106 protein-coding genes, 3 tRNA genes, 1 pseudogene and 1 riboswitch (1 of these 111 running past the window's edge) are annotated in these 114,790 nt (G+C 64.5%); of the genes and pseudogenes, 53 read left to right on the forward strand and 57 right to left on the reverse strand.

Going from position 1 to position 114,790, the window contains the following annotated elements; genetic code table 11:
* From ADBZ9O_RS02935 to ADBZ9O_RS02970, 8 genes are all read left to right on the forward strand, one after another.
* Nucleotides 1–690: the 3' portion of an NUDIX hydrolase gene (locus ADBZ9O_RS02935; protein ID WP_526528247.1), read on the forward strand. The gene continues 102 nt to the left of window position 1, outside the view; only the last 690 of its 792 coding nucleotides appear in the window; the start codon falls outside the window, past its left edge; the stop codon is at nt 688–690.
* Complete coding sequence (locus ADBZ9O_RS02940) at nt 687–3,017, forward strand: hypothetical protein (protein ID WP_526528249.1); 2,331 nt, start codon at nt 687–689, stop codon at nt 3,015–3,017. The genes ADBZ9O_RS02935 and ADBZ9O_RS02940 overlap by 4 nt, the downstream gene beginning before the upstream one ends.
* Nucleotides 3,014–6,613: a murein biosynthesis integral membrane protein MurJ gene (gene murJ, locus ADBZ9O_RS02945; protein ID WP_526528251.1), complete on the forward strand. Its 3,600-nt coding sequence runs from the start codon at nt 3,014–3,016 to the stop codon at nt 6,611–6,613. Before ADBZ9O_RS02940 ends, murJ begins: the two co-directional genes overlap by 4 nt.
* A gap of 61 nt (nt 6,614–6,674) precedes the next feature.
* Nucleotides 6,675–7,232 carry an RNA polymerase sigma factor SigM gene (gene sigM, locus ADBZ9O_RS02950; RefSeq protein ID WP_526533798.1) on the forward strand — a complete coding sequence of 186 codons (558 nt, stop codon included), beginning with the start codon at nt 6,675–6,677 and terminating at the stop codon, nt 7,230–7,232.
* 40 nt (nt 7,233–7,272) lie between these two features.
* Nucleotides 7,273–7,803, forward strand: coding sequence for an RsmA family anti-sigma factor (locus tag ADBZ9O_RS02955; protein WP_526528253.1), 531 nt, complete (start codon nt 7,273–7,275; stop codon nt 7,801–7,803).
* Nucleotides 7,804–7,930: 127 nt separating this feature from the next.
* Complete coding sequence (gene trxB, locus ADBZ9O_RS02960; RefSeq protein ID WP_526528255.1) at nt 7,931–8,923, forward strand: thioredoxin-disulfide reductase; 993 nt, start codon at nt 7,931–7,933, stop codon at nt 8,921–8,923.
* A gap of 2 nt (nt 8,924–8,925) precedes the next feature.
* The gene (gene trxA, locus ADBZ9O_RS02965) at nt 8,926–9,264 is read left to right on the forward strand and encodes a thioredoxin (RefSeq protein WP_526528257.1); all 339 of its coding nucleotides are present in this window, start codon (nt 8,926–8,928) and stop codon (nt 9,262–9,264) included.
* 155 nt (nt 9,265–9,419) lie between these two features.
* Entirely contained in the window at nt 9,420–10,643 is a 1,224-nt protein-coding gene (locus tag ADBZ9O_RS02970; RefSeq protein WP_526528259.1) for an N-acetylmuramoyl-L-alanine amidase, read from the forward strand.
* On the opposite strand, the gene ADBZ9O_RS02975 is transcribed toward ADBZ9O_RS02970, so the two are convergent.
* From ADBZ9O_RS02975 to rpmH, 9 genes are all read right to left on the reverse strand, one after another.
* Nucleotides 10,630–11,376, reverse strand: coding sequence for an acetyltransferase (locus ADBZ9O_RS02975; RefSeq protein ID WP_526528261.1), 747 nt, complete (start codon nt 11,374–11,376; stop codon nt 10,630–10,632). The genes ADBZ9O_RS02970 and ADBZ9O_RS02975 overlap by 14 nt on opposite strands.
* Before the next feature lie 258 nt (nt 11,377–11,634).
* Entirely contained in the window at nt 11,635–12,615 is a 981-nt protein-coding gene (locus ADBZ9O_RS02980; RefSeq protein WP_526528263.1) for a ParB/RepB/Spo0J family partition protein, read from the reverse strand.
* Nucleotides 12,612–13,583 carry a ParA family protein gene (locus ADBZ9O_RS02985; protein WP_526528265.1) on the reverse strand — a complete coding sequence of 324 codons (972 nt, stop codon included), beginning with the start codon at nt 13,581–13,583 and terminating at the stop codon, nt 12,612–12,614. Before ADBZ9O_RS02985 ends, ADBZ9O_RS02980 begins: the two co-directional genes overlap by 4 nt.
* Nucleotides 13,580–14,287: a 16S rRNA (guanine(527)-N(7))-methyltransferase RsmG gene (gene rsmG, locus ADBZ9O_RS02990; RefSeq protein WP_526528267.1), complete on the reverse strand. Its 708-nt coding sequence runs from the start codon at nt 14,285–14,287 to the stop codon at nt 13,580–13,582. The genes ADBZ9O_RS02985 and rsmG overlap by 4 nt, the downstream gene beginning before the upstream one ends.
* A 56-nt stretch (nt 14,288–14,343) precedes the next feature.
* On the reverse strand, nt 14,344–14,964 hold the full coding sequence (locus ADBZ9O_RS02995) for a Jag family protein (RefSeq protein ID WP_526528269.1): 621 nt from the start codon (nt 14,962–14,964) through the stop codon (nt 14,344–14,346).
* A gap of 91 nt (nt 14,965–15,055) precedes the next feature.
* Complete coding sequence (gene yidC / locus ADBZ9O_RS03000) at nt 15,056–16,213, reverse strand: membrane protein insertase YidC (protein ID WP_526533800.1); 1,158 nt, start codon at nt 16,211–16,213, stop codon at nt 15,056–15,058.
* Entirely contained in the window at nt 16,176–16,469 is a 294-nt protein-coding gene (gene yidD / locus ADBZ9O_RS03005; protein WP_526528271.1) for a membrane protein insertion efficiency factor YidD, read from the reverse strand. Before yidD ends, yidC begins: the two co-directional genes overlap by 38 nt.
* Complete coding sequence (gene rnpA, locus ADBZ9O_RS03010) at nt 16,466–16,822, reverse strand: ribonuclease P protein component (protein WP_526528273.1); 357 nt, start codon at nt 16,820–16,822, stop codon at nt 16,466–16,468. Before rnpA ends, yidD begins: the two co-directional genes overlap by 4 nt.
* Nucleotides 16,823–16,844: 22 nt before the next feature.
* Entirely contained in the window at nt 16,845–16,988 is a 144-nt protein-coding gene (rpmH, locus tag ADBZ9O_RS03015; RefSeq protein ID WP_526528275.1) for a 50S ribosomal protein L34, read from the reverse strand.
* A gap of 572 nt (nt 16,989–17,560) precedes the next feature.
* Between rpmH and dnaA the strand changes: the two genes are divergently transcribed.
* The 10 genes from dnaA (at nt 17,561) to ADBZ9O_RS03065 (ending at nt 29,664) form a co-directional block, all read left to right on the forward strand.
* Entirely contained in the window at nt 17,561–19,075 is a 1,515-nt protein-coding gene (gene dnaA / locus ADBZ9O_RS03020; RefSeq protein WP_526528277.1) for a chromosomal replication initiator protein DnaA, read from the forward strand.
* A gap of 572 nt (nt 19,076–19,647) precedes the next feature.
* Nucleotides 19,648–20,853 (forward strand): DNA polymerase III subunit beta, encoded by a 1,206-nt coding sequence (gene dnaN / locus ADBZ9O_RS03025; RefSeq protein ID WP_526528279.1) that lies wholly within the window; start codon nt 19,648–19,650, stop codon nt 20,851–20,853.
* Between the two features lie 27 nt (nt 20,854–20,880).
* Nucleotides 20,881–21,774 (forward strand): phosphogluconate dehydrogenase (NAD(+)-dependent, decarboxylating), encoded by an 894-nt coding sequence (gene gnd / locus ADBZ9O_RS03030; RefSeq protein ID WP_526528281.1) that lies wholly within the window; start codon nt 20,881–20,883, stop codon nt 21,772–21,774.
* Nucleotides 21,775–22,935, forward strand: coding sequence for a DNA replication/repair protein RecF (gene recF, locus ADBZ9O_RS03035; protein WP_526528283.1), 1,161 nt, complete (start codon nt 21,775–21,777; stop codon nt 22,933–22,935).
* The gene (locus ADBZ9O_RS03040) at nt 22,928–23,524 is read left to right on the forward strand and encodes a DUF721 family protein (RefSeq protein WP_526533802.1); all 597 of its coding nucleotides are present in this window, start codon (nt 22,928–22,930) and stop codon (nt 23,522–23,524) included. The genes recF and ADBZ9O_RS03040 overlap by 8 nt, the downstream gene beginning before the upstream one ends.
* A gap of 223 nt (nt 23,525–23,747) precedes the next feature.
* On the forward strand, nt 23,748–25,772 hold the full coding sequence (gyrB, locus tag ADBZ9O_RS03045) for a DNA topoisomerase (ATP-hydrolyzing) subunit B (RefSeq protein WP_526528285.1): 2,025 nt from the start codon (nt 23,748–23,750) through the stop codon (nt 25,770–25,772).
* 44 nt (nt 25,773–25,816) lie between these two features.
* On the forward strand, nt 25,817–28,366 hold the full coding sequence (gyrA, locus tag ADBZ9O_RS03050; protein ID WP_526528287.1) for a DNA gyrase subunit A: 2,550 nt from the start codon (nt 25,817–25,819) through the stop codon (nt 28,364–28,366).
* Between the two features lie 33 nt (nt 28,367–28,399).
* The gene (locus tag ADBZ9O_RS03055) at nt 28,400–29,284 is read left to right on the forward strand and encodes a DUF3566 domain-containing protein (protein ID WP_526528289.1); all 885 of its coding nucleotides are present in this window, start codon (nt 28,400–28,402) and stop codon (nt 29,282–29,284) included.
* A 62-nt stretch (nt 29,285–29,346) separates the two neighbouring features.
* Nucleotides 29,347–29,420 (forward strand) — tRNA-Ile (locus tag ADBZ9O_RS03060).
* 171 nt (nt 29,421–29,591) lie between these two features.
* A tRNA-Ala gene (locus tag ADBZ9O_RS03065) sits at nt 29,592–29,664 on the forward strand.
* Nucleotides 29,665–29,712: 48 nt separating this feature from the next.
* Here the strand turns inward: ADBZ9O_RS03065 and ADBZ9O_RS03070 are convergent.
* A complete protein-coding gene (locus ADBZ9O_RS03070) occupies nt 29,713–30,498 on the reverse strand; it encodes a site-specific integrase (RefSeq protein WP_526528291.1) in 786 nt (261 codons plus the stop codon).
* A gap of 339 nt (nt 30,499–30,837) precedes the next feature.
* Here ADBZ9O_RS03070 and ADBZ9O_RS03075 point away from each other — a divergent pair, with 339 nt between their 5' ends.
* The 3 genes from ADBZ9O_RS03075 to ADBZ9O_RS03085 all read left to right on the forward strand — a co-directional run bounded on the left by ADBZ9O_RS03075 (nt 30,838) and on the right by ADBZ9O_RS03085 (nt 33,515).
* The gene (locus tag ADBZ9O_RS03075; RefSeq protein ID WP_526528293.1) at nt 30,838–31,365 is read left to right on the forward strand and encodes a hypothetical protein; all 528 of its coding nucleotides are present in this window, start codon (nt 30,838–30,840) and stop codon (nt 31,363–31,365) included.
* Between the two features lie 297 nt (nt 31,366–31,662).
* Entirely contained in the window at nt 31,663–31,959 is a 297-nt protein-coding gene (locus ADBZ9O_RS03080; RefSeq protein WP_526528295.1) for a hypothetical protein, read from the forward strand.
* 560 nt (nt 31,960–32,519) lie between these two features.
* Nucleotides 32,520–33,515, forward strand: coding sequence for an Abi family protein (locus ADBZ9O_RS03085; RefSeq protein WP_526528297.1), 996 nt, complete (start codon nt 32,520–32,522; stop codon nt 33,513–33,515).
* 179 nt (nt 33,516–33,694) lie between these two features.
* Here the strand turns inward: ADBZ9O_RS03085 and ADBZ9O_RS03090 are convergent, their stop codons facing one another.
* The 4 genes from ADBZ9O_RS03090 to cwsA form a co-directional block, all read right to left on the reverse strand.
* Nucleotides 33,695–34,006 carry a hypothetical protein gene (locus ADBZ9O_RS03090; protein WP_526528299.1) on the reverse strand — a complete coding sequence of 104 codons (312 nt, stop codon included), beginning with the start codon at nt 34,004–34,006 and terminating at the stop codon, nt 33,695–33,697.
* A gap of 49 nt (nt 34,007–34,055) precedes the next feature.
* Nucleotides 34,056–35,000 carry a hypothetical protein gene (locus ADBZ9O_RS03095; protein ID WP_526528301.1) on the reverse strand — a complete coding sequence of 315 codons (945 nt, stop codon included), beginning with the start codon at nt 34,998–35,000 and terminating at the stop codon, nt 34,056–34,058.
* Nucleotides 35,001–35,096: 96 nt separating this feature from the next.
* Nucleotides 35,097–36,449 carry an L-serine ammonia-lyase gene (locus tag ADBZ9O_RS03100; RefSeq protein WP_526528303.1) on the reverse strand — a complete coding sequence of 451 codons (1,353 nt, stop codon included), beginning with the start codon at nt 36,447–36,449 and terminating at the stop codon, nt 35,097–35,099.
* 22 nt (nt 36,450–36,471) lie between these two features.
* Entirely contained in the window at nt 36,472–36,900 is a 429-nt protein-coding gene (gene cwsA, locus ADBZ9O_RS03105) for a cell wall synthesis protein CwsA (protein WP_526528305.1), read from the reverse strand.
* Between the two features lie 94 nt (nt 36,901–36,994).
* Between cwsA and ADBZ9O_RS03110 the strand changes: the two genes are divergently transcribed.
* Nucleotides 36,995–37,540 (forward strand): peptidylprolyl isomerase, encoded by a 546-nt coding sequence (locus ADBZ9O_RS03110; RefSeq protein WP_526528307.1) that lies wholly within the window; start codon nt 36,995–36,997, stop codon nt 37,538–37,540.
* 78 nt (nt 37,541–37,618) lie between these two features.
* Here the strand turns inward: ADBZ9O_RS03110 and ADBZ9O_RS03115 are convergent, their stop codons facing one another.
* Nucleotides 37,619–38,032 carry a PH domain-containing protein gene (locus tag ADBZ9O_RS03115; protein ID WP_526533804.1) on the reverse strand — a complete coding sequence of 138 codons (414 nt, stop codon included), beginning with the start codon at nt 38,030–38,032 and terminating at the stop codon, nt 37,619–37,621.
* A gap of 145 nt (nt 38,033–38,177) precedes the next feature.
* Nucleotides 38,178–38,441 (reverse strand): cell division protein CrgA, encoded by a 264-nt coding sequence (crgA, locus tag ADBZ9O_RS03120; protein WP_526528309.1) that lies wholly within the window; start codon nt 38,439–38,441, stop codon nt 38,178–38,180.
* A 109-nt stretch (nt 38,442–38,550) separates the two neighbouring features.
* Between crgA and ADBZ9O_RS03125 the strand changes: the two genes are divergently transcribed.
* Nucleotides 38,551–39,327 carry a DUF881 domain-containing protein gene (locus ADBZ9O_RS03125; protein WP_526528311.1) on the forward strand — a complete coding sequence of 259 codons (777 nt, stop codon included), beginning with the start codon at nt 38,551–38,553 and terminating at the stop codon, nt 39,325–39,327.
* Nucleotides 39,328–39,357: 30 nt separating this feature from the next.
* The gene (locus ADBZ9O_RS03130; RefSeq protein ID WP_526528313.1) at nt 39,358–40,032 is read left to right on the forward strand and encodes an aminodeoxychorismate/anthranilate synthase component II; all 675 of its coding nucleotides are present in this window, start codon (nt 39,358–39,360) and stop codon (nt 40,030–40,032) included.
* On the opposite strand, the gene pknB is transcribed toward ADBZ9O_RS03130, so the two are convergent.
* The 7 genes from pknB to ADBZ9O_RS03165 form a co-directional block, all read right to left on the reverse strand.
* Nucleotides 40,010–41,896, reverse strand: a complete 1,887-nt coding sequence (pknB, locus tag ADBZ9O_RS03135; RefSeq protein WP_526528315.1) for a Stk1 family PASTA domain-containing Ser/Thr kinase — start codon at nt 41,894–41,896, stop codon at nt 40,010–40,012. The two genes, ADBZ9O_RS03130 and pknB, sit on opposite strands and share 23 nt — an antisense overlap.
* Complete coding sequence (locus ADBZ9O_RS03140; protein WP_526528317.1) at nt 41,893–43,194, reverse strand: serine/threonine-protein kinase; 1,302 nt, start codon at nt 43,192–43,194, stop codon at nt 41,893–41,895. Before ADBZ9O_RS03140 ends, pknB begins: the two co-directional genes overlap by 4 nt.
* Nucleotides 43,195–43,243: 49 nt before the next feature.
* A complete protein-coding gene (gene pbpA, locus ADBZ9O_RS03145) occupies nt 43,244–44,722 on the reverse strand; it encodes a D,D-transpeptidase PbpA (protein ID WP_526528319.1) in 1,479 nt (492 codons plus the stop codon).
* The gene (rodA, locus tag ADBZ9O_RS03150; RefSeq protein WP_526528321.1) at nt 44,719–46,191 is read right to left on the reverse strand and encodes a peptidoglycan glycosyltransferase RodA; all 1,473 of its coding nucleotides are present in this window, start codon (nt 46,189–46,191) and stop codon (nt 44,719–44,721) included. The genes pbpA and rodA overlap by 4 nt, the downstream gene beginning before the upstream one ends.
* Nucleotides 46,188–47,762, reverse strand: coding sequence for a PP2C family protein-serine/threonine phosphatase (locus ADBZ9O_RS03155; protein ID WP_526528323.1), 1,575 nt, complete (start codon nt 47,760–47,762; stop codon nt 46,188–46,190). The genes rodA and ADBZ9O_RS03155 overlap by 4 nt, the downstream gene beginning before the upstream one ends.
* Nucleotides 47,759–48,226: an FHA domain-containing protein FhaB/FipA gene (locus ADBZ9O_RS03160; RefSeq protein ID WP_526528325.1), complete on the reverse strand. Its 468-nt coding sequence runs from the start codon at nt 48,224–48,226 to the stop codon at nt 47,759–47,761. Before ADBZ9O_RS03160 ends, ADBZ9O_RS03155 begins: the two co-directional genes overlap by 4 nt.
* A 144-nt stretch (nt 48,227–48,370) precedes the next feature.
* The gene (locus ADBZ9O_RS03165) at nt 48,371–49,786 is read right to left on the reverse strand and encodes an FHA domain-containing protein (protein ID WP_526528327.1); all 1,416 of its coding nucleotides are present in this window, start codon (nt 49,784–49,786) and stop codon (nt 48,371–48,373) included.
* Between the two features lie 255 nt (nt 49,787–50,041).
* Here ADBZ9O_RS03165 and ADBZ9O_RS03170 point away from each other — a divergent pair.
* From ADBZ9O_RS03170 to ADBZ9O_RS03185, 4 genes are all read left to right on the forward strand, one after another.
* Nucleotides 50,042–50,124: transfer RNA gene (locus ADBZ9O_RS03170), tRNA-Leu, on the forward strand.
* A gap of 383 nt (nt 50,125–50,507) precedes the next feature.
* Nucleotides 50,508–52,052: a class I SAM-dependent DNA methyltransferase gene (locus ADBZ9O_RS03175; RefSeq protein WP_526528329.1), complete on the forward strand. Its 1,545-nt coding sequence runs from the start codon at nt 50,508–50,510 to the stop codon at nt 52,050–52,052.
* Between the two features lie 41 nt (nt 52,053–52,093).
* Nucleotides 52,094–53,272 (forward strand): restriction endonuclease subunit S, encoded by a 1,179-nt coding sequence (locus tag ADBZ9O_RS03180; protein ID WP_526528331.1) that lies wholly within the window; start codon nt 52,094–52,096, stop codon nt 53,270–53,272.
* A gap of 44 nt (nt 53,273–53,316) precedes the next feature.
* Nucleotides 53,317–56,598 carry a type I restriction endonuclease subunit R gene (locus ADBZ9O_RS03185; RefSeq protein WP_526528333.1) on the forward strand — a complete coding sequence of 1,094 codons (3,282 nt, stop codon included), beginning with the start codon at nt 53,317–53,319 and terminating at the stop codon, nt 56,596–56,598.
* A 195-nt stretch (nt 56,599–56,793) separates the two neighbouring features.
* Here ADBZ9O_RS03185 and ADBZ9O_RS03190 read toward each other — a convergent pair whose 3' ends face one another.
* Nucleotides 56,794–58,419, reverse strand: coding sequence for a DUF6119 family protein (locus ADBZ9O_RS03190; protein WP_526528335.1), 1,626 nt, complete (start codon nt 58,417–58,419; stop codon nt 56,794–56,796).
* A 279-nt stretch (nt 58,420–58,698) separates the two neighbouring features.
* Here ADBZ9O_RS03190 and ADBZ9O_RS03195 point away from each other — a divergent pair, with 279 nt between their 5' ends.
* Together ADBZ9O_RS03195 and ADBZ9O_RS03200 are read left to right on the forward strand one after the other, a co-directional pair.
* Nucleotides 58,699–59,139, forward strand: a complete 441-nt coding sequence (locus tag ADBZ9O_RS03195) for a hypothetical protein (protein WP_526528337.1) — start codon at nt 58,699–58,701, stop codon at nt 59,137–59,139.
* A 763-nt stretch (nt 59,140–59,902) separates the two neighbouring features.
* Nucleotides 59,903–61,201, forward strand: coding sequence for a hypothetical protein (locus ADBZ9O_RS03200; protein ID WP_526528339.1), 1,299 nt, complete (start codon nt 59,903–59,905; stop codon nt 61,199–61,201).
* 117 nt (nt 61,202–61,318) lie between these two features.
* On the opposite strand, the gene ADBZ9O_RS03205 is transcribed toward ADBZ9O_RS03200, so the two are convergent.
* The 3 genes from ADBZ9O_RS03205 to ADBZ9O_RS03215 all read right to left on the reverse strand — a co-directional run bounded on the left by ADBZ9O_RS03205 (nt 61,319) and on the right by ADBZ9O_RS03215 (nt 63,890).
* Nucleotides 61,319–62,668 carry a DUF6308 family protein gene (locus ADBZ9O_RS03205; RefSeq protein WP_526528341.1) on the reverse strand — a complete coding sequence of 450 codons (1,350 nt, stop codon included), beginning with the start codon at nt 62,666–62,668 and terminating at the stop codon, nt 61,319–61,321.
* 235 nt (nt 62,669–62,903) lie between these two features.
* Entirely contained in the window at nt 62,904–63,071 is a 168-nt protein-coding gene (locus ADBZ9O_RS03210; RefSeq protein ID WP_526528343.1) for a hypothetical protein, read from the reverse strand.
* A gap of 183 nt (nt 63,072–63,254) precedes the next feature.
* Nucleotides 63,255–63,890: a LysE family translocator gene (locus tag ADBZ9O_RS03215; protein ID WP_526528345.1), complete on the reverse strand. Its 636-nt coding sequence runs from the start codon at nt 63,888–63,890 to the stop codon at nt 63,255–63,257.
* A 155-nt stretch (nt 63,891–64,045) separates the two neighbouring features.
* Here ADBZ9O_RS03215 and ADBZ9O_RS03220 point away from each other — a divergent pair, with 155 nt between their 5' ends.
* The 4 genes from ADBZ9O_RS03220 to ADBZ9O_RS03235 all read left to right on the forward strand — a co-directional run bounded on the left by ADBZ9O_RS03220 (nt 64,046) and on the right by ADBZ9O_RS03235 (nt 66,185).
* Nucleotides 64,046–64,441, forward strand: a complete 396-nt coding sequence (locus ADBZ9O_RS03220; RefSeq protein ID WP_526528347.1) for a tautomerase family protein — start codon at nt 64,046–64,048, stop codon at nt 64,439–64,441.
* Between the two features lie 172 nt (nt 64,442–64,613).
* On the forward strand, nt 64,614–65,357 hold the full coding sequence (locus ADBZ9O_RS03225) for an SDR family NAD(P)-dependent oxidoreductase (protein WP_526528349.1): 744 nt from the start codon (nt 64,614–64,616) through the stop codon (nt 65,355–65,357).
* Between the two features lie 34 nt (nt 65,358–65,391).
* Complete coding sequence (locus tag ADBZ9O_RS03230) at nt 65,392–65,541, forward strand: hypothetical protein (protein ID WP_526528351.1); 150 nt, start codon at nt 65,392–65,394, stop codon at nt 65,539–65,541.
* On the forward strand, nt 65,538–66,185 hold the full coding sequence (locus ADBZ9O_RS03235) for a hypothetical protein (RefSeq protein WP_526528353.1): 648 nt from the start codon (nt 65,538–65,540) through the stop codon (nt 66,183–66,185). The genes ADBZ9O_RS03230 and ADBZ9O_RS03235 overlap by 4 nt, the downstream gene beginning before the upstream one ends.
* Here the strand turns inward: ADBZ9O_RS03235 and ADBZ9O_RS03240 are convergent.
* Nucleotides 66,182–66,712: a hypothetical protein gene (locus ADBZ9O_RS03240; protein WP_526528355.1), complete on the reverse strand. Its 531-nt coding sequence runs from the start codon at nt 66,710–66,712 to the stop codon at nt 66,182–66,184. The two genes, ADBZ9O_RS03235 and ADBZ9O_RS03240, sit on opposite strands and share 4 nt — an antisense overlap.
* Before the next feature lie 249 nt (nt 66,713–66,961).
* Here ADBZ9O_RS03240 and ADBZ9O_RS03245 point away from each other — a divergent pair, with 249 nt between their 5' ends.
* Complete coding sequence (locus tag ADBZ9O_RS03245; RefSeq protein ID WP_526528357.1) at nt 66,962–68,068, forward strand: fatty acid desaturase family protein; 1,107 nt, start codon at nt 66,962–66,964, stop codon at nt 68,066–68,068.
* A 439-nt stretch (nt 68,069–68,507) separates the two neighbouring features.
* On the opposite strand, the gene ADBZ9O_RS03250 is transcribed toward ADBZ9O_RS03245, so the two are convergent.
* Nucleotides 68,508–68,807, reverse strand: coding sequence for a transposase (locus ADBZ9O_RS03250; protein WP_526528359.1), 300 nt, complete (start codon nt 68,805–68,807; stop codon nt 68,508–68,510).
* Between the two features lie 74 nt (nt 68,808–68,881).
* The gene (locus tag ADBZ9O_RS03255) at nt 68,882–70,141 is read right to left on the reverse strand and encodes an HNH endonuclease signature motif containing protein (protein ID WP_526528361.1); all 1,260 of its coding nucleotides are present in this window, start codon (nt 70,139–70,141) and stop codon (nt 68,882–68,884) included.
* Nucleotides 70,142–70,401: 260 nt separating this feature from the next.
* Between ADBZ9O_RS03255 and ADBZ9O_RS03260 the strand changes: the two genes are divergently transcribed.
* Nucleotides 70,402–71,601: an IS110 family RNA-guided transposase gene (locus ADBZ9O_RS03260; protein ID WP_526528363.1), complete on the forward strand. Its 1,200-nt coding sequence runs from the start codon at nt 70,402–70,404 to the stop codon at nt 71,599–71,601.
* Between the two features lie 362 nt (nt 71,602–71,963).
* Here ADBZ9O_RS03260 and ADBZ9O_RS03265 read toward each other — a convergent pair whose 3' ends face one another.
* From ADBZ9O_RS03265 to ADBZ9O_RS03290, 6 genes are read right to left on the reverse strand one after another with little or no spacing between them, the layout of a single operon-like run.
* The gene (locus ADBZ9O_RS03265) at nt 71,964–72,953 is read right to left on the reverse strand and encodes an ABC transporter ATP-binding protein (protein ID WP_526528365.1); all 990 of its coding nucleotides are present in this window, start codon (nt 72,951–72,953) and stop codon (nt 71,964–71,966) included.
* Nucleotides 72,950–73,960: an ABC transporter ATP-binding protein gene (locus tag ADBZ9O_RS03270; RefSeq protein ID WP_526528367.1), complete on the reverse strand. Its 1,011-nt coding sequence runs from the start codon at nt 73,958–73,960 to the stop codon at nt 72,950–72,952. The genes ADBZ9O_RS03265 and ADBZ9O_RS03270 overlap by 4 nt, the downstream gene beginning before the upstream one ends.
* The gene (locus tag ADBZ9O_RS03275) at nt 73,953–74,903 is read right to left on the reverse strand and encodes an ABC transporter permease (RefSeq protein ID WP_526528369.1); all 951 of its coding nucleotides are present in this window, start codon (nt 74,901–74,903) and stop codon (nt 73,953–73,955) included. Before ADBZ9O_RS03275 ends, ADBZ9O_RS03270 begins: the two co-directional genes overlap by 8 nt.
* Before the next feature lie 13 nt (nt 74,904–74,916).
* Entirely contained in the window at nt 74,917–75,906 is a 990-nt protein-coding gene (locus ADBZ9O_RS03280; RefSeq protein ID WP_526528371.1) for an ABC transporter permease, read from the reverse strand.
* 36 nt (nt 75,907–75,942) lie between these two features.
* Entirely contained in the window at nt 75,943–77,664 is a 1,722-nt protein-coding gene (locus ADBZ9O_RS03285; protein ID WP_526528373.1) for an ABC transporter substrate-binding protein, read from the reverse strand.
* 34 nt (nt 77,665–77,698) lie between these two features.
* A complete protein-coding gene (locus ADBZ9O_RS03290) occupies nt 77,699–78,631 on the reverse strand; it encodes an ROK family protein (protein ID WP_526528375.1) in 933 nt (310 codons plus the stop codon).
* A 192-nt stretch (nt 78,632–78,823) separates the two neighbouring features.
* On the opposite strand from ADBZ9O_RS03290, the gene ADBZ9O_RS03295 reads away from it, so the two are divergent.
* The 6 genes from ADBZ9O_RS03295 to thiC all read left to right on the forward strand — a co-directional run bounded on the left by ADBZ9O_RS03295 (nt 78,824) and on the right by thiC (nt 85,237).
* Nucleotides 78,824–79,999 (forward strand): ROK family protein, encoded by a 1,176-nt coding sequence (locus ADBZ9O_RS03295; RefSeq protein WP_526528377.1) that lies wholly within the window; start codon nt 78,824–78,826, stop codon nt 79,997–79,999.
* A gap of 124 nt (nt 80,000–80,123) precedes the next feature.
* Nucleotides 80,124–81,407, forward strand: coding sequence for a 6-phospho-beta-glucosidase (locus ADBZ9O_RS03300; protein ID WP_526528379.1), 1,284 nt, complete (start codon nt 80,124–80,126; stop codon nt 81,405–81,407).
* The gene (locus ADBZ9O_RS03305; protein WP_526528381.1) at nt 81,404–82,429 is read left to right on the forward strand and encodes an N-acetylglucosamine kinase; all 1,026 of its coding nucleotides are present in this window, start codon (nt 81,404–81,406) and stop codon (nt 82,427–82,429) included. Before ADBZ9O_RS03300 ends, ADBZ9O_RS03305 begins: the two co-directional genes overlap by 4 nt.
* A 330-nt stretch (nt 82,430–82,759) precedes the next feature.
* Nucleotides 82,760–83,116 (forward strand): class I SAM-dependent methyltransferase, encoded by a 357-nt coding sequence (locus ADBZ9O_RS03310; protein WP_526528383.1) that lies wholly within the window; start codon nt 82,760–82,762, stop codon nt 83,114–83,116.
* Nucleotides 83,117–83,155: 39 nt separating this feature from the next.
* Nucleotides 83,156–83,473: a hypothetical protein gene (locus tag ADBZ9O_RS03315; protein WP_526528385.1), complete on the forward strand. Its 318-nt coding sequence runs from the start codon at nt 83,156–83,158 to the stop codon at nt 83,471–83,473.
* A gap of 115 nt (nt 83,474–83,588) precedes the next feature.
* Nucleotides 83,589–83,699, forward strand: a riboswitch (TPP riboswitch).
* Nucleotides 83,690–85,237 carry a phosphomethylpyrimidine synthase ThiC gene (thiC, locus tag ADBZ9O_RS03320; RefSeq protein WP_526528387.1) on the forward strand — a complete coding sequence of 516 codons (1,548 nt, stop codon included), beginning with the start codon at nt 83,690–83,692 and terminating at the stop codon, nt 85,235–85,237. (Overlaps the previous riboswitch by 10 nt.)
* Nucleotides 85,238–85,246: 9 nt before the next feature.
* Here the strand turns inward: thiC and ADBZ9O_RS03325 are convergent, their stop codons facing one another.
* Both ADBZ9O_RS03325 and ADBZ9O_RS03330 read right to left on the reverse strand, forming a co-directional pair.
* Complete coding sequence (locus tag ADBZ9O_RS03325) at nt 85,247–85,777, reverse strand: GNAT family N-acetyltransferase (protein WP_526528389.1); 531 nt, start codon at nt 85,775–85,777, stop codon at nt 85,247–85,249.
* 89 nt (nt 85,778–85,866) lie between these two features.
* Complete coding sequence (locus tag ADBZ9O_RS03330) at nt 85,867–86,478, reverse strand: TetR/AcrR family transcriptional regulator (protein WP_526528391.1); 612 nt, start codon at nt 86,476–86,478, stop codon at nt 85,867–85,869.
* Nucleotides 86,479–86,585: 107 nt separating this feature from the next.
* Here ADBZ9O_RS03330 and ADBZ9O_RS03335 point away from each other — a divergent pair, with 107 nt between their 5' ends.
* The 3 genes from ADBZ9O_RS03335 to pip all read left to right on the forward strand — a co-directional run bounded on the left by ADBZ9O_RS03335 (nt 86,586) and on the right by pip (nt 88,996).
* Nucleotides 86,586–87,146, forward strand: coding sequence for a GrpB family protein (locus ADBZ9O_RS03335; protein ID WP_526528393.1), 561 nt, complete (start codon nt 86,586–86,588; stop codon nt 87,144–87,146).
* 61 nt (nt 87,147–87,207) lie between these two features.
* Complete coding sequence (locus tag ADBZ9O_RS03340; RefSeq protein WP_526532773.1) at nt 87,208–88,005, forward strand: SDR family NAD(P)-dependent oxidoreductase; 798 nt, start codon at nt 87,208–87,210, stop codon at nt 88,003–88,005.
* Nucleotides 88,006–88,024: 19 nt separating this feature from the next.
* The gene (gene pip / locus ADBZ9O_RS03345) at nt 88,025–88,996 is read left to right on the forward strand and encodes a prolyl aminopeptidase (RefSeq protein ID WP_526532775.1); all 972 of its coding nucleotides are present in this window, start codon (nt 88,025–88,027) and stop codon (nt 88,994–88,996) included.
* Nucleotides 88,997–89,013: 17 nt separating this feature from the next.
* Here pip and ADBZ9O_RS03350 read toward each other — a convergent pair whose 3' ends face one another.
* Nucleotides 89,014–89,196 (reverse strand): sigma factor-like helix-turn-helix DNA-binding protein, encoded by a 183-nt coding sequence (locus tag ADBZ9O_RS03350; RefSeq protein WP_526528395.1) that lies wholly within the window; start codon nt 89,194–89,196, stop codon nt 89,014–89,016.
* 317 nt (nt 89,197–89,513) lie between these two features.
* Between ADBZ9O_RS03350 and ADBZ9O_RS03355 the strand changes: the two genes are divergently transcribed.
* From ADBZ9O_RS03355 to ADBZ9O_RS03365, 3 genes are all read left to right on the forward strand, one after another.
* Nucleotides 89,514–90,737, forward strand: a complete 1,224-nt coding sequence (locus ADBZ9O_RS03355; protein ID WP_526528397.1) for an IS110 family RNA-guided transposase — start codon at nt 89,514–89,516, stop codon at nt 90,735–90,737.
* Nucleotides 90,738–90,848: 111 nt separating this feature from the next.
* The gene (locus ADBZ9O_RS03360) at nt 90,849–91,601 is read left to right on the forward strand and encodes an SDR family NAD(P)-dependent oxidoreductase (protein ID WP_526528399.1); all 753 of its coding nucleotides are present in this window, start codon (nt 90,849–90,851) and stop codon (nt 91,599–91,601) included.
* A 117-nt stretch (nt 91,602–91,718) separates the two neighbouring features.
* Nucleotides 91,719–94,115: an AAA family ATPase gene (locus ADBZ9O_RS03365; RefSeq protein WP_526528401.1), complete on the forward strand. Its 2,397-nt coding sequence runs from the start codon at nt 91,719–91,721 to the stop codon at nt 94,113–94,115.
* Nucleotides 94,116–94,119: 4 nt separating this feature from the next.
* Here the strand turns inward: ADBZ9O_RS03365 and ADBZ9O_RS03370 are convergent, their stop codons facing one another.
* The 9 genes from ADBZ9O_RS03370 to ADBZ9O_RS03410 form a co-directional block, all read right to left on the reverse strand.
* Complete coding sequence (locus tag ADBZ9O_RS03370) at nt 94,120–94,560, reverse strand: LppA family lipoprotein (RefSeq protein WP_526528403.1); 441 nt, start codon at nt 94,558–94,560, stop codon at nt 94,120–94,122.
* Between the two features lie 92 nt (nt 94,561–94,652).
* Nucleotides 94,653–96,311: an alpha/beta hydrolase gene (locus ADBZ9O_RS03375; RefSeq protein WP_526528405.1), complete on the reverse strand. Its 1,659-nt coding sequence runs from the start codon at nt 96,309–96,311 to the stop codon at nt 94,653–94,655.
* Between the two features lie 9 nt (nt 96,312–96,320).
* Complete coding sequence (locus ADBZ9O_RS03380; protein WP_526528407.1) at nt 96,321–96,641, reverse strand: WXG100 family type VII secretion target; 321 nt, start codon at nt 96,639–96,641, stop codon at nt 96,321–96,323.
* 36 nt (nt 96,642–96,677) lie between these two features.
* Nucleotides 96,678–98,339, reverse strand: a complete 1,662-nt coding sequence (locus tag ADBZ9O_RS03385) for a peptide chain release factor 3 (protein WP_526528409.1) — start codon at nt 98,337–98,339, stop codon at nt 96,678–96,680.
* Nucleotides 98,340–98,431: 92 nt separating this feature from the next.
* Nucleotides 98,432–99,280: a glycoside hydrolase family 16 protein gene (locus ADBZ9O_RS03390; RefSeq protein WP_526532777.1), complete on the reverse strand. Its 849-nt coding sequence runs from the start codon at nt 99,278–99,280 to the stop codon at nt 98,432–98,434.
* A 189-nt stretch (nt 99,281–99,469) separates the two neighbouring features.
* Entirely contained in the window at nt 99,470–99,790 is a 321-nt protein-coding gene (locus ADBZ9O_RS03395; RefSeq protein WP_526528411.1) for a putative quinol monooxygenase, read from the reverse strand.
* A gap of 16 nt (nt 99,791–99,806) precedes the next feature.
* Entirely contained in the window at nt 99,807–100,832 is a 1,026-nt protein-coding gene (locus ADBZ9O_RS03400) for an NAD(P)-dependent alcohol dehydrogenase (RefSeq protein WP_526532779.1), read from the reverse strand.
* 5 nt (nt 100,833–100,837) lie between these two features.
* The gene (locus ADBZ9O_RS03405) at nt 100,838–101,554 is read right to left on the reverse strand and encodes an iron-sulfur cluster assembly protein (protein WP_526532781.1); all 717 of its coding nucleotides are present in this window, start codon (nt 101,552–101,554) and stop codon (nt 100,838–100,840) included.
* On the reverse strand, nt 101,554–102,591 hold the full coding sequence (locus ADBZ9O_RS03410) for an amidohydrolase family protein (protein WP_526532783.1): 1,038 nt from the start codon (nt 102,589–102,591) through the stop codon (nt 101,554–101,556). The genes ADBZ9O_RS03405 and ADBZ9O_RS03410 overlap by 1 nt, the downstream gene beginning before the upstream one ends.
* 166 nt (nt 102,592–102,757) lie before the next feature.
* On the opposite strand from ADBZ9O_RS03410, the gene ADBZ9O_RS03415 reads away from it, so the two are divergent.
* Nucleotides 102,758–104,248 carry an AAA-type ATPase lid domain-containing protein gene (locus tag ADBZ9O_RS03415; RefSeq protein WP_526528413.1) on the forward strand — a complete coding sequence of 497 codons (1,491 nt, stop codon included), beginning with the start codon at nt 102,758–102,760 and terminating at the stop codon, nt 104,246–104,248.
* 24 nt (nt 104,249–104,272) lie between these two features.
* Nucleotides 104,273–106,525 (forward strand): molybdopterin-dependent oxidoreductase, encoded by a 2,253-nt coding sequence (locus ADBZ9O_RS03420; protein ID WP_526528416.1) that lies wholly within the window; start codon nt 104,273–104,275, stop codon nt 106,523–106,525.
* Here ADBZ9O_RS03420 and ADBZ9O_RS03425 read toward each other — a convergent pair.
* The 6 genes and pseudogenes from ADBZ9O_RS03425 to ADBZ9O_RS03450 all read right to left on the reverse strand — a co-directional run bounded on the left by ADBZ9O_RS03425 (nt 106,522) and on the right by ADBZ9O_RS03450 (nt 110,813).
* Nucleotides 106,522–107,319, reverse strand: coding sequence for an N-acyl homoserine lactonase family protein (locus ADBZ9O_RS03425; protein ID WP_526528418.1), 798 nt, complete (start codon nt 107,317–107,319; stop codon nt 106,522–106,524). The two genes, ADBZ9O_RS03420 and ADBZ9O_RS03425, sit on opposite strands and share 4 nt — an antisense overlap.
* A 9-nt stretch (nt 107,320–107,328) precedes the next feature.
* Complete coding sequence (locus ADBZ9O_RS03430; protein WP_526528420.1) at nt 107,329–108,174, reverse strand: sulfurtransferase; 846 nt, start codon at nt 108,172–108,174, stop codon at nt 107,329–107,331.
* Nucleotides 108,174–108,947, reverse strand: a complete 774-nt coding sequence (locus ADBZ9O_RS03435; protein ID WP_526532785.1) for an acyl-CoA thioesterase domain-containing protein — start codon at nt 108,945–108,947, stop codon at nt 108,174–108,176. Before ADBZ9O_RS03435 ends, ADBZ9O_RS03430 begins: the two co-directional genes overlap by 1 nt.
* Before the next feature lie 62 nt (nt 108,948–109,009).
* Nucleotides 109,010–109,351, reverse strand: a complete 342-nt coding sequence (locus ADBZ9O_RS03440; RefSeq protein ID WP_526532787.1) for a GNAT family N-acetyltransferase — start codon at nt 109,349–109,351, stop codon at nt 109,010–109,012.
* A 12-nt stretch (nt 109,352–109,363) separates the two neighbouring features.
* Nucleotides 109,364–110,362: pseudogene (locus ADBZ9O_RS03445) on the reverse strand (pirin family protein); the annotation flags it as partial.
* 7 nt (nt 110,363–110,369) lie between these two features.
* Complete coding sequence (locus ADBZ9O_RS03450; RefSeq protein ID WP_526528422.1) at nt 110,370–110,813, reverse strand: EVE domain-containing protein; 444 nt, start codon at nt 110,811–110,813, stop codon at nt 110,370–110,372.
* An 88-nt stretch (nt 110,814–110,901) separates the two neighbouring features.
* Between ADBZ9O_RS03450 and ADBZ9O_RS03455 the strand changes: the two genes are divergently transcribed.
* Entirely contained in the window at nt 110,902–111,972 is a 1,071-nt protein-coding gene (locus ADBZ9O_RS03455; RefSeq protein ID WP_526528424.1) for a phosphotransferase family protein, read from the forward strand.
* A 3-nt stretch (nt 111,973–111,975) separates the two neighbouring features.
* On the opposite strand, the gene ADBZ9O_RS03460 is transcribed toward ADBZ9O_RS03455, so the two are convergent.
* The 3 genes from ADBZ9O_RS03460 to ADBZ9O_RS03470 are packed head-to-tail and all read right to left on the reverse strand — an operon-like array spanning nt 111,976 to nt 112,995.
* Nucleotides 111,976–112,323 (reverse strand): type II toxin-antitoxin system PemK/MazF family toxin, encoded by a 348-nt coding sequence (locus ADBZ9O_RS03460; RefSeq protein WP_526528426.1) that lies wholly within the window; start codon nt 112,321–112,323, stop codon nt 111,976–111,978.
* On the reverse strand, nt 112,310–112,537 hold the full coding sequence (locus tag ADBZ9O_RS03465; protein WP_526528428.1) for a ribbon-helix-helix domain-containing protein: 228 nt from the start codon (nt 112,535–112,537) through the stop codon (nt 112,310–112,312). Before ADBZ9O_RS03465 ends, ADBZ9O_RS03460 begins: the two co-directional genes overlap by 14 nt.
* A 41-nt stretch (nt 112,538–112,578) precedes the next feature.
* A complete protein-coding gene (locus ADBZ9O_RS03470; protein ID WP_526528430.1) occupies nt 112,579–112,995 on the reverse strand; it encodes a WhiB family transcriptional regulator in 417 nt (138 codons plus the stop codon).
* A 149-nt stretch (nt 112,996–113,144) separates the two neighbouring features.
* On the opposite strand from ADBZ9O_RS03470, the gene ADBZ9O_RS03475 reads away from it, so the two are divergent.
* Together ADBZ9O_RS03475 and ADBZ9O_RS03480 are read left to right on the forward strand one after the other, a co-directional pair.
* The gene (locus tag ADBZ9O_RS03475; protein WP_526528432.1) at nt 113,145–113,891 is read left to right on the forward strand and encodes a helix-turn-helix domain-containing protein; all 747 of its coding nucleotides are present in this window, start codon (nt 113,145–113,147) and stop codon (nt 113,889–113,891) included.
* 24 nt (nt 113,892–113,915) lie between these two features.
* Nucleotides 113,916–114,734: a C40 family peptidase gene (locus ADBZ9O_RS03480; RefSeq protein ID WP_526528434.1), complete on the forward strand. Its 819-nt coding sequence runs from the start codon at nt 113,916–113,918 to the stop codon at nt 114,732–114,734.
* Nucleotides 114,735–114,790: the final 56 nt, after the last annotated feature.

Raw genomic sequence — 114,790 nt, forward strand, 5'->3', positions numbered from 1 at the left:
CCCGCCGAGCCATCCGCCCCAGAAGCGACCGCACCGACAGCCGCGGATCGGCCGGCACCGGCACCAGCCAAACCGCACCGGCAGCGCACCCACCACAAGGGCGCCGAGCGGCTACGCACCGTGCACGAGACGTCGGCGGGCGGGCTGGTGATCGACGGTATCGACGGCCCCCGCGAGGCACAGGTCGCGGCCCTGATCGGGCGGCTCGACCGGCGCGGCCGCATGTTGTGGTCGCTGCCCAAGGGCCATATCGAGCAGGGTGAAACCGCCGAGCAGACGGCTATTCGCGAAGTCGCGGAGGAAACCGGTATCCAGGGCAGCGTGCTGGCGGCGCTGGGCAGCATCGACTACTGGTTTGTCACCGAAGGCAATCGCGTCCACAAGACGGTGCACCACTATCTATTGCGGTTCTCCGGCGGTGAGCTCTCCGACGATGACATCGAGGTCAGTGAAGTCGCCTGGGTGCCAGTACAGGAATTGCCGTCCCGGCTCGCCTACGCCGACGAGCGTCGACTGGCCGAGGTCGCCGGGGAATTGATCCACAAACTGCAGACCGATGGGCCCGGCGCACTGCCACCGCTGCCACGCAGCTCGCCTCGCAGGCGCGGCCAGACCCACTCGCATACGCGCAACCGCCGTCCCGATGAATCAGCACCTGGTCGGACGAACGGTTGCGGACCGGCACCGTGAACTCGTCGCGCCGCGCTTCGGTGACGGCCCGGCTTATCGGCGTCCTGACGCTGCTCGCGACGATTCTGCTGCCGGCAGCGCTCCCGCAGGCGGCGGCAGGCGAGCCCGGTGCGATGCCGTTTCTGGTGGTCCGGATCGACAACGTCTCCCCCGATGTGGTCACCACTGCCAGCGGTACCGCGGTCACCGTGACCGCCACGGTGACCAACGTCGGTGACCGCCCGGTCCGCGATATCGTCGCCCGACTCGAACGCGCCCCTGCCGTCGCCTCGTCGGCTCAGCTGCGCACCGACCTCGGTGGCGATACCGCGCAGTATTCAGCCGTCGCCCCGTTCATCACCGTCACACCGGAGCTGCAGCGCGGCCAGGAGGCGCGGTTCACGCTGTCCTACCCGTTGCGCTCGACGAGCGAGCCCGCCTTGGGTTTCGACGCACCCGGGGTCTACCCGTTGCTCGTCAACGTCAACGGGACCCCCGATTACGGCGAGCCCGCTCGACTCGATGACGCCCGCTTCCTGCTACCGGTGGCCGGCCTGCCGCCGCCCACCCTGGCCCCGGAGGCACCCCCCGGCACCGGGGTGGACGGCGTGATCGCACCGGACACCCGACGTCCGGTCCAGTTGACCATGATGTGGCCACTGGCCGACCAGCCCAGCCTGGCGCCGGGCGTCCCGGGTGGAACGACCCCCGTGCGGCTGATGAACGACAACCTGGCCACCTCGTTGGCCGCGGGCGGTCGGTTGGACACCTTGTTGGGGGCGGCGGAATTCGCCACCAGCCCAGAGGTGGACCCCGACGGGGAGGTCACCCGCGCGATGTGTCTGGCGATCGACCCCGACCTGCTGGTCACGGTGAACGCGATGACGACCGGTTATGTGGTGTCCGACGCCCCCGACGGGCTGGGCACCGCCACACACCCCGGTACCGGTCAGGCCGCGGCCACCGGCTGGCTGGACCGGCTGCGTGCCCTGGCAGGGCGGATGTGCGTCGCGGCGACGCCCTACGCACAGGCAGATCTCGATGCCCTGCAGCGCGTCGGCGACCCCGGCCTGAGTTCCTTCGCGACCACGGGTGCCGCCGATCTGGCCGACCAGATTCTCGGCGTGCCGACCATCCGTGGCGCCACCCTGGTCGGCGACGGGCCGCTGACCGGCGACGTCGTCAACCTGCTCAACGCACAGGGCCCGACGGTGGCCATCGCGGCCGCCGAGTGTGCGGCGCAGGATTCCGCGGGAGAGTCGGCCACCGCGGACCTGACGCCGCATCGGGTGTCGGCCCAAGTGGTTTCGGTGCCCTTCGATCCGACCGTCGGCGCGGCGTTGGCCGGCCTTGGCACCGACCCGCAATCCCCGACGTACCTCGATGCCTCATTGGATGTCCCGGTGCATCACGATTCGGCGATCGCGCGCAGGCAGGATGCGCAGGGTTCGATACTGTGGCGCGCCTTGCACCCCGAGACCGAGCCGCGCAGCCAGATCCTGATGCCGCCCCTGACCTGGGACCTGCAGCCCGACGATGCGCAGGCCGTGTTGACGACGCTGGCCACGACGATTCACTCCGGGCTGGCCATCCCGCGGGCCCTGCCCGATGTGATCGCCGAGACCGCACCGCTTCAGGGTCAGCCAAAATCGCCGTCGGCCAGCGATACCACCCAGGGCCGGTTCGACGACGCCGTGGTGGGCGAGGTCTCGGGTCAGGTCGGCCGGCTGTGGGGCCTGACGTCGGCAATGACCACCAACGAGCAGACCGGGCTGACCGGTATCGCCTACACCGCACCGCTTCGCGAGGACATGCTGCGCGCGCTGAGCCAGGCGCCGTCCCCACAGGCCCGCAACGACCTCGCCGGAAGCCATCTCGCAGTGGTCGGCAAGACCATCGACGATCTGTTCGGTGCGGTGACGATCGTCAACCCGGGCGGCAACTACACCCTGGCCACCGAGCACAGCCCGCTACCGCTGGCACTGCGCAACGACCTTGCCGTGCCGATCCGGGTCAAATTGCAGGTCAACGCTCCGCCAGGGATGACGGTGACAGATATGGGTGAGCAGGAACTGCCGCCGGGCTTCCTGCCGCTGCGGGTCCCGATCGAAGTGCACTTCACGCAGCGGGTCGCCGTCGATGTGTCACTGCGCACGCCGGACGGTCTGCCGCTGGGCGAACCGGTGCGGCTGTCGGTGCACTCCAACGCCTACGGCAAGGTGCTGTTCTTCATCACCCTGACCGCCGCGGTCGTGTTGATGGTGCTCACCGGTCGACGGTTGTGGCACCGCTTCCGCGGTGAACCCGACCGCGCCGACCTCGACCGACCCAGCCCACGCCGGACATGAGTACCGCAGGCCAACCGGTGCCGCCGCTGACGGCCCAGCAGCGCGCGGTGCGCACCGAGCTCTCCGATGCCGCCGTCGTCTCCCGTTCTTGGGGGATGGCACTGGCGACGCTGGTCAGCCGACTGACCGGGTTCATCCGAATCGTGCTGTTGGCGGCGATCCTCGGTGCCGCACTGTCGAGTTCGTTCACCATCGCCAACCAGCTGCCGAACCTGGTGGCGGCGCTGGTATTGGAAGCGACGTTCACCGCGATCTTCGTGCCGGTACTGGCCCGCGCCGAACGCGACGATCCCGACGGCGGCGCCCTGTTCGTGCGACGCCTGGTGACGCTGGCCACCACGCTGCTGCTGGTGACCACTGTGCTTTCGGTCGCAGCCGCACCGCTGCTGGTGCGGCTGATGCTCGGCAGTCATCCGCAGGTCAACCAGTCGCTGACCACCGCGTTCGCCTACCTGCTGCTGCCCCAGGTCATCTTCTACGGGCTGTCCTCGGTGTTCATGGCAATCCTGAACAACCGCAACGTTTTCGGGGCGCCGGCCTGGGCGCCGGTGATCAACAACGTGGTGGCCATTGCCACGCTGGGGCTGTATGTGGTTGTGCCCGGAGAACTCTCGATCGACCCGGCACAGATGGGCAATGCCAAGCTGCTGGTGCTGGGCATCGGCACCACGCTCGGGGTAGTGGCACAGACTGCCGTGCTGTTGTTCGCCATCAAACGCGAACACATCAGCCTGCGGCCGCTCTGGGGTGTCGATGATCGGCTCAAACGCTTCGGCGCGATGGCCGCCGCGATGGTGCTCTACGTTTTGATCAGCCAGCTCGGCCTGGTCATCGGCAACCAGATCGCCAGCGCGGCAGCTGCTTCCGGACCGGCGATCTACAACTACACCTGGTTGGTGCTGATGCTGCCGTTCGGCATCATCGGTGTGACGGTGCTGACCGTGGTGATGCCGCGGCTGTCGCGTAATGCCGCCGCCGACGATCACCCCGCGGTGCTCGCCGACCTGTCGCTGGCCACCCGACTGACCATGGTCACGCTGATCCCCATCGTGGCGTTCATGACGGTGGGCGGACCGGCGATCGGTAGCGCCCTGTTCGCCTACGGCAAGTTCGGCGAGGTCGACGCCAACTACCTCGGTCTGTCCATCGCGTTGTCGGCGTTCACGCTCATCCCCTACGCCCTGGTGCTGGTGCAGCTGCGGGTGTTCTACGCCAAGGAGCAGCCTTGGACGCCGATCATCGTCATCCTCGTCATCACAGCGGTCAAGATCGCCGCCTCGGTGGCGGCACCGCACGTCACCTCCAATCCCGAGCTGGTGGCCGGATTCCTGGGAATGGCAAACGGTCTCGGCTTTCTGGCCGGCGCGGTCGTCGGCTATGCGCTGCTGCGTCGAAATCTGCTGCCCCGTGGTGGACGGCTACTCGATATCACCGTGATCAGGACCATCCTGGTGACCATCACCGCGTCGCTCCTGGCCGGGCTCATCGCGCACGTGGTCGATCAGCTCCTCGGTCTAGAGGCACTGACCGTGCACGGCGGCGGGGCGGGTTCGCTTCTGCGGCTCTTCGTGCTCGGCGTGATCATGTTGCCGATCGTGGGCTGGGTGCTGACGGCCGCCAAGGTGCCCGAGGCGGTGGCCGCCCTCACGCTCATCCGCCGCCGGTTGGGCCGTGCCGATCCGGTTGCCGCCGGCCCGGCTGTCCCGACCGACACACGCACCCGTGACGTCGCCGTCACGTACTCTGAGCACAGAAATCAGCCCGCACCGGGGCGAGGGTCAGCCCACGGGTCCGTCCGGAACGGGCCACCGGCGCGCGTTGCCGGGGCAGGCATGGGGAAAGGACCGGCGGTGAACGACGAACCCTCGGGCGGTATACCGTCCGACGCCGGCGCATCTCCCACGACCAAGATTCCTACGGTCAGCGCTGGGTCTCCAACCGCTGGGCCTCCAACCGCAGCAGGCGACTTCCAGCCCGACGTCCCCGCCGACCTTCATGTCGGAACGGTGCCGCCCACCGATCCCCCGCAACGGCCCAGGCCCGATATCGCCGGAGACCCGTCGCGCGAACCCATCGCCTTCGACGCCCCGCGTGATCCGGCCATGGACACCTCGGCACCTGAAGACGACGTACATCTCATCCCCGGCGCCAGCATCGCCGGCGGCCGCTACCGCCTGCTGGTTTTCCACGGCGGTCCACCCAATCTGCAGTTCTGGCAGGCGCTGGACACTGCGCTGGACCGGCAGGTCGCGCTGACGTTCGTCGACCCGGACCGCACCCTGCCCGAAGCCGAACTACAGGAGATCCTGGCCCGCACCCTGCGGCTGAGCCGCCTCGACCGGCCCGGTATCGCCCGCGTGCTCGACGTCGCCCACACCGGTGCGGGCGGCCTGGTGGTATCGGAATGGATCCGCGGCGGCTCGCTGCAGGAGGTCGCCGACACCTCGCCGTCACCCATCGGCGGTGCCCGCGCGATCCAGTCGCTGGCCGCCGCAGCCGATACCGCCCACCACGCCGGTGTGGCGTTGTCCATCGACCACCCCAGCCGGGTTCGGGTCAGTATCGAAGGTGATGTGGCACTGGCATTTCCGGCCACGCTGCCGGCCGCCACCCCGGAAGACGACATCCGCGGGATCGGCGCCGCCCTGTACGCGCTGCTGGTCAACCGCTGGCCGCTACCGGAGTCCGGCACGCCGAGCGGGCTGGCGCAGGCCGACGTGGATGCGGCCGGGCAACCGGTGGACCCCCGCTCGGTCGACGGGGAGATCCCCTTCCAGATCTCGGCCGCCGCCGCCCGCTCCGTGCAGGACGGCGGTGGAATCCGCACCGCCCCAACACTTCTCAATCTTCTGCAGCAGGCGACTTCCCAGGCTGACCGCACCGAGCTGATCGAGCCGGTGGACGCCTCCGGGCCACCGCCCAGTGCGGCGCGGCCCGACGCCCCCGAAGATGTGGCGGCCAAGGCGCGCAAGCGCAGGGGTCTGCTGCTCGGACTCGGGATCGCCGGTGCGATCGCCGTGGTGGCGCTGCTCGTCCTGGCCTCGGTACTGAGCAAGATCTTCAGTGATGTCGGTGGTGGCATCAATGGCGACCAGCTCGGCCTCAACCCGTCCGACTCCGCCAGCCAGACCCCCGGCGCCAGCGGATCGTCGGTGAAACCTGTTCGCGCCACCGTCTTCTCACCCGAAGGCGAAGCTGACGCGCCGAGCCTGGCCGGGCTGGCGATCGACGGTAATCCGGCCACCGTGTGGCCATCTGACACCTATTCGGACCCGTCGCCGTTCCCCGGGTTCAAAAATGGTGTGGGATTGATGCTGCAGTTGCCCCAACCCACCACGGTCGGCGCCGTCACGGTCAACGTCTCCAGCACTGGCACCTCGGTGCAGATCCGGTCCGCCTCGACCCCCAACCCGACGTCCCTTGATGACACCACTGTGCTGACCCCGCCGACACCGCTGCAGACTGGTAACAACACCATCGCGGTCAACGCGTCGGCACCGACATCGAACCTGCTGGTCTGGATCACCACACTGGGCACGGTGGACGGCAAGAGCCGCACCGATATCTCCGAAATCACCATCAAGCCCGCTTCCTAACACTGCCGCGCACAGGTGAAGTGCCGCTGATCGATCGGCTCGTTACTGTCCGGCCGTGGTCATCTTCGAGCGCAACCTCACCGACGGACGTACCGATGCCGAGCTGCTGGCCGCGCACGTCGCCGGCGACCGGTACGCCTTCGAGGAGCTCTTCGGCCGCCATCACCGCCAGCTGTACCGGGTGGCCATCATGAGTTGCGGCAGCCCCGAGGACGCCGCGGACGCCCTGCAGGAGGCGATGCTCGCCGCGCACCGCAACGCGGCCGGTTTCCGCCATCACGCCGCCGTCGGCAGCTGGTTGCACCGCATTGTGGTGAACGCCTGCCTGGATCGCCTGCGGCGCCGCCGCAACCACGCCACCATCGCCATCCAGGGTGAGGACGCGGTGCACATCATCAGCGATCAGACCGCACAGGTCGATACCGCGATCATGGTGCACCGCGCACTCCGCCGCCTCAACGACGACCAGCGCGCCGCCGTGGTGGCCGTCGATATGCACGGCTATTCGGTTGCCGATGCGGCGCATCTGCTGGGGGTGGCCGAGGGCACGGTGAAAAGTCGCTGCGCCAGGGGTCGCGCCCGCCTCGCGGTGGAGCTGCGACAGGTGCACTGCGCATGACGACGGGGTGCGGGTGCGGTCCCTGGCGCACACTGGCTGGGTGGTCCACAGCCCCGCCGATCCCGAGCCCGACGGGCACCGGGTAACTGACCCGCCTGCCGTTTCCGGTGCCGCCCATTCGGTCCGGCCGCACGATCAGCGGCTGCGCCGGGTCGGGGCCATCGTCGGGTTCGTGGCGATCGCCGCCGCGATCGGGCTGGGCACCACTGCCCTTCTGCGCTCGCCGGCCCCCGTCACCAGCACGATCACCACCGCGAACCTCATCACCGTTTCGGTGCCATCGGCCTCGGTCCCCCTATCTGGACCGCAGATCACCGACCTACTGGGCGAAGCGCCCGACTTCGGTGCGCTGAGCGAGCCCGCCCGCCGGGCGTCCTGTCTGACCGGGCTTGGCTACCCGGGGAATGCACCCATCCTGGGCGCGACCCCGGTGCAGATCAACAACCGTCCCGGGGTGCTGCTGGTGCTGGCCGGGGACAGGGCGGGGACGCTCACCGCGCTGGCGGTGGCGCCGAATTGCAGCTCAGCGGGTACCGGCCTGCTGGCCGATACCGCACTGCCGCGGCCTTGATCCGACGCGCCCGCCCCTCGGGACCCCGCCGGGGCGCCGCGGGGAACAGCCGGGCCTACGCTGGTGTTGACAACTCTGCCGGCGAAGGTAGCGTCCTGCCCGCCCAGGCAAGCACAGAAAGGCCCGTATGACCGCCGCAACGAACGTTCATGACGTCATCGTGATTGGCTCTGGCCCCGCTGGATATACCGCGGCCATTTACGCCGCCCGTGCCGAGCTCGCACCCGTGGTGTTCGAGGGCACATCCTTTGGTGGCGCGCTGATGACCACCACCGAGGTGGAGAATTATCCCGGTTTCAAACAGGGCATCACCGGTCCGGAATTGATGGACGAAATGCGTGAGCAGGCCCTGCGCTTCGGCGCCGATCTGCAGAGGGAAGATATCGAGTCGGTGGAGTTGACCGGCCCGATCAAGTCGGTGACCACCTCAGGTGGCGAGACGTATCAGGCGCGTGCCGTCATCCTGGCGATGGGCGCAGCTGCCCGCTATCTTGGCGTCCCCGGTGAGCAGGAGCTGCTCGGGCGTGGCGTCAGCGCATGTGCCACCTGTGACGGCTTCTTCTTCAAGGACCAGGACATCGCTGTAATCGGCGGTGGCGACTCCGCCATGGAGGAAGCCACCTTCCTGACCCGCTTCGCGCGCAGCGTGACGATCGTGCACCGTCGCGAGGAGTTCCGGGCGTCGAAGATCATGCTGGAGCGGGCCCGCAGCAACGAGAAGATCACCTTCTTGCTGAACACACAGGTCGTGGCCGTCGAGGGTGACGGTGTGGTCAGCGGACTGCGCGTGCACAGCTCCGAGACCGGCGTCGACTCCACTCTCCCGGTGACGGGCGTCTTCGTCGCCATCGGCCACGATCCGCGCTCTGCACTGGTCCGTGACATCGTCGAGCTGGACCCCGAGGGCTACGTCGTAGTTCAGCGCGGCTCCACCGCGACCTCCGTGGATGGCGTCTTCGCCGCGGGCGATCTGGTCGACCACACCTATCGCCAGGCCATCACGGCTGCGGGGATGGGCTGTTCGGCCGCGATCGACGCCGAGCGCTGGCTCGCCGATCGTGACGACGAGCACACCGCACCTGCTGACCAAACCACCATCTCCGACCTGATTGGGGCCTAGCAATGACCGACACCGAGCACGCCACCGTAGTCGTTTCCGACGACTCCTTCGCCCAGGATGTTCTGGGGAGCAGTACCCCTGTGCTGGTTGACTTTTGGGCCACCTGGTGCGGACCGTGCCGGATGGTCGCTCCCGTCCTGGAAGAGATCGCCACCGAGAAGGCGGGACAGTTGACCATCGCCAAGCTCGATGTCGACGCCAACCCGGATACCGCGCGTGATTTCCAGGTCGTCTCCATCCCGACGCTCATCCTGTTCAAGGACGGCCAAGCGGTGAAGCGCATCGTCGGCGCCAAGGGCAAGGCCGCGCTGCTGCGCGAACTCGCTGACGACCTGAACTAGAACCGGGTCGGGCCTGACGCGCGGTCAGGTTCAGACTTCCTGAGAATCCGGGCCGCTCGCCTGGCGTTTTCCCAATTCGGGAAAGGGTCTGCGAGAATACTTGCCAGTCTGCCTGCCGTTACCGGCCGTCGACCACGTGACCGAAGGGCCCTGTTATGTCGAGTCCGCACCGCGGAGACCCCGGAGACGCGTTGCGTCTGGGGGTCCGTGCCAGTGCGGTCGCCGAGATCAGGGCGGCCCTGGCCGCGTTGGGCCTGATCGAGAGTCCCGACGACGATCTCAGCACCGGTAGGCACGTCGCCGCTGATCTTTTCGACATCGACCTCGACCAGGCGGTCCGCGCCTTTCAACAGCGCCGCGCACTTCTGGTCGACGGGGTCGTCGGCGAGGCCACCTATCGCGCACTGCGGGAAGCGTCCTACCGGCTGGGCGCCAGAACCCTCAACCACCAGTTCGGCGCCCCGATGTACGGCGATGACGTCGCGACCCTGCAGGCACGCCTGCAGGACCTCGGTTTCTACACCGGGATGGTCGACGGACATTTCGGATTGCAGACCCATAACGCACTGCTGTCGTATCAGCGCGAGTACGGGTTGTCTTCCGACGGCATCTGTGGTCCAGAAACGTTGCGCTCCTTGTACTTTCTGGGCGCCAGGGTGACCGGCGGCTCACCGCACGCCATCCGCGAAGAAGAATTGGTCCGCAGTTCCGGGCCCAAGCTGACCGGTAAGCGGATCATCATCGATCCCGGCCGCGGCGGCAACGATCACGGGCTGATCACCCACGGCCCGGCCGGCCCGATCAGCGAAGCAGATGTGTTGTGGGACTTGGCAAGTCGCCTCGAAGGCCGGATGACCGCCGTCGGGATGGAAACGTTCCTGTCCCGCCCGGCCAACCGTAGCCCCAGCGACAACGAGCGGGCCATCACCGCCAACACCGTCGGCGCCGACCTGATGATCAGCCTGCGTTGCGCCACCCAGACCAGTCCGTCGGCGAACGGGGTGGCCTCGTTCCACTTCGGCAACTCGCATGGTTCTGTCTCCACCATCGGCCGCAACCTCGCCGACTTCATTCAACGGGAAGTGGTGGCGCGTACCGGTTTACGCGACTGTCGCACCCATGGCCGGACCTGGGATCTGCTACGGCTGACCCGGATGCCGACGGTCCAGGTCGACGTCGGCTACATCACCAATCCGCGGGACCGGTCGATGCTCGTGTCGACGCAAACCCGCGACGCCATCGCCGAGGGCATCCTTGCGGCGGTCAAACGGCTGTATCTGCTGGGCAAGAATGACCGCCCCACCGGCACCTTCACTTTCGCCGAGCTGCTCGCCCACGAACTGTCCGTGGAGCAGGCCGGTCGCCTCAGCAGTTCTTAAGGCGCGCGCTCGCTCCGGCGAGCTCAGCACCCAACGTCTGCTGCAGCCGGGCACTTTCCAACAGGCGCTCCAACGCTTCCTCGACCTCGGCCTTCCAGCCCAGCCCCTTGTCCAGCTCGAGGCGCAGCCGTGGAAAGTACCGGTGCGGAGCGACGACGACAAAGCCGACCTCTTGGAGGAACTCGGCTTCGATCATGCACTGGTCAAATGAGCAGTCCCCGAGAGCGTTGACCACCGATAGCAGTTCGGGATCGGCAGTGGTCGGATCGAGGAGTTCACTGGCTTGCGCGGTCCGGCCGAAGGCCTCGAGGGCCCGAACACCTCGTCGGATAAGTTCGGCAACCACTTGCGCGATCAGACTATTGGGCAACCCGTCGGCCGCCTGTCCGGGTTCGACGCCCATCGACGTCAGCAGGACCGCGTCGGCACTGACTGGCGCAGTTGGAAATCTCTGTGCCCGCGGAACCGCATGCGGCGGCGCGTACAAGACGTAGCCCTGACATTGCGCTTCGCTGGCCGTATCTTTCTCGGGCGGCAGGCTGGCCATCTGACCGCATGATCCCCACTCGAGCATCACCATCGACAGCCACGCTTCTTTTTCGAACTCCGGGTCGGCGAGGTGATCCTCCTGCCCGACGATGGCCGGGTCCACTTCCCAGAACACGCAACGGCGGGCATGCTTGGGCAGCTGTTCGAACGCTTCGAGCCGAAGCGGCGTGATTCGAGCAGACACTAGATTCCCGATCCTCCATGCGAAGCTGTCGTGAGGGGCAGCCTCTCCAGGATAGGAGAGTCTTGGGTGGTACCGGGATGGCTACGGCCGATTTCCATGTTCCTCGAGACGCCCGTCACCCGTCCACTCCCCTGTCTGCGAACTTCTGGTGAATTGTGCTGCCCCACAACGCGTTTGCGCGTGGGACTCGGAGCGGGCGGGTTAAGTGTCACAGTGACGTAACTGCCGTATATCAGTGGTCGTTGGTGTGCGGCGGTTTCAACTGCCCGAAGTGTCCATCATCTCGACGATCCGTTGCAGATCATCGACGGACCCGAACTCGACCACAATCTTGCCCTTTCGTTTGCCAAGGCTCACCGTGACGCGGGTATCGAAGGCTCCGGACAGCCGCTCAGCAACGTCCTGCAGACCCGGCATCTGTATCGGCTTGCGGCGCGGAGCACTCGGCGCGGAAACCTCTTCGCGATTGGCCAGCGTCACCGCCTCCTCGGTGGCCCGGACCGACAACCCCTCGGCGACAATGCGGGCGGCCAACTCCTCCTGCGCTTCGGCGCCGGCCTCGAGCGCAAGCAGCGCCCTGGCATGCCCCGCGGAAAGGACCCCGGCAGCGACGCGGCGCTGCACCGCAACCGGCAGACGAAGCAGCCGGATCATATTGCTGATCAGCGGACGGGATCGACCGATGCGGGCGGCCAGTTCATCGTGGGTGACACCGAACTCGTCGAGCAGCTGTTGATAAGCTGCCGCCTCTTCCAACGGGTTCAGCTGGGCGCGGTGGATGTTCTCCAGGAGGGCATCGCGCAGCAGATTATCGTCGGCAGTCTCCCGGACGATCGCTGGGATGGCGGTCAGCCCCGCCTCCTGCGCGGCACGCCACCGCCGCTCCCCCATCACCAGTTGGTAGCGCAGCGGAGCACCGGGCTCGACGGATACCGCGCGGACAACGATCGGCTGCATGAGACCAAACTCGCGGATCGAGTGCACCAGCTCGGCCAGCGCATCCTCATCGAAGACCTGTCGCGGCTGCCGTGGGTTCGGCTCGATCGCCTTCGGGTCGATTTCGCGGTAGGTCGCACCCATCTCGTTGACCGGTGCCGGCGGCCCGCCCATCAGAACATCGGTGGCGGCCGCGCCCATCCGCGGGCCGAACCCGGTGGATTCCTCATTGGCTGGGCCGGTCGGGATCAGGGCCCCCAGGCCGCGACCGAGGCCACCTTTGCGACGTGACGGTTGCGTCATTGTTGTCCCTTCACCGTGGTCGCCCCACGCTCTGCGAGTTCGCGGCTGGCATCCATATAGCTCATTGCGCCCCGTGAACCGGGGTCGTAGTCGATGATCGTCATGCTGTAGCCAGGCGCCTCGGAAACCTTCACGCTGCGCGGAATGACCGTGCGGAGCACCTTGTCCCCAAAGAAACGGCGAACCTCCTCGGCAACCTGATCCGCCAATTTGGTTCTACCGTCGTGCATCGTCAGGAGGACCGTCGAGACATCGAGGTTCGGGTTCAGATGCGCCTTCACCATCTCGATGTTGTTCATCAACTGCGACACCCCCTCCAGTGCGTAGTACTCGCACTGGATCGGTATGAGCACCTCGGGGGCCGCGACGAGCGCATTGATCGTCAGCAGGCCAAGCGATGGCGGGCAGTCGATGAAGACGTAGTCGAAGTCCGAACCTTCCAGCTCCGCGAGCGCCGTCCGTAGCCGGTTCTCTCGCGCCACCATGCTGACCAATTCGATTTCCGCGCCGGCAAGATCGATAGTGGCCGGCACACAAAACAGGCGATCGCTGTGGGGGCTGCGGCGAAGTGCGGCATGCAACGGGATCTCACCGATGAGCACCTCATACGACGACGGCGTCCCCGATGTCCGGTGCTCGATGCCTAGCGCCGTGCTGGCATTGCCCTGCGGGTCGAGATCGATGACCAGGGTCTTGAGCCCCTGTACCGCGAGCGCCGCCGCCATATTCACGGCAGTGGTGGTTTTGCCCACCCCGCCCTTCTGGTTGGCGATGGTGAACAACCGTCGATGCGTGGGTCGCGCCAGTCTTTCTCGTTTATGGAGGACCTTCATCGCGCGCTCTGCGGCAGCACCGATCGGGGTATCGAACTCGCTCGGTCCGTTCCATGTTTCACGTGAAACATCGTTGGATGCGCTCGCTGGTCTGCTGCCCACCTGTTGTGGATCCGGGCCTTGTGGCACGCTCATCGGTCCCTCCTGCCCAAAGGCTGTGACACTCGCCTGCCGCCTGGCAGACGGTTTCCGCGACGCGCGACGACCACCGTTGCCGGCGGATTCAAATAGCTCTCGCCACATTTCATCACCCTTGCTTCGGACACGCCCAACGATGTCATCACCCGCCGGTATTCGTCGAGTTCCGCCTCGGCACGATCGCCCTTCAAAGCCACCATGACGCCGCCTGGGCGCAGGAGCGGAATGCTCCACTTCGAGAGCTTGTCCAACGCGGCCACCGCCCGAGATGTCACCGCGTCGAAGTCACCGTGCTCCTTGCGGACGCCGGGCTCTTCCGCGCGGCCACGCACCACGGTGACTGTGGACAGCCCCAGCATGGCGATGACCTCCGACAGAAAGGTGGCCCGTCGTAGGAGTGGCTCGATCAGAACCACCGTGAGATCCGGACGCGCGATGGCCAGCGGGATTCCCGGCAGGCCGGCACCGCTACCGACGTCAGCCACCCGGATACCGTTGTCGATCAATTCGCCGATCGCGGCGCTATTGAGAATGTGGCGGTCCCAGATCCGGTCCGCCTCGCGCGGACCGATCAGCCCGCGCTCTACACCGGCGGTCGCGAGGAACTGTGCGTACTGCTCGGCCGCCGACAGGCCGGGGCCGAATACCGCGCGCGCCGCCTCCGGCACCTCGGCCGCCCCGTCATGTTTCACGTGAAACATCCTCTGGTATTGAACGCGGAACGGCCAGAACTACACAGCTGTAACTCTTGGTTCAGTCAGTCCGGCAGGATCACGACGCGACGCGACGGCTCCACGCCTTCGCTCTCGCTGTGCACCCCATCGACCGCTGCGACAGCGTCGTGCACGATCTTGCGTTCGAAAGGCGTCATGGGCGCCAGCTGCTCGCGCTGACCGCTCTCCAGGACGCGGTGTGACACCTTGTCCCCCAGTGCCGCCAGCTCTTCGCGACGTCGACGCCGCCACCCGGCGACATCGAGCATCAGCCTGCTGCGCTCACCGGTCTTCTGGTGCACCGCCAGCCGGGTCAACTCCTGCAGCGCGTCGAGCACCTCGCCCTTGCGGCCGACCAGCTTCACGAGATCCTCGCCGCCGTCGATGCTCACAATCGCGCGGCTGCCTTCGACGTCGAGGTCGATGTCGCCGTCGAAGTCCAACAGGTCGAGAAGCTCCTCCAGGTAGTCGCCGGCGATTTCGCCCTCGGCGACAAGCCGATCCTCGGAGTCGCCGGACTTGGTCCCGGCCCCGTCTTCGGCAGCGTCGTGTTCGGCAGCGTCGTCGGCCACAACCACGTCAGCCTCAGCGCCTTCGGCAGCGGCGTCTTGGACAACCTCCGTGGCCTCGTCGACGTTCTGCTCGGTGATATCGGTGTTAGTCATGTCTGACTTGTCCCTTTCAATACCTCTAGATGGAGATACCGGTCTGCGAAGAGACCGCGCATCGGGTGCCCGCATCGTCGGCGGGCAAGTCTCAACGTTTCCGCTTCTTCGGTCTGGCTCCCGGTCGCGGGGTGGCCGACGGTTTCGGGTCCTTCTGTCCGTTGGAGCCCGGCCCGTTGGTACCCAGCCCGGTGGAAGCCTGGCCGTTGGTCTTCTGATCGTCGTTCGACGTTTCCTCCACCGCGGCCGAATCCGTCAGTTCGACGGCCTCGGGCGTGGAGCCTGACGTCGAACCGTTCAGAGGCTTTTTCGCCTTGGCAGGCTTGGCGCCCGGCGCAGGTGCGTTGGCAGAGCGGCGTTCGATCGCCTCCTGCTTCTTCTCTTCTTCTTCCTTCTCGATCCTGCCGAACACGATGTGCTGCTGACCGAAGGTCCAGATGTTGTTGGCGAACCAGTACAGGATGATCGCGAGTGGAAGAAACGGGCCGCCGACTGTCACGCCGAGCGGGAAGACATACAGCGCCAGCTTGTTCATCATCGCGGTCTGCGGGTTGGCCGCGGCTTCCGGACTCTGGCGGGCCACCGAGGCACGACTGTTGAAGTAGGTCGCGACACCGGCCAGGATCATGATCGGCACGCCGACGGCGATGACTGCGGCCCGGTTGAATTCGGTGAAGGCATCCAGACCTGTCGTCTGGATCATGCTGGCGCCCAGCGGTGCACCGAAGAAGTTGGCGTCCAGGAAGTGCGCAACATCGGTGGCACTGAAGACATAGTTTCCGGTAGCGCGGTTCTGCTCGACCGAGAGCTGCAGCTGACCGAAGCCGCCCTGGGTCCGGTTGAACGAGCGCAGCACGTGATAGAGACCGAGGAACACCGGGAGCTGAGCCAGCATCGGAAGACACCCGAGGATCGGGTTGAACCCGTGTTCCTTCTGAAGCTTCTGCATCTCCAGCGCCATCCGCTGGCGATCCTTGCCGTACTTCTTCTGCAGCGCCTTGATCTGGGGCTGCAACTCCTGCATCTGGCGGGTGGTGCGGATCTGTCGGACGAACGGCTTATAAAGGATCGCGCGAAGGGTGAACACCAGGAACATCACCGACAGCGCCCAGGCGAAGAAGTTGCTCGGGCCGAGCACGAACGAGAATGCCTTGTACCAAACCCACATGATCGCCGACACCGGGTAATAGATGACGTCGAGACTGAACCAATTAAACATAGGACTCGTTCCTGCCACCGCCGGTGGCATCACTGTCGGTCGATCGGTCTTGACGTTCGGGTATCGGGTCCCATCCTCCCCGATGCCACGGACCACACTTGAGGAGGCGGACGCCCGCAAGCCAGCTGCCCCGCAGCAGTCCGTATTCGGCCAACGCGTCGACCGCGTACTGACTACATGTCGGGGTAAAGCGACAACTCGGTAACCGCATCGGTGACACCAGGTGGCGGTACAACTCGATGACGAAGATCAGCGCCCGCACCGGGATCGAACGACGCGTGCTCACCGGTTACCGGCCATGACGTCATGGGAGCGCTGCAGGCCTTTACGCAACTGCTGCTCGAGCCGGGCCGACGCGGCACGACTGCTCCCGGGCAGAGCCCGGATGACCACCCGTTCACACGGATCAAGATCGGAGATGACCGCCTTGGCGACGTGACGTAGACGCCGTGCGACCTGATGGCGTTGTACCGCGTTTCCCACGGACTTGGCGATTACCAGGCCGATCCGCGGTCCTTCGGGGTCGACCTCGTCGCGGCGGACATGCACGACGAGATCGGACTGTGCAGCCCGCACCCCATGCTTGACCGTCGCGCCAAACTCGGTGGACCGTGTCATCCGGTACCGCGCTGGGAGCAACGTCCCTACTACCTGTACTGAATCAGGCAGTCAGTGAGCGGCGGCCCTTGGTCCGCCGGCCGGACACGATGGCGCGTCCCGCGCGTGTCCGCATACGCAGCCGGAAGCCGTGCACCCGTGAACGACGCCGATTGTTCGGCTGAAAGGTCCGCTTGCCCTTGGCCACGGCTATATCTCCTCATTGCATCTGGCCCGCGCACCCGCCACGCACAACACGTTGTACGCGGGCGAACACGACGGCCGTTGGTAAGCTCATTCTCTTGCTCTAACCGGCTTCGAAACCGTTAAGTGCTCCGATAAATCCGGAGGTTCCCCCGGGTCGCTGCCGTATCGCCAACGTTCGGGCGACTGCTCGAGGGTACTGACGTGACTTCGCTGGGTCAAACGGCGCTAAAGACCAGGGTACCGAGCCAAAATCGTTGACTGCTGCACCAACTGTCACGGGATGCCAGGTAGTGCCCAGGAACCTCGATGTCAATGTTGCAGAACGGTTGGCACTCCGAGATAAAACTGTTAGCTTCTGCCAATGCCGTTTCCGACCGGGACGGCCCAGACGACGAAGCGCGGGTGCCGGGGCGCCCACTCTGAATCCACCCCCGCACACTGTCGCCGGTACGCTGCCAAGCGAGGACGATCTGTCTTGTCCACACCTGTGGATAACTATGTGGACAGATTGTTCCCGTTTCATCTTTCTTTGGATGGGACGTCCCAACACATCGGACCGAGGGGGATCTGTCGTTGACCGATGATCCCGGTGCCGCGTTCGCCACGATGTGGAGTGAAGTCGTATCCGAGCTCAACGGAGATACGAGCGCAGCCTTCCCAGATTCGGCCGGTAACGGCGAGACACTGGGCCGTGCGCTGACTCCTCAGCAAAGGGCCTGGCTCAAGCTGGTCAAGCCGCTCACGATCGTCGAAGGGTTTGCCCTTCTGTCGGTACCGAGCAGCTTTGTTCAAAACGAGATCGAACGTCACCTTCGGGTACAGATCACCGATGCACTGAGCCGCCGGTTGGGTCAGCGGGTCGAACTGGGTGTTCGTATCGCCCCACCGTCGGAGGACGATCCCCCAGACGCTGCCCCTCCCCCGTCGCCCGAGGGATTTGGTCCCGACGATATCGACGAAGTCGACGAGGACAGCGAGGCACTGGCCAGCGCTCACGAGAGCTGGCCGTCGTATTTCAACGAACGCCGCCGCAGCGCCGGAACCACCGCACCGGAGGGCACCAGCCTCAATCGGCGCTACACCTTCGACACTTTCGTCATCGGCGCATCCAACCGGTTCGCGCACGCGGCCGCGCTGGCGATCGCCGAGGCCCCGGCCCGCGCGTACAACCCGTTATTCATCTGGGGTGAATCCGGTCTCGGTAAGACACATCTTCTCCACGCCGCAGGCAATTACGCCCAGCGGCTCTTCCCCGGGATGCGGGTGAAGTACGTCTCGACCGAAGAATTCACCAACGACTTCATCAACTCACTGCGCGATGACCGCAAGGTCGCGTTCAAGCGCAGCTATCGCGATATCGATGTTCTGCTGGTCGACGACATCCAGTTCATCGAAGGTAAAGAAGGTATCCAGGAGGAGTTCTTCCATACCTTCAACACCCTGCACAACGCGAACAAACAGATCGTCATCTCCTCCGACCGGCCGCCCAAGCAGCTCGCCACACTCGAGGATCGACTGCGGACCCGGTTCGAATGGGGTCTGATCACCGATGTCCAGCCTCCTGAGCTGGAAACCCGGATTGCCATCCTGCGCAAGAAAGCTCAGATGGAGCGGCTCGACGTGCCGCCCGATGTGCTCGAGCTCATCGCCAGCAGCATCGAACGCAATATCCGCGAACTCGAAGGTGCGCTGATCCGGGTGACGGCGTTCGCGTCACTGAACAAGACTCCGATCGACAAGGCACTGGCCGAGATCGTCCTTCGTGATCTCATCGCCGATGCCAGCACCATGCAGATCAGTTCGGCCACCATCATGGCCGCCACCGCCGAGTACTTCGACACCACGGTCGAGGAGCTCCGCGGCCCCGGCAAGACACGGGCGCTGGCGCAGTCCCGCCAGATTGCGATGTATCTGTGCCGCGAGCTCACCGATCTCTCGCTACCGAAAATCGGCCAGGCATTCGGCCGTGATCACACCACCGTGATGTACGCGCAGAAGAAGATCCTCAACGAAATGGCTTACCGCCGCGAGGTCTTCGACCACGTTAAGGAACTCACCACCCGGATCCGTCAGCGCTCCAAGCGCTGACGTCACCGCTCCTCCCCACACTCTTCCCAAGAGGTATTCACCCGGCGTTTCGCGCTGTTGTCGTGCGCGTGTCATGTCCGGCGGCAGAAATCTTTTGAAAAAACTTCCGACACAGTCACATCACCAGTCACACGATTGGGGTGTTGGTAGCGCTGTGTACAACCTGCCCACGACCTTGCAACAGTCTGTGACAACCTTTGACATCTTTCGCCCGTCCACAGGTGCGCCCCGCCGGCCGCTCAACCATCCACCGCTCATGCACAGGCGCCCGTGACCCCTGGGCTGCAGTAACGACCTGTCATCCCCAGATTCCACACCCCCTATTACTGTTGCTGTTCTAACTCTCTAATTACTTCTTAGAAGAGAAGGCCTGGGGACGGAGTCCTGCACACGCTCCCGCCCTGCCGCGCTGGGAGCGCGTTGTCAGGGCCATCGTTTAGCTTTCAAGATGACAAGGAAAGCTCTACGGTGGGTCTTCACTGCAGTTGCGGTCACCGTGGCGGGGCAGGGGATGGATGCCGCGGCCGGGAATGCTGGTCGGGGCTTGTCGTGAGTTGTAACGAAGGGACGCTATGGCCGTGGCGACGACAACAGTTGGGGTAACCGACTTGAAGTGCCGCCTGGTTCGAGAGGATTTCGCCGACGCTGTGGCGTGGGTGGCGCGCAATCTCCCGACCAGACCGACCGTGCCCGTACTGGCCGGCGTCCTGTTGACCGGATCCGATGAAGGTCTTCGGATCTCCGGATTCGACTACGAAGTGTCCGCCGAGGTCCAGGTCGCTGCCGAGATCGCTTCTCCTGGAAGCGTTTTGGTATCTGGTCGGTTGCTCTCCGATATCACCAGGGCACTCCCGGCCAAACCCGTCGACGTGACGGTGGAGGGCACCCGGGTGTCACTCACCTGCGGCAGCGCGCGTTTCTCGCTGCCGACAATGGCGGTCGAGGACTACCCTGCCCTGCCTGCGCTACCTGAAGAAACAGGTGTTATCTCCGCTGATCTGTTCGCTGAGGCCATCGGCCAGGTGGCCGTTGCGGCCGGCCGTGATGACACCTTGCCGATGTTGACCGGAATCCGGGTCGAAATCTCAGGTGACTCAGTGGTTTTGGCAGCCACCGACCGGTTCCGGTTGGCGGTCCGGGAATTGACCTGGGCGACCGCCGGTGCGGATATCGAGGCTGCGGTGCTGGTGCCGGCGAAAACTCTCGCCGAAGCGGCCAAGGCGGGCACCGCGGGCACCGAGGTGCATCTGTCCCTGGGTGCGGGGGCCGCGGTCGGTAAAGAGGGGCTGCTGGGTATTCGCAGCGACCGCAAACGCAGTACGACGCGCCTGCTCGATGCGGAGTTCCCGAAATTCCGCCAGTTGTTGCCGACAGAACACACTGCGGTGGCCACCATCGGGGTGGCCGAGCTGACCGAGGCCATCAAGCGTGTGGCCTTGGTGGCTGATCGTGGTGCTCAGGTGCGGATGGAGTTCGGCGACGGGGTGCTGCGGCTGTCGGCAGGTGCCGACGATGTCGGCCGCGCCGAGGAGGATCTGCCGGTGGAGTTCGTCGGTGAGCCTTTGACGATCGCCTTCAACCCGACGTATCTCACCGACGGACTGAGCTCGCTGCATTCCGGCCGGGTCTCATTCGGCTTCACCACACCCAGCCGCCCTGCAGTTTTGCGGCCGGCAGGACAAGATGACGGAGAAACCTCCCTGACGGGCACTGGGCCGTTCCCCGCTGTTCAGACGGACTACGTATATCTGTTGATGCCGGTCCGTCTGCCTGGCTGACCGACAACCGCGACGAAAGGGATATTCATGCAGCTGGGTCTGGTCGGACTGGGCAAGATGGGCTTCAACATGCGTGACCGGCTGCGTGAAGGCGGCCACGAAGTCATCGGCTATGACCCCCGCCCAGAGGTCACTGACGTCCCGACGTTGGCCGCGTTGGCCGAAGCGCTCGAGGCCCCCCGGGTTGTCTGGGTGATGGTTCCCTCGGGAACCATCACCGATCAGACGATCTCCGAATTGGCCGGTGTTCTTTCCGAAGGTGACTTGGTTATCGACGGTGGCAACTCGCGCTACACCGAAGACGGACCCCACGCAAAGATGTTGGGCGAAAAGGGGATTGGCTTCATTGATGCCGGGGTCTCCGGTGGCATCTGGGGCCTGACGGAAGGTTACGGCCTGATGGTCGGCGGTAGTGATGCCGATATCGCCAGGGCCATGCCGATCTTCGATAGTTTGCGCCCGCCCGGCCCGGTAGAAGACGGTTTCGTGCACGCCGGTCCGATCGGGGCGGGGCACTTCACGAAGATGGTGCACAACGGCATCGAGTACGCGTTGATGACCGCCTATGCCGAGGGCTATGAGTTGTTGTCGGCCGAGCCACTCGTCCAGAATCCGCAGGCGGTCTATCAGGCGTGGACCAACGGCACGGTTGTTCGGTCGTGGCTACAGCAACTGCTCGCCAAGGCGTTGAAGGAAGACCCGCAGCTCGCCGAGATTTCGGGATACACCGACGATTCGGGTGAGGGTAGATGGACGGTGGAGGAAGCCATCCGGTTGCGAGTTCCCGTGCCCGGTATTGCCGCTTCGCTGTTCGCCCGCTTCCTGTCGCGACAGGATGATTCGCCCACGATGAAGGCCGTCGCGGCGTTGCGCAACCAGTTCGGTGGCCACGCGGTGAAGCGGGTGAGCGAGTCAGGTTAGGTGTACGTCCGGCATCTGGGGTTACGCGATTTTCGATCGTGGCAGACGGCCGACCTTGAATTGGAACAGGGCCGGACTGTCTTCATCGGTCAAAACGGGTATGGGAAAACCAATCTGGTTGAGGCGCTCTGGTATTCGTCGACGCTGAGTTCACACCGGGTAGCAACGGACGCGCCACTGATCCGCGCAGGTGCTGATCGTGCGGTGGTATCGACCATCGTGGTCAACGAAGGTCGCGAACTCGCTGTCGATCTGGAGATCACCGCAGGGCGGGCCAACAAGGCCCGGCTGAACAGATCGCCGGTGCGCAGCGCGCGCGAGATCCTCGGCGCGCTACGCACTGTGCTGTTTGCACCGGAGGATCTGGCGCTGGTCCGCGGTGATCCGGGAGATAGAAGGCGCTATCTCGATGAATTGGCCACCATCCGGCGACCCCGAATCGCTGGTATGCGTGCCGATTACGACAAAGTTCTCCGCCAGCGCACGGCACTGTTGAAGTCAGCGGCGAGTTCGCGATTCCGCGGTGATCGCGGCGCGCTCGACACCCTCGAGGTCTGGGACGGGCATCTGGCGGCGCACGGAGCGGAGCTGATGGCCGCGCGGCTGCAACTCGTCGATGCGCTGGCCCCCGAGGTGGAAAAGGCCTATCAACTACTGGCCCCGTCGTCACGCCCGGCAGCGATCAACTACCGCAGCAGTGTCGACAAGCTGATCGACGCGCCGACCGCAACCGACAGTGTCGAGTCCCTGCGGATCGCACTGCTCGAGGCGCTGGCATTACGCCGCGATGCCGAGATCGAACGCGGGGTGTGTCTGGTTGGCCCGCATCGCGACGACCTCGAGCTCTGCCTCGGCGATCATCCTGCGAAAGGCTTTGCCAGCCACGGAGAATCGTGGTCGATGGCGCTGTCCTTGCGGTTGGCATCGTATGAATTACTTCGCAGCGAAGGCACCGATCCGGTGCTGTTACTCGACGATGTCTTCGCTGAGCTTGATACGGCGCGTCGGCGGGCACTGGCTTCTGTCGCCGCGTCCGCGGAGCAGGTATTGGTGACAGCGGCTGTGGCCGAAGATATTCCGGACGATTGGGATGTGCGTCGTATCCCGATAACACTCAAAGATGATGAGAGCGGCAGGGTTTCGGTGGTAGATGATGGGTAACGACGAGCCCGAGAAAGAAAAGGACCCATCGGATGCAGGGGGTGAGCCCGCCGGTCCCCCGGCCCACCTGTCCGGACTTGCCGGGATGGATCTCGTACGCCGGGCACTCGAGGAGGCCCGGGGAGCCGCGCGCACGCAGGGTAAAGATGTGGGTCGCGGCGGAAAATCGCCCGCTGCGCGGCGGGCCTTTACTGCGGGGGGACGGCGCAGCTGGTCTGGGCCGGGCCCAGACAGCCGTGACCCCCAAACCTTGGGTGCGGCGACAAATGAGTTGAGCAAGAGCCGAGGCTGGACGCCGCGGGTGGCCGCAGGCGCGGTTTTCGGCCAGTGGGACACCGTCGTCGGTGAGCAGATCGCCGAGCATGCCGTCCCGACTGCGCTGCGCGACGGCGTGCTGAGTGTGTCCGCCGAGAGCACGGCCTGGGCCACTCAGTTGCGCACCGTGCAGGCGCAGCTACTGGCGAAGATCGCCGCCGCGGTCGGTGACGGTGTGGTGACGAGCCTGAAGATCACTGGACCCAGCGCTCCGTCGTGGCGCAAAGGGAAACTACATATCTCCGGGCGCGGGCCGCGTGACACCTACGGTTAGTCAGTCGGCGCACCGTCCGCTGAGAGCCACCAGAAGCAGATTTTCGTCGTGTTGGAGCGTCCTGACGCACCGTGAATCGAGATACTGCGCGCACGGCGAAGTTAGATAGGCAGAAACACCGCCGCAGTATCGGTCCTGACAGTGGGTGACGGTAGACTAAACACAAGACATGCTGCGGTGACTGGACCGTGCGCACGCGACCCCCGAGGAGACTGTCCCGACCGTGGCTGCCCAGAAGAAGAACGAATACGGCGCTGAATCGATCACCATCCTTGAAGGTCTCGAGGCGGTTCGTAAACGGCCGGGCATGTACATCGGCTCCACGGGTGAGCGGGGCCTGCACCATCTGGTCTGGGAAGTCGTCGATAACGCCATCGACGAAGCGATGGCGGGATATGCCACCAGGGTCGATGTCAAGATCCTCGGCGACGGAAGCGTGCAGGTCACCGACGATGGCCGTGGCATCCCAGTTGCCATGCACGCCACGGGCGTTCCGACCATCGACGTCGTGATGACGCAGCTGCACGCCGGCGGTAAATTCGGTGGCGAGAACAGCGGTTACAACGTCAGTGGTGGCCTGCACGGTGTTGGTGTTTCTGTGGTCAACGCCCTGTCGACCAGGCTCGAGGCGACGGTTCTTCGCGACGGCTTCGAATGGTTCCAGTACTACGACCGCTCCGTCCCAGGCACGCTGAAGCAGGGCGGCCCGTCGAGAAAAACGGGTACCACAATCCGGTTCTGGGCCGACCCGGACATCTTCGAGACCACGGTTTATGACTTCGAGACCGTCGCGCGCCGCCTGCAGGAGATGGCCTTCCTCAACAAGGGTCTGACCATCGACCTCATCGATGAGCGAGTCTCAGCCGATGACGTCGTCGACGACGTGGTCAGTGATACGGCCGAAGCGCCGAAGTCGGCCGACGAGAAGGAAGCGGAAGCCCAGGCGCCGCACAAGGTCAAGCACCGCACCTTCCACTACCCGGGTGGCCTGGTCGATTACGTCAAGCACATCAACCGCACCAAGACCCCGATTCAGCAGAGCATCATCGATTTCGACGGCAAGGGTCCGGGCCATGAGGTCGAGATCGCCATGCAGTGGAATGCCGGGTACTCGGAATCGGTGCATACCTTCGCAAACACCATCAACACCCACGAGGGTGGCACGCACGAAGAAGGTTTCCGCAGCGCCCTGACCACCGTGGTCAACAAGTGGGCCAGGGACAAGAAGCTGCTCAAGGAGAAGGACGCCAACCTCACCGGCGACGATATCCGTGAGGGACTGGCCGCGGTGATTTCGGTGAAGGTCAGCGACCCCCAGTTCGAGGGTCAGACCAAGACCAAGCTGGGCAACACCGAGGTCAAGTCGTTCGTGCAGAAGATCTGCAACGAACAACTGAGCCACTGGTTCGAATCCAACCCAGCAGAGGCGAAGACAGTCTTGAACAAGGCTGTCCAGTCTGCCCAGGCCCGCTTGGCCGCCCGCAAGGCGCGAGAGTTGGTGCGCCGCAAGAGCGCAACCGATATCGGCGGTCTGCCCGGTAAGCTCGCCGACTGCCGCTCGACAGACCCGCGACTGTCGGAAGTCTATGTGGTAGAGGGCGATTCGGCTGGTGGCTCGGCCAAGAGTGGTCGCGACTCGATGTATCAGGCGATCCTGCCGTTGCGCGGCAAGATCATCAACGTCGAGAAGGCCCGCATCGACCGGGTGCTGAAGAACACCGAAGTCCAGGCGATCATCACCGCACTCGGCACCGGTATCCACGACGAGTTCGACCTCACCAAACTGCGCTACCACAAGATCGTGTTGATGGCCGACGCTGACGTCGACGGCCAGCACATCTCGACGCTGCTGTTGACGTTGTTGTTCCGATTCATGAAGCCGCTCATCGAGAATGGGCACGTCTTCCTCGCGCAGCCGCCGCTGTACAAGCTCAAATGGCAGCGCAGCGAGCCGGAGTTCGCCTACTCCGACCGCGAGCGCGACGGACTGCTCGAGGCTGGCAAGGCCGCCGGTCGCAGGATCAACACCGAAGACGGTATCCAGCGGTACAAGGGCCTCGGTGAGATGGACGCGAAGGAATTGTGGGAAACCACGATGGATCCCAGCGCGCGGGTGCTGCGCCGTATCACCCTCGATGATGCCGCCGCGGCCGACGAACTGTTCTCCGTGCTGATGGGCGAGGACGTCGAAGCCCGTCGCAGCTTCATCACCCGTAACGCGAGAGACGTCCGCTTTCTCGACGTCTGATCCCCCAACCACTTTCAAGCTGCTCATAGACGAGCGAGGAGCACATGACAGACACCACCCTGCCACCCGGCGGCGACGACGGCGCGACCACCGACCGCATCGAACCGGTCGATATCCAGCAGGAAATGCAGCGCAGCTACATCGATTACGCGATGAGCGTCATCGTCGGCCGTGCACTTCCTGAGGTTCGTGACGGCCTCAAGCCGGTGCACCGCCGCGTGCTGTACGCGATGTACGACTCGGGCTTCCGGCCCGACCGCGGACACGCGAAATCCGCACGCTCCGTTGCCGAAACGATGGGTAACTATCACCCACACGGTGACTCGTCGATTTACGACACCCTGGTGCGAATGGCCCAACCGTGGTCACTGCGCTACCCCCTGGTCGACGGGCAGGGCAACTTCGGCTCACCGGGTAACGATCCGCCGGCCGCGATGCGTTACACCGAGGCACGTCTGACGCCCCTGGCGATGGAGATGTTGCGTGAAATCGACGAGGAGACAGTCGATTTCGTCCCGAACTACGACGGACGGGTACAGGAGCCGACGGTTCTGCCCAGCCGGTTCCCCAACCTGCTGGCCAACGGCTCCGGCGGTATCGCGGTCGGCATGGCCACCAACATGCCGCCGCACAATCTGCGCGAATTGGCCGACGCGGTGTTCTGGTGCCTGGACAACTTCGAGGCCGACGAAGAGGCCACGCTGGCCGCGGTCACCGAACGCGTCAAGGGCCCGGACTTCCCGACCTACGGCTTGATCGTTGGCTCCCAAGGGATTCACGACGCCTACACAACGGGGCGCGGCTCCATCCGCATGCGCGGTGTCGTCGAGGTCGAGGAGGACTCGAGGGGTCGCACTCTGCTCGTCATCACCGAGCTGCCCTATCAGGTCAACCACGACAACTTCATCACCTCGATCGCTGACCAGGTACGCGACGGCAAGCTCGCGGGTATCTCCAACATCGAGGACCAGGGCAGCGATCGCGTCGGTATGCGCATCGTCGTCGAGGTCAAGCGTGACGCTGTGGCCAAGGTGGTGCTGAACAACCTCTACAAGCACACCCAGCTGCAGACCAGCTTCGGTGCGAACATGCTCTCGATCGTCGACGGTGTCCCCCGCACACTGCGGATCGATCAGCTGATCCGGCTGTATGTGGTGCACCAGTTGGACGTCATCGTCCGCCGGACCATCTACCGCTTGCGTAAGGCCAATGAGCGGGCCCACATCCTGCGCGGTCTGGTCAAGGCGCTTGATGCGCTCGACGAGGTCATCGCGTTGATCCGGGCGTCGGCCAACGTCGATGTCGCCAGGGCCGGCCTGATCGAGCTGCTCGACGTCGATGACATCCAGGCCCAAGCCATCCTCGATATGCAGCTGCGTCGCCTCGCTGCCCTCGAGCGCCAGCGCATCGTCGACGATCTGGCGAAGATCGAAGCCGAGATCGCCGACCTCGAGGACATCCTGGCCAAGCCGGAACGTCAGCGCGCCATCGTCCACGATGAGCTGTTCGAGTTGGTGGAGAAGTACGGCGATGACCGTCGCACCCGGATCATCCCGGCCGACGGTGATGTGGCTGATGAAGATCTGATCGCCCGCGAAGAGGTGGTCGTGACGATCACCGAGACCGGCTACGCCAAGCGCACCAAATCCGATCTGTACCGCAGCCAGAAGCGCGGCGGTAAGGGTGTGCAGGGTGCCGGCCTCAAACAGGACGACATCGTCAAGCACTTCTTCGTCAGCTCCACCCATGACTGGATCCTGTTCTTCACCACCCAGGGTCGGGTCTACCGCGCCAAGGCCTACGAGCTGCCAGAGGCGTCACGGACCGCACGCGGTCAGCACGTCGCGAACCTGCTGGCCTTCCAGCCCGAGGAACGCATCGCCCAGGTCATCCAGATCAAGAGCTACGAGGACGCGCCATACCTGGTGCTCGCCACGAAGAACGGTCTGGTCAAGAAGTCCAAGCTGACCGACTTCGATTCCAACCGCTCCGGCGGCATCGTCGCGGTCAACCTGCGTGATGGTGACGAGCTGGTGGGGGCGGTGCTGTGCTCGGCCGACGAGGACCTGCTGCTGGTCTCGGCGAACGGTCAGTCGATCCGGTTCTCCGCCACCGATGAGGCATTGCGTCCGATGGGTCGCGCCACCTCGGGTGTGCAGGGCATGCGGTTCAACGCCGATGACCAGTTGCTCTCGCTGAACGTCGTGCAGGAGGGCACGTATCTGCTGGTCGCTACTGCCGGCGGCTACGCCAAGCGCACCGCCATCGAGGAGTACACGGTCCAGGGCCGTGGCGGCAAAGGCATCCTGACCATCCAGTACGACCGCCGTCGTGGCAGTCTAGTCGGAGCGTTGATCGTCGACGATGACACCGAGCTGTACGCCATCACTTCCGGCGGCGGCGTCATCCGAACCAAGGCCAAGCAGGTTCGCAAGGCAGGGCGCCAAACCAAGGGCGTTCGGTTGATGAACCTGGGTGACGGCGACACACTGTTAGCGATCGCGCGCAACGCCGAGGAAATCGATGATGACGACGACATATCCGCGACCGAAGCCGGGCCGGACGCCGAGTCAGAAACCGAGTCGGACGCCTAGCGCTCGGCGCGGCGGCCTAAAAAGGGAGAAGTGGTGAGTTCACCGAACGAGCCCGGCCATGCCGGACCTGGCGACGGCACGGGTAACGGGAACGGTTCAACCGGCGCCCCCCGGCGGCTCACCGATCCGGGGCCTCCGACGGCCCGGATCTCGGATTCGGGCGAGGTGCCACCCTGGCAGCGGGGAGCGGGCCGCACCCAGCAGTCCGGACCCCGGCCGCCGCTGGACCCTCCACCCGCGCGCCAAGAGCCTCGGACGCCGGCCCACTCCCCCGCCCCGGAGGCACGTCCCAACCGCTTCATCGCCGGGACCGCTGCCCCGGGCGCCCAGCCGGCCAACGCGACGCCAGCGCCGGCCCCGGACGCTGACGCCGGATCGCGTGGGGACGCCACCCGCACCAAGGAATACGCCAGCGAGCTGCCGGACCTCTCGGGTCCGGTACCGCGCCCGGTGCAGCCCCGCCGGTCCACCCCCGAACGCACGGAATCCCCTGCCTCCGGGCCGAATCGGGCCACCGCTGGCAGTCGCACGCAGGTCACGAGCCGGGCCAAGAGCGGTCCGGTGCGAGCCACGATGCAGATCCGCCGCGTCGACCCGTGGAGCGCACTGAAGGTGTCGCTGCTGCTGTCGGTCGCCCTGTTCTTCGTCTGGATGATCGCCGTCGCGTTCCTGTATCTGGTGCTCGGCGGGATGGGCGTCTGGAGCAAGCTCAACAGCAACGTCGGCGACCTTCTGACCAGCAGTGGTGGCAGCGGCGGCGAACTGGTCTCCAGTGGCACCATCTTCGGTGGCGCCCTGCTGATCGGGCTGGTGAACATCGTTCTGCTGACCGCGATGGCCACGATCGGTGCCTTCATTTACAACCTGACGACCGATATCGTCGGCGGTGTCGAGGTGACGTTGGCCGACCGCGATTAGTCGCGGTTTGGGTGGCTGGCCACCGGTGCGGTAATCTCGCTCCTCGGTCGTGTGCAAGTTACGGGCCTATAGCTCAGGTGGTTAGAGCGCTTCGCTGATAACGAAGAGGTCGGAGGTTCGAGTCCTCCTAGGCCCACTGGAAGCCGGTGAGATCCGGTACGACCAGGGAGAGGGGTATCCGTGAAACGGCTACTCGTCATCTTGGCGGTTCTCGCGGCCGGTGGCTTGGTATTACGGTCGCGGCAACGTGTCGAGGTCTGGCACGTCGCGGCGGACGACACCGCAAACCTGCCCGCCTAGCGGGTAAGGGGCCTTAGCTCAGTTGGTAGAGCGCTGCCTTTGCAAGGCAGATGTCAGGAGTTCGAATCTCCTAGGCTCCACAAGATAAGATGCAGGTCAGGCCACATACGGTCTGGCCTGCCTTGCTTTCAAGGAACCTCCGCGGCCACACTTTTGACACAATCACGAGTTAAAAGAGCGTTGATGGCGACTCCGACCGCTTCGACATCGGACCCGTAGGGGTGGCCGTTGCGGTCCAGCGTCAGCCCCGCGGACTCGTGTCCAAGCATGTTCTGCAGCGCCTTGATGTTGGCGCCAGCCTGAATCGCCAGCGACGCCGCGGTGTGCCGCAACTCGTGGAGCCTAAGGTCGTAGATCACCGTGTCGTGGCCCGACACCGTGGTTATCCGCGGGTACAGCAACGCGGCCGCCACGGCCTGAGACCCCCACCGCCGACGCACGTTCGTGCCGCGCATATGGCCACCCTCAGAGTCCGGGAAAACCAGTGCGTCAGGGCCGCCGGGTGCCAGCAGATCGGCGACGAACTCGGGCACGCTCACCGTGCGGCCTTTGCCGTTCTTGGGCGTGCCGATCTCGAAGACGCCGTCGACGAGCGTCACCGACCGGGCGACCCGCAGGCGTCGGCTATCCAGGTCCACATCACGCCATCGCAGCTCCGCTACTTCACCGAACCGCAGGCCGCATGTTCCGAGGACGTACACCAAGGGCCGGTTCTCCCCTGCCGCATCGGCGAGCGCGTGCAGCTGCTCCAGGTTGAGTAACCGCTGCTCCGCATATGTCACCGCGGGGAGCTCGACTCCGTCCACCGGATTCACAACCAGACGGTTCTCCTTGACGGTCGTTGCGAGCACCTGACGCAAGACGCCGATCGTCTTGTGCCCGCTGGCCGGTGCCAGGTGGCGTACGCACAACACCCCTGGGGGACCCCCGGCCCTCGCAAGCTCCAGCCACGAATGGCTTAGCGCGTGCCCGTCTGTACGAAATGCAAACCTTTTCAAAGCGCACAGTTACGTACACGATTTAGACGGAGGCTTCCGCTGATGAGCGCAGGTGCACCGCGTTGGGGCCTGCTACTTGTGCCGTGCGGTTGGTGTGGGAAGCAGGTGTAGGAGACGGAATTCGGACGACGTCGGCGGTGGTGTTCTGATGCGTGCAGGATGAAGTCCTTCCGCGCACACAAGCGGTGACTCACCGAGCTTGATGCCGCGGATGCACCGGTCTCCATGTCGGCCCGCGGTCATATGCTCCAGGTTATGGACATCAGGGAAATCGATGAACGCTCGATCGGCGCATTGCGGGACGCCGTGCAAGCAGCGGGACCACTCACCCACCTAGGGCACACCTATGGGGAGTTCCTGGAGTTCCTGAACGCTTTGGCCTGGTTAATGGGTGGTCCGGTCGATACCGTCGACGCCTTCCTGACTGAAGTGCCCGACCCGGCCGAGCAAGAGCACCGCGTGTATTGGCTGCGAGGCAACTCGATTGGCTCCCTGACGGTCGGGATGCACCAGGGCGCCCAAGGCGTCGACGAGGGGCACCCCATCAAACTGACTGGGTGGGTCCGACCGGTCTCCGATATCAAGCGAGTTGATGTGCAGAACTTTGGCTTCCAGTGGTCGTGGGGTGAGATCAAGGGCAGCCCCGAGGAGGTACGGCCGACGGTGCAGATTCATGTCGACGGCTGCGACATCCTGATCGGTGCCGCCGGTAGAACCAACCAACGAGCGAGAGATCAGGCTACGAAGTTCATCGGTCGGCTTCTTGACTCTTTCGCGGGTTAATGACCCTTTAACGAAACTCGTCAGAGTTGGCGGTTACCAAGAACATAGGAATGGTAGCGACTTCAATGAGGAGGACAGTTGCCGGTACAGGGCGCGCGCCGGCGGCAAGTGCTCGTTGGAATCATCAACCCAAGCTGAGGCGATGGCCTAGACCCCTCCCGCCCCGTACGCGGTTTGGCAGCCGTGTCGTTTCTGTGACTCGGGGTGCGCCGGACCCTGGGTTTTCGACCCCAGCTTTCGCGGCCGCCGATATCGTCGTTCGCGTCGACGGTATCGAGTTGCTGAAGGGGATGACGGATGACGACACATCCAGGCTGCGCCTTGGACTTTCCCGAAGATGTCGCGCTGGCATACGGCAAGGTACGCGGCATCAAGCTGGCACTGACCTCGCTGTATGACGATGATAACGCGAGCGAAGCGGTTCTCGACGAAATCGGTGACTGCGCCGTGTGTTTTCGACACATGAATCGTTTCCTAGCGGGCCTAGCAGGATCGCTCGGGGTGGCTGTAGCCGAGGCACATGGCGGCGACGAAGCGGACGCAATCCGGCAGTACGAGAAGATGCTCGCCGAATACCAGCGCGAAATCCCGTAGTAACGGCCCGCCAAGTTCGCCCCAGCAAGAGGTAGTGCGCAGCCCTGGGATAGCCACGACTCGACCGCCGCCGAAAGGTGCAGTTGTGGCAGGCGATACACATGTTGCTCCACCCCTCGGGGCGCTTCGCGCTTATACGACCAACCTCCGAGATCTACCAAGGAGGTGTGACGAAAGTCACAGAAATCCCAGGCGGCACGCCTGTAGTTGGTGTCAACTAGTGTCCACACCGCTGTGTACAAGCGTGTCGTAAAACGGCCTATGTGACGCCTATGGGCACGATCGAACGCGCCTAAGGTGATTTCCTTCGCGGGCAGCCTAAGTGCGGTATAACCGCGCCCAGAGGCCTAAAACCGCAGCTCAGGGGTGGTTGACACGCCAACGAGCCGCGCCTAACTTGGTCTTATCAACACCGGCCCCTCTGCATCTCGCCGACGTTAAGTCATGAGATGTACGGGTCGGTTTTCATTTGTGTATTGATCTGTGCACAATTTGTGGACAAGTCATATGTACGCAACCACGCTGTGGTTTGGCACTGACTTGCTGTACAAGTTTATGTCGTGGCCACTTACGACAAACCCCACCTGACGTACGAGCAGCAGCTAACGCGGCTCGTCGAGAGGGGCATGCCGTATCGGGATCACACTGCAGCGCTTTCCAGCCTGAAACGGATCGGCTATTACCGACTTTCGGCGTACACCTACTCCTTCCGCAAGCGCGACGAGGCCGGCCTGGTACAAAACCAATTCGTTGAAGGCTCCTCGATTGAGGCCGCGGTGGATTTGCATGACTTTGATGTCAAATTGCGAGCGGCCCTCCTCGCCGGACTCGAAGCCTTCGAAGTTGCACTCAGGGTGCAGATCGCCTACACGCTCGGCCGGCGCGACAAGTTCGGCCACCTAGATCCCAACAACGCGCTGGACAGCGTGGCGTGCGAGGTCCCGGTCGACCGTTCCAACCCCGGCGGGCAGCGCCAGTACGACGTGTGGCTGGAGAAGTATGAGAAACGTTGCAAGGATGCTGAAAAAGAGGACTTCGTCAAGCATTTCAAGGAGAAATACGAAGGTCGGATGCCTATTTGGACGGCAACCGAGGTAATGGATCTCGGAGGAATCGTCCGGCTTTACGGGTTCCTACTCCGCGATGATCGCAACAAGATATCTCGCAATTTTGGTCCCAAGAGGGAGCCCGACTTCCGAGCGTGGACAAAGTCATTGAATCTTCTGCGTAACCACTGTGCGCACGGTGATCGAATCTGGAATCGCAGCTTCACATACACGCTGCCCGAGTTCGTTTCCGGGGATATTGATTCGCGCCTGGAACACCTGGTTCCGAGCTCGGACCTCATGCGGCGCAAAGTGTATGCCCTCGCTGCGGTCCTAGCGAGCGCACTTATCAGAGTCGACCGCTACACCAACTGGCCGCGCTCGTTCGCCACGCAAGCGAAAAAGCTTCCAGGCGTCCCACAGGTGGCTACGCATCAGATGATGGGCTTCCCCAGCGACTGGCAGGAACTCGAGCTGTGGAAGTATCAGCCACCGGCCAGGCTTCTGTGAGCCGAGGACATGACCACACAATGACCACAATCTGACCACAGTTACAGATAACCACTGTTAAGCACAGTTGGGTGTTTCAGCAGCATAGCCGCACCGTAACCACCTGAACTACACCATATTTCGCCTTTGCAAGGCAGATGTCAGGAGTTCGAATCTCCTAGGCTCCACAAGTAATCGCGTCAGGCCTGTGCCTCAGGGCCCAGAAACTGCTTCAAAGCCGCCAGGGTGTCATCGGGAGGCGCGCCCTGTTCGCGCTGCCGGAGCATCATCAGCGCGATCGTCAGGATGGACACCCCACCGACGAGTTTGGCGGCATTCACGGCCAGATCAACCGGTTCGGTGGCGTCGAGTGTGGCCGCAGCTTTCAACACGTCCTCGACCCGCATCGGTCGGCCTGCCCCGTTGAACTCTGCCAGCAGGGCATACGCCGCGCGGGCCTGCGCGTCGCCCATCGCGGGTGCACTGACGCCATCGGGCTGTTGATCGCTCATCCCAGCATTCGACCATGTTGCGTGCGCCGCCCAGGGAGAGGGGCCCCGCCTAGCGGGTATGGGTGCTCGCGCGGGCCGAGGACTTCGTGTGGTGCAGGCCGGAAGCAGCCGCCGAGTCACGAGTCTTGTCGGTGGCTGTTACCGCCCTCGTCGGAGTTGCCGTTTTCGCGCTGCGGTCCACCGGGGCCGCTCCGACGGAAAAGCCGTTGATATTGAAGCCTGGACCAACTTTGGTGACGATCGCACCGCTGCGGAAGATCGATCCGGCGACGGCCAGCGGGCCCGGTTGCGCGGTCACCTTGTTGCCGTCACCCAAGATGTTGAATGCCGTGCTCAGGGTGGAAGGTATCGGGCCGACGTTGTTGCCCGCAAAAACCTGATTTCCCACTCCGCCGATGTTCAAGGCGCTGTTGCCGACGCCGACAGCTTGGACTCCGTTCGCCTTGGTTTTACTTGGATCAATAGTCGTGCCACCGATATTCACGGCGAGGTTGCCCTGGCCGGCTGCGAGCACCGGGTTGGTGAACGGGTTGAACAAATATGGGAATCCCATGTCGACCCCGGTGCCACCGAGGTTGATGGCGGTGTTGAAGTTATCGCCGGTCGATTGACCTGCCAGCGCGGTGGCGTACTTGCCCTGAACGACGGCAAGCCCGAAGTTTCCTTGCGTCCCTGCGATCGTGTCCACGCCGCCTGCGTAGGCGAAGCTGAAAAGGCCCGTCGTCGTTTGGGCAATGGTGAATTCGTTCACGCCATTCGTCATGCCGATTGCCATGGCGCTGCCGAAGAGTCCATCAGCATGCGCGACGGCGCCGGGGCCGATCGCGATGGCGATACTGGTCAGGTTGCTCGTGCAGTCCGCAGTGTTACCGATGCCGAAAATCGATGCACACGTGGCATTGGCAGTAGGTGCACCACCCATCATCACGGTGGCCAGCACACCGGACGCTAACGCGCCCAGCAGCACCCGGCCTTGGATCTGCATCTGAGCCATGAAGTTGCTCCCAACGTGTGCGCCTTCGGTTGGGAAATTACTCCGATCGGGACCTGGTCCACCCGTTTCAACCAAGTATTCAAATGTCGCAGCCCGTCAGCACTCGACCACGTTCAACGCCAGGCCGCCCAAGGAGGTCTCCTTGTACTTGTCCTGCATATCGGCGCCGGTATCGCGCATCGTCTTGATGGCGGTGTCCAGGCTGACGTGATGGGTGCCGTCCCCCCGTAACGCCATCCGGGCCGCGGTGATGGCTTTCACGGCGGCCACCGCGTTGCGTTCGATACACGGAATCTGCACCAGGCCGCCGACCGGATCACAGGTCAACCCGAGGTTGTGCTCGATCCCGATCTCGGCGGCGTTCTCAATCTGGGCCGGCGTGCCGCCCATCACGGCTGCCAACCCGGCAGCGGCCATCGAGCAGGCCGAACCGACTTCGCCTTGGCAGCCGACTTCGGCCCCCGAGATCGAGGCGTTCGCCTTGAACAGCACACCGATCGCGCCCGCGGTCAGCAGGAACTCCACCACGCCGGCGTCGTCAGCGCCGGGCAGGAACCGTCGGTAGTAGTGCAGGACGGCCGGGATGACCCCGGCGGCGCCGTTGGTGGGTGCGGTGACGACGCGTCCGCCGGCCGCGTTCTCCTCGTTGACCGCCAGGGCGTACACAGTCACCCAGTCCATCGCGTACATCGGATCGGTCGGGTCAGCCTCCAGCGCGGTGGACAGCAAACTCGCGCGGCGGCGCACCTTGAGGCCACCCGGTAGGGTTCCGCCGGTACGCAGACCGGTGCTGACGCACTGCTGCATCACCGCCCAGATGCGCAACAGTCCGTCGCGCACCTGCGCAGGCGACCCTTCCTCGTTGCGCAGCATCAATTCCGCGATACTGATGCGGTGCTGCTCGGCCAGGGCGACCAACTCGGCAGCGGTGCCGAATCGGTAGGGCAACGCGCGGTCTTCCCGGCGGGGTTGTCTGGCCTCGTCCTCGTCGACGACAAACCCGCCGCCGATGGAAAAGTAGGTCCGGTCCCCCAGCGGTGAGCCGTCGGCGGCGGTCGCCGTGAAGAGCATCCCGTTGCTATGAAAGTCCAAGGTGTGCAACGTCAATGAAATGTCGTCCGGGATCGTGAACGCGATCTCCGGACCGTCGGGAAGCTGCAGGTGCCCGTTGGCACGGATGGCAGCCAGCCGCTCTCGCGCCGCCGGTGGGTCCACGGTTTCCGGCGCAGCACCTTCCAGCCCTAGCACTACGGCATCGACGGTGCCGTGCCCGTGTCCGGTGGCGCCAAGCGATCCGTAGAGCTCGACCCGGATGCGTGCGGTCCGGTTCAGCACGCCCGCATCGGCGAGGTGCCGGACGAACCGGGCCGCCGCCCGCATCGGGCCCACGGTGTGTGAACTCGACGGTCCGATCCCGATCGAGAACAGTTCGAAGACACCGACGGCCATTCGCGTCAGCTAACTCGGCCAGCTAAGGCTTCGGGTCGATCTGCACGCTGGGCGGCAGCGAGGACGGCTCGGGCTTGGATGAGCGCCGGACCACCGAGAACGCCACGGCCCCGCCGACGACCACCACGGTGCCCGCGGCTGCGGCGAGCACCCAGGGGCGCCAACTGCGGCGCTGACCCGCCCGGGCATCCTGAATGGCCTGCGGCAGCCCGGCGACGACGTCCCCGGCGGCAGAGAGTTCGCGGGCGATGTTCTGCTGAGCGGCGGCCAGTTCGCGACGGAGTTGGCCGCTTTGGTAACGCCGGCGCAGACCCTTGACCGTCGCCGCGACCGATTGAGCGCTGAGTCCGACTGCGCCCCTTGTCACGTCGACGGGACCGACCGTGGAATAGGTCAGGCCGCGGGCCAGTCGTTGTCTCGGGGTCAGGCGGGTATCGGACTTCACACTCATGGTGCCCAGCCTGCCATCTTCACCGAAACTGTGTGGCCGACTCGGGCCCGCACTCGGGTCCCGAGAAGGGGCCGAGGAATCCTCCGAGGCGGTAGTGGCAGACTGTAAAACCGTGACTAGCCCCATTCAGACCGCCACTGCCACGCTGCACACCAACCGCGGCGACATCAAGATCGCGCTGTTCGGTAACCATGCGCCCAAGACCGTTGCGAACTTCGTCGGCCTGGCCCAGGGCACCAAGGAATACTCGACCGAGAACGCTTCGGGCAGCGCCTCCGGCCCGTTCTACGACGGTGCCGTGTTCCACCGCGTCATCGAAGGTTTCATGCTCCAGGGCGGCGACCCCACCGGCACCGGCCGCGGCGGTCCCGGCTACAAGTTCGCCGACGAATTCCACCCTGAGCTGCAGTTCGACAAGCCGTACCTGCTGGCCATGGCCAACGCCGGCCCGGGCACCAACGGCTCGCAGTTCTTCATCACCGTCGGCAAGACGCCCCACCTGAACCGCAAGCACACCATCTTCGGCGAGGTCGTTGACGAGGAGTCGCAGAAGGTCGTCGACGCCATCGGCGCCACCGCGACCGACCGCAATGACCGCCCCGCCGAGCCGGTCGTCATCGAATCGATCACGATCTCCTAGGTTTTCCTTCGCGAGCAGACGCAAACTCGCCCATTTTCGCCTGAAAATAGGGCAGTTTGCGTCTGCTCGGCGTTTTAACTAGCCCGCGTAACCCGCTGCCGTCAGGGCGTCGAGTACCGATATCGGTTCGACGCCGAGGTCCCACCGGGTGAACACGCGCAGCCGGTCATCGGTGGTGTCGATCTCCAAAAGACGGACTTTGCGCCCGATGCGCCGGAACTCCGTGATGCGGATCAGCGCGATGTCATTTGGGCGGATCGTCTCGGTGCGCCACCAGCCGCGTATCACCAAGCCGTCATCGGTGATTGCTAGCTTGGGGTGGGCTCGCCACGAGAATGTTGCAAACAAAAACAGACCCACCCCGGCAATGCCTATGAGAACGCGACCGGGAGGGTCTGTGACTAGCGTCACAGCGCAAAGACCCAGCACGGTACCAGCGATTCCGAGGGCCGCGACCCCGAGCGGTCGGGGGCCCCATTCAGTTTGCTGGATGGGTTGCATAGGTGCTCTTACCGTTGCCGATGGGGTTATCCACAAGTGCTATCCACAATGGGGATGAATCACACGCGTGTGATTGGGACGCGATGTGGGGACCGGCACAGCAGGCCCCCGCAGCGCAAATTTGAACGGTTCGCCGTTACCGCCACCGCATTGTGAGCAACAGACCGGCAATCATGAAGGCAAAGGCGATGGCGTAGTTCCACGCCCCCAGATCGGCCAGCCACGGCAGCGACGACGACGCGAGCTGGAAGACCAACAACCACGCCAGTCCGATCAGCATCAGGCTGATGAACAGCGCCACGAACCACACGCTCGACGGGCCCGTCTTCACCTTCACCGGGGTCCGGCTGACCGGGTTGATGGTGAAGTCGTTTTTCTTGCGAACCTTGGACTTGGGCATGGTTACCTTCGCGGGCAGTGGAGATAGTGCGACCATTGATGGCGCATACGGATTGGTACGAGAGTATCGCAGCACCGCCGTTCCCTGAGAATTCCCGGAAGGACCACCGATGGCACGGACGACGGCGGCGGCCGGCCCGGCGCCGGAGGACGGCCACCGGTCCCGCTGGCGCTACGGCGTGCCGGTCGTCTGCCTATCCGCAGGGCTGCTCTTGGCGGCCACTCATGGCGTGTCAGGGGGCGGTGAGATCCGCAGCAGCGACTCGCCGCGGTTGGTTGACCTGGTCCGTGAGGCCCAACAGTCGGTGGACCGGCTCAGCGCCGAGCGTGACGCGCTGGCCACCCAGGTCGACTCCACCCATGGCCGGTCCAGCGATACCGCGCTGACCGCGATGCTGGCCAGGGCCGGCGAGCTGGCGGCGGACGCGGGCCTTGACCCGGTGCACGGCCCCGGTCTGGTGATCACGCTGACCGATGCGCAGCGCGACGCCAACGGCCGGTTCCCGCGCGATGCGACACCGGATGACCTGGTGGTGCACCAGCAGGACATCCAGGCGGTCCTCAATGCGCTGTGGAGTGCGGGCGCCGAAGCGGTCCAGATGCAGGACCAGCGCATCATCGCCACGTCGGCCCCCCGCTGCGTCGGCAACACCTTGTTACTCAACGGCCGGACATACAGCCCGCCGTACACGGTCACCGCGATCGGTGACGTGTCGGCGATGAAGGCGGCGCTGGGCCAGGCTCCCCTGGTGACCTTGTACAAGCAGTACGTCGTGCGGTTCGGACTCGGCTACACCGAGCAGACCCGCAGCGATGTCGACGTCGTCGGGCACACCGAACCGGTGCGCATGCAGTTCGCGCAGCCTGCGGGGCCGATCAGTTACTGACCGGCTGTGCGCCCCCGGTAACCTGTGACGATGCGGGTTCTGGTCGTTGACAACTACGACAGCTTCGTGTTCAACCTGGTTCAGTACCTGGGTCAGTTGGGCGTCGTGGCTGAGGTCTGGCGTAACGACGATGACCGGCTGGCCACCGAGGCGCAGATCGCGGCGGTCGCCGACGATTTCGATGCCGTCCTGCTCAGCCCTGGCCCCGGCACCCCTGAACGCGCCGGCGCGTCCATCCCGCTGGTGCGCGCCGCTGCGGCCGCAGGCACCCCGTTACTCGGGGTGTGCCTGGGTCATCAGGCCATCGGGGTCGCATTCGGCGCCACCGTGGACCGTGCGCCAGAGTTGTTGCACGGCAAGACAAGTACGGTGCATCACGCGGACATCGGGGTCCTCAAGGGGCTGCCGGATCCTTTCACCGCGACGCGCTACCACTCGCTGACCATCCTGCCGGACACGGTCCCCGATGAACTCGAAGTGACGGCCCGTACCCAGGGTGGGGTCATCATGGCGGTTCAGCACCGCGAGCTGCCCATCCACGGTGTCCAGTTCCACCCCGAGTCGATCCTGACCGAGGGCGGCCACCGGATGCTGGCCAACTGGCTGGGTTACGCCGGGGACGCGCCGTCGGAGGCCCTGGTGCATCGGCTGGAGACCGAAGTCGCCGACGCCGTCCGGGCCGCTACGACGCGAAGTTCAGCGTGATCGAACTGCCATAGGTCACCGCGGCACCTGCGGGCGGCGACTGCGTGACCACCGCATTGGAACGCTGGCCGCTGTTATCGACGTTGGCGCCCTTGACCAGAACACCCGTCCACCCCAGCGCCCGTAGGTTCGGTTCGGCGTCGGTCCAGAATTGCCCGGCCAGGTTCGGCATGACGAACTGGTTGCCGCGCGAAACCTCGATCTGGATCACAGTGACCACCGGGACGTCTTGTCCGGCGGCCGGATTCGTCCCCATCACCTGACCGGCGGGCGCTGTGCTGTCGACCTGGATCGGGACGACATTCTGGAATCCTGACGCGCCGAGGATCTGCCTGCAGACATCGACGGTCTGCCCGACGCAGTCCGGGACCACCTTGTTACCCGGGCCCGACCCGACGATGATGGCGATCTCGTTGGTGATCGCCGAGGTCTGATTGGCAGGGGGGTTGGTCGCGAGCACCTTGTCCGTGAGTTCGACCGTTGACGCTGAGTCGGTCTGGGTGAAGCGGGTGAACCCGGCTGCCTTCAACTTGACGACACATTCGGCGTAAGTCAGCCCGGCGCAGTCCGATACCTGCCGCTGTTCCGGGCCAGTCGAGACGTTGACGGTGATCTGGGCGCCCGCATCGACCGAAGAGTTGGCCGCCGGGTCGGTGTTGATGACGTCGCCCGGTGGCACCTTTGAATCCGGAACGCCATTCGTGGTGATTTTGAAACCACGGTTCTGCAGTGCGGCCGTGGCGTCGGCGACGGCCTGACCGGACACATCGGGCACCTGCACCGAGCGGGTGTCGTTGCCGAGGAAATTGATCGCGAGCGTCACGACGACCGTCAGGATGGCGAGTAGCGCTGCGGCAATCACCCACCGGCCGACGGAACCGCCGCCGGTGCCGCGGTCATGCTCGACGAGATGCGCCTTCTGCCGCGGTATTTCCTCGGTGGAGTCAGCGCCATGGCGCGGCGGAGGCGTGGTGGCGAGCAGGCCGCTGCGGTCGGCCTCGGTGAGCACCTTGGGTGCCTCCGGCGGCTCACCGTTGTGCACGCGCACCAGATCGGCCCGCATCTCCGCGGCGGTCTGGTAGCGGTTCTCCGGATTCTTCGTCAGCGCCTTGAGCACCACGGCATCCAGCTCGGGCGGGATGCCTGGGTAGCGCTGCGACGGCGGGACCGGATCTTCCCTGACGTGTTGGTAGGCGACCGCGACAGGGGAATCACCGACGAAAGGTGGTTCGCCGGTGAGCATTTCGTACAGCACGCAGCCCAGCGAATAAACGTCCGAGCGTGCGTCGACAGGATTACCGCTGGCCTGCTCGGGGGACAGGTACTGCGCGGTGCCGATGACCGCGGCGGTCTGGGTGACATTGGTGGAATCGGCCAGCGCGCGAGCGATACCGAAGTCCATCACCTTCACCGCGCCGGTCTTGCTGATCATGATGTTGGCCGGTTTGACGTCGCGGTGGATGATGCCGTGGTTGTGGCTGAAGTTCAGGGCCTGGCAGGCATCGGCGATGACCTCGAGGGCACGCTTGATGGGCATCGGGCCGTCGTTGTGCACGATATCGCGCAGCGTGACGCCGTCGACGTACTCCATCACGATGTATGGCAGGGGACCGGCGGGCGTCTCGGCCTCCCCGGTGTCATAGACCGCGACGATCGCCGGGTGGTTGAGGGCCGCCGCGTTCTGGGCCTCGCGGCGGAACCTCAGATAGAAGCTGGGGTCGCGGGCCAGGTCGGCGCGCAGCACTTTGACCGCTACATCGCGGTGCAGCCGGGTGTCGCGGGCGAGGTGCACCTCGGACATACCGCCGAAGCCGAGGATCTCGCCGACTTCGTAGCGGTCAGACAGGTGTTGGGGGGTCGTCATCTCAATATCTCGTGGTACGCGGACGGCGCTGCCGGCTGCGGGAGCTGGAACCGAAGCTGTTCCGTCAGCACTCCAGGATGACCGGTCACCTGCTGTTCCGTCCAATTCGACGGCGCGGCGGGCGGCGATTCCGGCGCGCCGGGGTTGGACGTGACCGTGTCGGTGACCGTGGGCGGTGACTGCTGCTGGTTGTTGTTGTCCCTGGCATTGACGACGATCAACACCGCGACCACGATGGCGAGCGCGCCGAGTACACCGGCCGCCCACAACAGCGCCCGCTGACCGGAGGAGAACGTCCGTCGCGGTGGTGGCGGACGGTGGCTGCCAGAGGCCGGCCGGGCACGTGTGCCGGTCGCGGGAGCTCGCTGATCGACGACGGCGGCCCGAGGTTGGGCGCCTGAGCCGGGGATGGCGGCAGGCGAGGCCCGACCGATGGTGGGCGCCTGGTTGGGCCGGGGCGGGCGGCGCCCGGCCCGGACTGCGGCCACCGCATCGGCGAACGGGCCGCCGCTGCGATAACGCATCCCCGGGTTCTTCACCAGGGTGATCTCGATGAGCTCGCGCACATTCGGCGGCAGGTCCGCGGGCAGCGGGGCCGGTGTCTCCTTGATGTGCTTCATCGCGACAGTCAGAGCGCCCTCACCAGTGAACGGACGCTTACCCGAAACAGCTTCGTAGCCAACAACTCCCAGCGCATACACATCGCTGGCTGCGGTGGCGTCATGGCCGAGCGCCTGCTCGGGCGCGATGTACTGGGCGGTGCCCATCACCATGCCGGTCTGGGTGACCGGGGCGGCGTCGACCGCCTTGGCGATACCGAAGTCGGTGAGCTTGATCTGTCCGGTGGGCGTGATCAGGATGTTGCCGGGTTTGACGTCACGGTGCACCAGGCCGGCGGTGTGTGCGACCTGCAGCGCGCGGCCGGTCTGCTCGAGCATGTCGAGCGCGTGGCGCAGCGAGAGCCTGCCGGTGCGTTTGATCACCGAGTTCAACGGTTCACCGTTGACCAGTTCCATCACCAGATACGCGGTCCGGCCCTCGCCGTCCATTTCGGTTTCGCCGTAATCGTGGACGCTGGCGATACCGGGATGGTTCAGCATGGCCACCGTGCGGGCTTCGGCGCGGAACCGTTCGACGAACTCTGGGTCGGAGGAGTATTCGGCCTTGAGCACCTTCACGGCGACCCGACGGCCGAGCCGGCTGTCGACGGCCTCCCAGACCTGACCCATACCGCCGGTCGCGATCAGGCGCTGCAGTCGATAGCGGCCGGATAACGTCACACCAACTCTTGGGCTCATTGCTTGTCACCCGATCGTTCGTGCCTCACTCGCGGGCGCCTGCGCGGACTCATGATCCTCCCTGAAGTGCCGCGGCAATCACGGCCCGGCCGATGGGCGCTGCGACCGCGCCGCCGGTAGCCGAGAGCCGGTCACCGCCGTTCTCGACCAGCACCGCGACCGCCACTTTCGGGGTCGCGACCGGGCCAAAGGCGATGTACCACGCATGCGGCGGGGTGTTGCGGGGGTCCGTTCCGTGCTCTGCGGTACCCGTTTTGGATGCGATCTGCACGCCCGGAATGGCCCCTTTCTGCTGTGTGTTTTGCTCGGCGCCGACCATCAAATCTGTAAGTTTAGCCGCGACCTGCGCAGAGACCGCACGCCGCTGCTGCACCGGCGCCGTCGTGCTGACGTTGGCAAGGTCAGGCCCTTTGAGACCGTCGATCAGGTACGGCTGCATCGTCACACCCCGGTTGGCGATGGTGGCGGCGACGAGTGCGTTCTGCAGCGGTGTCACCGCGACGTCCTTTTGACCGATACTCGACATCCCGAGCGCGGCTGCGTCGGAGATGGGACCGACGGTTGATTCGGACACTTGCAGCGGGATCGGCGCAGGTGGGCTATCGAGCCCGAAGGCGAAGGCGGCGTTCTTGAGTGCGTCGGCGCCGATCTTGATGCCGAGTTGGACGAAGGCGGTGTTGCAGGACCGCGCGAACGCCTCCTGCAGCGAGGCGGTCGGGCCCGAACCGCAGGGTGTGCCGCCGTAGTTCTCTAAGGTGGCGGTGCTGTCCGGCAACGGGATCGACGGCTGCGCGGTGAGCTGCTCGTTGACGTTGATCCCGGACTGCAGCGCGGCGGCGGTGGTGATCACCTTGAACGTCGATCCTGGTGGGTAGCGCTCGGAGATCGCCCGGTTCGTCAACGGGGACTCGGGGTCGTCGCGCAACTGCTCCCACGCGGCAGACTGCTGCTCGATATCGTGCGAGGCCAACATATTTGGGTCATAAGAGGGTGCGGACACCAGTGCCAGAACCTTGCCTGTCGACGGTTCGATGGCCACTACCGCGCCCTTGCAGGGACCGCCATTACAGCCCCGCTGCATGGCGTCCCAGGCGGCCTGTTGTATGCGCGGGACGATCGTGGTGTCGACGTTTCCGCCACGCGGGTCACGGCCGGTGAAGAAGTCGGCCAGGCGGCGCCCGAAGAGCCGCTGATCGGATCCGTTGAGGATGGTGTCTTCGGCGCGCTCAAGCCCGGTGCTGGAGTAGCGCAGCGAATAGAAACCCGTGATCGGTGCGTAGACAAAAGGATTGGGATAGACCCGCAGGTATCGGTATCGACCGTCGGTGGACACCGAATAGGCCATCAGCTGACCGTTGGCCGAGATCTGTCCACGTTGGCGCGAGTATTCGTCGAGCAGCACCCGCTGGTTGCGCGGGTCAGAGCGCAGACCGTCGGCAGTGAACACCTGCGTGATGGTGACGTTGAACAGCAGCAGCACGATCAACGCCATGATTGCCATCGAGATGCGGCGCAGTGAGGTGTTCATACCTTCGAGATCACCTCGGTGGACGCCGCCGCGATGGGCGGTTGCGTGGCCGGGCCGCTGACGATCGGTCGGCGCGCGGCATGGGAGATGCGGACCAGGATCGCCAGCAGGAGGTAGTTGGCCAGCAGAGACGACCCGCCGTAGGACATCCACGGGGTGGTCAGCCCGGTCAGCGGGATCAGTTTGGTGACTCCGCCGACGACGATGAACAGCTGAATGGCCAGGGTGGAGGCCAGACCGGCGGCCAGCAGCTTGCCGAAGCTGTCCCGCACGGCGATGGCGGTGCGCAGGCCACGGATGATCAAGATGGTGTACAGCATCAGCACGCCGGCCAGGCCGACGAGGCCAAGCTCCTCGCCGACCGCGGCGATGATGAAATCAGTAGAAGCCGCCGGTACCGTCGCCGGCTGCCCGTTGCCCAGCCCGGTCCCGAAAATACCGCCGGTGGCAAAACTGAACATCGACTGCACCATCTGATAGCCGGCGCCGTCGGGGTCCGCGAAGGGGTCAAGCCAGTTCTGCACCCGGACCCGGACGTGGCCGAAAAGGTGATATGCCACAACGCTTCCCGCGGCGAACAAGGTCAGGCCGATGACCACCCAGCTGAACCGCTCGGTGGCGATATAGACCATCACCAGGAACGAGGCGTACAGCAGCAGTGACGTGCCGAGATCCTTTTCGAAGATCATCACTCCCACCGAGATGATCCAGCCGGCCAGCAGCGGCGCCAGGTCGCGTGGCCGGGGCAGGTCCATCCCGACGAAGTGTTTTCCAGCGCTGGTGAACAGGCTGCGCTTCGAGATCAGCACCGCGGCGAAGAAGATCAGCAGCAGGATCTTGGAGAACTCTGCGGGCTGAATCGAGAAGCCGGGGAAGCGAATCCAGATCTTGGCGCCGTTCTGCTCGGAGAACGCGGCGGGTAGGAACGCCGGGATCGCCAGCAGCACCACGCCGACCAAGCCACAGACGTACCCGTAGCGGGACAGCTGCCGGTGATCGCGTAACAGCATCAGCACGGCTACGAATCCGACGACGCCGACCAGGGTCCAGAGCATCTGCTGATTGGCACTGCCGCCGCGGGCGCTGCCGTTGACGGTGTCGGCAAGATCGAGTCGGTGGATCATCACCAGGCCGAGCCCGTTGAGCAGGGCGACGACTGGGAGCAGAAGCGGATCGGCGTACGGGGCGAAACGTCGGATCGCCAGGTGTGCAACGCCGAACAGCGCCAGGTAGGCCACGGTATAGCCGGCCAGATCCCATGACAGGCCCTGCTCCTGGTTGGCCTCCACGATCAGCAACGCCACCGTGGTGATCACGGTGGCGAAGCCCAAGAGCAGCAGCTCAGTATTTCGACGGTTCGGCAGCGGCGGCGTGACGGCCACCGGGGACTGCGGTGCGGTATTGCCGGTCGACTTTTTGGCGGCCGACGGTGGCGGCTTGTCGGCCGAGGTCTTGCCTGGCGATGTCATGCCGCCGCCCGGCAGTCGGTCCCCGGTTTCGAAGGCGCTGGCGGCAGCGCGGTGACAGTCGCCGTCGGCGTCGGCGTGGGGGTTGGCGAGAGTGTGGGAGCCGGTGGGACAGGTGAGGTGGGGGTGGCAGCCGGTGAGGACGCCGGAGTGGTTGTCGGCGAGGCAGATTCAGTAGTCGACGGGGCACTGGGCTCGGGGGTTCCGGAGGTGGCAGGCCCGGGCCGGGCGGAGGTGGCAGGTGTGGGCGGGGCTGGCGCGGGTGCGGGGGAGGGTGTCGGCGTCGCCGTCGGAGTCACCGGCGCCGGGGCACACAGCGGTAGCAGCGACGTGCGGGCCAGTTCGCGCAGTTGATTGATCGCGTCATCGAGTGAACCGGCGGGCAGACCGGCCGCCACCTGAGCGCGTTCGGAGGGCCGGAGGTCCTGCAGTCCCATCAGCCGGCAGCCCAGCGAATCCACCGGTTGGCCGTAGCTGATCTGGGACAATTCGTTTCGGTCGTTGAGACAGCCCAGCAGGTAGGGCTCTTGCAACGGATAACCCAGGATCGAGCCGGAGATCCCACGCATGATCGACACCGTGCCAGCGTTCTCGGTGACGTAGTAGTTGCTGCGGATCACCTCGCGGCCCACGGCCAGACCGGCGAGCACCAGGAGCACCACCAGGGCGGCGGCAATGACAATTCGCCGCCGCGATCGTGGCTTTTTTACCGGCTCCTCGATCTGCGGCACAACGCGTTTCGCTGCGGTGCGCTTGGGGTTGAACGCGGATGCACGGCCCGCCGCGGTGTTGGGCGGGGCGACGTCGTCATCGTGGCCGGAGACCGCACCGGCAAGAATTGGTGCCGTCTGGCCGTAGTCGTAATCGACCACGTCGGCGACCACCACGGTGACGTTGTCGGGCCCGCCGCCGCGCAGCGCCAATTCGATGAGGCGGTCGGCACTTTCGGTGACGTCCTCGATCTGCATGGCCTCGAGGATGGTGTCGTGGCTGACCGGATCGGACAGCCCGTCAGAGCACAACAGATAGCGGTCGCCGGGCCGGGCTTCGCGCATGATCAGCGTTGGCTCGACCTCGTGTCCGGTCAGCGCCCGCATGATCAGCGACCGCTGCGGGTGGCTGTGCGCCTCCTCGGCGGTGATCCGGCCCTCGTCAACCAGGGTTTGGACGAACGTGTCGTCCTTGGTGATCTGGTTGAGCTCACCGTCGCGCAGCAGGTAGCCTCGCGAATCGCCGATATGCACAAGCCCAAGTCGGTTGCCGGCGAACAGGATTGCCGTCAGCGTGGTGCCCATACCCTCGAGCTCGGGCTCCATCTCGACATGTCCGGCAATTGCGGCGTTGCCCTGTCGGACCGCGGCATCGAGCTTGCTCAGCAGATCGCCACCAGGCTCGTCATCGTCGAGGTGGGCGAGCGCGGCGATCACCAACTGCGAGGCGACTTCACCGGCGGCGTGACCACCCATCCCGTCGGCCAACGCCAGCAACCGGGCACCGGCGTACACCGAGTCCTCATTGTTGGCGCGCACCAGTCCACGGTCACTGCGCGCGGCGTAGCGCAAACCAAGGCTCACGGGCGCAGCTCAATTGAGGTTTTGCCGATCCGAACCGGCGTGCCTATCGGAACACGTACAGCCGTCGTCACCTTCGCCCTGTCAAGGTAAGTCCCGTTGGTCGACCCTAGATCTTCGACGTACCACTCGGTGCCCCGCTGGGACAGGCGGGCATGTCGAGTCGAAGAGTAATCGTCGGTGAGCACCAGCGTGGAGTCATCGGCACGGCCGATGAGCACCGGTTGGGTGCCCAAGGTGATCCGGGTGCCGACCAGCGATCCCTCGGTCACCACCAGATACCTGGCTGTGGTGCGCTTTTGCCGGGCCGGCAGCAGGGTGCCCCGTAACGCCAGCCCACGGCGCACCATGACCGCACCGGTCGGTGCATAGATATCCGTCCTCAGAATGCGCAATACGGACCAGATGAACAGCCAAAGCAGCAGCAGGAAACCGGCACGCGTCAGCTGCAGAACCAGTCCCTGCATCTAACGTCCTTCCCGTCCACAATCACTCTCGGCCCTGGGCACCCGCAAACACCGCGCCCATTGGCAACGTCACGATACTTGGGCGATGGCCGAAGTGAGGGCAAGCCTCACAGCTTCAGCGCCGGGTCATGACCAGCCGAGAACTCAGTGGACGCGGACGACGATCTCGGAGTGCCCTAGCCGGATGACGTCTCCGTCGGCCAACTGCCACTCCTGTACCGGCGCATTATTCACCGTGGTGCCGTTGGTGGAATTCAGATCCGACAGCAGGGCGACCTGACCGTCCCACCGGATCTCCAGATGGCGGCGTGACACGCCGGTATCGGGGAGCCGGAACTGGGCGTCCTGGCCGCGACCGATGACGTTTGCACCCTCACGCAGCTGATACGTGCGGCCGGAGCCGTCGTCGAGCTGCAGGGTGACCGCCGCGGCGCCTGCCCGGTAGTCCGCACCCTGGCCGTAACCGGCGTACCCGCCGGCTGCAGGCGGCTGCTGACCGTAGTCATAGTCACCGCGGGGCGGCTCGCTGTAGCCACCGCCCGGGCCTTCGGGGTAACGGCCGTAGTCGGGCTGTCCGTACTCCGGACGGCCGTAACCGCCACCCTTGTAACCGGGCTGGTCATAACTGCCCTGCTCGGGGTAGCCCGGCCGCGCGTCGGGGCGTGGGTACTCATCGGGCCGGCCGGGGGCCGGACGGCCATCTGGACGGCCGTAGTCGTAGTCAGCGCCGGGGGGGGCGCCAGCGGGGGCTCCATAACCGCCCTGAGGCGCACCGTAGCCGGGGCCCTGCCGGTAACCCTGGTCGTAGCCGCCCGAGGGCGGGCCGTAGCCGGCCGGGGGGCGCTGGTCATAGGACGGCGGCGGGTAGCCGCCTTGATCGGGATAGCCGCCCTGTTCGGGGTAACCCGGCCGCGGCGGGTAGTTCGGTTCGCCCTGCGGGGGGTAGCCGCCCGACTCTGGCGGTGTGTACGGCGCGCGCGGCTCCTGGCCTGCGGCGCGCGGATCTTCCTGGGGACGGCCGTACCGGTCGTCGTAGTACTCGTCGCCTGGCCGCCCCTGGCCCTGGCCCTGGCCGCGATAGGTCGGATTGTCGGTCATCGGTGCTCCTGGTTCTGCGGTCAACGCCTGGTCTGATTGTGGTGGGGCGGGCTCGCTGGTGCTCGGGTGGGGGCTGGCGCTGGGTGTGACATCGGGGTTGACGACACCTCGCGCGCGGACCTGGCCAGTGTGCAAGTTCGGCGATTGCTCGAATCTGACGACCACATCACCATACGTTTGCCACCCTTGATCGCCGATATATCCGCCCAGATGCTTGGCAAAAGTGTCCGAGGTGAGATCGGGATCGGCTTGCACCTTCTCGTAATCGGATGCACTGAGGGTAATGACGTACTCGTTGGGAGCCAAAAGTCGGCCACCTTGCAGCGAACGCACGCCGTCGGCCGCCTCCCGGCGCAGCATGCCTTCTACCTCTTGGGGAACGATGGATCCGCCGAAGACCCGGGCGAAAGCGTCGCCGACAGTGGACTCGATCTTGCGGTCAAACCGCTGGACCAGTCCCATCTCATCGCCTGCCTTTCTGTTTCCGCTCGGTTCAAGACGTTCAAGTACCCCGTCGCGTGTCTTGTCACCCGTGTGTTTCCTCGCCATGGTATCGGGCCAGCACATCGCCGCGGCACCATAAGAACTGTGAGAAACACGTCGGGCCAGGTCAGCGAGTTGATCACCTGCGCATCGAAGGCGATTCGACGGGGTTGTGACGCCCATGACGGTTTGGAATCCGACCCCGTCACCGTGTTACGCTCTGCCGGTTGTTTTGGGCGAGTGGCGGAATGGCAGACGCGCTGGCTTCAGGTGCCAGTGTCCTTCGGGACGTGGGGGTTCAAGTCCCCCTTCGCCCACAAAAAGAGCGGTTCTACGAACTGCAGGCACAAAGGTCACGAACTCGAAAGAGGTCGTGACCTTTGTGTTTGGAGGGGATGTCGGCTGGCGTCGGCCAGACTGACCGTCGTGGGATTCTCCTCGCACAAGTCCCCAGCGGAATGATTGGTCGGTCCTGCGGCCCGCTCCCTGCAGCGCAACCCCGGGCCTTCGACATAGGGTTCGGAACCCTGGGATTCCCGCCCTATTCGAGTTCAGAGCTATGCGATGATCCCCGCTAGACGGCTGTTGGTGCTCACAGGTGCTCCAGACTTGTGCTCACGGAGACGTCACCGCCACATGATTTCGCTGGCAGTGGATCGTTCGTGAGCCCGTTGCCTCGAACTGAAAGAACGGAACGTGGTTGAAGACGACTGACCTCGCCAAGGTGCGCAATACGCTGTGGGCCGCTGCTGACGAGTTGCGAGCGAACTCGAAGTTAACGCCGGTCCAGTACCGGAATCCAGTACTCGGCTTGGTGTTCCTCGCGTACGCGGAAAGTCGATTCGCGGCTGTCGGCGACGAGATCGAGGCAAAGGCGTCCGCTCGCAACCCCGCAAGGCCCGCTGACTACAAGGCCAAATCAGTGTTGTACGTGCCGGAGGAATCGCGGCTGTCGTACCTCAACGACCTTCCGGAGAGCGACGACATCGGCAAGGCAGTCGATGAGGCGATCAAGGCGATTGAAGCGGCCAACCCTGAACTCAAGGACATCCTGCCGCGTGGGTACCAAAAGCTCGAACGTTCGACTCTGATTGAGTTGCTGCGCTTGTTTGCGCCGTTGCCTACACAGCTTGAAGGTGACGTCTTCGGCTTCATCTACGAAGACTTTCTTTCCAACTTCGCCGCGCAAGAGGGCAAGGGCGGTGGCGAGTACTTCACGCCCTATTCGATCGTCCGTCTCATCGTAGAGATTCTGGAACCGTTTCACGGCCGCGTCTTCGACCCTGCGTGCGGGTCGGGTGGCATGTTCGTCCAGTGCGCGAAATTTGTTGAGCGCCATCATGAATCAGCGACGAGAAAGCTCTCGATCTTCGGTACCGAGAAGACAGAGGACACCGTCCCACTGGCGAAGATGAATCTCGCACTGCACGGGCTCTCTGGTGACATCCGGCAAGCCAACAGCTACTACGAAGACCCGCACAGCGCGGTCGCCGCCTTCGACTACGTAATGGCCAACCCGCCCTTCAACGTCGACAAAGTCAAGAAGGATCAGCTGGCTGGTGACAAGCGCTTCCCCTTTGGAATTCCCAAGCCTGACAACGCCAACTACCTATGGATTCAGCAGTTCTACGCGGCCCTCGGGCCAAAGGGCCGCGCCGGGTTCGTCATGGCCAATTCAGCGGGCGATGCGGGGCATTCGGAGAGGGAAGTCCGCAAGCAGATCGTCGAATCTGGTGCAGTAGACGTAATGGTCGCAATCAGTTCCAACTTCTTCTACACGGTGACTCTCCCTGTGACGCTGTGGTTCCTGGACAAGGCGAAGGCAGGAACGCAGCGCGAGGACGCTGTGCTCTTCCTTGATGCCCGGCATACCTACCGGCAGATTGACCGCGCCCACCGGGACTTCACGGCGGAACAGATCGAGTTCCTCGCAAATGTCGTGCGTCTCTACCGAGGCGAAGCCGTCGAGACCGGCGCGGGCAGTGACGTACTACTCAAGGAGCACTTCCCTGACGGCAAGTACGTAGACGTCGCCGGACTCTGCAAGGTCGCGACGCGATCCGAGATCGAAGACCAGGGGTGGAGTCTAAACCCCGGCCGCTACACGGGGTCCACGGTGGTTGCTGAGAGCGACGAGGACTTTACAGCGAAACTCGAAGAGCTATATGAGGCATTCACTAAGCTCAGTGATGAGGCCGCAGGTCTGCGGTCGAGTGTCGATGCCGCCATCCAGAAGATTCTCTAAGCATGAGGCAATGGGTTGATAGATCCATCAAAGATCTATGTGTGGCAATCGTGGACTGCGTGAATAAGACTGCGCCATCGCAGACCGACCCGACCCCCTACAAGATGCTCCGAACGACGAACGTCCGAGGAGGATGGGTCGACACCGCCAATGTGAAGTACGTCGATGAGCCGACATACGCGAAGTGGACCCGACGGCTGGTTCCAGAACCGGGCGACATCATCTTGACTCGCGAAGCGCCCTTCGGGGGCGTCGGAATGCTCAGGAGCGACGACCGGGTTTTTCTCGGTCAGCGACTTGTGATGTATCGCCCCGACCTCATGGAGTGCGACCCCAATTTCCTGATGTACAGCATGATGGGGCCAACCGTGCAGGCTGAACTAAAAAGTTTAGGGTCAGGGTCGACTGTTGAGCACTTGAGGGTGCCGGACTGCGAGAAAATCACGGTTCCCTGTCCTTCGCTGGATGACCAACGTCGAATTGGTTCGATTCTCCGATCATTGGACGACTTGATCGAGAACAACCGACGGCGGGTGGAGGTGCTGGAGGAGATGGCGCGGGCCATCTACCGCGAGTGGTTCGTGAAGTTCCGCTACCCCGGTCGCGAGGACGTCCCCCTCGTCGACTCAGCCCTCGGCCCGATCCCGAGTGGCTGGACAGCAGGCACGATCGGCGACGTAATCGAGCTCAAGTACGGCAAGGCGCTGAAGGCGAACGCTAGACGAGGTGGCGAAGTCGCGGTCGTTAGCTCGGCTGGGATAGTCGGCTGGCACGACCAATCTGTCGTTGCCGGACCAGCCATCGTTGTGGGTCGCAAGGGCAATGTGGGAAGTGTTCACTGGGTGGACGTTGCGTGCTGGCCCATCGACACGGCGTACTACGTAACTACGGACCTGCCCCTCCGATTCGTGGTCGAACACTTGCGCCGCACTGAGTTCACTAACAGTCACGCTGCAGTGCCTGGCTTAAGTCGCGAAAGTGCATACGCGAGACCATTCGTCGTCCCACCCACCAAACTGCTGAGCGCTTTTCAGGACGCTGTCGACCCGCTTGGTGACGAAGCCTCCGCGCTTTCGGCGCAGGCCGACAAGCTCGCAGCGTTGCGCGACCTGCTTCTGCCGAAGCTGGTGACCGGACAGATCGATGTGTCTTCGCTCGAACTGGATGCGATGCTGACAGAAGTCGACCTGGACGCAATGGTGGGAGAACAGGTGGCGTGATGATGGCAAGGGGTCCAGAGTACGACTACGTCGAGAAGCCCAGCATGACGTTGTTGGGTGAGCTCGGCTGGACCCCAGTCGATGCCTTCCACGAAATCCTCGGCGCCGAGGGCACGCTTGGACGTGACTCTCAGCATGACGTGGTCCTAACCCATCGTCTGCGCTCGGCGATGAGGAAGCTCAACGCCGAGGATGTGCCGGACCTCTCCATCAACGATGCGATCGAGGCATTGACCAAGGACCGTTCGGTGATGGATCGGATCCGCGCCAACCGTGAGGTTTACGACCTGCTGCGCGACGGATATCAGGCCGAGTGGGTAGATGACAACGACGACAAGCGAACCGAGACGATCCGCTACATCGATCTGCGAGACAAACTGAACAATGACCTGCTGGCGGTCCAGCAGATGTGGGTTAAGGGCCCGTTGCACAGCCGCCGCCTCGACGTCGCCCTGTTCGTCAACGGCGTACCGCTGGTAGTGCTGGAGTTCAAAGAACCGAATGCGCCGGTCAAGTCGGCCTACGACGACAACGTCACCGACTACCGCGACACCATCCCGCAGCTCTTCATACCGAATTGTTTTGTCCTGCTGTCCAATGGCAGTAAGGCGAAAGTCGGATCGACATATGCGCCGTGGGACTTCTTCTCGGACTGGAAGGTCATTGACGCCTTCGGAGCCCGTAGTGAGATCGCATTGCAGACAGCTCTCCGCGGCACCTGCAATCCTGCGAACCTGCTCGATCTCTTCGAGAGCTTCGTCGCTTACATGGAACGCCCCGGAGGCTTGATCAAGATCGTCGCGCGTTCGCACCAGTACCTCGGCGTCAATGCCGCGATTGAGAATCTCTATCGCGCGCGCGCGGTGCACGACAAACGCCTCGGAGTCTTCTGGCATACCCAGGGATCGGGCAAGAGTCTATCGATGCTGTGGTTCACCCAGAAGGTGCTCCGCCACGTCCGGGGCAAATGGACCTTCGTAATGGTCACTGACAGAACCGAACTCGACACACAACTCCACGGCGAGTTCGCTGATGCCGGCGCGATCCCGCCCGAAGCCCGGGTCCACGCAGACTCCATCGCGCACCTGCGTGAACTGCTGGCAGCCGACCACCGCTACGTCTTCACGCTCATCCAGAAGTTCCAACCGTCCAAGGGTGAACGTGAGATGCCGGTGCTGTCTGACCGGTCCGAAATCATCGTCATCACCGATGAGGCACACCGCAGTCAGTACGACACCCTCGCGCTCAACATGCGAACCGCCCTGCCCAACGCCTCGATGATGGGCTTTACCGGAACCCCGCTAATCGCTGGCGAAGAGCAGGCGACCCGCCAGCAGTTCGGCGACTACGTCAGTATCTACAATTTCGGCGATGCCATCGAAGATGGTGCCACGGTCCCCCTCTACTACGAAAACCGCATCCCAGAGCTACAACTCAAAAACGCCGACTTCGCAGACGAGCTCGACGCGCTCCTGGAGGAAGCCGAACTCGACGAAGACGCTGAGGGCGCGCTGGCACGCAAATTCGGTACCCAGTACACCCTGCTGACCCGTCCTGAACGCCTGAAGACCCTTGCGCAAGACCTTGTTTCACACTTCGTTGGACGCGGGTTCTCAGGCAAGGCGATGTACGTCGGCCTCGACAAAGCCGCGGCCGTGAGAATGTACGATCTCGTCCAGGAAATTTGGGCCGAGCACCTCGCCGATCTGCGACGCCAGCACGACGCGCTGCCAGAGCTGGAGCGTCCTTGGCTGGCATCGCGGATTGAGCTGATGGAAACCACCGACATGGCAGTCGTAGTCTCCCAAAGCCAGAACGAGCTGAAGACGCTCGACGACCTAGGCCTCGACATTCGACCCCACCGCGAGCGGATGAACCGCGAAGACCTTGCGGAGAAATTCAAAGAGCCGACCGATCCGTTGCGCCTGGTATTCGTGTGCGCGATGTGGATGACCGGCTTCGACGCCCCGAGCGTGTCGACCGTCTACCTCGACAGGCCGATGAAAAACCACACCCTCATGCAGACCATCGCCCGCGCAAACCGCGTCTTCCCTGAAAAGGACAACGGTCTCATTGTCGATTACGTCGGAGTCTTCCGGAACTTGGAGAAGGCTCTCGCCGTCTACGGCGCAGCCAAGGAAGGGGAATCGCCCATCGAGATTATCGATGCTCTCGCGGGTGAACTCGACGCTGCCGTTGCAGATCTGAGAACCTTCAGTGCGGGCGTCGGTGTCGACTTGATCGCAGTGCGCGATGCTGAGGGCTTCGACCACGTCGCCAAACGGGACGCTGCGGTCGAGTCACTGCTGGTCGATGAACGGACCCGCAACGACTTTATTGTGAAGGCTCGGCAGGTCCGCAGACTATTCAAGGCACTGCTTCCAAACTCGAAAGCCGCGGCACAGCAACGGAACGTTGCGACGATTCGGGTGTTGGCCGTGCGGATCCACGACGTCACGAAGCCGCCGACACCTGACATTGGAGTTGTCGCCGATGCTGTCGACGCCTTGCTGGATCGATCGGTGGGTGCCGAGGAGTACGTCATTCGCGCTGTTGCCGAGGGCCGTGAGCCAGACCCACTGATCGACCTGTCGCAGATCGATTTCGACGGCCTCGCAGCGAAATTGCGCGGTCGCAAGCGCGCAGAGACAGACAGGATGGCTCAGCTTCTTCGGCAGCAAGCGATCGGCGCCGCGTTGCGGAACCCGACGCGCTACGAGCTGGTCGAGCGGATCGAGCAGCTGATCGCTGACTACAACGCGGGCAGCGTCAATATCGATGAGTATCTGCGTCGTCTCATCGAGCTTTCAAGAACTCTCACGGCAGAAGAGGAACGAGCGGTCCGCGAAGGTATGACCGAGGAGGAACTCGCGATCTTCGACCTTCTGACTCAACCCGATCCCGTGCTCAACGCCGAGGAACGGGAGAGAGTTCAAGCGAGCGCAAAGGAACTTCTCCAGCACCTGCATGAAAGGCTCGTCCAGGATTGGCGACGCAAGGTCGACGTGATGAACGACGTGAACAGCACCATCCGTCGCGTGCTCGACGAGGGTTTACCCGAGACGCCCTACACCGTCGATGTCTTCCGCGAGAAGGTCCAGCTCGTTTACGACCATATTTTGAGTGCGTACGGCGATGACGGCGAGAGTGTGTACACCAGACGTGTAGACGTCGGCTTTCCACCTCAGACAGCGGGGACAGTGCCTTTGGGTCCGATTGACGTAGACAAGATCGCCGATGACGTCGTAGCGCGCATCCACGCCGATCCCGCCTTCGCCGAGCACGTTGCGCGGCAGCTACTGGACCAGCCAAACGCGGCTGACTGACGAATTTTGTGATGGTACAGCGAGCTTGGCACGAAGTGTTCGGGCTGACGTCGGTTAGTCAAGCCGGATAGGTCTGAGGGTTCTGAGGTCGATACTCAGCTCCTGACCATTCAGCTCCGTGACACCACAAGGTTCGCTTACACGGTGAGCTCTGAACAGATGCGGGTCCGTCGGCATCGGGCAAGCCGTAGCAGTTCAAACCGCGCGATCGATGGGTACGACATAGACGGGAATGCCTCTGGCTTCCAAATCTAGGTAAGTGCGCACAAGCGTCACTTGGCTGAAGCTGTACAGGGATTCAGCGGTGAAGGCCTTATCGGAGTTACGCGCGATGCCGAACACGATCGCTGGGGGCTTGTCCCGCACCAGTTTCGGATCCCCACCGGCTTTGATGACGCGGGTACGGAACTTGCCGCGCGCCTCCTCATCGAAGCTCAGTGTGTGGCTTGCGTTTGCGCCCTGGGCGAAAAGGTGGCTTGCTGGGGCGGAAGCATCAAGGTTCTTGACGTGGACGAGAGTGCCGTTAGGAGCAAGGATGTCGCACGTCTCGAAGCCGCGCGGATTTTGGTTGGTATGAACCAGCTTTCGGTCGAGCAGCACACCCCCGCATGCGCTCGCAGCGAGCTCGTTGTAGTCCTCTTCGGGGAAGAGCTTGCCGTCGGGAGTTGTGGGCCAGGCCGGAAGTGTCAGGTCGCAGGGGCGGCTGAAGATGGCCTGGACACGCTGCTTGAGTTGGGCGGCATATGTGTTGTCGATTCGGTACCAGAGCCCGTCGTGCAGGAAGTGTTTATGGCCGTCGAGGTCTGCTTCGAACGCTATCCATTTGCGTAGCGGGATGTCTGGGCTGATTGGGCTTTCGCCGTCTGGATCGCTATAGAGCTGGATCTTGACGCGGTCGAGTGATTCGAGAATGTTCGTGGGGTCGAGGGCGGAATAGAGGTCTTCGACCGTGGGAGTGCCGGAGCGAATTTCAGGCCGACCGCGCTTCTTGACCGCGAACGCGGCCGGTGTCCCGTTTTCGTTGACACTTTCGTGCGGCCACGCTGCCCCGATGGATGTGGTTGTGGACCGTTGGAGGGCGTCGACCAACTTGGCGTCGAGTTGGGCGGCGTCTTCGCTGCCCTTCTTGAGCGCGATGAGCTGTTCGAGGACCTCTAAGTCCTCGACAACGGGTTGAAGGAGAGCCTTGCTAATGGCGTCCAGGTCGGCGAGCAGCGTCTCAGATGTCTTACCGAGCGGGATGTTCAGTCCGTCGGCGCCGCGGAGCTTGAAGGGTTTGTCAGTGCTGAGGCCCGGAAGAGTCGCGGTGGCTACGAGTCGGGTCACCAACTCTCCGAATCCGCCTATCCCGAAGCCCCGAAGGTGGTCACCGGAGGGAATCGATGAGCGGTCGACCTTGGCGCGGTCGTCCATGGTCTTCCGTGTGAGCGAGTTGAGCTGATCGGCATCGGCGACGCGGACGGCGAGACGTTGCCCGAAGCCTGGGTCGACGTAGGACTGTTCTAACAGCAGAAAGCCCATTCCGTAGGACAGGGCCCAAGTCACGTCGTCGTCGCCGGGCACTAGCAGTACGGCTGCTGCCGTGGTGTTGTGGGCATCGACGGGATCCTTGATGAGTGCGCCGACGGTGCTCGTCCACTTAGCGCGTTCAGTGATGATGTGGCCAACCACAAGCGCCGATTCGCGGCTTCCCACTGAATGGGTGCTAAATGTGAAATCAGGAGACTCCAAATACTTACTGCGGATCGCAGAGCGGGGATTGGTCAGTCCGACGAGTCTGTACAGCGTGGTCGCTGCGGCGACGGCAGGTTTGCGGGCCATGGGAACTCCGAATTTCAGTTTCTAGGTCATACGTATAGGTCGGTGCCGGTGTGGGCGCTTCAGGCACCCGTGTCGGCCTGATGTCCGCACGTGTCACCGCAAACGCGGGGGCAGGTCCATGATCACCGGTCCTTGATGCGCGCAAATTAATCAACGCCCACACTGCGTGTCGCCACGGGAGGCTTTTGCAGTGTCGCGTGTCTCCGAAGGCTCTACGTGGACGGATGCCTAAGCTAGTGGAGATGGAAACGCGCGAATAAACTGCAGAGGGAGAAGCAAATGTCGGGTGACGTCGTGGACTTCACTGATCGGCGCGAAGACGCGGAGCTGCAGGTTCTGCAAGCCACATGCGCTAACCCAAGATGCGATGAACAATTTCTGCGACCGGTTGGCCCCGGCCGGCGCAAGGATTTCCATAGCGAGGACTGTCGACGCAACTCCGAGCGAGACCAGCGCCGCCTCTCCGGCCTGTTGGAGCATTACAACCGTCAGGCCGATCAGATGCGCGCCCGCATCTCCGCCTACCTACGAACCAATCCCGACGGTGTCGTGGCACCGGCAGGGCCGACCGTCGAGGAACTCGGGCGTGCGCGTGAGGCTGTCGCGGAGGTGCGGGGAATGGCCCGGTTCCTGCGCGGTCATCAGGACGAGTTTGCGCAGGAGCTTCTGCGATTGTTCGAAGCTGTTGAACCGGTGGTGAGTTCCCGCCAAGGGCCCTAACCGACTGGGGCACCCGTGACGGCGGCACAGCCGATAACCACGACGTACGTCAAGTGATGCGCGACGAGTAGCTCCGGGCCCTCGGAGAATCTTGTTGGGTCAAGTTCAGTTCCACAACAATCAAACGCTAACTCCGGGTGGGTCTTAGCGTTCTCAATGATCTCGTCGCGACAACGGCAACCCGCTGAGCACTTCACGGCCCCCTTGGAACCGGTCGGGATTGCTGACGCCCCCGCGGCCACGCCCTTGCTCCGAGCTGGGGCCATGATCTTCTCTCGCTGGACGCGCAGCGTGCATTCGTATAAGCGGCGGTAGCCGGGGACCTTCGTAGCCGGGCACCCGGCCTGACTCACGATCTTCTCGAGACGCTTGCTGTCTTTGCGTCCGAGCTGATGCTTGGCCTCAAAGGCTGTCAGCTCGTCCTGGATCAGCCGAAGCATCACCGGCTTCCAAAAAGTAGCCGACTGCGTCGTCGGCGTGGGGCCATCTTTCAACTGAGCCTCGTGCACGTGCCAGGGCAGTGTAAGCGGAGCGACCGACGTTGCAGTGGGGTTTGCTCTCGCGACGTCGTGGAGGCCTAGAAGCGAGGCTCGAAGCGCGAGCCTGACGGTGCCGGCGGCACGTCGCCGAGTGTGGCTGGTCATCAGCTCGTTCCTGCGACCGCGGGTCGCCGTGAAAATGAGACCAGGCCCGCCAGACCGCCGGACTCGAGACGGGACGGGTGTCGTCCCAACCCACTTCATGCAGCGTTTACTGTCAAGCCGTGGACCAGCACCTGAGCATTTTCCGACCCTACGACCGTGACCCCAGGCACGAGGATCAACTCACCAGGGCTGCCTTGATCGTGATGCGACTGGTCCCGCTATGCCAAGAGGCGTTTCTCGGCCGGGCCGGCTGTCCAAGGCTTTCCGAGCTGCCGCACCCCCGATTCGACATGCAGACCGAATCCCTCGTAGCGCTCGACACCGAAGTCGAAGACCCAAAGGTCGACGAGCTGGTCAGCGTGTTTCTCGGCCCGCACGAAAACCTTGTCGCCGGAACTGATGAGCTCAACCTGGCCTCGGAGCGGCGGGCCCGCTATGACGGCGTGATCCAGTACGGCACCGCATTACTGATCGTCATCGAAAGCAAGCTCTACGCCGGCGCCAGCGAGCAGCAGGCCTTGGAGATCAACACCAAACAACTCGACCATCACACGAAGCGATGGGTTCCGGTGCGGTGGCAGGATCTGCTCGACCGGTGGTGGAACCTCATCGAGCTTGGGGTCCTGGGCCCCGCGGAGATCGCAGTCCTCAACGACTTCTTCGACAATGCCGAGCAAAACTTCGGGGACCTATTGCCCTACACCGACCTTGAACGCTGCGGCGACCACTCTGGCCGCCAATTGCGCCGTCTGCGCGCCATCCTCGAGGCGGCTACCGGGTTCACCGCTGAGGTCCGTGACGTCGGCGGGCATGCGGGCGTGAAGTTCCCGCCCGATCAGGTCGTGGCCTTCGATCGAATCAGTCTCTACATCGACGGGGACAACGTCGTGCTCAGCGCCTGGCCGGCCGAGCTAGCCCCTCAGTACAAGCGCGTCTACGCCAACCCAGATCGAGCCGGAGCGCTGATCGCGCTGACTGAGGAGCCGGGCTGGCAGGTCCACGGCAACTTCCATCTCGCCTTCTGGCGCTCCAGCAGCCCGCAGCGCTGGTATCCCGCGCGACGCCTGCCCGGTTCCACCTATGTACGTCAATGGGTCGAAGATTTCTCCGACAGCCGAGCCGGGCGAAGACCACGAAAAGAGCTCAACGACAGTGTGTTCCGTGAATGGCTCGTCCAGCGCGGCTACGCTACTGATACCGAGATGGGCAGCCTCGACGAGTGGTCCGACCGACTGCCGATGGACAAGTTTGATGTCCGTCCCAGTATTCAGGTGACGCGGTCCTGGCAATACGCCGACGCCGTTGCGCGCGACCGCACCGGACAGCTCACCGCCGAAGTGCGCGACGCCATCAACCGCCTGCTGGCCGCACTGGATGAACCGCAGCTGCACGACCTCACGCCCTCATCCACGGCATGAGGTGATGACGGCAGTGGGTGCCGGTGCTGCTGAAAAAGTGTGCACAGTGCACCAAAGCTGGCCAACCGAGGTTGGGCCGCAGCGGGGCTGCTCACAGCCGCGGTCAGGGGCATACATCTACTGACCGTGCTGGGTCGCGGCCATCCAGAGCGCGACGTCTATGCGGCGGAGCAGGCTGACGTCGGCCGGTGCATCCGCGCAAACCTGGGCGACGGTCACGCGGCGCGACTCGTCAGACAGTTCGTCCCACATCGAGATCCAGAACCGCGAAGTGGGTGGCTGAAGTAGGTCTTTGACCTTGTTGTCGAGGATGGGGATTAAGCGTGGTCGTTTGGCGGCGAGCAGCTTGCCGGCGATGACCCAGTCGACGCCCGGCAGGGTGCGCAACAGTGTGTGAAGTTCGGCCGCCGGACCGTCCTGCAATGTCTCCCGGGAAGCGTCCCAGATGTCGACTGAGAGCGGTATCTGCCGAAGCAACTCGTTGAACCGATCAGGTTCGGTGACAAGCAGTTTGGCTGCAGCCTCAGTGGGCACCTGGACGCTGAGTGTCTCGACCGCGACCAGGTCGGAGGCGTCGAATCGGTTGGGGTCGCCGACGGAGCCGAAATGTTCAAACCAGCGGCCGGTGAAACTCGTGAAGTAACGGTCGTAATCCTCGACAATCTGCTTGGCGTTGGCTTCGAACCAGTCGGCGAGGTCTACGACGAATCGGCGTTGCGACGACAATGCTGGTTCTGGTGTCGCGACGGTGTCCGCCTCGGACTCGCGGACCGCGTTGGCGAATGCTTGCGAGAAGTTCGTCTGCTGGCCGCTCCCGGGAAACGGGACGCGGACAGAACTCACGGGTAGTCCGGCCGCGGCCAGCGCCGCGTATGCAGCGTCGTAGACCGTTGCTTTGATGAGCACGATGCGCTCGGGGCTAAGCCCTTGGACCCGGTGCATCAGCGCAGGCACATACGAATTCAGCGATGTGCTGTCAACGGGATCGGGTTTGAGATCGATGAGGAAGGTGCCCTGCTGTTGCAGCTGCGCGAGGAGTTCGGCCTTGTTTTCGCGGGTGGGTTCGACACCGAGAAGCGATCGGATGACGTGCCGAAACAGGGAGTCATGGGCGTTGACCTCGTGGAAGTAGAAATAGCGATTGGGGTCAGCCGGCGGAGCTTCGGCGATGAGCAGGAGCCGGATGCGGTCTGGCCGGTACTGCTCGGCGGCCTGCGCACGTCGGCTCCGCTGTTCCGCGGCATCGATGTCGACATCCCCGGACTCCGTACTGCCGGGCAGGTACGTCTCGGCTGTCCTTGATGTGGCCCTGCCCGCGTAATCCCGACCGGAGCGGCTGGCGGGTCCGTATTCGCGGCACCACTGGCGACCGGATTTGCTCTTCCCGTGAAGGCCTTCGCGGTAGCACTGGTCATGATCGAAGGTGTTCTCGCCGGACTGGCTTTGGCCGCCGAGGCTAGGTCCCATGACCTCATGCTGCGCCATCACCGGCACTGAAAACCAGTCGGCTTCGCGTAGTAAGACTGCGGCAGGCGCCGTGTTGGTAAGGGCAGCACAGCACCACCCAGGTTGAGGGCTCTGCGCCAGCCGAATCCTTGGCGTCGACTCACATGAATGCGGTGTGCGCCGGTTGTGAACCGGACATTGGAGTGCTGCCAGCGCTGTCGGGTGTAGCGCGTACCTAAAAGCAGCTGCCGACGGCCTAGGCGCCGATCTTCGCCCCCGGCGTCACCCGAGTGATCGATCGTCCGTGCAAGGCCCCTTTGATCGTGCCCCTGACCTCGAGGCCACCGCCCTCATTGTTGGTGTCGCCCATGCACGTTCCGCGGAGTTTGGCCCTGCCGCCCGGCTCGATAACGAGTCCGTGCACCAAGCCAATTATGTTGGCGTAACCACCAGACTCGACTGTGAGTGTGCCTTCGATGCCGCCAATTAATGTGAGCTTTCCCCCGCTCGTCACACGAACGTCGCCGCACCGACGCTCTGCGGGCGACCGTAGCCACACCGGAGGGCATGGGTGGAACACCAGTCCTGCCGTGCAGGACGAGTTCGCTCAGGCTGTAGCGGCGACCCATCCAGCCAATGTCAGATAGACCGTGGCGACGGCGCGGTTGAACCTCCGCGCACTTTTGATACCGGCCGAGGAAATGCGATGCCCTAGAGATCCGGCGAAATAGCCGATCGGGCCGTCGATGCAGAAATCAACGACGACGAGTACCACCCCAAGAACGGCGAGTTGCAGCGGAACGTGGCCGAGGTGTGGATTGATGAACTGGGGAAGAAACGCGACGTTGAAGAGGATCACCTTTGGGTTCAAAACATTGGTGATCATCGCGCTACGAAACGCCGTCGATGGCGAACTACGTTGTTCAGGAGTCGGCTTCGAGTGACCCGTCGTTGACGGCTTGGCCCGTAACGTCGTCACTGCAAGATAGATCAGATACAGCACGCCCGCCCATTTCAGCCCCTCATAGACGGCCGGGAACTTGTGCAGCAACGCGGACAATCCCAGGACCGCGATGACGGCGTGTACGGCCAAGCCTGCTGACACGCCCGCCGCTGCAGCGACGCCTGCGGCACGCCCATTGCGGCTGCCCAGGGCGACGATCATCACCATGTCGGGACCAGGGATCACCACCAACAGCAACGCCGCCAGCAGAAACGGGCCGAGCAAACCCAAATCGATCACTCCTGCACCTAACCAGAACCGACGTCGAGCGCCCATGGAGTCGCTTGATAGCGAATCTCGGAGACACTGCCGCAAACGTCAAGGTCACTCGCGGATGCGGCCCTCCGCCTGAAAACGGGGTGATCATCAACGGGTCATGGTGTGAGGATGTTGCGATGCCCAGCACGACGATTGAGGTTCGACGGCGGTATCGCGCCGATGAAGAGGTCGCGATCATCGACGCGGTTCACGATGCGTTGGTAGCGGCATTCGAGATCCCGCCCGGCGACAAGCACGTCCGGCTGATTAGTCATGAGCCACACCGGTTCGCGCATTCCCCGGGATTGGCTCAACCGGAGATGTACACGTTCGTGGCGATCGACTGTTTTGCTGGACGCTCGGTGCAAGCCAAGCGGAACCTGTATCGGGAGATCGTGGATCGCCTCGACGCCTTAGGCATACCACCCGACCATGTGACCATCGTCTTGCGGGAAAGCTCGGTCGAAAACTGGGGCGTTCGCGGCGGCCGGGCCGCGTGCGATGTCGACTTAGGTTTCGACATCAACGTGTAGCCGTCTATCGGCGGCCCGCCCAACCATGCGATGCCGTGCTGCTCATGGTCAATCCCTACGAGCCGCAGATCTCAGACCGGGATGTGATCGACCTCGAATCTCCAAATATGAGACGGGATCCCACCTTCAGCGTGGTCCGAGCTCGTTTTGTCACTAGGGCTAGCGTGTGATCATGGGCGAAATCAGGCGCGTCGCGTTGGTGACCGGAGCGACCTCGGGAATAGGGCTGGCCATTGCTCGCCGCCTCGCCGGGCGCGAGTATTGCGTGGTCGTGCATTCACGTTCGTCGACCGAGGCTGGAAACGCATTGGCTGCCGAACTCGGCGACGCCCACTACATCCAAGCGGACCTCGCAGACGATACGGACAGACAGCGGCTTGTTGCCGATTCCATTCGCATCGCCGGGCGCCTTGACGTACTGGTCAACAACGCTGGAATCAGCGCAGTGATCCCGCACTCCGATCTTCAGAGCGCCTCAACGTCGATGTGGCGGAAACTGTTCGAGGTCAACACGATCGCACCATTTCGCCTCGTCGCCGAAGCCGAACCACACTTGCGCGCCTCAGCAAGAAGGGGACGGCCCTCGACGGTCGTCAACATCAGCTCGCACGCCGGGATGCGCCCCAAAGGGGCCTCAATCCCGTACTCGGCGAGCAAAGCCGCCCTCATCCACACCACCAAGCTCCTCGCACTCACCCTTGCCCCCGACATCCGGGTCAACGCGATCGCACCCGGCCTCGTGGACACTCCGCTGACCGCGGAATGGGCTGATGCGCAAGCTTTGTGGCGCGAACGGGCTCCGATGGGGCGTCCAGCGACTCCTGATGATGTGGCAGACACCGCCCTATCACTCATCGAGTCCGACTACATGACCGGCGAGATCCTGACCCTCGATGGCGGCCTCGGCCTTACCTGACCAATAGCGACAGGTTTCGGCGCCGGGCACCTCGATGCCGGCGCCAGGCCCCGCGCTGTTACCCCAGATCGGCCACGATCTGGCTGATGCCGGGGAGAAGATTGCCGTGGGCGGGTTGATCGGCGTAGCGATCATCGGTGGTCTGCTCGGTATCGGCCCTGCAGCTTCGGAGGCATCACCATGACCATCCCCAAGGACCCTGCGCAGAGCAGTCCGGTCGAGCCCAGTTCCTGGCAGCGTTTGGCCTCGGCGTCGCTGCTGGAGGCTTTCGCCGACGAGTTCTACGGCGTCGAGGACCTCGTGGCGCTCACCGGCGCCCTCACCCCGGCCTGGGTCGACGCTCTGCCCGTGCCGCCGCATTGGCAGCGCGTCGACCTTTCCGAGACCGAGGTGTCGGTGGCGCCGGCGCGGGTGGCGGTGCGGGGGCCGCGCATCGAGGGTGGGTGGGAAGCCACCGACACCCTCGAGGTGTATGGCTTCACCGGCAGACCCGCGTTCTCCGTGTTGCTGGGCAGTACCGCTCGTGCCCTGGCTGATCTGGGCGTCAACGATGTTTCGACTCGGATCTTGGCGATCCCCGCCATGGTGGGAGTGGCCGTTGAGCGCAGTAGCGCCATCGTGGCCGTCGAGGGCCGGCGGATCTGGATCCAACTCACCCACTACGTAGCGGGCAACGATGAGCCCCATGCCGGGCGGCTGATCGTGCACGGCGTCTACGCCGACGCTGAACGCGAGCCAACCCTCGCCCACGACATCACCGTGTTGACTGAGGGCGTGTATGACACGTTCGTCGCCCTGTTCACCACACCCGACCCGGGTGGCGGTTAGTCGTCGCTGGCCACGACCAACGCCAATTCGCCGGCAGTCCGGTCGATGACTACGAACTCATGGAACCCGGTCGAACTTCCGACGACCTCGCCCCAGTCGTGTTGGGCGGTGGCACGGATATCAGGCAATTGATAGATCGCGGTGGCCCGCTGGATGCGGGCGTATACCTCGCGTTCCATGGCGTCGCGGTCGGCGTCATGCCAGCGCACGTCGTACTCGGCCCAGGTGCGGATTAACGCCTCTACCGCGGCCGGGTCGGCGGCGGCGAAGGTCTGCGGGGTAATCGCGTGCAACCAGTAGGGCCCGTGTTTGTCGACCATGTCTGTGTCCCAGGTGCCGGCGTAGCTGTCGCGGTAGCGCACGTGGGCGATCATCAACGCCAACGCGCTCTGATCGTCGACATGCGCAGGCAAGGAGAACACCTTGATGTCGACCCATTGCCGGGTCACCGGCGGGTTGATGAAGATCATGCGCTGGTACACCAACTGCTCCTCAGCAGCAGTGGCGTTCGCGCTGGTCTCGGTCATGTCCTTGTCACCTCACTTCTTCGTCGGTTTCGACACGCAGTGGTGATCGTCGATTGTGTCAACTGTGTCATGGGGTAAGGACATTGAATGGTCAGCGACTATCCGCTTCACGCTGCGACATGAGAACGAGCGCCTCGCGCATGGCAAACCTCGATTGGCCGCCCTTGAGGCCTACGCCTTAAGCTGCTGATACTCCGACGGTGGCCAGCCTGCGCCGCTCCAACGCTGCTCCCACACGAGGACACCCAGATGGCGATCGCCGATGTCTCCGCTTACATGCATCTCAGCACGGCCGACGTCGAAGCAATCGCCGATGAACTCGACGGTATTCGCCAAGACGTCGAGGAGTCACTCGGAGCCAAGGACGCGGCCTACATCCGGCGCGTGATCCGCCGCCAACGAGTGCTCGATGCCTCGGCGCGCTTGCTGATCGCCGGCAGCCGGTCGAGGATCGGTTGGGGGTTGGGTACGGCGGCGCTGGCCTACGCGAAATCCATCGAGAACATGGAACTCGGCCACAATGTCTCTCACGGCCAATGGGATTGGATGAACGACCCCGAAATCCACTCCACCAGTTGGGAGTGGGACATGGTGGGGCTGTCAGCGCAGTGGCGGTACTCGCACAACTATCGGCACCACATCTTCAGCAACGTGCTCGGCATGGATGAGGACATCGGCTACCGCCTTCTTCGAGTTACGCCGGATCAACCGTGGCGTAGCCCGTACCTCTTGACGCCACTGCGAAACTTGTTGCTGGCGGCAACCTTCGAGTGGGGCATTGCTCTGCACGGCCTTCGCTCGGAGCGAGACCGCATCGGCACACCAGCGGGCAGAACCGCGGAGCAACGACGATTCTTCGCCAAGATCGCCCGCCAGTTGGGCAAAGACTATGTGTTGCTGCCCGCCTTGAGTCTCCGACGGTGGCGTCGAATTCTGGCGGCCAACGCCACCGCTAATCTGGTGCGGAACTTCTGGGTGTACGTCAACATCATCTGCGGGCACATCCCTGATGGCGTCGAGACATTCGACCCGGCGGTGCTCGACGGAGAGACCAAAGGCGAGTGGTATCTGCGGCAGATGCTCGGGACGGCGAACTTCGAAGCCAGCCCGCTGCTGGCATTCTCGGGCGGGCACTTGTGCTACCAGATCGAGCACCACCTCTTCCCCGACCTGCCGAGCAACCGCCTCGCACAGATCAGCATCCGCGTGCAGGAACTGTGCAAGAAGTACGACCTGCCCTATAACACGGGATCGCTTCCGCGCCAGTACTTCCGGACGCAACGGACCATCCATAAGCTGGCGGTGCCCGACGGCTTTCCGGCCGACGAGCGAGCGTCGGATCAGACCACCAGCTAGCCGAGTCGTTGCGATGCCGTCGCGATCCGAAGTGTCAGGCCGGGGGGCCAGTGGGAGGGAGAGCACGGGCCTGGGGGGCATCGCATCGGCGGCGGGCATGAATAGCGCGATGCACGGTTCGCCAGCGAACCGGCTGTTGTAGCGCAGACCGTCCAGGTTGGGGAACGCCTCCGTGATGCGCCGGGCCCAGCGTTGTGTGATCGAATGCGACCCAGTCGATAAGGCCAATGTGCCTCCTGCTCGAGTTGGCCACGCGCCGACGCTGTCGGCGGCCAGCCAGGTCTAGCAATCGAAGCTTTCTGGTGAATCGCAACCCGGATAGGTAGGGATCACCACGAAACCGGTCGATGGTGCACGCCGCTGGGCCGGGGTGGGTTCCGCGGCGCGGGTGGCGCACCATTTGTAGAACCCTGAACGCGACACACTTCCATCAGTCTGGTCATGCGTGTGACCTGCTCGGAGGCGAAGAAGGCCGCGGCTTTTTCAAAAACGCACGATCCAAACGTAATTTGGCATTTTCCTTGCGCAAGCGTTGCAGCTCTGCGCGTTCGTCGTCATCGAGCACCTCGGGGTTATCGGCGCCTGAGCGTGCTTTGACTGCTGTGACCCACCGGCCGAGCAAGCGTTCTCCCACGCCGATCTCGGCGGCGACGTGAGCGATCGGGCGCCCGGTGTCGATGACCAGGCGCACCGCCTGCTCGCGATATTCCGGGGTGTACTTCTTGCGGTTTCCCGACACGGGAACACCCTCCCAGCAGGACCAGCAGTCCCACGATCAGATGTCCACCATCAAGGGTCAACCCCAACACGACCTCAGTTGGTGGTGGGTGGTGGTGGTTGGAAGGGGGTGTACCACCACCATTGGGCGCGTTCTCCGGTTGGTCCGGTGCAGGGTGGGACGTCGGGTGGGGGTGTGGTGGGGTGTCGGGCCAGGGATCCCGCATTCAGTGGTTGGCCGTCGCTGTCGGTGACGATGAGGCGGTCGGCGGGGCCGGTGATGGTGATGCCATGCCGATGATGCAGGCGGTGATGGAATGGGCAGACCAAGACCAGGTTGGCCAGTTCGGTGGGGCCGCCGTCTTCCCAGTGGATGATGTGGTGGGCGTGCAGGCCACGGGTGGCCCCGCAGCCCGGCACCACGCAGCAGTGGTCGCGGTGTTCCAGTGCCCGGCGTAGTCGGCGGCTGATGGTCCGGGTCTCCCGCCCGGATCCGATCACCTGGCCGGCACGTTCGAACCATACTTCGCACGCCGCATCGCACAGTAGGTAGCGGCGGTCGCCGTCGGACAGCAACGGCCCCAAATGAAGGGCGGCGACGCGTGCTTCGACGTCAACGTGCGCGACGACAGTGGTGCGCTGCCCGTGAGGTCGGGAAGCCACGTCGGTGTCCCACCCGGCGTGCACCAAACTCATGAACCCGTCCACCGCGTTCGGAAACGGCGGAGTCTGGTCGGACACCGCGTCGGCGTGGTCGCGTTTCCACTCGGCGACCAACGCATCCTGATGGGACTGCAGGGCCGCGTCGAACACCGCTGCTTCGTCATGCGGCAGGGTGATATGCCAGGTGGCGGAGTACTCGTCGGAGGTTTGGCTGATCGACCGTGGCGGCTCCGGCCGCGACTCCGCCTCCGGCTCAGGTGCTGATTCTGGTTGGGGTTCGAGTTTGATGGCGGTGCGCAGTTGGCTGACGGTGGCGCTGCGGGCCAGCTGCGCGTAGTGCTCGTCGGATCCGTCGGCGGCTTTGTGGGCGATGACCCCGATCTGATCGAGGGAGAATCGGCCCTCGCGCATCCCGGCTGCGCACCGCGGGAACTGCGGTAACCGGTGGGCGATCGCGGCGATCGCGCCGGCATTGGCCGACGACACGCCCAGCTTCCAGGCCACCAACCCCTGCACCGATCGTGCCCCGGTGTTCCCCCACAGTCCGTCGTGGTCGATTTCGGCGACGATCTCCACGATGCGGCCGTCGATGGCGTTGCGCTGCCCGGTCAGCTCCGCCAGCTGGTCGAACAACATCTCCAGCCGCTCCTTGGGACTGAGCTCAGTCACCAAAGATGTTGCGGTCGAAGACATAACACCATCAAAGCAGAGGGGTCCGACATTGATGATGGAAGAGCGTTACCGCGCAGGTCGTGGCTCTGGGTCTGACTGACGTCCTGCTGGGCTGTCTTTCTTTTGATTTGTCCGGCCTGCGCGGTGCGCACCTAGAAGCACGCCGGACAGGACGGACATGACTTAATCAGGAGCCTGGCCGTTCCTCATCAATGTCTTGTCTGCCCGCCCTGGCCGGTGTGTGCCCCCACCCAACGCTGGTCAGAAGGGACACCATCATCTTGACAGAATCCACGCTCCTCGTCGCCGGCGCGGATACCCACGCCGACACCATCCACGTCGCGGCGATCTCCATGACCGGCGCCGCGATCGGTGACCGCGAGTTCGCGACCACCCGCGCCGGCTACGCCGCGGCCATCAGATTTCTGACGTCGTTAGGGCCGGTGCAGCGAATCGGGGTCGAGGGCACCGCCAGCTATGGCGCCGGGTTCACCCGGGCGCTCACCGCTGCTGGCATCGAGGTCGTTGAGGTGACCCGCGCGGTCAAGTCCACCCGCCGCCTCAAGGGCAAGTCCGACCCCCTCGATGCCTACAGCGCCGCCCGCACTGCCCTGTCTGGCCACGGACTTGCCACCCCAAAAGACGACACCACCGCAGGGCTGCGGGCTCTGCACGTCGCTCGCCGCTCAGCGGTCAAGCACCGCACCGCGGTGATCAACCAGATCAAGGCCTTACTGGTGTCCGCGCCGGACGCTGTGCGTGAAAAGTACCGGGGATCAACAACATTGAAAATGATCGAGGCGATCTCCCGCTGCCGTCCCGACACCCAAAGTGACCCGTGGGTGCAGTCGGTACTCACCGCGGTCAAGATGCTCGCCCAGCGAGTGCAGTTCCTCGAAGCTCAAGCCGAGGCTCTCCAAACCCAGATCGACGCCTTCGTCGCCGAGGCGAATCCCGGACTGCGGGCTGCTTACGGAGTCGGCGCCGATACCGCCGCCCAGCTGTTGATCACCGCTGGGGCCAACCCGCACCGGTTACACAGCGAAGCCGCATTCGCCGCTCTGTGTGGAGTAGCGCCCGTGCCTGCGTCCTCGGGTAAGACCAACCGCCACCGTCTCTCTCGCGGCGGTGACCGCGCCGCGAACAACGCGCTGTTTCGCATCGCCTTGGTGCGTATGTCTCACCACCAGCCGACCAAAAGCTACGTGCAACGTCAGTCAGCCCTAGGGCACACCCGGATGGAAATCCTGCGCAAGCTCAAACGCGCCATCGCCCGGGAGATCTTCAAACTACTGATCCGACAGATCGCTGTGCCCGAATACAGAGACCTGCGCCCAGCGCGACAAGCCAAGAACATCACCCTCACCGCAGTGGCCAATCACTTCGGAGTCTGGCCCACCGCGATCTCCCGCATCGAACTCGGAATACAACGCGACGACACCTTCGCAGACACCTACAGAAACTGGCTCAAAGCCGCTTGACACAAATAGGAGCATCAAAAAATCTGCCACGAACGGCTGGTCGTACCACGCGTAACTAACCGTTGGCGACTCACCCACCGACTCGGTTTCGAGGATGCCGGCGAACTGAACGTGATCCAGAGCGGCCATCCCGTGGCCTATCGGATCCTCATCAAGCGTCCGTAGCGAGAAACGCGTTCGCGGTGACCGACTTCTCACCCCTGACAGCTCGACGGCCAAGTCCGTCAACGCGGTAAAGCTGAGCCGGGTGCGCCGGCCAGCACCCGCTTGTAGCCAGAATTGTCGGCACATCGGCAGGCATGTGTTCGACCGTAGAGGCGCATCCGCGCCGACCGTTCAACGAGATCGGTGCGCACCGAGGGTTACGAGCCAGCGTTGACATGACATGCCGCCAACTGCTCACCGGACAATGGCAGCAGTGCCGGTTCACGGGTCGCGCAGCGGTCGATCGCTACCGGACAGCGGTGGCGGAACCGGCAGCCCGGTGGCGGGTCGATGACCCTGGGCGGCTCGCCCCGGTCCGCCCGGATTGCCTCAGGCAGCGGCGTCCGCGGGTCGGGAATCGCGGACAGCAGCAGCTGGGTGTACGGGTGCGCGGGCGCCGAGAGCACCTGTTCGGTCGGCCCCGACTCGACCACATGCCCCGCGTACATCACCAGAAGTCGGTCGGAGATGTACCGGGCGCTGGCGATGTCGTGAGTGATGTAGAGGATCGACACCCCCAGTTCGGACCGCAACGTGGTCATCAAGTTGAGCAGCCCGATACGGATCGATACGTCCAGCATCGAGACCGGCTCGTCGGCGACGATCAACTTCGGCCGAGACGATAGCGCCTGCGCGAATCCGATGCGCTGTCTTTGTCCACCCGATAATTCGTGAGGGTAGCGCTCCAGCACATCCCCCGCCGGGCTGAGGCCGACCGACTCCACCACCTGCTCCGACTCGGCCCGGCGCTGCGCTGTGGTCAGCTCAGGGCGATGCAGTCGAAGGCAGCGGTCGATGCCGTGCGAGACCCGGTAGGCGGGGTTCAGGGACGAGAACGGGTCTTGGAACACCATGGGTACCGCGCGGTGGTAGTCGAGTTCCTGCTTGCGCCCCTTCATCGCCGACACCGGCCGGCCTTGGAACAGGATGTCTCCTGACGTCGGCCGGTGTACTCCGGCCAGTAGCCGGGCGATAGTGCTTTTGCCGCTGCCACTCTCGCCGACCAGGGCCACGATCTCTCGGTCCGCGACGGTGAGGTTGACGTCGTCTACGGCGTGCAGGGTCTTGCGGGAGAACCCGCCGCCGACCTTGAAATGCTTTGTCAGGCTGCGGGTCTGCAGCAGCGGGACGGAGTTCGGGCTGGTCATGGTGTGACCTCGAGTGGGCGGGTCGGGTCCAGCAGCAGGCAACGGGCACGCGAGTGCCCAGGCGGCCCGGAGGGCAGCAGCGGCGGCTCCACATCGCCACAGCCCCCAACGGCCACCGGACAGCGCGGCTGGAACCGGCATCCCCTGGGTAGTCGGGACATCGACGGTGGGCTGCCGGGAATGCCGACTAACGGCACCCGCGGCCCGCGGATCGACGGAAATGCCTCCAGCAGCCCCCTGCTGTAGGGATGCGCTGGACTGTCGAACACCTCGCGGGTGGGCCCGTCCTCGACCACCTGCCCGGCATACATCACCAGGAGCCGGTCGGAGAAGTGGCTGACCAGCGACATGTCGTGGGTGACGAACACGACCGCGAAACCGAGTTGCCGTTGCAGCTCCTTGATCTGCATCATCAGTGACCGCTGGGCGACCACGTCCAGGGCTGACGTCGGCTCGTCCATGATGACGAGGTCTGGGGTGAACAGCAGCGCCATTGCGATCATCGCGCGCTGCCGCATCCCGCCGGAGAGCTGATGCGGGTAGCTGGACAGGTGCGCCGGGTCGATGCCCACCAGGTCTAACACCGCACGGGAACGCTCCAGTTTGGCTCGCTTGGACATCTTGGCGTGCGCATCCAGCGCGTCGCCGAACTGCGTGGCGATGGTGGTGACCGGGTTGAGCGCGTTCATCGCGCTCTGCATAACCACTGAATATTCTTGCCAGCGAAGCACATTCAGCTGCCGCTGGGTCATGGTGACAAGATTTCGCCCGCCGAACAGCACGCTGCCGCCGATGATCTCGGCTGGTGCGGTGAGCAATCGGGCGATTCCGAACAACATTGTCGACTTACCGCACCCGGACTCGCCCACAACCCCGACGAACTCACCTGGAAGCACATCGAACTCGACCTTGTCCACCGCGGTGACCGGACCTGATGGCGTGCCATAGGCCACCGATAGCTGCCTGACCGACAGTAGGGGCGTCTCTGTTGCTAAGGCCTCAGACATTATCGCTCGCGTTGCGGGAGCGTGGGAGGAGCTTTTTGCGGATCGGCCGCAGCGCCGGATTGCTGATCTCGTCGAACGCGTAGTTGATCAGTGCGAACGAGGCGCCCAGGAGGGCCACGCACAAACCGGGGGCGATCGACCACAGTGGCATTCCGGTCAGCAGGGCCTGCTGATTTTGCGACCAGTAGAGCATGGTGCCCCAACTCACCGTGTTCGAATCCCCGAGCCCGAGGAACTGCAGGCCGGCTGCGGTCAGTACCGAGTACAGCGCCGCGCCGAGAAAATTGGCGACGATGAGCGAGGCCAGGTTCGGCAGCACCTCGGCAACGATGATGTAGGAGCGACGCTCGCCGCGGACTTTGGCAGCTTCCAGGAAGTCCCGGTTGCGCAGCGAAAGTGTCTGCGCCCGAAGCTGGTTGGCGCCGTATGACCAGCCGGTGACGATCAGCACAACCAGGATGACCGGCAGGCCGCCCTGCCCGGCGTACTTGGCGAAGATGATGATCAAGGGGAAGGCTGGAATCACCAGCACCAAGTTGGTCAGGAGCGAGAGTGCGTCGTCGACGATCCCGCCCATGTAGGCGGCGGTAACGCCGACCAGCACCGACAGCACCGTGGCGCAACCGCCGGCCACCAGTGCGATGATCAGCGATTGCCTGGCGCCGAAGACCAACTGCCCCCAGATATCTTGGCCGAGAGCCGTCGTGCCCAATATGTGATCGCCGGAGGGCGGTTGGGCGGGCAGGAAGTCCAGTGCGTTCGGATCGCTGACGGAGGTGAACAGGCCGGGCCAGATCGCCATCAAAGCGAACATCAGGAAGATGACCAACCCGGCGACTGCTTTCGGGTTGCGCACCAGCGAACGCCAGAACCCACCTCTGCGCCTGGCCTGCGTGTCCGCCTCGTCGGCTACCACGGGCGCCGGCAGCGGCGTGACACTCATCGCGGCAACCCCCTCACGCGTCGGCCCTGGCCCGTGGATCCAGCGCCACGATGGCGAAATCGCAGATCAACACCGCGACTAGGACCGCGACGGTGAACAGCATGAACAACACCTGCATCAACGGGTAGTCGGTGTTCTGTACCGCGTTGTACAGCAGGTAACCGAGCCCCGGATAGTTGAATACGTACTCGACGAGGATTGCGCCCGAGACCACGAAGCCCAGTGACATCGCGAAACCGGACAGGTTGGGTAGCAAGGCGTTTCGGCCGGCGTAACCGGTCATGATCTTCCACCCGGATAGCCCTTTGGCCTGGGCCATCCGGACGTAGTCCTCCGACAGTGTGCTGATCATGTTGTTGCGCATCGTCAGAACCCAACCACCGACCGCGGTGATGACGATCGTCGTGGCCGGCAGGATGGCGTGCACCAGGACGCTGGCGATGAACTGTCCGTTCCAGCCCGGCACGAGGTCCGAGTCGTAGTTGAAGTCGTGTGGCAGCGAGCCCCCGGTCCACACCGAGAACACCAGGATCAGCAACAGTGCGACCCAGAAGTAGGGCAGCGCCGAGGTAATCACGAAGACGGTTGGCAGTACCGAGTCCAGCACCCCACCACGCAGCCAGCCGGCGACCGTGCCGATCAGAGTGCCGAGCAGGAAGGCGATCACCGTCGCCACCCCGACCAGGCCGATCGTCCAGGGCAACGCTTGGGCGATGATCTTGGTGATCGGCTGGCCCAGGCTGGTGCCGACGGAGACTCCCCATTGACCGGTGAACATGTTCCCCAGGTAGTCCACGTACTGGCTGAAGATATTGGCGTTCGGTTTGTAGCCGAACGACGTCAGCAGTTGCTCCAGAGCATCGGTCGATAACCGGTTGTGGGTGCGGGTGCGCAATGCGTCCACCGGACTTCCCGGCATCATCCGGGGAATGAAGAAGTTCAGTGTCAGCGCCGCCCACAAGGTGATGGCGAAGAAGCCGAGGCGACGCAGTAGATATCTCACGAGACCAACTCCTCCGTCCTCAGCGGCCGTCCCCGCTCAGTCCTGGGCAGACTTCGACCAGATCGACGACAACACGACACCGTTGTCGGGAATGTTGAACGCGGCAGGCTGGGCGTAGGGGTTGGCCTCCGTCGGCCAGCCGTCGATGTCTTTGGTGTTGTACTGGAACCAGTCCACACTCTCGGTGACGGGGATGACCGGTACGTCGCGCATCATTGCCTCACCGAGCTGCTTGACGATGTCCACCTGTGCCGCGCTGTCGGCGACCGGGTACTGATCGAGGAGCTTGTCGACCTCGGGGTTGTTGTATCGGGAGAAGTTTGAGTTGGCAGGCGTCCCGATCGGCGCGCTGTTCTTCGAGTAGAGGTTCAGGCGCATCTCGTAATATGGCGTGGGCCCGCCGGCAGGCCCGTAGTAGGCCAGGTCGAAATCGCCGGTGTACAGCTTGTCGTTGTAGGTCTCCTGGGCCAGATCCTGCACTGTCAGGTTGATCCCGATAGCGGCCAGCTGCTGCTTGATGACCATCAACGAGGCGTCCCAGTCGGTGTAGCCGGTGATCGTGATGACGCCGAGGTCCAACGGGTGATCCGGGCCGTAGCCGGCGGCGGCCAGCAGTTCCTTTGCCTTGTCCAGGTTCGGCTTGTCGTAGCCGGCCTTGGCCAGCGCGGCGGAGTCGAAGTACTTGTCGAATGTCGGTGTGACGATGCCGGTCTGGTTGGCCGCCGGCTGCTGTCCGCCTTCACCGACGGTCGCGACCTTGGATCGGTCCAGGGCCATCGCGATCGCCTGTCGTACTTCGAGCTTGCTGGTCGCCGGCCGCGACGGATCCATATTCGGATACAGCGACTGGTTGGTGACCGGCGGCGACCAGGTGTGGTTGTCAGGCGAGCGATCCAGGTAAAAAGCCTTGATATTCGGGATGAACTGGCTGCCCCACTGACCCTTGTCGGTAGCCAGGTCCAGATTCGCCGGGCCATTATCGAGGTAGGCGGGGTACTCGACCTTCTGGATGAAGGGCTTACCGGGCTGCCAGTAGGTCGGGTTCGCGGTGTACTCGATGTTATTCGGGGTACAGCTGTTCATCGTGAATGGCCCAGTGCCAACCGGCTTTTCGTCGCTCCAGGTGTCGGGGTGGGCGGCTGCCTCGCCGGTGGACCAGATGTGTTGGGGAATGATGGGCACCTGGTTGGCGAAGTTGAAGAAGTAGGACTTGGCCGGCGCTGCGAACTGCATCGTCACCTTGTCGCCGGCCGCGGCCACGCTTTGCAGACCGGCGCCGGTCCACAGCGCGAAGGTGTCCAGGGCTGGGAACTGCTTGAGCAGGTTGAAGGTGAACTCGACGTCCTTGGCGCTCAGCGGCTGACCGTCGCTCCATTTCACTCCGTCGCGGATGACGAATTCGATGGATTTGCCATCGGGTGCCCAAGTGTAGCTACTGGCCAGCATCGGCGTCTCGGCCTGGTCGTTGAGAATGTTCACGAACACCAGTGGCTCGTAGACAAAACCCTGGGACTGCTGGTTGGCCGACGGATTGAACGGATTGAAGCCGCAGGCCCAGGTCTGCCCGGCCACGTTGACGATGGTGACCTGGCCGCCCTGCTTGTGGCTGCCGGCGGGCACCCCGGTAGGTCCGGCAGGCTGCGATCCTTTGGTCGAATCGGAGGTCGTGGAATTGGTTCCGCTGCTGGAACAGCCTGATAACGCAATACCGGCGACGGCAAGAGCTACCAGACCGCGACGGACGGGTGATTGGCGCATTGACTCTCTGTCTTCCTTGGTCGGGAAATTGTGGTTAGTGGCTTCGCGTCGCTTGGGCCGCGCGCGGCGACGTTGCCGCCCCAGTGGCCAGAGCGATAGCGCCGATCAGGGGAGCGGTGTCCGGAAAAGCTGCCAGGACCAACTCCGGCGGATAGGGGACAGCCGCGTCGAGCGCGGCGCGCAGGGCGGGATGCAGCAGCTGCCAGGCCGCGGTCATCCCACCGCCGAAAACGATCCGCTGCGGATCGACGGCGTTGGTCAAATTGACCACATGGAACGCCAGCTCACCGACGAAATCGTCGACCAAATAACCGATTCGGGAATCAGTGGTGGCCTCGGCGAACACCTCGGCCGCCGAAACAGGGCGCCCGAAGAGGGACTCACCGCGACGGGACAGCGCCTCCCCGGAGACGAATTCTTCCAGGATGACGCGGTCGTCGGGGTGATCGATCGCGTCGCGGGACCGCAGGTTGTAGCCGATCTCCCCGGACGCGCCGTGAAATCCGCTCAGCACTATTCCGCCGACGACGATCGCCGCGGCCAGTCCGGTGCCGAGGTTGAGGTAGATGCCCGGATCGCAGCCAGCGAGCTGGCCGAAGGCGAGTTCCGCCGCGGCAGCAGCCTTCACGTCATTGCTGACGGAGACCTCTGAGTCCGGGAAGGCGTTACGAAGCTCGAATTCCAGCGCCAGGGCTGACCAGCCGTCGATAGCGGTAGCCAGCCTGATCTCCGTGGGCATCGGGATCCCGAACGTACAGGCGCCGACGGCGGCGACCGGGCGATCCGGTGCGGACCTGGCCAGCATCGCGTGCACTTGGTCGATCGCGCGTTGCAGATTGTGCTGGGCGCCGGTATGTCGGGAGACCGCCACGGCGGCAGTGTCCAATTGGACGCCGTCGAGTTCGCACACGGCGACGGCGGTCTTGGTACCGCCGAAATCGAATGCGACGATCACCGGTGCTGGCATCAAGCGACTCCGTCGGGTGGATTGCAATTAGAAGGAAAGTACCCTTCCAATTGATACCCTGCAACCGGAATTGGGAATTTGGTTCACGCCGTCCACCGGTGCGGGATGTGTTGGCGGACGACGAAGTTGCTTGTCAGCCTTGGAAAGTCGGTACCCTGTGTGCCGGATGTGAAGTATGGAGGAGGGCATCCTGTGGCGGACGTGGTGCAGGGACCGGGACGACGCCGGTCGATCAAGGCGATGAACGAACAACTGTTGATGGATCACGTGCGGGCCGGCGGACAGCTGTCTCGTGCCGAGCTTGCTGAGCTGACCGGACTATCCAAACCCACTGTGTCAGCGGCATTGTCGGCTCTGATGAGCGCCGGACTGGTGCAAGTCAGTGGCCATCGGGTGGGGGTTCCCGGTCCATCTGCCAAGCTCTACGAGTTCTCGCCGGACGCCGGGCACGTACTCGCTCTGGATGTCGGACACCGCTACCTGCGGGGTGCGGTGTGCGACCTCACGGGTCAGCCCTTGGTCCGCTGCGAGGTCAAAGCACCGACCGGCGGTAGCCGCGCGGCCATTCGCGAGTTGGTGAAATTGAGTACCGAGCTCAGCCAGATGGCGAAGGTCCCACGTCATGCGATCGCCCAGACGGTGATCGGTACGCCCGGCATCTTCGATGCCGATAATGACGCGATCCGGTTGGCCGGTGTGTTGTCCGGCTGGGGACATCCTTCGGTCATCCAGGAGCTACGTGCCGAATTCGGCCAGAACGTCATGTTCGAGAACGACGTGAACGCCTCCGCACTGGCCGAGCAGGCGCTCGGCCACGGACGGGAAGTGGACAACTTCGCCTTTGTATCGGTCGGGACCGGCATCGGCATGGGGCTGATCCTGGACGGCAAGCTGCACCGCGGCGCGCACCGGGTCGCCGGCGAGATTGGTTTCCTGCCTTTGGATAACGACGAGAGCACCGATGAGCGAGACGCTCGCCGCCGCGGGCGTCTCGAGGCGTCGGCCTCAGCTGCCGGGGTGGTCCGGGCGGCGCGTCATGCGGGCATGAGCGGAGTGATCACCGCCGAGCGGGTCTTCGCGGCGGCGAGCAAAGGCGATCCCCGGGCCGAGGCGGTAGTGACCACCGAGGCGATCATGGTTGCCAAGGCGATCTGCTCTGTGGTCGTGGTGGCCGACCCGGAGCTGGTGGTGATAGGTGGCGGTATCGGCCGGGCCAGCGGGTTCGCTGATCGCGTCAAGTCTGAACTCGGAAAGATCTCACCAGTGACTCCGGACCTGCGGGTCAGCGCGCTGGGTGAGGGTGCCGTGGTCGACGGGTGCTTGGCCGCCGGTGTGGTGCGCGCCTGGTCGAACGTCGCGCGCTGTTGATCCACGTCGGCCCTCCGTCCGCTTGACCTGGCCCCGGCGCAGGGCTAATTTATTGGAAATATTCTTTCCAATCCTGGGACCACTCGACGATGCTCGAATCTGCCACTGGGGCAAGGAGATTTATATGAAGATCGTCGTCGTCGGTGGCGGTTCCACGTACACGCCCGAACTGATCGACGGCATCGCCCGGCTCCAGGAGGACCTCCCGATCAGCGAGATCGTGCTGGTCGACCCGGCGCAGGACCGCCGCGAACTGCTCGCCGCGGTATCCCAGCGGATCCTGACCAGATACGGCACCCCGGCAATCGTCCGTGCATCTACCGACGTAACCGAGGCGGCCGACGGGGCGACTGCCGTGCTGATGCAGCTGCGTATCGGTGGGCAGGCCGCGCGTGAGCGGGACGAGACGTGGCCGCTCGAGTGCGGTTGCGTGGGCCAAGAGACCACCGGCGCAGGCGGTTTCGCCAAGGCGCTGCGCACTGTTCCGGTGGTGCTGAACATCGCGGAGCAGGTGCGGGCGGTCAACCCCGATGCCTGGATTATCGACTTCACCAACCCTGTCGGCATCGTCACCCGCGCGCTACTCCAGGCTGGGCACAAGGCAATCGGACTGTGCAACGTGGCAATCGGCCTGCAGCGAAAATTCGCCGAGTTCCTGGATGTATCGCCGGACCGGGTGAGTCTTGACCACGTCGGACTCAACCACCTGACATGGGAACGTGCGGTGCGGGTGCTGCCTGAGTCGGGGGCCCCGTTTGGTACCGGCCACGACGTGCTGCCCGATCTGTTGGCCGACTACCTCGACGCGCTGGCCGATCATCTGGACATGCCCGCCGAACTGCTGAGCTTGTTGGGAACGGTGCCGTCGTACTACCTGCGTTACTTCTACCAGCACGATCGGGTGGTCGACGAGCAGCGCGGCGGTGTGCCGCGGGCCAAGGAGGTAGCCGCACTCGAGGATGAACTGCTGGCCATGTACTCCGATCCCAGCCTGGACCGCAAACCGGAGATCCTGGCAAAACGCGGCGGCGCCTACTACTCGGAGGCCGCCATCGGACTGATCGCTTCGCTGGTCAACAACCGAGGTGATGTGCAGGTCGTCAACACCCTCAACGGTGACACCCTGCCGTTCCTACCGTCAGACATGGTGATCGAGGTCCCGGCCACCATCACGGCCGACGGTGCGACCCCGGTCAGCCTCGACCCGGTCGCCCCAGACCTGACTGGGCTGATCAGTCATGTCGCCGGCTACGAGCAGCTAGCTCTGGAGGCCGCACTGCATGGCGGTCGCGACCGCGTGGTCCACGCGCTACTTGCGCACCCGCTCATCGGCCAATGGGACGCGGCGAATGCGTTGGCGGACAGACTGATTGCTGAGAACAAGGCATACCTTCGATGGGCCAGGTGACCCCCGGCGTAGGGCACCTGATCGCCGTGGATGCCGGCAACTCCAAAACCGACATCCTGGTGCTCGCGCCTGACGGCACCGTGGTCGGCCACCGGCGCCAGGGTGGGTTCACTCCGGTCACCGCAGGAATGCACCTAGAACTGGGCCGGCTCGCCGACGGTATTCGTGCGCTGACCGGGCAATGTGGGCATCCGCCGATCGCACTTGTCGCGGCTTATCTGGCCAACGCCGATTTTCCTGAACAGGAGGCCTACTACGCCGAGTACCTGCGATCTGTGGGGCTGGCCGAACGGGTGGTGGTCGGCAACGACATGCTGGCGCTGCTGCGGTCGGGGGCGTCCGGGCCGGGCGGGGTGGCCGTCGTGTGTGGCGCGGGGATCAACTGTGTAGGGGTCGGGGCCGACGGCCGGCAGGTGCGATTCCCTGCGTTGGGCGAACTGACCGGTGATTGGGGCGGTGGCCGGGCGTTGGCCGCTGGGGCGATTTTCCTGGCTTGCCGTGGCGAAGACGGGCGCGGCCCACGGACCGCGCTCAGTGCTGCCATTGCCGAGCACTTCGACACCCAGACTGCCGTCGATGCTGGAATCGCGTTCAGCTTGAACCACATTCCGTCCACGCGATTGCACGAGGTGACACCGTTGATCTTTCGGGTCGCCGCGCAAGGGGATCCGCAAGCACGGGATCTGGTGCGCAGGCAGGCGCTCGAAGTGATCACCATGGCAAAGGTGGCGATCGTGGACCTCCAGCTGGCCGATCAGGAGTGCGAGGTGATCCTCGGCGGTGGCGTACTTGCCGCCCGCGACCCGCTGCTGATGGCCGACATCACCGCGGGCCTCCTGCAGATATGTCCGGCGGTACGGATCGCCATACCTGACCAACCGCCCGTGGTGGGCGCTGTGCTGCTTGGAATCGCTGAGCTGGTCGGCGCGCCGGACTGGCACCGGCCACCGGACGAGGCTGCGGTGCGCCAAGCGGTCGCCGCGGCGATGAGGACGGTCAACGGCGGGGCCGGTCGGAGTTAGCGGACCAGCTCCGGGCCCCTCGAGTTTGTCAGGCAGATGTGCGGCAATCGCAACCCGTCACACCGCTGGCACCGCGGTCGACCCGACATGCTTGACCGGGCCGCGTAACCAGGGCTGCACACTCCAGCATTGTGCGCTGCTGAGAGTTCCGATGATGGTCTGGCGGCGTGGCGACGATTTACCGGATGCGGATCTACCATTCGGTGGCATATACCCTGCCGACGCCTTCCGTCTGCATCTGTTATCCCGCGCAGCTGCGTCACGGTGCTCGGCTGATTGGACGGTGGGAAAGCGAGGCTCCCCGTCGTGTCGTCTTGGAGACTGAGACTCATGCCCGACGCCGTTGGTCCCCGTCCTCAATATGAAACTTTCGCCGACGAGTTCCTCGAGCACGCGCGCGACGGCTTCTTCAACGCTCACTACGACCGCCCCGCGTGCCTTTCGCTGCTCGGTGATGTCGCGGGTCAGGATGTGTTGGACGCTGGGTGCGGCCCGGGGTTGTACGCCGCGGAGCTGGCCGGCAGGGGCGCCCGGGTGATTGGTTTCGATCAAAGCCCGCGAATGGTGGAGCTGTGTCGTCAGCGCGTCCCCGCCGGCGACTTTCGCACCCACGATGTGACGTTGCCACTGGACTGGCTTGCTGACGGCTCGGTCGACCATGTGCTGTTCGCGCTGGCTGTGGAATAAGTCGACGACCGCACCGCTGCATTGCGCGAACTGCGGCGGGTGCTGCGTCCAGACGGGGCGTTGGTGATGTCGCGCCAACATCCGACCGGAGACTGGCTTCGCCACGGCGGCAACTACTTTCAGGCGCGGGTCATCGAGGAGACCTGGAGCCGACGGTGGCAGGTCCGCTACTGGCTGTCTCCATTGGAGCAGACCTGTGAGGAGCTGCGCGCGGCAGGATTCTTGATCGAGCGGTTGCTCGAACCGCGCCCAACCCCGCGCGCCGCCGAGATCGATCCCGATCGGTATGACCGGCTCTGCAGCGAGCCCACCGGCTTCACGGCGATCAGGGCAGTCCCGGATCCACGGCTGGTCTAGCCGGCGGGTAGCCAGACGATGCTCACGGGCCGCTCTCCATATCGATGACGTGGCATGCGCTCGAGACGGCTAGGACTCTCGGTGGTTCATGGCGTGGCGGGCTGCTACGGTGAAGCTGTCCAAACACGGGAGCGCACACCAGTGCGCTGAGAGGACGGCTAGCGGGCCGTCGACCGGATGAACCTGACCGGATAATGCCGGCGTAGGGAGTATGAGATGAGTGCTGTTCCTGATTCAGATTTCGTGACCACGGGCCCAATCACGGGTAGTTCCAAGGTTTACCGCCAACTTCGCGATGGGGTTCGCGTGCCATTTCGCCGGGTGCTGCAGACCAACGGCGAACATCTGGATCTGTACGACACCTCAGGTCCGTACACTGATGACGCCGCCCTGATCGACCTGGCGGCGGGGTTGCCCGCTCGGCTCGGGGTGGTTCGTGACCGGGGCACCCAGCTGCAACGTGCGCGAGCCGGCGAGATCTCCGCGGAGATGGCATTCATCGCCGAACGTGAAGGTGTACCAGCAGAATTGGTGCGCTCGGAGGTGGCCCGCGGGCGGGCCGTCATCCCGGCCAACCACAATCACCCCGAGGCCGAGCCGATGATCATCGGCAAGGCGTTTACGGTGAAGGTCAACGCCAACATCGGCAACTCGGCGGTGACGTCCTCGGTGGCCGAGGAAGTGGACAAAATGGTGTGGGCAACCCGATGGGGCGCCGACACCATCATGGACCTGTCCACCGGTCGCAATATTCACGAGACCCGCGAATGGATCCTGCGTAACTCGCCGGTCCCGGTGGGCACCGTGCCGATGTACCAGGCGCTGGAAAGGGTCGGCGGCGAACCGCACAAGCTGAATTGGGATGTATACCGCGACACCGTGATCGAGCAGTGCGAGCAGGGCGTGGACTACATGACCGTGCACGCGGGAGTGCTGCTTCGTCACATCCCGTTGACGGTCCACCGCATGACCGGCATCGTGTCACGCGGCGGATCCATCATGGCTGCCTGGTGCCTGGCACACCATCAGGAGTCGTTCCTCTACACGAACTTTGACGAGCTCTGCGACATTCTGGCCAGCTACGACGTCACCTTCTCCCTGGGCGACGGCCTGCGCCCGGGATCGATTGCCGACGCGAACGACGCCGCGCAGTTCGCTGAGCTGCGTACCCTCGGCGAACTCACCACGATCGCCAAAGCCCATGGGGTGCAAGTGATGATCGAAGGGCCCGGTCACGTGCCGATGCAGAAGATCGTCGAGAACGTTCGCCTCGAGGAGGAGCTCTGCGATGAGGCGCCGTTCTACACGTTGGGCCCGCTGGCCACCGATATCGCCCCGGCCTATGACCACATCACCTCGGCCATCGGCGCGGCCATCATCGCCCAGGCCGGGACCGCGATGCTGTGCTATGTCACGCCCAAGGAACACCTGGGCCTGCCCGACCGTGCCGACGTCAAGACCGGCGTCATCGCCTACAAGATCGCGGCGCACGCCGCCGATCTCGCCAAAGGCCACCCGCTGGCCCAGCGTCGCGATGACGCCTTGTCCAAGGCGCGCTTCGAGTTTCGCTGGCACGACCAGTTCGCGCTGTCACTAGACCCAGATACCGCCCGCGAATACCACGACGAAACACTGCCTGCCGAACCGGCGAAGACCGCGCACTTCTGCTCCATGTGCGGTCCAAAGTTCTGTTCGATGCGCATCACCCAAGACATCCGCGACGCGATGGCCGAGGTGTCGAGCCCAGTGTCTCACCCGAGCTGATGGCGAGGTTCACCATAGATCGCCCTGGCGCCAGTCGCACGTCAGAACCGAGCTCTGGTCCACATCCATACTGTTTAATCCACTGTCGAGCAACATTATTCGGTCCTCGGCACTATCTGTCGTAACGATGCCGCCGGTGCTGTTTACCGCGGCGGTCGCGCCAGTCCATAAGGTCCAGCCGCGGTGGAGGTAGAACTCGACAGCGTCCCGGACTGCGTTCAACGCGCCGAGCTGGTGATTGGTCCGCACGATCGACTCGACCTGGTCCATCAGCAACCGGCCAAGACCTCGGCCCTGCACATCGGATCTGACCGCGACAGCTTCAACGTAGCCAACCTGTAATGCGTTGGTAACGTGAAGGATTACCCGGGGAACGATCGCGGCGTGCGCCAGCAGCGTTGTGGTATCTCGGCTGACGAAGACGTGAGTGCCGCCGAGACCGTGGCGCCAGTCGTTCTCGCGGAACTCGCTGCCGAAGGATTGTTTGACCAGCTGCTCGGCCGCGCGGAGTTCGTCGCTGTCCGCATCGCGCGAGTGCACCGTTCGGACCTCGACACCGTCAGTATCCGGTGCCTTCGTTGCGGGGACCGGGGCGGGTGACGCGGTTGTGTTTGCGCGAGATGCTGACATCACTGCTTCTCCAAATCGGTTCGTAGGCCGGAAAGTAACGCGTCGATGCCTAGCTCGAAGGCCAGGTCGGCGCGTTGGCGACCGCGGTACGCCACCTTCAGAACGTGGCTGAGCGTGGGCAGGTCGTCGCCATCGACGCGCCATGCCTCATCAGGGGCCGCCAGGTCAAGGGCAGAGCCCAGCGCGTAGCACTCGAGAACACTGAGCCACACGATCACGTCGCTGGGCGCGACTCCAGCTGCTTGCAGAAGGCCGGCAACCCGGTCATATCCGGCCAGTGCAGGTCCGGCGGTGATCGTCTGCGGCATCACCAGCGGTATGAGATTGGGGTGTTGGCCCATCGCGTGGCGGTACGAGTGCATCCACGCCTTGATCTGGGAATCCCAGGCTCCGGAATGAAGCGACGGCAGTTCCACGGTGGACAGCACCCGCTCCCGCACTGCTTCGATGATGGCCGCGCGGCCATCGAAGTGGTGATAGATCGAGGAAGCCGTAGTGCCCAGCCCCTTAGCGAGCTCGGTCATGGTGAGCCGCCCCGATTCATCAATGCAGTCCAGCGCGGCGTCCAGGATTGCCTCGACGGTCAACAGCCGCATGCGTCGCTGAGTCACGTGTGTGTCTGCCTCCTGGTGCCGGGTCGCGCCCTTATCCGAATGTCATTCGTTTAAGGGTACGCCAGCGATGGAGGATAAGCCCGCCTCGGGAATACCCTGGGCAGGTGGGGGACGCACCGGTGCAGGTCACGCCGTACAACGACGCCTGGCCAGGCAGGTTCGCGCGGCAGCGTGACCAGTTGGAGCTGAGCTTGCGGCCCTGGTTGTACGGGCAGGTGGAGCACGTCGGGTCGACTGCGGTGCCGGGCTTGGCTGCCAAGCCGATCATCGACATCGCGGCGCCGGTCAGATCACTGGTTGAGGCACACCGTGCGATACCGGTGCTGGAGCAGGCCGGCTGGTGGTACTGGCCGACCGATCCGAACGGCTCATGGCGGCTGTGGTTTCTGCGCCCGCGACCAGAGAGTCGATCGCATCACCTCTACCTGATCCAGCACGACGACCCGCACCTGCGGGAGTTGACCGCGTTCCGAGACCTACTGCGTACAGATGAGCCAGCCCGTGAACAGTACGCGGAGCTGAAAGAGGTTCTCGCTCAGCGGTATCGAACAGATCGCGATGCCTACACCGCCGCCAAAACCACCTTCGTGGACACGCTCCTGCAGCGGACCGGTATCGAGATGCAGCTGCGAGCCAAGGCTGAAACGGCGAATGATGATGGATGAACCGGCCCGGGTCGGCCTGGTGTGACGGGGAGGATGCGTAATGCTCCATGGAAAAGTAGTGATGATCACCGGGGCCGCTCGCGGGATCGGCGCCAGCATGGCGCGGCTACTACACCAACGCGGTGCACGCCTGGTGCTCGTCGACATCGATGAGCACGGCGTCCGCGCGCTGGCAGCTGAACTTGGAGACGATTCCGTCGTCTGGGCCACCTGCGACGTCAACGACTTTGACGCGATGCGGTCTGCCGCCGAGACCGCAGTGTCCCGATTCGGCGCGATCGACGTGGTGGTCGCCAACGCGGGGGTCGAGCACTGGGGCCTTGTCGAGACCGTGGAGCCGGAAACCTTCCGGCGAGTCATCGAAACCAACCTGATCGGCGTCTTTCACACCGTCCGCGCCGCGCTGCCGTCGATTATCGATCAACGGGGCTACGTCCTGGTCGTGGCATCGACGTCGTCCTATACCGCTGTGCCAGGTATGGCGGCCTATGGCGCGAGTAAGGCCGGTGTCGAGCAGTTCGCGAACGTCCTGCGGATCGAGGTCGCCCACCGGGGCGTCGGCGTCGGCTCGGCGCACATGTCGTTGGTCGATACCCCGATGTTGCGCGAAACCAAGCGCAGTTCAACGGAGTTCACCACGCTGTTGGCGGCATTGCCGGGACCGCTGCGCCGGAGCGTCACAGCCGATCAGTGCGCGGCGCGCCTCGTTGAGGCAATCGAACATCGCAAGAGGCGCGTCGACGTGCCGAGATGGGTGGCTGCCGCCCGCTGGCTCAAACCGGCGCTGTCGAGCCCACTGGCGGATCGCACACTGAGCAGACAAGTGGCACGCATCTCCGGCGCGCGTCGCGTCGGTTAGCGTGTCAATTGTGTCTGGCATGCGTTCGTTCCCTGAGGCGCAGGTGTACGACCACGGATTGCTCGATGTCGGTCAGGGCAACCGGATCTACTGGGAGGCCCGAGGTAACCCAAACGGGTTACCTGCCCTTATCGTTCACGGCGGGCCGGGCGGGGGCAGACCACGCGGAGCGCACAAAGGCTTTGATCCCAACGTGTTTCGGGTCGTGATATTCGACCAGCGTGGCTGCGGCGACAGTGTGCCCCATGCGGCCGACCCGGGCACCGACATGGCGGCCAACACCACCGAACACTTACTTGCCGACATGGAAGCTCTGCGCCAACACCTCACTATCGACCGATGGCTGCTCTACGGCGGGTCCTGGGCATCGACGCTGATCCTGGCGTACGCCCAACGCCACCCAGACAGGGTGCACGGCATCATCCTGCTCGGAGTCACGATGACGCGGCCACAAGAGATCGACTGGCTCTACCACGGACTGCGTCTGATGCTGCCGATCGAATGGGAACGGTTCCGCAACGGCGTGCCCGACCACCAGCGCGATGGCGATCTCGTCGAGGCCTACCGCCAGCTGATGGAACACCCCGACCCGGCAGTCCGAGCGCAGGCGGTACATGACTGGTGCGCATGGGAAGACGCCGCGATCGCACACGAGACGCTGGGAAGCCCTGGCCAGTACAGCGCTAAGCCCGACGCAGCCAAGCTGGCGTTCGTACGGATTTGTACCCATTACTTTGCCCACCGAGCGTGGCTGGACGACAACCAGTTGCTACTGAATGCCCACCGCCTGAAGGGTATTCGCGGAGTGCTGATTCACGGCCGCCTCGATCTGTCCAGCCCACTGCTGACCGCGTGGGAACTCGCACAAGCCTGGCCCGACGCGGAATTAGTGGTCATCGAGGATTCCGGACACACCGGTAGTCCGGCCATGGTGGCGGCGATCCGCGACGCCATCGACACGTTCAACCCGGCAGCAGGTCAGAATCGCTGACGAACATATTCGCGGGGCTACTTCGTCGAGGCCACCAAGGAGATCAGCGTGTCATGCAGTGACGATTTGACGGCGTTGTCGGTCATGCCAAGATCGGCGGCGGTGTGGTGGGTTGTCCAGCCCCGGCGGTAGCACCGCTGCAGCACGGCCCGTTGCTCCGCGGAGAGCTGTGTGATGGCCTGGGCCAGCGCGGCGTCCATACTTCACGGTGCCGCAGGGCGCGGCGCGTGTCGTTACTGCTGACAACCAACTTGGTATACCTGCTAATGGGTATTGAACAGCGCGCCTCCTCGTGATATCGAATGGTGAGAGGGACGCTGTTCACCGAGCCGCCGGTCGGTGAGCGTCATTACCTGCTGAAGCGATGATCGACTTCTAAAGCTAGATCACGCCCCGACCGGTGGTAAGGGTTCCTACAAGCACTGATGGGATGTCGTGCCACCTGAGCACTGATCCATTAGCTCGTCGCCGGGCACCCTTGGGCTCGAACATGTTTGACGACCAAGGAGGGTGCTACATGATCTTCGTCGGCGACGACTGGGCCGAGGACCATCACGACGTCCATCTCATGGACGAGACCGGGACGCGACTGGCTTCGCGTCGATTACCCGAGGGACTTGCCGGAATTGGCGAGTTCCATGAACTGTTGGCCAGACACACCGCAGAACCCGGCCAGGTGATCATCGGGATCGAAACCGACCGCGGCTTATGGGTCACCGCACTCGTAGCCGCCGGCTACCAGGTGTATGCCATCAACCCCATGGCGGCCGCCCGCTACCGCGACCGCCACCACGTCTCGGGAGCCAAGTCTGATGCCGCCGACGCCAAACTCCTGGCCGATCTCGTGCGCACCGACCGGCACAACCACCGACTCGTCGCTGGCGATACCGCTGAAGCTGAAGCGGTCAAGGTGTTGGCCCGGGCGCATCAGAACCTGATCTGGACCCGAAACCAGCACACCAACGCCCTGCGGTCGGCGCTGCGGGAGTACTACCCGGGTGCACTGGAGGCATTCGACGATCTACACGACCGCGACGCCTTGGCAGTTCTAGGTCGCGCCCCGAGCCCGGTTCAAGCCGCTACCTTGAGTCTCGCCAAAATCCGATCGGCACTCAAAGCTGCTGGGCGACAACGCAATCTGGATACTCGCGCTCAAGAGATTCAGGCTGCGTTACGCAGCGAACAGCTGACCGCCCCCGCCGCAGTGACCGCAGCGTTCGCGGCGAGCACCCGCGCCATGGTCGGCATCATCAATGAGCTCAACCATCAGGTCGCCGACCTTGAGGTTGAGCTGGCAACACATTTTGAGACACACCCGGACGCCGACATCTACCTCTCCCTGCCAGGACTTGGTGTCATCCTCGGCGCCCGGGTGCTCGGCGAGCTCGGCGATGATCCGAACCGATTCACCACCGCCAAGTGTCGCAAGAACTACGCCGGAACTTCACCATTGACCATCGCCTCGGGCAGAAAACGCGCTGTGCTTGCCCGCCACGTACGTAATCGCCGCCTCTACGACGCTATCGACATGTGGGCCTTCTGCGCGCTGAGGTCCAGCCCTGGGGCCCGCGCCTACTACGACCAACACCGCGCAGCTGGCGACCTTCACCACCAAGCCCTTCGAGCCGTCGGAAACCGATTCGTCGGCATCCTCCACGGCTGTCTGCGCCACCACACCCACTACAACGAACACAAGGCCTGGGCGCACCGCCAAACTAACCCTGACACCCAGGCCGCTTGACACTTACGAACCTGGGATGTCTAGCTGCAATAACCGGCCCACCCGACGGATACCTCCAGATCAGGGAAGGATTCAGGAGGACAGTGGTGAGCGACCCGGGCTGGAGGTGCCGTGCTTGAAATCGACCTGACCGATGACGTGGCGGTGGTGACCGGGGCGGGTAACGGGCTGGGCCGCGGCGTCGCCGTCGCGTTGGCGCGCCACGGCGCCGCTGTCGAGCTGCTGGACCTCGACGGTGACGGTCTGGCGGCCACCGCCGCCGAGATCGTCGAACATGGTGGCCGGTGTGCGACGGCGCTGGTTGACGTCGCCGATAACGACCAGGTCGAGTCTGCGGTTGCCGGCGTGCAGCAGCGTTGGGGTGACCCGTCGATTCTGGTGACCGCAGCCGCGATCGACGAGTCGGTGGACCTGCAGGAGATGGCGATAGCGAGCTGGCGCCGCATGATCGACGTCAATCTGAACGGCACGTTCTACCCGCTCAAGGCGGTCATTCCCGGGATGCGGCGGCGCGGTTATGGGCGCATCGTCCTGTTCGGGTCCAATATCGCGCTCAAGGGCGGCCACCAGATTGCGCATTACGGTGCGGCGAAGGGCGCTGTTCACGCGTTGACCCGCTGCGCGGCGTTGGATCTCGCCGGAGACGGGATCACCGTCAACTGCATCGCACCCGGCCCGATCGAGACGGACATGCTGTGGTCGTTGCCGCCCGCCTGGCTCGAAGCCAAAAAGGCCGAGTTGCCGCTGGGCCGGTTCGGGCTGGTGGAGGAGATCGTCCCGACGGTGGTGCTGCTGGCCTCGAAACTGTCGTCGTACACCACCGGTTCGATTGTCAACGTCTCCGGTGGAGACGTGTTGCAGTGAAGGTCAGGACCCCATCGAAACTGACACTGCCGCAGGAAAAGTCGTCATTTTTCTAGCTGACCAGCGAAGCCGGACAGAGTTTGAGACGATCGTTGTGAAGGAAAAGGGGGTGGGAGGGTGCCGGGGGGCGACATCGTGCTGACTGAGGAGTTCAGCACCGCGCTGGCCCTGCTCAGCGACCGCCGCCACTTCTTCCTCACCGGTAAAGCAGGCACCGGCAAGTCCACGTTGATCCGGCAGTTCATGGCCGATACCGACCGCAAGGTCGTGGTGGTCGCGCCAACCGGCATCGCGGCGCTCAACGTCAACGGCTACACCATCCACCGGTTGTTCGGTTTTATCGCGACCACCTCGATTGACGATGTCCGTTCCGGCAGCTACCGCCCGACCAGGTTCGCCAAGACCCTGGCCGCACTGGACACGCTCATCATCGACGAGGCGTCCATGGTGCGGGCCGACCTGTTCGACAAGCTGGCCGCCGCGCTGAGCCGGTTCGGCCCGGAACCGGGGACGCCATTCGGCGGGGTCCAGATCGTGCTCGTGGGTGATCTGTATCAGCTGCCGCCGGTGGTGCAAGAAGCCGAAGGCGAATACTTCTCCACCCGGTACGCGACGCCGTACTTTTTCTCCGCCGACAGCTTCCGGCGCGAGGATTTTCCCACTGTCGCGCTGACGACGGTGTTCCGCCAGCTGGGCGATGACCAGATGACCTCGATCCTCAATGAGATCAGGGAGGGGATCCTGCTGGGGCACGCGCAGAAGCAACTCAACGCCAGGACCGATCCGTTCTTCGTGCCGCCCGACGACGAGTTCTGGTTGACGTTGGCGCCGGCGAACAGGTTGGTGACGGCGCGCAACCGCGAACACCTCGATCGATTGGCCGGTGCCGAAGTCCGCCACCGGGCGACGGTGTCGGGCGATCTGAGCTTGTTCGATCCGCCTGTCGACGACGATCTGCGCTTCAAGGTCGGCGCCCAGATCATGATGCTCAACAACGACCAGTCTCAGCGGTGGGTGAACGGCACCCTCGGCCGGATCGTGGATATCCACAATGGCGAAAAGATCGTTGTGACAGTTGAATTCAACGACGGTTCGTTCGCCGAGATCGTCCCACAGACCTGGGAGGCGACCCGGCCGGTTGTCGAGGGTGGTTCGTTACGCCACGAGGTGGTCGGGACGTTCACTCAGTTGCCGTTCAAGCTGGCATGGGCGATCACGATCCACAAGAGCCAGGGGCAGACGCTGGACCGGGTGGTCGTCGACCTGACCGGCGGCACCTTCTCCTCCGGCCAGCTCTACGTCGCACTGAGCCGCTGCACGTCCATGCGCGGCCTGGTGCTCAAGCGGCCGGTGCTGCCCAAGGACCTCAAGTCGGACCGGCGCATCGCGCGCTTTCTCAATACCGCTGTCCGGCAGGGTGATACGCGCCGTTACTGCGCGATCGACATTCTCGCCGTCGGCGACGAGGCGCGGATGTCGCGGCCGCGGCCGGTGGAGCTCGCCGTGGCGTTCGACGACGGGTCCGCGATCAGCACCGTGATCAACCCGCAGCGTGATCTCGCCGATGCGCGACAGGCCTTCGGTATCTCGACCTCCGATGTGCTGCTGGCGCCGACGCTCGCCGAGGCGTGGAGTGTGATCGCCCCGATGTTGGCGGGCTGCACACCGGTGGGCATCGACATCGACACCACGATGGGCATCATCGACTTCGAACTCAAGCGACTCGGGCACGTCGTGGTGATGCCGCTGGGGGTTGAGGTGCCACCGACTGCGCTTGGCCCGCGGCATCATCGGGCCCGCAGCGCCGGCACCGCGCTGGTGCGGGCGGTCTCGGCGTTGGACGCCCTCATCGCCTCCGGACACACCGACGCGGGTGCCACGGAGTTCACCGAATCTCGACTGTCCCAAAACCTTTCCGGTCACCTGGTCAGTCGCGATCACCAGGCGCGCACACCGACGTCAGCGCAGCTACCCGCCGTCTCCGCGCTGCTGCAGGTAAGCCAGCACATCGGCGGGATCCTGTTGGGCCGGGTGGACGCGCAGGAGGCGATTGCCCAGTGCGGTGGGGTGGTTGGCACGTCGTGGCTGGCGGCCGCCCGATACTCGGTGGCCGATCAACTCAAAGCCGCCGCAGCGCGGGTCCGGTTGACTGAGGATTCGATCGGCCGGCTGCGGGAGGTGTCGAAAGTCTTGGGCATCGACATCATCGACAGCTCAATGGAATCGGCACCGAACGGGCCAGACATTTCCACCGTGCTGGTGCCGGGGGCGCGGATCACCTTTACCGGCACCGCGCAGGATTCGGCAGGACGGGTGGTGTCCAAGGAGGAGATTGAGGCCCTCGCTGCGGCGCGGGGACTGACACCGGTCAAGACGGTGTCGAAGAGCCGCTGCGAGGTGTTGATCGCTGCGGAGGTCGGTACGCAATCCATCAAGGCCCGCAAGGCCCAAGAGATGGGCAAGCCGGTGTTCTCCGCGGAGGAATTTTTCGCCTGGGCCGAACGCGCGGGCTGATTGGTTACTGCCGCAGCCGGCAGTCTGACTTCGCCGACAGGATGGTCGCTTTCGCGGTGCCGAACTCGACCTCGATACCGTCACCGCCGGTCATCATGACATCGCGGTTTCCGGGTTCGTCGACGATGGCCCGCACGTCGGTGGCACCGAGCGTCGCCGCGCTGTCCTTGACGATTTGCAGCGCCGTCGGCCAAAGTGTTTCGGGGGTTGCAAGATTGAACACCGCGTAGACGTAGGCCTGCACACCGTCGGTGCCGACGAATCGGCCGCCGCAGCCGCGCCAGCTGTTCTCCCGCAAATCCCAGGTCATCCCCGGCACCAGCGCCGCGATCCGGTTGGCGGTATCGGTCACCGCAGAGAGGTACTGCTGCTGGGCAGCCTCGAACGAGGGACGTTGGCGCAGCACGCTATTGAGATCCTCAGCGGACGGCGATGTGGTCGACATGGTGGGTTCCTCTCCTGCGGGTGATGATCCGCAACCCGCGACGGCCGCTACGCACAGACATGACGCCAGGACACGGGTGAGCACCGCGGTCATCATCGGCCTCCTGGGACCGGCGGGACGGGCACCTGCCCACCCGGCACGATATGGGGCATCGCGGGTGGCTCGGCCATCACGAGTTGATCCGACGGCACACCCGCCACCACGGCGGCCAGGTTGTAACCCGACATCCGCAGGTCGGTGCCGTTGGCGCCGGGGCGGGGATAGTCGGCATGGCTGCCGACGCCGTCGCGGAGGACACCGTCCGGGCTGGAGCCGGCCTGCGAGGACAGCTCCGGCAGGATCCCGGCGTAGGGGTCGACGCCCCAGCCGTGCAGCGGTGCCGCCGGTGCGACGTAGGTGGTGATCGGATCGTCTGGCGCCCGCATCACATACGCGTGCCCGGAGTCCACGCCCAGTTCGCCGGCGCTGGTCAGTTCCAAACCGGGGGAGCCGTAGAAGACCACGTTATCTACGGCGTGCACCCCTTGGTCGTGCAGCTGCTGCATGGCCAGCGACGACGTCAACGAGCCGTAGGAGTGACCAAGCAGGCTGATCTGCGCGTTCGGGTTGTTGGCGTCGACGGTCTTGAGATAGGTCGACAGGTCGGTCGCCCCGGTCTGCGCCAGATTGTCGTTCATGGTCGCCCAAGTATCTCGGGGGCTGCCGGTGTCGAGTGGGTTTGGTGGCGTGTCGTATCCCATCCAGGCGATCGAGGCGACTGTCCCGGGGATACCGAGGCGGTCCATCTGCCGCTGCGTCGTATCGCGCAGGTTGCTGGCTTCGCTGACCATGCCAGGCAGCGCGCCCTGTGTCGTTGAGCCGACCCCCGGCACCGATACCGATATCTTCGACGCCGTATCGGGATTGCCGACCGCGACGGCCGCCAGCACCGGCTTTCCTGTCCCGGTCCGCGGATCGAATACCGTCAGATAGGTTTCCGGCGCCTTCGCCAGTGCGTCGTGCACAGCGTTGAGGTCGGCCAAGTGACTCTTCAGTGGCGCCAGCTGAGCCTGCATGGCGTGCAGCGCATCCATGGTTTCGGCGCTGCGATCACCCATGTACACCTGGCGGGCCAGCTCGTCGTACCCCGGTTGCAGCTTGTCGACCTGCGCCTGGGTGGCGGCGCGGTCCAGGCGCATCCGCTCTTCGTTGGCGTCGCTGGCGATCTGCGTCGGAGTCAGGCCCTCGGATCCGACAGCGGGACCGGCGTCGGTAGGAACGGGCGCGTCACCGTCGGCCATGTTGATCGCCGACGCCAGCTCCGAATCGACGTCGTTGGCCTTGACGATGATGGCGTCCAGCTTGGCCTGTAGCGCCGGAATCTTCTGTTGCATTTCGCGTCGAGAGTGTGTCGACCCTGGGGTGGGCACGATCTTGTTCGACGACGAGTCGACCTCGAGGCCGGCGGCTTCGGCTTCCGCTTTGAGGTTGCGCAGGTCGGCTTTGACGCTGTCGATGCCATCGGCGGCCCGATCGGCCGCCCGCGCAACGGCCAGGGCTTCGCGGCCGTGGGCGTCGAGATCCTGGCGGGTGGCGGCCACCGCGTGGCGCGCAGCCTCGGCGGCTTGGCCGTCCCAGGTGTCGAACACGGCCAGGGTCCCGAGTTCGCGGGAAACGGTCGCGGTCACATCAGCGCGACGGGTCGCGGCGTGGAACACCTCACGGACGGACTCGGAGCTCCACCGTTCGATATCGGCCGCCGACAAGGCCACGGGTCACCGTTAGCGATTCGTCTCGGCGCAGGCAGTCTCCGCCAGAGATTCGAAGGCCTGCGACTGCTGGTCTTCGTTGGTGGCGAATGCGTGCGCGCTGGCGTGCAGGCCTTGGGCGTGATCACTGAGCCTGCTCAGCAGGGTGGCCGACGTCTGGGCCCAGGTATCGACTTTGGCCCCCATCGCCTGGGCCGACATTCCTTGCCATCCGACCTGAGCGTCGACGATGGTGGCGTCCGACTCAGCGTGGCCGATGGCCAGATCTTCACCCTGGTTGGTGAGGTGGACGGCCGAGGTGAGCATCTCGTCGAGATTGACTCGAAGTGTCACAGCAAACCTCCCGTTTCCTGTTTCAACCTAACCCCGTCAGGAGTCGCCCGCCGCCACCAAGGGAAACAGGTTCACGTCGGGGTTATCCCGTTGGAAGCCCTCGAGGCGCCATTTGGTGGAGAACAACGCCAGGAGAACACCATCGGTGCGGGTGAATACCTCGACCGACGGCTGGCTTTTGAGGACCTCGGCACCGGCCGCATCGACACCGCGGGCCACGGTGTAAGGCAGGAACTCCAAGGAGATCGGGGCGCTGAGCTCGTTGGCCATCCGGTGGGTGGCAACCTCGAACTGCATCGGCCCGACGGCGGCGAAGATCGGTGCCTGCTCACCGCGGCGGTCCGAACGCAGCACCTGCACGACGCCTTCCTGCTCCATCTGCTCGATGCCCTTGCGGAACTGCTTGTGCTTACTGGGATCGGTGCCACGGACGACGGCGAAATGTTCAGGGGAGAAGCTCGGGATCGGCGGGTACTGCACGGGGATATCGCGGTAGAGGGTGTCGCCCGGGCGCAGCGCGTTGGCGTTGGCCAGCCCGATCACGTCGCCCGGCCATGCGGTGTCCAGGGTGGAGCGTTCTCGCCCGAACACCGACTGCGCGTACTTGGTGACGAACGGCTTACCCGTGGTGGCGTGCGTCAGGACTTCACCCCGCTCGAAGGTGCCCGAACACACCCGTGCGTAGGCGATCCGGTCGCGATGCGAAGAGTCCATCCCGGCCTGCACTTTGAACACGAAGGCGCTGAACGGCGACTCGGTGGCGCGCCGATGGCCGTCGACATCGAGTTGTCCATCCGGGGACGGGGCCAGCTGGACCAGGACGTCGAGCAATTGATTGACTCCGAAGTTCAGGGCGGCCGAGGTGAACAGCACCGGCGTCGTCTCGCAGCCGAGGAATGTGTCGCGGTCGTAGTCGGAGCCGTCGGCGGAGAGCAGTTCGGACTCTTCGACCGCGTTCTCCCAGTCGATACCGGCGGACACCAGGGCAGCGTCGGGATCGAGGTGCTCCTCGGGGGCGGCGGTGGCGCCGCCTGCGGTGCGGGTGAACCGGATGAAGTTGCCGCTGCGGCGGTCGAGGACACCCTTGAAATCACCGGCGATACCCACCGGCCAGGTCAGTGGTGTGGGACGCAGACCGATGCGGGCCGCGATCTCATCGATCAGCTCCAGCGGGTCACGACCGGGCCGATCCCATTTGTTGATGACGGTGATGATGGGGATACGGCGTAGCCGGCACACCTCGAAAAGCTTGAGGGTCTGCGGTTCCAGGCCTTTCGCGGCGTCGATCAGCATCACCGCGCAGTCGACGGCGGTCAGGACGCGGTAGGTGTCCTCGGAGAAGTCGGCGTGGCCGGGGGTGTCGAGCAGGTTGATGACGCAGTCCTGCCCGCTCGGGGAGATGTACGGGAACTGCAGGGCGGTCGACGTGATGGAGATGCCCCTGGCCTTCTCCATGTCCATCCAGTCCGACACGGTGGAGCGGCGCCCCGCCTTGCCGTGAATGGCCCCGGCCTCGGTGATCACCCGTGCGTGCAGCGCCAACGCTTCGGTCAGCGTCGATTTACCGGCGTCGGGGTGGCTGATAACCGCGAATGTCCTGCGACGGCGGGCTTCGGCGGAAATGCGGTCTTTTGAGGGCCCGGTGGGACCCCCACTGGGCCCCTTCTCGGTTGCCAGTACTGCAGCGTTATCGGTCATAGCTGCATCCATGATATTGGCCGAAGCTGCAGAACCAGTAATCGTGCATACGACCGTCCTCGGCTATCCGGCCGAGACGCTCCGCTAGCGAGTTACCAGACCCGCACCCAGTCGACCAGCATGTCGCACGGGTAGTTGCCGCCGGCCGGGTCGCCGCCGCCGGAACCGCCGACCGCCAGGTTGAGCACCGGCGACAAGGTGTAGTCGGGGAAGTTGAACGGCCAATCTTCCAGGGAGTTCGCCGCGACCGCGAAGTACGGCTCCATCCCGGGGGCGTAATCGCGCCAGAAGTACATGCCGGTCGGATCCCAGGTCATCCGCCAGACGTGCCACGCGTTATCGACCGGGAACGGGAAGGTGGCAAAGGACGTGCCGTCGAGGCGGGCATGCACGGTGGTGCCTGAGGGCCAGTTCTGGTTGCCGTACCACTCCACCAGGTCGACCTCACCACCGACGTTGGGGTCAGGGTTGAGCAGCCAAAAGGCCGGCCAGGCGCCGTTGGTCAGGCAGTCGAATTTGATCCGGGCTTCGAAGGTGTGCCCCATGCCACCCCAGAAGGTGCTCTGCAGTTTCCCGCCGAAGTACTTGTCGCCTTCTTTGGTGGCGCGGATGACGAGATTGGAGTTGCCGTCGATGAACACATTGCGGCGGTCGTCGCGGTATTCACCCATGTTTTCGGGCCGATCCCAGAACACCGGGTTCCTGATCGTCTCGCGCTTGGTGTACACCACCCACTTCGACCGATCGGGGGCAGAGCCGGCCGGCCCGTCGAACTCGTCGTGGAACGCGTACGCCGGTGCGGCTCCGGCCGCCGGTGCGCCGGGCACCGGTGCGGGCCCTGGACCTGGGCCTACCCCTGGCTCACCGGGTTGGCCCGGTTCGGCCTGGGCGACGGGCACGGGGAGGACGGCACCGGCTGCGGCGATTCCCGCCATCACCATCCAGCTGCGTCGATCAATGTCTGGCACAGGTGCACGTTATATCGGCAACCTCCGGGGGTTCGCAATTCGTACACGTGTCGTTTGCGAAGCGAAGTGATTTGCGACATCGGTCGGCGTTGCTCCCGCAGATGTCAACAGACGGTGACGACGTTAGGGGAAAGTAAGGGACCGGCCGGCGTTCAACCGGTCCTACACTTTGATCTCACCCATCTCAGACCAACCGGTCGCATCGATCGAGTGGCTGATGATCAGCGGGGTCGATGCCAAGACCTTCGGTGCATCGGCGACGAAGGCCTTGAAATGCTCGCTGTTGACGTGCGCACCACCGGCATCACCATCCCGAAAGCCTTCCACCAGAACATATTCCGATGGATTATCCAGGCTGCGTGACCACTCGAAGAATAGGTTGCCCGGCTCTGCGCGGGTGGCCGCGGTGAAATCGGCAACGATATTGGGGAAGTTCTCGAGGTGCTCCGGTTTCGGCGTCCACTTCACGACGATGAAGATCACTGCAGATCACACCTTTCTAAGGGGTCAGGATCGCGCGGCCACGAACCTTGCCGGCGTCGAGGTCGTCGATGGCGGATTGGAAATCATCGAGCTGGTACTTCTGGGTGTGCAGGTTGACCGCACCGCGGGCCGCCAACGCCATCAAGTCGCACAGGTCGTTGTAGGAACCGACCAGGTTGCCGATGAAGTTGATCTCGGTGGAAATGATGTCGATGGTCGGGACGTTGATGTTCTCGCCGTAACCCACCACGTGGTAATCGCCTGCCCGGCGCAACATTTGGATGCCCTCGCCGGTGGCGCCGCCTTCACCGACGAAGTCGACCAGAACTTCGGCCCCGTTACCACCTGTTAGCTCCAGCACCTGCTCGACCTGGGTACCGTCGGCCACCACACCGTGATCGGCGCCGATCGCCTCGGCGAGCTTGAGCGCATCGGGGTTGCGGTCGACGACGATCAACTCGGCCGGGCTCAGTGCCTTGAGCACTTGAATCCCGATGTGGCCCAACCCACCGGCCCCGATGATGACGCACTTATCGCGCGGCGTCAGTCGTTTGGCCGCCTTGGCGGCCGCGTGATACGCCGTCAGTCCGGCATCGGCCAGGGCGGCGATATCGGCCGGCTCCAGTGAATCGTCGATCTTCACCACACTGCGCGCCGAGGTCTTCAGATACTCGGCGTACCCGCCGTTGGTGTCGATACCGGGGAATTGGTTTGCCTCGCAATGGACGTCGTCACCCGAGCGGCAGGCGCGGCACAGTCCGCAGGTGATCAGCGGATGCAGGATCACCTTGTCACCCTCGGAAACGTGGGTGACGGCCGAGCCGACGGCATGTACCCAGCCGGCATTCTCGTGACCGATCGTGTACGGCAACACCACCTGGGACTTCTCCGCCCACTGCCCTTCCAGGATGTGCAGATCGGTCCGGCAGACCCCGGCGCCGCCGATCTTCACGACGACGTCGAACGGGCCCGTCGGGGTCGGCACCGGGACGTCGGCCATCTCGAGGTTCTGGTGGTAGCCGACCACCTGGACGGCACGCATCGTGCTCATGACTGGGTTTCCTTTCCCACAAGGGTGAGGCGGTGTTGGGGGGCATCGGGATAGCGGGTGCGCAACAGACCACGGCAGAAGTGCGCATTACCGTCGATCGAGATCCGGGTGGATCTGGCCCGCCGCAACATGATCGGGACATCGTCAGGCTGGTAGCCGATACCGTGGTGATCCACCATCACCACCGCGTCGCCGTCGACGGAGAGGCCGATGGCAGCGCGGCGGCGCCGCAGCGCCTGGGTGGTGGCGTCGTAGGGCAGCTCGCGCAGGAGCACCCGGCCCATCGACTCGACGCTGCGGTCCGGATGGGCGCGCAGCAGCGCGGTCAGGCACCGCTCCATCGCCGCGGTGTGCGCTTTGCGCTGGAACGTCACCCGCAACTCGTCCAGGTCGTCCTGGGCTTCGTGGGCGAAGGTACCGCGGTAACCCGCGTCGGAGGCCAGCCCGGCGTTGATGATGCCGGAATCGTGGTGGTCGTCGAGTTCGACGGTGACATCTCGGGTCCAATCAAGATCCACCAGAACATCTTTGGCATCAGAAGCCATCAGGTATGCGAAGTTCGGCGCACAGAACGACGTCGGCAACCGCAGGTGCACCTCGACGTCACCGGAATCGCTGACCGCGACGGTGTGGACGAAGCCGAGATCGGTGATGGGTTCGTCGAGTTCGGGGTCGATCACCGCATCCAACGCCCGCAGCACGGCCGCATCCATCACGCACCGACAAGGTTGTCGGCACCGCGGGGGCCTACCGGCGTTTCATCGGCGTCAGCAAGTTGTAGCTCCGCAGGCACCGGAATGTCGTACATCTTCGCGGCGTTGAGTCCGAGGATCTTCTTCTTCTGGTCGGTGGTGATCGGCGCGTATTCGTCGAGTTCGGTGGGGATTTGGAAATCGACGAACGCCTCGACCAGCCAGCGCGGCGTCCAGATGGCGTAGTCCGAGGAGAACTGGATGCGGTCCTCGCCGATCCAGTAGAGCAATTCACCCATGATCTGACCGAAGTACTTGGGTCGGGTGTGGATGAACGGCATCGCCACCGCCAGGCCGGCATGCACATTGGGCTCCTGGGTGGCGATCCAGCAGAAATCCTCCAGCCGGGGCAGCCCGCAGTGTTCGACGATGAAGTTGAGATCGGTGAAGTCAGAGGCGACGTGATCGATATCGGCCACGTCGAACGCGTCGCGGTCCAGCGGGCGGATGGTCGGGCCCTTGTGGACGTGGATATTGCGGATCCCGAGTTCGCGGCACGCCTCGAAATAGCGGTAGGCCCATGGATCGTCGAGTCGCCAGCCGCGCGAATCGCCGTGCCATTCGGCGGTGTAGAGCTTGACGCCCTTGAGGTTGAACCGTCGGGCGTCGTCGCGGAGTTGATCCAGGCCGGCCTCGCCGTTGCGCGGGTCGAAATTGTGGTTGTAGGTCAGCTTCTCAGGATGGGCCTTGGCGAGTTCGGACGCCTCGTCGGTCTGCCCGAAACCCTTGTAGTAGAACTCGCCGAGGGCGGCGGGCTGGAAGATCGCGTGGTCGACATAGCCGTCGTCGAACAGGTCCTTCATCAGCCGTGCCCCGCCTTGATACAGGTAGTCCTCGTAGCTCCAGACCTCCGCTTCCGGTGACAGGTTGCGGTGATAGTCGTAGAAGCAGTCGATGAACTGCTTGCCGTGGATATTGCGCAGATTTTCTGGCCTGGCGTCCCACAGGGCCACGTGGGCGTCGACGATGAAGTAGCTGGTGTCGTCCTTGCGGTACATGCGGTTCTCCTGTGGGCTGCGTTGCATCGAACGGTGGTGTGAGGGCTGTCACATCAACTGACCGGAGCCTATGGCCGGTCGGCAGCGCAACAGAGGGCGTCGGAGTCTCAATCTGAGACGCTGACTAACCAATGAGCCGGCGCCGTTCTGCGAGGCTGCTTGTAACGTGGATCACAGTGCGAACAACGAATTGCCGGAACGGGTGACGCTGCATCAGCTGCAGCGTGGCGAGGCCCCAGTGCCCCGCCGATTGTTGGCGTCCTGGCAGCGCAGCGAGGAGTACGGCGTCCCGCAGGACAGCGTCGAACCGGTCTTCACCGGCACCGACGACCTCGGGTCGTTCTTCTACCAGTGCGGTAGCGAGGTACTGCTCGACCTGCACCGCACCCTGGCGAACGAGCCGGTCAGCATGATGCTCACCGATGCCGACGGCGTGGTTCTCAACAGGCTCAGCGGCGACCACAGCCTGCTGCAAGCCCTCGATGATGTGCATTTGGCACCCGGCTTCGCCTACTCCGAGCGGGAGGTCGGCACCAACGGGCTCGGCCTGGCGCTGGCTGATCGGGTCCCGACGCTGGTGCGCGCCGACCAGCATTACGCGCAGAACCTCTGCGCGTTCACCTGCGCGGCGGTCCCGGTCATCGAACCCACCACCGGACGGTTGGAGGGCAGCGTCAACCTGACCACCTGGTCGCAGTCCTCCAGCGAGTTGTTGTTGGCGCTGGCCCGGTCGGCGGCGAGTAACACGATGGCACTGATGCTGGCGAGGTCCACCGGACACCGACCCCGACAGACCCCGCGCGGCCAGGTGTTCCGCGTCGAGGTACCGCGGCTGGAACCGGGGTCAGGAACCGTGCACGCGTTATCGGAATCCTGGAACGGCGCGGTCACCCGGGCCGAGCAGGCGATGTCGTCGGGCAATATCGTCGCCGCCCTCGGTGAGCCAGGAGCGGGTCGCTCGACGCTGCTTGCCCAGGCGGCCCGCCACACCTACCCCCGCGATCGGATCCTGTCGGCCAGTGCGCCTGCGCCGACGGATATCCAGACCTGGTTGGGACTGTGGACACCGGAGCTGGGCAAGGAACACACCGCGGTGATCGTTCGGGACGTCGACATGCTGCCGATCTGGGCGGCCGAGCAGTTGCGCGATCTGGTGCTGCGGTCTGGTGGTGTGACGGCGGTGCCGTTCGCGGTGACAGCACAGCGCTTCGAGGACATCCCGGCGGCGTTGGCCGGTCTGGTCGACACTGTCATTCCCGTTGCGCCACTGCGTGATCGCCCCGAGGATGTGTTACCGCTGGCGGCACATATCGCGCGACGGGCCCGCGGCAGAGATGTGGTGATCAGCCCGTCCGCGGCACGGGCGCTGCAGAACTATGGCTGGCCGGGCAATGTCGATCAGCTGTCGCGGGTGGTGTCGCACGCCGCGAACCGCACCGACGTCATCGAGGTGGCCGGCCTGCCACCTGAGGTGCTGGCCGGCTCGTCGCGGCATCTGTCTCGCATCGAGGCCTTCGAGCGCGGCGAGATCATCCGGGTGCTGTCCTCACACGGCGCGGCGACCATGGCCGATGCCGCCCGCGATCTCGGCATGAGCCGAGCCACGCTGTATCGCAAAATCAGTCAGTACAGTATTCACATTCCGCGCGAGGGCTAACGCTCGGCGGGTTACCGTCGGAAAATGACCGCAGAACTCTCCGAATCGCTGGCTGCCACCGGCGCGGACGGCCGCCATCTGTATACCTGCCCGTTGTGTGAAGCCATGTGCGGCTTGGAGATTCAGGTGCAGGATGGCCACGTCGCCTCGATTCGAGGTAATCGCGACGACACCTGGAGCCGCGGGCACCTGTGTCCCAAGGGCGCGTCGCTGGGAGCGCTGCACGAGGATCCCGACCGCATCCGCACGCCGATGATCAAGGTAGACGGCCAATGGCAGGAGGCCAGCTGGGATGCGGCGTTTCGGCGCTGCACCGAATTGCTGGCGCCGGTAATCGCGAAGTACGGTATCGGCGCCGTCACCGCCTATACCGGCAACCCACTGGCGCACTCTTTCTCGCTGGGTCGCTATACCGGTGTGCTGCTTGGCATGTCGGGGATCCCGCTGAGCTACTCCCCGGGCACCGTCGACCAGTGGCCGAAGAACCTGTCGTCGCACCTGATGTACGGCGGCTGGTGGACATTCCCGGTCCCCGATATCCAACGCACCGATCTGCTGGTGGTGATGGGGGCCAACCCGGCCGCCTCGCAGGGCTCGCTGCTGGCCGCGCCCGACGTGATGGGCATCATCGGTGAGATCCGCAAGCGCGGCAAGGTCATCGTCGTCGACCCGGTGCGTACCGCCACCGCCGCCCGCGCCGACGAGTGGTTGCCGATCACGCCGGGCACCGACGCCGCGCTGCTGCTGGCGGTGGTGCACACCCTGTTCGCCGAAGACCTGGTCAACCTCGGCGCGGTCATCGACTACGTCGAGGGCGTCGACACGGTGGGGGAGTTGGCGGCCGACTGGCCGCCGGAGCGGGTCGCCCAGGCAACCGGGATCGCCGCCGAGCGGATTCGGGAGCTGGCGCGCGAGCTGGCCGGCACTGAACGCGCGGTGGTGTATGGCCGAATCGGGCTGTGCAATCAGGAGTTTGGCAGCCTCGCGAGCTGGCTGGTCGATGTCGTCAACATCCTGACCGGTCACTTCGACATTCCCGGCGGCAGCATGTTCCCCCGCCCGGCGGCCTGGTCGGTGACGGTGCAGCCGATCCCCGGCCTCGAGGACGGGGCACCCACCTTCGGCCGGTTCGCCACCCGGGTGCGCGGCGCCAAGGAGGTGCTCGGCCAGGTACCGGTGTCCTGCATGGTCGAGGAGATGGAGACCCCGGGACCGGGGCAGATCAAAGCGCTGATCACCGTCGCCGGTAACCCGGTGTTGTCCAGTCCAGGCGGGCACCGGTTGGACGAGGCACTGCCGAAGCTGGAGGCGATGATCGCCGTCGACCTGTGGCTCAACGAGACCACCCGGCACGCCGACGTGATCCTGCCGGGTCTGTCCCCACTCGAGCAGCCCCACCACGACGACCTGATCTTGCAGTTCGCGATCAACAGCGTCGCCAATTATTCGCCGCCGGTGTTCGCACCCACCGACCCTCTGCGCCCCGCGGAGTGGGAAATCCTGATCCGGTTGACCGGGCTGTGCACTGGGACACCCGCCGAGGATGTCGACGTCGCCGCGATCGACGACGGCTTCTTCGACTACATGTGCTTCACCCAAGGTCTGGACGGGGCGCAGATCCGCAGTCATTACAGCTCCGGTGGGCCAGAACGCATGCTGGACTTGACCTTACGCACCGGACCGTTCGGGGACCGCTACGGCGACAACCCTGACGGCCTCACCCTGGAGAAGCTCAAGGCCGCGCCCAATGGCATCAACTTCGGTCCGATGGTGCCGCAGGTGCCGCAGGTATTGGGCACCTCCGACGGCAAGATCCGACTGGCCCCGCAGTACCTCCTCGACGATGTGCCGCGGTTGGCCGCGCGGGTGGTCCGCGATCCCGATGATCTGGTGCTGGTCAGTCGTCGGCATCTGCGGTCGAACAACTCGTGGCTGCACAATGTCCAGGCCCTGATGAAGGGTAAGGAGCGCTGCACGTTGTGGATGCACCACGATGATGCGCGCCGGCTCGGGCTGGCCGATGGGGATATCGCGGCGGTGCGGTCGTCGGGTGGAGAGATCGAGGTGCCCGTCGAGCTGACCGAGTCGATCAAGCCGGGGGTGGTGTCGATGCCGCACGGCTGGGGGCATGGCAAACCAGGCACCAGGATGTCGGTGGCCAACGGGTCGCCGGGGGTGAACAGCAATGTGTTGTCGCCGCCGGACTTTCTGGATGAACCGTCGGGAAATGGTGCGCTCAACGGCATTCCGGTGACGGTGAGCGCGCTCAGCGGTTAGCGGTGCCCGCCTTCTGGATGCCAGATGGCTTTCCAGACGATGGGGTCATGGCCGGGAATCAGGCGGGCGTCGCGGGTGTCGGCCAGGCTGATGAGGTTTTCGACGGACTCCTGCGCGAGGTCGATTTCGAGGTCCTCGGCGCAGCTGCCACAGCGTTTGTGTTCGTGCAGGTTCTCGGCGAGGTCGGCGGCGTCGGCGGAAAAGATCCAGTTCCCCGTCGCCGGCAGATGCACGCCGTAGGACTGATGACCGGGCGTATGCCCAGGGGTCGGGATGGCATCGACTCCTGGCGCCAGCTCGGTGGCACCGTCGAGCAGCACCCAGTTGATGTCATCGACGTCAAGATAATCATCGCGGTAGAAGGCGACCTCGCCCTCGGTGCCTGCCGCCGCCCGTTCGCGGCCGTAGTCGAGTTCGGCGCGTTGGATCGCCACCGGCACCCCGGCGGCCGCCAGCAGCGGGATGCCGCCGGTGTGGTCGAGGTGCAGATGGCTGACAGCGGCCAGCGAGATATCGGCGACGGTGAAACCCAGCTCGGCCAGCGCCACCTCGAGCGGCTCGCCGTCGGGCGCGGTGGGATGCCGGTCGGCGCCGTAGCAGGCTGTCAGAAACTCGGGGTTGTCCAACGCGGGTCGGCCGATTCCGGTGTCCAGCAGGATCAATCCGTCCGGTGTCTCGACCAGCGCCCCGTAGATCGGCGTGGTGATGGTGTGCTCACCGCCACCGGGAACCGACAGCGATTTCGGCACATACTCGACGCCAAAGTTCAGGGTGTACATCCGCGATGCCGGCATCGGGTGAGGCTAGCCGGGCTCGGGCCCCGTCGCGACCGGACGCTCGGCTGCGCTCGACCATTCCGACCATGACCCCGGATACAGCGCCGCGTCATATCCGGCGACGGCCAGTGCCGCGATCTGATGGGTGGCCGTCACCCCGGAGCCGCAGTACACCGCCACCGGCGCCTCGCCGACGCCGAACTCGGCGAACCGCGCGCGCAGTTCGGCCGCGTTCCTGAACGTGCCGTCGGGGTTGAGGTTAAACGCGGTCGGAGCGGATACGGCGCCGGGAATGTGGCCGGCGCGTTGATCGAGCGGCTCTTCGTCACCGCGGTACCTGGCGGCGGCGCGGGCGTCGAGCACGATATCGGTGGGCGACGACGCACGCTCGGCCACTCCATCGGCGTCGACAGTGGGTAGGCCGTCCAGATGTTCGATAGTGATGGTACCCGGGTCCGGTTGTGCGGCAACGATTTCAGCGGGGAGGCCGCCGCGCTGCCATTCCGACCAGCCGCCGTCGAGCAGGCGGACGTTCGCTACACCGGCGGCCCGTAACAGCCACCACGCCCTGGCGGCCGCCTGTCCGCCCCAGTCGTCGTAGATCACCACGGTGTCCCCGGGATTGAGCCCCCACCGCCGGGCGCTGTCCTGCAGGCCGGCGGCGGTCGGCAGCGGATGGCGGCCACGGCCGGTGATGGAGTGATCGGAGAGTTCAGCATCCAGGTCCACATACACCGCACCGGGGATATGCCCGTCCAGATAGGCGCCGTACCCGTCGGGGGCGGCCACCGTCCAGCGCACGTCCAGTACGCGCGGTGGGGTGCCAGTCGAAAGCTGTTGCGCCAGTTCAGCAACCGAGATCAGAACAGTCATCAGTGTCCCAAGGTAGGCGGATTGAATGCGCCTGCAGGTTGTCCGAGGGCGACAGCGACGCCGGTACCGATCGGGCCGTGGGCGTCGAAAATGGTCGCCGTCCCGGTGGCGACGCCGGCCTGGGCGAATTGCGCGGTCGCAGCCAACCCGATGTATTCACCGACGGGCAGCCGGCTTAGCGTCATCGTGTAATCGGCATTGATGTATCGAAGACCGGCGGTGCCCCAGTGAGTCATCGAACTGGTCACCTCGCTGGCCATCGCCGCCCTGGTGAATGGGCTGAGAAGTTCACCGGCGATCAGGGGACGGATATCGCGCACCCACGCGAACTTCTGCGCGTGCGTCTGTTCCCACTCGTCGGCGCCCACCCCTGGCAGCGGCTGGTCGAGGTTGGGTCCGTAGGACCACAGCAGCATCGGCAGATCTGGGCGGATGGTCGGGGGCATCGGCGGAATGGGTGGCATCGCCAGCGGCGGTGACCACACCTGCCCGTCCGGGTCTTCGCCGCGGCGCAGGAACAGACCACTGGCGCGAGACACGACCCGGCCGTGCTGCCGGATGGCGGCATCGACGAGGGTAATTCGCCGGCCCTCGCGTTCGATCCGCGTCTGTACTTCGACGGGTTCCAGCAGAATGGGTCGCAGCAGATCGACGGTGAACCGAGCGGGCTGCAGCCCGGGGTCGGGTACGGCGGTCTCCACGGTGCGGGCCAGCAGGCCGCCGACGATATGACCGCCGAGGGTGTGTCCCCACGGGCCTTTGGCGATGGGCATGGGCACGAAGCCGGCACCATCGGCGGTGAAGAACGCCTCGCTACTCACCCGGTCACGATAGGTCAGCGGTGTCGCTGGGCCATCAGCCACTCATCGATCTGGGCGGTGATCGGGTCGAGGATGTCATCGAAATCGTGGTGCTTGGCTACGTAGGCGGCGACCATCGGGCAGACCGCGACCACGCGCAGGCCCTCAGCACGGGTGGCGGACAGCGCCGCCTCGACCAGGATGCCGGCCAGGCCGCGGCCCTCGAACGCCGGCTTGACCTCGGTGTGCAGGAAGATCCTTTGGCCGTCCCGGTCGACGAAGGACAGCATGCCCGCGGACCCGTCGTCGACGGCGATCGTGAAGATCCTGGCGCGTTGGGTGACGGTGGTCTCCGCACCTGTTTTGTCGGTGGTCACGTGGTGTCCTTGCGGTCGGGGTGTCTGCGGGGCCGTCTTGCGAGGCCGAAGCCGGGTGGTGGGCAGCCGCGGCGCCGGCAGGCGCAGCGGATCTCCTTGTGCGACAGGACGATAGCCGTCTACGTGGCCGAATCGTGCATCGTGGTGCTGCCATTGGTCCCGGTAGTTGACGATATCGTCGTGGCTGCGGCCCACGAAGTTCCACCACATCACCAGCTCCTCGGTGAACGGCGTGCCACCAAGCACCACCACCCGCGCCGGCCGGTCTCCGGTGTTACGCAATTCCAGTGTCGACGGCCCGGCGGGACGGTAGGCCAGTTCGGCGACTGTCACCGCCGTGCCGTCTACGTCGACGTCACCCCGATCGACGAGCACGCCGTGTTCGAACGTCGGATCGGTGTCGAGTGTCAACCGGCTGCCCGCACCGAGATCGATCTGCGCCCCGAGCAGCGGGCTGAAGGTCGGCACCGGCGCGCTGACACCGTCGAGCGTCCCGAGGAACACCCGGATCGTCGCACCGGCACGCGATACCGGAGTCGGCACATAGTGGTCGAAATTGCGCTCGGTGTCCCGGTGGGCATCGGGTAGCGCGACCCACAACTGCACCCCATGCAGCATGGTCGTCGCCGCCGTCGACACCTCGGAATGGCAGATACCGGCCCCCGCCGTCATCAGGTTGAGCTCGCCGGGTCGGACAAAAGCGTGCACGCCCGCCGAGTCTCGGTGCTCCACCTCCCCGCTGAACAGCCAGCTGACGGTCTGTAGGCCGGTGTGCGGGTGCGGCGGCACGTCCATGGCGGTGCCGGAACGGACGTCCTGCGGGCCGTAATGATCGACGAAACACCAGGCCCCGATCAGCGACCGCTGGTGTTGCGGCAAGGTGCGCCGGACCAGCAGCGCCCGCGGCCCGCCGAGCGGTACCTCCCGAGGCGTCAGTATCTCGACGCCCGCCGCGGGCTCTGCCGTCACAGGGACATCAACCTCGGCAGGGTGCTGTTCGAGGTTGCTCATCCAACGATCATGCGACGGCAGCAGCACCCCCCGCCACCGACTGGGTCATGGCCGCTGCGATGAGCTCGAAGTCGTGGTCGCTGACCTGGAACAATCCGAAGCGGAAGCGAAAACCCCAGCGCTTCTTGTCCTCGATGAAATCCAGCCCGTCAATCAGCGGTCTGATCGGCGTCTCGACGCAGTCGAGGAATTCGACCTTGCGCCGGTACGGACGGAAATCGGGCGATATCTCCACCTGGTAGAGCTCATCGCCGATGAGCCGCCCGATCGCGGTGAACGCCTGCAGGGGGTCACCATCGGGATAGTCCGTCTTCGGTGAGTAGAACGCGATCCGGTCGCCGGAACCCAACCGGCGCAGCCGGTCTGGCTTTCCGTGATCGGCTTGGGTGAATCCACCTTCGACGGCGCGGCGGACGTGCTCGCGGCTGACCGTATTAATCCAGTTCGTCATGAACCCACGCTAGGAGTGGGTACTGACAAAAACCCGCCCGCGGCGCCTGCATTAGAACGTGTTCTAATTCTGCGAGGAGGTGCGCCCGATGACCACCACAGCAGCGATTCCCGCCAGCCCGGCGGATGTGACCAGTACCTGGCTCTCGGCGGTATTGGGTACCGAGATCACCGAGGTGACGGTAACCCCGGTGGGTACCGGACAGACCGGCGCCACCTACCGCGTGACCCCCACCTATGCCGGCGCCCGGCCGGATCTGCCGGACACCATGATCGTCAAACTGCCGTCGCAGGACGAGGCCGTGCGCGAGCGGGTGGCGCTCGGCTACCGCGCCGAGCACGCGTTCTACACCGAGGTCGCCGACACGTTGACGGTGCCGCTGCCGAAGTGGTTCCACTGCGAAATAGACCGCGACGGAGCCGATTTCGTTCTGTTGATGGCCGATCTCGCCCCCGCTGTACAGGGCGACCAGATCGCGGGCTGCAGTCTGGTCGAGGCCCGACTGTCCGTCCAGGCGCTGGCCGGGCTGCACGGCCCGCGGTGGTGCGATCCCGGCTGGCTGTCCTTCACCGGCGCGACGATGCCTCGGGCGGACGCCGACTTCGCCAGGGGGATGGGCGATCTCGCCAAGATGGCCGCCGAAACGACCATCGGCAAGCTCGGCGACCGGATGTCGGAAGCCGATCGCACCACCCTGACCGAGGCGGCAGCGCTGGTGGGCCCGTGGCTGCTGCTGGCACCGGAGCGGTTCAGTCTGCTGCACGGCGACTACCGGGTGGACAACCTGCTCTTCGATCCCGAGCGCACCAAGGTCACCGTGGTCGATTGGCAGACGCTGACCGTGGGGCTACCCGCGCGTGACCTGGCGTATTTCGTGGCGACCAGCCTGGCGCCCGACCTGCGGGCCGCTGTTGAGCAGGAGCTCGTCGACGCCTACTACGGCTCATTGGTGACCGAAGGAGTTACCGGCTATGACCGCGAAACCTGTTGGCAGGACTATGTTCTCGGGATGCTTCAGGTGCCGCTGCTGACGACGTTCGGGTTTGCCTTCGCTGCCGCCACCGACCGCGGCGACGATATGGTGCTGGCCATGCTGGAGCGTGGCTGCCGGGCGATCCGTGAGCTGGGCACCCTCGAGCTGATCAGGCAGCAGGCGTAGGAGCTAGAGCTCCAAATGCAAGCGAAGGGCTTCGTCGAGCTTGGCGAGTTCGTCGGGGGAGAGTCGGCCGATCGGGCGGACCAACCGTTGCGTTGACATGGATCTGATCTGCTCGGCCTGGGCCTTCGATTCGACGCCGAGGCCGGTAGATGGCGACGACAACAACACCTGGAACGGGTAGACACTCGTTACGTTGCTGGTGACCGGCACGACGGTGATGACGCCTCGGCCCAACCGGGACGCAGTCGCATTGGCCCGGTCGTTGCTCACGACCACCGCCGGTCGCTGCGTGTTCGCTTCACTGCCCCGAGCGGGATCAAGGTCGACCTGCCAGATCTCACCGCGACGCATTGTTGAGTCCATCCGCGACGGTGGCGTCCCACTCGTCGTGTTCACTGGTCTCCCACTCTGCCCAGGCACGACCGTAATCGTCTTCAAGCGTCGGGTGGCGCAGCATCCGCACGGCCCGCTGTACGCCCGCCGATCGGGAGGGCAGACCAGTCTGTTTCACATAGGCGTCGAGGACCGCCACATCCTCATCGGACAAGCTCACACTCAACTTCATACTGGGATGCTACCCGGGTAGCACTCGGGTGGTAGTCGGAGCTAGGCCGCTGAGCGCTGCGCTGCGGAGACTGCGGGCAGGTGGAATACGGTGGCAACCACGGGCAGGGCATCCGCGCGCCGGTTCTCCAGCAGCGCTGAGCTTTCCGGAAGCTGCCGCGGGTTGAGCTCCCCGGCCGCGATGAGCGCCAGCACCTCATGCGCCCTGGCGAGTTCGTGTCGCTTGCGGTACTGGCCGCCAGGCAGTTTCACCCCGGCCCAGACGCCATACTCGACGCCGGCATCGACCGCGTGGGCCGCGCATTTGCGCTGTTGCGCCAGTGGGCAGCGCCGCAGGCAAATCGTGCGGGCCTCGGTTGACGCCCGCTCGTACGCGCGGGCCTTGGCGGCCCCGTCGGTGTCGTCGTCATCGGAGTACCCGAACCAGAGTTCGGGATTGGCTGCGCATGGCTGGTTCATCGTCTGCCCCTGTCTCGTTGTGGATGAAAGCGTTGACGAAACCGTATACGTATCGCCGCTCCCGCGCAACAGAAACGAATAGCAAAACGTATACGTAAAGGTAGATCCGGCCGGCCTGTGTACGATTCCTGCATGTCCGGAGCACTACGGTGAGCCGAGAATCGGCGGGCGCAGCCATCCGGGCACTGCGTGAATCTCGGGACTGGTCGCTGGCGGATCTGGCCGGTGCGACGGGCGTGAGCATCATGGGTCTGAGCTACTTGGAGCGCGGGACCAGAAAACCCCACAAAGGCACAGTTCAGAAGGTTGAAAACGGTCTCGGACTACCACCGGGCACCTACTCCCGGCTGGTCATCTCGCCCGATCCGGACGTCGAAATCAGCCAGTTGCTGGCCGCTTCGCAACCGCTGCGGCGGACCGCCCCGACCGTCGTGGTCGAGCGAAATTCGAACACCGCAGTGCTTGCCGAACACGCCCAGGCGCACATCGAAGCCCTCAACTCGGCGATCGCCCGTTTACCGCCGAATACGTCAAACGAATACGAGACGTATATTCTCTCCGTGATCACCCAGTGTGTGACGGCCGAGCTGCTGGCGGCCAACTCATGGCGGGTGGCTGTCAACGCCGGTGCCGACCCGAACGGGCCGCTACTGGGCCACGTCAAGGCGCTGGAATCCACCCGGGCCGCCCTGCTCGCTCGGCTGCCCGACAGTATCGGCGCCCGGTTCGATCAGGCCTGCACCCGGTCGTCGCTACCCGAAGCGGTGATTGCGGCACTCGTCGGCATCACCACCGAGGAGATGTGGGATATCCGCAACAGCGGATTCGTCCCGCCCGCCGCCCTGCCGCGGGTTCGGGCATTCCTCGACGCGGCCGCCGGCGCGGACTCCGAATAAGACAACTAACGGTAGGGGACCGGTATGGGGGAGTTGGACCTGCTGAGTCGGGCGCACCGGCTTTTCGACGGACACAGTGCGCAAGTTCACCTCGAGGCGGGTAGCCAGCGGTTCCAGAGCGCCCATTTCGGAGGTGTGAATACCGGTGGGGGACATGACCGTTACCAGTTGGCGGTGGAAACCAGCCGGGAGTCGCTGCGCAACTCGGCACGCACCGACGCGGTGTTCGCGGCGGTAGTGGCACGTGCCCAACAGGATCACGCCCTGGCGCGGGACCTGACCAGGCAGGTGCTCCGGGCCGCACAAGCAGACTCTCCTGGACCTGCCGACTCCCCAGTCGCCCAGCGCGAGGCCATGCGCCGCACCGCGGCTCGGCTGCGCGCTCAACATGAGCATGTCTCCGCTGCCCGTCGGCGGGCCCGTCGCCGGTTGCTGCTCCTGCGTGCGCTGCGGTACCGGGCGCTGCGCCGACGGCGACGGCTCGGCGGCCTGCGGCTGCCGCCCCCGAGCAGCCGGGCCGGGATCGCCGTGCGGGCGGCGCTGTCCCGGCTGGGTCGGCCGTATGTGTGGGGTGCGACCGGGCCCAACCAATTCGATTGCTCCGGTCTGGTGCAGTGGGCCTACCGGCAGGCAGGCGTCCCGCTGGACCGCACCACCTACGACCAGATCAACGACGGGGTTCCGGTTCCGCGGTCGCAGATCCGGCCTGGGGATCTGGTGTTCCCGCACACAGGACACGTGCAGATGGCGATCGGCAACGGAATGGTCGTCGAGGCGCCGCATGCTGGTGCGACGGTACGGATCAGTCCGCTCGGAACGGCCGTCGCGATCCGTCGACCGTGAGTTGTCGGTTCTCAAACCTGATGTCATCGCTGTGTCATTGATGACTCGGAAATGAG

Source organism: Mycobacterium sp., from assembly GCF_965229105.1.
Classification (GTDB): domain Bacteria; phylum Actinomycetota; class Actinomycetes; order Mycobacteriales; family Mycobacteriaceae; genus Mycobacterium.

What these genes read in the sequence shown, in the direction of transcription:
- murJ (WP_526528251.1), top strand. Translation starts at nt 3,014, where the DNA reads ATGAGTACCGCAGGCCAACCGGTGCCGCCGCTGACGGCCCAGCAGCGC.
- trxB (WP_526528255.1), top strand. Translation starts at nt 7,931, where the DNA reads ATGACCGCCGCAACGAACGTTCATGACGTCATCGTGATTGGCTCTGGC.
- trxA (WP_526528257.1), top strand. Translation starts at nt 8,926, where the DNA reads ATGACCGACACCGAGCACGCCACCGTAGTCGTTTCCGACGACTCCTTC.
- ADBZ9O_RS02970 (WP_526528259.1), top strand. Translation starts at nt 9,420, where the DNA reads ATGTCGAGTCCGCACCGCGGAGACCCCGGAGACGCGTTGCGTCTGGGG.
- ADBZ9O_RS02980 (WP_526528263.1), bottom strand. Translation starts at nt 12,615, where the DNA reads ATGACGCAACCGTCACGTCGCAAAGGTGGCCTCGGTCGCGGCCTGGGG.
- ADBZ9O_RS02985 (WP_526528265.1), bottom strand. Translation starts at nt 13,583, where the DNA reads ATGAGCGTGCCACAAGGCCCGGATCCACAACAGGTGGGCAGCAGACCA.
- rsmG (WP_526528267.1), bottom strand. Translation starts at nt 14,287, where the DNA reads ATGTTTCACGTGAAACATGACGGGGCGGCCGAGGTGCCGGAGGCGGCG.
- ADBZ9O_RS02995 (WP_526528269.1), bottom strand. Translation starts at nt 14,964, where the DNA reads ATGACTAACACCGATATCACCGAGCAGAACGTCGACGAGGCCACGGAG.
- yidC (WP_526533800.1), bottom strand. Translation starts at nt 16,213, where the DNA reads ATGCCACCGGCGGTGGCAGGAACGAGTCCTATGTTTAATTGGTTCAGT.
- dnaN (WP_526528279.1), top strand. Translation starts at nt 19,648, where the DNA reads ATGGCCGTGGCGACGACAACAGTTGGGGTAACCGACTTGAAGTGCCGC.
- gnd (WP_526528281.1), top strand. Translation starts at nt 20,881, where the DNA reads ATGCAGCTGGGTCTGGTCGGACTGGGCAAGATGGGCTTCAACATGCGT.
- ADBZ9O_RS03040 (WP_526533802.1), top strand. Translation starts at nt 22,928, where the DNA reads ATGGGTAACGACGAGCCCGAGAAAGAAAAGGACCCATCGGATGCAGGG.
- gyrA (WP_526528287.1), top strand. Translation starts at nt 25,817, where the DNA reads ATGACAGACACCACCCTGCCACCCGGCGGCGACGACGGCGCGACCACC.
- ADBZ9O_RS03075 (WP_526528293.1), top strand. Translation starts at nt 30,838, where the DNA reads ATGGACATCAGGGAAATCGATGAACGCTCGATCGGCGCATTGCGGGAC.
- ADBZ9O_RS03080 (WP_526528295.1), top strand. Translation starts at nt 31,663, where the DNA reads ATGACGACACATCCAGGCTGCGCCTTGGACTTTCCCGAAGATGTCGCG.
- ADBZ9O_RS03090 (WP_526528299.1), bottom strand. Translation starts at nt 34,006, where the DNA reads ATGAGCGATCAACAGCCCGATGGCGTCAGTGCACCCGCGATGGGCGAC.
- ADBZ9O_RS03095 (WP_526528301.1), bottom strand. Translation starts at nt 35,000, where the DNA reads ATGGCTCAGATGCAGATCCAAGGCCGGGTGCTGCTGGGCGCGTTAGCG.
- ADBZ9O_RS03100 (WP_526528303.1), bottom strand. Translation starts at nt 36,449, where the DNA reads ATGGCCGTCGGTGTCTTCGAACTGTTCTCGATCGGGATCGGACCGTCG.
- cwsA (WP_526528305.1), bottom strand. Translation starts at nt 36,900, where the DNA reads ATGAGTGTGAAGTCCGATACCCGCCTGACCCCGAGACAACGACTGGCC.
- crgA (WP_526528309.1), bottom strand. Translation starts at nt 38,441, where the DNA reads ATGCCCAAGTCCAAGGTTCGCAAGAAAAACGACTTCACCATCAACCCG.
- ADBZ9O_RS03125 (WP_526528311.1), top strand. Translation starts at nt 38,551, where the DNA reads ATGGCACGGACGACGGCGGCGGCCGGCCCGGCGCCGGAGGACGGCCAC.
- ADBZ9O_RS03130 (WP_526528313.1), top strand. Translation starts at nt 39,358, where the DNA reads ATGCGGGTTCTGGTCGTTGACAACTACGACAGCTTCGTGTTCAACCTG.
- pknB (WP_526528315.1), bottom strand. Translation starts at nt 41,896, where the DNA reads ATGACGACCCCCCAACACCTGTCTGACCGCTACGAAGTCGGCGAGATC.
- ADBZ9O_RS03140 (WP_526528317.1), bottom strand. Translation starts at nt 43,194, where the DNA reads ATGAGCCCAAGAGTTGGTGTGACGTTATCCGGCCGCTATCGACTGCAG.
- pbpA (WP_526528319.1), bottom strand. Translation starts at nt 44,722, where the DNA reads ATGAACACCTCACTGCGCCGCATCTCGATGGCAATCATGGCGTTGATC.
- rodA (WP_526528321.1), bottom strand. Translation starts at nt 46,191, where the DNA reads ATGACATCGCCAGGCAAGACCTCGGCCGACAAGCCGCCACCGTCGGCC.
- ADBZ9O_RS03160 (WP_526528325.1), bottom strand. Translation starts at nt 48,226, where the DNA reads ATGCAGGGACTGGTTCTGCAGCTGACGCGTGCCGGTTTCCTGCTGCTG.
- ADBZ9O_RS03165 (WP_526528327.1), bottom strand. Translation starts at nt 49,786, where the DNA reads ATGGGACTGGTCCAGCGGTTTGACCGCAAGATCGAGTCCACTGTCGGC.
- ADBZ9O_RS03185 (WP_526528333.1), top strand. Translation starts at nt 53,317, where the DNA reads ATGACGTTGTTGGGTGAGCTCGGCTGGACCCCAGTCGATGCCTTCCAC.
- ADBZ9O_RS03190 (WP_526528335.1), bottom strand. Translation starts at nt 58,419, where the DNA reads ATGGCCCGCAAACCTGCCGTCGCCGCAGCGACCACGCTGTACAGACTC.
- ADBZ9O_RS03195 (WP_526528337.1), top strand. Translation starts at nt 58,699, where the DNA reads ATGTCGGGTGACGTCGTGGACTTCACTGATCGGCGCGAAGACGCGGAG.
- ADBZ9O_RS03205 (WP_526528341.1), bottom strand. Translation starts at nt 62,668, where the DNA reads ATGGGACCTAGCCTCGGCGGCCAAAGCCAGTCCGGCGAGAACACCTTC.
- ADBZ9O_RS03220 (WP_526528347.1), top strand. Translation starts at nt 64,046, where the DNA reads ATGCCCAGCACGACGATTGAGGTTCGACGGCGGTATCGCGCCGATGAA.
- ADBZ9O_RS03225 (WP_526528349.1), top strand. Translation starts at nt 64,614, where the DNA reads ATGGGCGAAATCAGGCGCGTCGCGTTGGTGACCGGAGCGACCTCGGGA.
- ADBZ9O_RS03230 (WP_526528351.1), top strand. Translation starts at nt 65,392, where the DNA reads ATGCCGGCGCCAGGCCCCGCGCTGTTACCCCAGATCGGCCACGATCTG.
- ADBZ9O_RS03235 (WP_526528353.1), top strand. Translation starts at nt 65,538, where the DNA reads ATGACCATCCCCAAGGACCCTGCGCAGAGCAGTCCGGTCGAGCCCAGT.
- ADBZ9O_RS03240 (WP_526528355.1), bottom strand. Translation starts at nt 66,712, where the DNA reads ATGACCGAGACCAGCGCGAACGCCACTGCTGCTGAGGAGCAGTTGGTG.
- ADBZ9O_RS03245 (WP_526528357.1), top strand. Translation starts at nt 66,962, where the DNA reads ATGGCGATCGCCGATGTCTCCGCTTACATGCATCTCAGCACGGCCGAC.
- ADBZ9O_RS03255 (WP_526528361.1), bottom strand. Translation starts at nt 70,141, where the DNA reads ATGTCTTCGACCGCAACATCTTTGGTGACTGAGCTCAGTCCCAAGGAG.
- ADBZ9O_RS03265 (WP_526528365.1), bottom strand. Translation starts at nt 72,953, where the DNA reads ATGACCAGCCCGAACTCCGTCCCGCTGCTGCAGACCCGCAGCCTGACA.
- ADBZ9O_RS03270 (WP_526528367.1), bottom strand. Translation starts at nt 73,960, where the DNA reads ATGTCTGAGGCCTTAGCAACAGAGACGCCCCTACTGTCGGTCAGGCAG.
- ADBZ9O_RS03275 (WP_526528369.1), bottom strand. Translation starts at nt 74,903, where the DNA reads ATGAGTGTCACGCCGCTGCCGGCGCCCGTGGTAGCCGACGAGGCGGAC.
- ADBZ9O_RS03285 (WP_526528373.1), bottom strand. Translation starts at nt 77,664, where the DNA reads ATGCGCCAATCACCCGTCCGTCGCGGTCTGGTAGCTCTTGCCGTCGCC.
- ADBZ9O_RS03290 (WP_526528375.1), bottom strand. Translation starts at nt 78,631, where the DNA reads ATGCCAGCACCGGTGATCGTCGCATTCGATTTCGGCGGTACCAAGACC.
- ADBZ9O_RS03300 (WP_526528379.1), top strand. Translation starts at nt 80,124, where the DNA reads ATGAAGATCGTCGTCGTCGGTGGCGGTTCCACGTACACGCCCGAACTG.
- ADBZ9O_RS03310 (WP_526528383.1), top strand. Translation starts at nt 82,760, where the DNA reads ATGCCCGACGCCGTTGGTCCCCGTCCTCAATATGAAACTTTCGCCGAC.
- thiC (WP_526528387.1), top strand. Translation starts at nt 83,690, where the DNA reads ATGAGTGCTGTTCCTGATTCAGATTTCGTGACCACGGGCCCAATCACG.
- ADBZ9O_RS03340 (WP_526532773.1), top strand. Translation starts at nt 87,208, where the DNA reads ATGATCACCGGGGCCGCTCGCGGGATCGGCGCCAGCATGGCGCGGCTA.
- pip (WP_526532775.1), top strand. Translation starts at nt 88,025, where the DNA reads ATGCGTTCGTTCCCTGAGGCGCAGGTGTACGACCACGGATTGCTCGAT.
- ADBZ9O_RS03350 (WP_526528395.1), bottom strand. Translation starts at nt 89,196, where the DNA reads ATGGACGCCGCGCTGGCCCAGGCCATCACACAGCTCTCCGCGGAGCAA.
- ADBZ9O_RS03355 (WP_526528397.1), top strand. Translation starts at nt 89,514, where the DNA reads ATGATCTTCGTCGGCGACGACTGGGCCGAGGACCATCACGACGTCCAT.
- ADBZ9O_RS03370 (WP_526528403.1), bottom strand. Translation starts at nt 94,560, where the DNA reads ATGTCGACCACATCGCCGTCCGCTGAGGATCTCAATAGCGTGCTGCGC.
- ADBZ9O_RS03385 (WP_526528409.1), bottom strand. Translation starts at nt 98,339, where the DNA reads ATGACCGATAACGCTGCAGTACTGGCAACCGAGAAGGGGCCCAGTGGG.
- ADBZ9O_RS03390 (WP_526532777.1), bottom strand. Translation starts at nt 99,280, where the DNA reads ATGGTGATGGCGGGAATCGCCGCAGCCGGTGCCGTCCTCCCCGTGCCC.
- ADBZ9O_RS03400 (WP_526532779.1), bottom strand. Translation starts at nt 100,832, where the DNA reads ATGCGTGCCGTCCAGGTGGTCGGCTACCACCAGAACCTCGAGATGGCC.
- ADBZ9O_RS03405 (WP_526532781.1), bottom strand. Translation starts at nt 101,554, where the DNA reads ATGGATGCGGCCGTGCTGCGGGCGTTGGATGCGGTGATCGACCCCGAA.
- ADBZ9O_RS03410 (WP_526532783.1), bottom strand. Translation starts at nt 102,591, where the DNA reads ATGTACCGCAAGGACGACACCAGCTACTTCATCGTCGACGCCCACGTG.
- ADBZ9O_RS03420 (WP_526528416.1), top strand. Translation starts at nt 104,273, where the DNA reads ATGACCGCAGAACTCTCCGAATCGCTGGCTGCCACCGGCGCGGACGGC.
- ADBZ9O_RS03425 (WP_526528418.1), bottom strand. Translation starts at nt 107,319, where the DNA reads ATGCCGGCATCGCGGATGTACACCCTGAACTTTGGCGTCGAGTATGTG.
- ADBZ9O_RS03430 (WP_526528420.1), bottom strand. Translation starts at nt 108,174, where the DNA reads ATGACTGTTCTGATCTCGGTTGCTGAACTGGCGCAACAGCTTTCGACT.
- ADBZ9O_RS03435 (WP_526532785.1), bottom strand. Translation starts at nt 108,947, where the DNA reads ATGCCCATCGCCAAAGGCCCGTGGGGACACACCCTCGGCGGTCATATC.
- ADBZ9O_RS03450 (WP_526528422.1), bottom strand. Translation starts at nt 110,813, where the DNA reads ATGACGAACTGGATTAATACGGTCAGCCGCGAGCACGTCCGCCGCGCC.
- ADBZ9O_RS03455 (WP_526528424.1), top strand. Translation starts at nt 110,902, where the DNA reads ATGACCACCACAGCAGCGATTCCCGCCAGCCCGGCGGATGTGACCAGT.
- ADBZ9O_RS03460 (WP_526528426.1), bottom strand. Translation starts at nt 112,323, where the DNA reads ATGCGTCGCGGTGAGATCTGGCAGGTCGACCTTGATCCCGCTCGGGGC.
- ADBZ9O_RS03465 (WP_526528428.1), bottom strand. Translation starts at nt 112,537, where the DNA reads ATGAAGTTGAGTGTGAGCTTGTCCGATGAGGATGTGGCGGTCCTCGAC.
- ADBZ9O_RS03470 (WP_526528430.1), bottom strand. Translation starts at nt 112,995, where the DNA reads ATGAACCAGCCATGCGCAGCCAATCCCGAACTCTGGTTCGGGTACTCC.
- ADBZ9O_RS03480 (WP_526528434.1), top strand. Translation starts at nt 113,916, where the DNA reads ATGGGGGAGTTGGACCTGCTGAGTCGGGCGCACCGGCTTTTCGACGGA.